We start from the raw sequence: 100,281 nt of genomic DNA, 5'->3' as shown, positions 1-100,281 counted from the left end.
TCGTCCTGAGCCAGGATCAAACTCTCCATGAATGCTTATCGCACCACGCAAGAGCGGCACCACCGGGCGGAATAAGCCCGAGGCGCACAACATCCTCGCTGTGTAATCGCCTCCCGCAAGCGGAAGGACTTTTTCAAAGGAACCTCAAGCAGAACCGGAAACCGGCCTGCCCGGGGTATTTTATAGTCTGGCATTGACTTTTGGCACGCTGTTGAGTTCTCAAGGAACGGAAGCTTCCTTCGAGACCGTCTCACCGGCCCCTCCGGGCTTTCCCTTCGTGTTTCCCAGCCTACCAGACCCTTTCAGGCCCGATTCCCGCTGGCGGGATTCCTACCATTTGAGCGTTTCTGCCTTCCGGCTTTCGCGCTTCCTCGACTCTATCAGAACGTATCCGATGCGATTCGGGGGTTGGTGCCTCTCCGAAATCGCGAGGCGCGGTTCCATCCAGAGAATTCTCTCGGGGTTGGATTATGCGCTCGATCTTCTTTGAAGCGGACTAGATTCTAGCCGCTGGCCTCGACTGTGTCTACTTCGAGGCAACCGTTAAAATCTACCTCCCCAGTCAGCCTGTGTCAACAGGTCCTTGGGGCGAACAGGAGACTAGCAGGTCACAGCCCCTGGATGCACACCGAGCACATCATGCAGCCGTGGGCAGAGCCTCGCTCCGGTCAGCGGTCCCCAGGTCACCGGTCTCGCCGGCCTGGGCCGCCCGTCGGCCGACGACGTAGACATACGCCAGAAAGAGCAACTCAGCGAGAACCCCGATGGAGATGCGCACCCAGGTCGGCAGGCCTGAGGGAGTGACGAAGCCTTCTATGGCACCGGATACGAAGAGCACGGCCGCGAGGCCCACAGCCATGCCGATGGCGGCGCGGCCCTCCTCGGCGAGTGCGGCGCGGCGGGGACGGGGGCCCGGGTCGATCACGGTCCAACCGAGGCGGAGGCCTGTGCCGGCGGCAACGAAGACAGCGGTGAGTTCAAGCAGCCCGTGCGGGAGCACCAGGCCGAGGAAGACGTCGAGGCGCCCGGCGGAGCCCATGAGGCCGATGCCGATGCCGAGGTTCAGGATGTTCTGCCACAGCACAAAGAGGACGGGGACACCAAGGAGAACGCCAAGGACGATGCACATGGCGGCAGCCATGGTGTTGTTCGTCCAGACCTGGGCGGAGAAGGAGGCAGCGGGGTGGCTGGAGTAGTACGTCTCATAATCGCCACCGGGGCGGGTCATCTGGCGCAGGTACTCCGGCGCGCCGAGCGTGGCCTGGACTTCGGGGTGGGCGGCGATCCACCAGCCACTCAGGGCGGCGAGGGCGGTCGAGAGCAGTGCCGTCGGCACCCACCAGTGGCGCGTGCGGTAGACGGCGGCGGGGAAGGCGCTGCCAAAGAAGTGGACGATGTCGCGCCAGCTCGCGGTACGGGCTGCGGTGACTGCGCTGCGGGCACGGGCGACGAGGGTGGTTAGGCGGCCCACGAGGGTGGGGTCGGGAGCGCTGGACTGCACCAGTGACAGGTGAGTCGCGGTGCGCTGGTAGAGGACTACGAGTTCGTCCGCCTCTTCTCCGGTGAGGCGGCGCCCGCGGCGCAGCAGGGTGTCCAGCCGGTCCCACTCGTGGCGGTGGGCGGCGACGAATACGTCGAGGTCCATGTGCCGGTGCTCCTGCGGAAGTCGTGAGGTCCCAGCTTGGCAGAAGGGGCAGACTGTTCGTGCAGGGGTTCGGGGAGTGATATCGAGGAGGGGTGCTCGGGTGAGCGAACTGGTGACGGGCGAGGCAGTGGCTCTCGGGCTGCAGCCCGCGAAGCTGCCGAGCCGGGCGCTGTCCGTGGCGCTGGACCTGATCGTGTACATGGGTGGCTACATCGTCATCATGATCGGACTGGTCGCGGCAACGTCTTCCCTGGACACCGCCGCAGCTGCGGCGGTGTCCGTGGCCTCGTTGCTACTCATCCTCATCGGGGTGCCGATCGCGGTGGAGACACTGACGCGTGGTCGTTCGCTGGGAAAACTGGCGTGTGGGCTGCGGGTGGTACGGGACGACGGCGGTCCGATCCGCTTCCGGCATGCCCTCGTGCGGGGTGTGGTCGGGGTGTTCGAGATCCAGATGTCGTTTGGCGTGATCGCGTGCATCGCGTCGCTGGTATCCGCGCGGGGGCGGCGGCTGGGTGATGTTTTCGCGGGGACCCTGGTCGTACGGGAGCGGGTTCCGGTACAGCGCGCGTGGGACGTGTTGCCGACGCCACCGCCGTGGCTGGCCGGGCCGTTGGCCGGGGCCGATCTGTCGGGGGTGCCGGAGGGGCTGTGGCTCGCGGTGCGACAGTATCTGACCCGTATACAGCAACTGGATCCGCAGGTCGGCTGGGCGATGGGCGAACGGCTGGCGGCTGATGTTGCCGCTCGCGCGGCGGTGACGGTGCCGCCGGGGACGCCGCCGGCGGCGTTTTTGGCGGCGATCGTGGCCGAACGGCAGGCGCGGGACGCGCAGCGGGCTTTCGGGGCACCGCAGTCCGTCGTGCCTTTTGCGGCGGTGGCCCCGCCTGCGGCTGGAGCTGGAGCTGGACCTGCCGTGGAGCCGGTACTCCCTGCCGAGCGGCCATCTGCACGGGGCACAGGATTCGCGCCACCCGCTTGACGCCGCGGGTCCGTCAGGTGAAGACCGACGGGGGCGATTCGAGGTCTTCGAGTTCGATGCCGGGGGCGGAGAGGACCACGTCGCCGGCGATGTGAACGGTGCTCACCTCACCGGTGGCGAGGTCCGCGACCTGGTATTCGTCGACTGGCAGCAGGCCGTTGTCAGTGGCGTGTGCTTCTCTTTTCACCAGAACCCAGGACTGGTCCAGGGTCCGGGGGGCAAGCACGGGGGGTGCGAAGGTGACGAGACGTACGCGGGTGGCGGGGGCGCCGGGCTCCAGGCGGAGCAGCCGGGCTGTGGCGATGAGGAACGCGGGCGAGGCGCCGGTGAAGGCGTGGGCGGGGACATTGCCTTCCTGGGCATGTTCGCCGGTGGGGTCGGTGCGGACCCAGGTGACGCCGTCAATCGCCGCGCCGCGGACCTGCCAGCTGGCGGCGTGGAGTTCGAGGCGGATGGGGCGCCCGAGGTCGTCGACGGTCAGGTCGACGGAGCCGGAGTGGTCTCCGGCGGGGGTGGTGATCTGAGCGGTGTAGCGCCAGCCGGAGGGGCCTGGAGCGCAGTGGAAGTGTTCAGAGCCCAGGGGGGTGTGGTCATGGGTGTCGTGGAACGAGTAGCGGCCGCGGGGCATGGATCGACCTTATGGGGATGCGGCGCAGGCCCCCGCCGGGGGCGGGGGCCTGCGTGGTGGCACTGGCTGCTGACGTTGTCAGTAGCGGTAGTGGTCCGACTTGTACGGGCCCTCGACCGGGACGCCGATGTAGGCGGCCTGCTCGGGGCGGAGCGTGGTGAGCTTGACGCCGAGGGCGCCGAGGTGGAGACGGGCGACCTTCTCGTCCAGGTACTTGGGGAGCACGTACACGCCAGTCGGATACTCCGACTGCTTGGTGAACAGCTCGATCTGGGCCAGGGTCTGGTCCGCGAAGGAGTTGGACATCACGAACGACGGGTGACCAGTGGCGTTGCCGAGGTTCAGCAGGCGGCCCTCGGAGAGGACGATGAGGACCTTCCCGTCGGGGAAGGTCCAGGTGTGGACCTGCGGCTTGACCTCGTCCTTGACGATGCCGGGGAGCTTGGCGAGACCGGCCATGTCGATCTCGTTGTCGAAGTGGCCGATGTTGCCGACGATCGCCTGGTGCTTCATCTTGGCCATGTCCTCGGCCAGGATGATGTCCTTGTTGCCGGTGGTGGTGACGAAGATGTCGGCGGTCTCGACGACGTCCTGCAGCGTGGTGACCTGGTAGCCGTCCATCGCGGCCTGGAGCGCGTTGATCGGGTCGATCTCGGTGATGATGACGCGGGCGCCCTGGCCGCGCAGCGACTCCGCGCATCCCTTGCCGACGTCGCCGTATCCGCAGACGACCGCGACCTTGCCGCCGATGAGGACGTCGGTGGCGCGGTTGATGCCGTCGATGAGGGAATGGCGGCAGCCGTACTTGTTGTCGAATTTCGACTTGGTGACCGCGTCATTGACATTGATCGCCGGGAAGAGCAGCGAGCCGTCGCGCTGCATCTCGTACAGGCGGTGGACGCCTGTCGTGGTCTCCTCGGTGACACCGCGGATCTCGGAGGCGAGCTGGGTCCACTTCTGCGGGCTCTCGCCGAGGGTGCGGTTCAGCAGGGTGAGGATCTGGGCGTACTCCTCACTGTCCGCGGTGGAGGGATCCGGGGCCGCGCCTGCCTTCTCGAACTCGACGCCCTTGTGCACCAGGAGCGTGGCGTCGCCGCCGTCGTCCAGGATCATGTTCGGGCCACCGGTCGGGCTGTCCGGCCAGGTCAGAGCCTGCTCCGTGCACCACCAGTACTCCTCCAGGGTTTCGCCTTTCCAGGCGAAGACCGGGATGCCGCGCGGGCTGTCCGGGGTGCCGTCAGGGCCGACCGCGATCGCGGCGGCGGCATGGTCCTGGGTGGAGAAGATGTTGCAGGACGCCCAGCGGACCCGGGCACCGAGCGCTACCAGAGTCTCGATCAGGACGGCGGTCTGCACGGTCATATGCAGAGAGCCGGTGACCCGGGCGCCCGCCAGCGGCTGGGTGGCGGCGTACTCCTTGCGGATCGACATCAGGCCGGGCATCTCGTGCTCGGCGAGAGTGATCTCCTTGCGGCCGAAATCGGCCAGGGAGAGGTCTGCGACCTTGAAGTCGCTAGTGACGGAGGACATTCAGTCTCCTCGCAGATGGTTCGAGGGTGGACAACGGCTTTTCTGCCGCGAGCGCGGAGTGGGCATGCGGACATACCCGTCCCCTCGCCGCAGCTCAGCCCGTCGGAGGCCCTCTCTCCCTCGGCCGACCCATGTGGACCGCCCGACCGCCATCAGCAGCGACGTCTGGCTCTGCCTACGAATCTACACGGGGTTGGCCCGGGACTCGTTGTAGATGTCAGGTTCGAGGTAAATGACACGTGCGATTGGCTCGGCCTCGCGGACGCGGGCTTCGGCGGCGTCGATGGCGCGGGCGACCTCGGCGGCGGTGTCGTCATGGTGGACGGCGATCTTGGCGGCGACGAGGAGCTCGTCGGGGCCGAGGTGGAGGGTGCGCATGTGGATGATGCGAACGACGCTGTCGTCGGCCAGGATGGCGTCGCGGATCTTGGCGACGGACTCGGCGCCTGCTGCCTCACCGAGGAGGAGCGACTTGGTCTCGGCGGCGAGGACAAGGGCGATCAGGACGAGCAGGATGCCGATGCAGAGCGTGCCGATACCGTCCCAGACGCCGTCGCCGGTGGCCAGGGCGATGCCGACACCGCACAGTGCCAGTACGAGGCCGACGAGCGCACCGAAGTCCTCAAGGAGGACGACGGGCAGCTCGGGAGCCTTGGCCGTACGGATGAACCGGACCCAGGACTGCTTGCCGCGGTGCCCGTTGGACTCGGCGATAGCGGTGCGGAAGGAGAAGCCCTCGGCGATGACCGCGAAGAGGAGGACGCCGACCGGCCAGTACCAGTGCTCGACGTCATGCGGGTGCCGGATCTTCTCGTAGCCCTCGTAGAGCGCGAAGACGCCGCCGATGGTGAACAGGACGATCGAGACGAGAAAGCCGAAAATATACCGTTCGCGGCCGTAGCCGAAGGGGTGCTCCTCGTCGGCTGCCTTCTGGGACCTTTTGCCGCCCAGCAGGAGCAGCGCCTGATTGCCGGAGTCGGCGACCGAGTGCACGCCTTCGGCGAGCATGGACGACGACCCGCTGAACGCGAATGCCACGAACTTGGCTACCGCGATGGCGAGGTTGGCGCCCAATGCTGCGACGATCGCCTTGGTTCCGCCTGACGCGCTCATATGTGCGGGATGTCCCTTCCTTCGGCCCGGCCTTTGCTCAGCCTTTGCGAGCGGTCATTCTTGCAGGCCCGGTCCTGAGCGGTTCGTCAGGCTACGACAGTGGCACGGAAGGCGGTGCCATCACCCGTCAGCCGGACCTGCTCGCCCGCCGGAACGAAGGCGGACTCGCCCCGGGCCAGCAGCAGTTCGCTGCCGTCGGCGGACTGTAGCCGGACCGAGCCTTCGGTGCAGAGCAGGATCTGCGGCGTACGGTCGGCGAGCAGGCGGGGGCCGGTCCCGGGGGCCAGGATGTAACGGGAGAGACGGAACTCATCGATAGGGGTCTCGTAGAGCTCCTCGCCCTCGGCGGACGTCTCCGGGCGCAGGACGCCCGGGTCGGTGGCTTCGAAGCGGACGATGCGGAGCAGTTCGGGGACGTCGATGTGTTTGGGGGTGAGGCCGCAGCGCAGGACATTGTCGGAGTTGGCCATGATCTCGACTCCGAGGCCGGCTATGTAGGCGTGCGGGACGCCGGCACCGAGGTAGAGGGCTTCGCCGGGTTGTAGACGCACATAGTTGAGCAGCATGGCGGCAATGACGCCCGGGTCGCCGGGATAGCCGTGGGCAATGGAGGCGTATGCCGCGTAGGCCGCTGCGTGCGGGCCGTCTTCAGCCGCGAGGCGGGTGGCGGCCTCGGTGGCGGCTGTGACGGTGCCGGCCATCGTCTCGCGGTCGGCGGTGAGGACGGCGGTGAGGACTTCGCGGAGCGCGGCCGACTCGGGGCGGGCATGAAGAATGTCAGCGTAGGGCTTGAGGGAGTCCACGCCGAGACCCGCGAGAAGGGCGGCGGCCTCTGCCGGGTGACGAAAGCCGCACAGCCCGTCGAACGGAGCGAGAGCGACGATCATCTCGGGCTTGTGGTTGGCATCCTTGTAATTGCGGTGCGGAGCGTCGACGGGAATGCCGCGCGCCTCCTCGTCGGCGAAGCCTGCCTGCGCCTGGGCCAGGTCCGGGTGGACCTGGAGGGAGAGTGGCGAACCCGCCGCCAGGACCTTGAGGAGGAAGGCCAGCCGGGGGCCGAACCGGGCGACGGCCGGGGCACCGAGTTCAGCGGAAGGGGCGGCGTCGATCACGTCGTTGAGTGCGGCCGGGCCGCTGCCTCGATCAATCCGCGACGGGGTGCCTGGGTGCGCGCCCATCCACAACTCGGCCTGCGGTTCGCCAGTGGGCTCGGTGCCGAGCAGCTCGGGTATGGCGGTCGTGGAGCCCCAGGCATAGGGGCGCACGGTATTGGTGAGGCGGTCCATGTGACTCGGCATTCCCGGTTTGTGAGGTGATCGAAGTGCTCGCTTACGGCCAGGACTGCTGGCCCGAGGCAAGCGTCAGGTAGACAGCTGTGAAATCCGTAAGGGCGAGCAGCTCGGCGGCGGCTTCCAGAGATCCGCCGTCCGCCGGGGCGAGCTCACTCAGGGGAGTGTCGTGAGTCAGGGCGAGCTCGCGGGCCGCAGGAGCGGGCCGGCCTGCGACCTGCTCCAGGAGAACGATGCGGACGCGGAGGGCCTCCCGGTCCTCGACCCGGTCACGGAAGAAGTCGTCCGGGCCCGCGCCACCCGCGAATGTGCCCGCGAGAAGCGCCTCGTGCGCCTTCAGCGCCTCCGGGAGCTCCGCGGCCAGGGCTGGGCGGCCGGCCCGCGCCGCGAGCACGGCCACGAAGCGGCGAGCGGCGGCGGCCGCTGCCGGGCCCTCGCTCCAGACCACCGGCAGCGATTCGGAGAGCTCAGCCGCCAGGGTCTTCGCCGGGTTGCTGTATGTCGCGATCGCCGGGCCGCAGCGGGCAGCGACCTCGTCCAGCCGGTCCGCGACCGACTCGATGGCGCCGGGTGCGGCGGCCAGTAGTCCTATGCGGTCGGTGAGTGCCAGGAGCGGCGTCAGCAGTGCCCAGAACGCGCCGGCGTCCTCGGTGCCCGGGGGTTGCTCGGACGCGTTGGGTGCGCCGGCGAAGGGGACGGTGATGCCATGGGCCTGCTCCAGCGCCTCGGCGATCGGTGATTTGGCCGGTGCGACGGCCGCAGCGGTGCAGCCGCGGCGGTAGGCCTGCTCGGCAAGGTTGGCCAGCCCGGACTCCTTACCGGCGGGCGTTGCGATGAGGAGCAGGTCCAGCGGGCCCATCCAGCCCGGGAGCGTCCAGCGGAGGTCGTGCGGGGCCGCTCCGGTGGGCTGCAGCGGCAGTACGGGACAGCTGCCGGCTGCCAACGCGGCCAGCACATCCGCGATGGCAGCGGCAGTCGGGCCCGGGCCCGCGACCAGGATGCTGCGCGGTCGTCCGTCCGGACGCAGGGCCGGAATGCCGGCCTCTGCCGCGAGGCGGGCCGCGGTGCGCACCCGGGCCCCGGCGGCAGCGACGCCGAGCAGGAGGCCGCCGGTGTCCGCGCGGCCGAGGGCATCGGGGTCGTCGAGGATCGACTCGTCCAGCATCGTGACCTCCGGTCCGTTGGCTTCCTGTCTTAGGCCGGGCGGCGGGCTTCGTCGATCAGGAGGACGGGGATCTCTTCGCGTACGGGGTAAGCGAGGGCGCAGTCGGCTGCGGTGCAGACGAGCTCGCTCGCGTCGGTGTCCTCACGGAGGGGGGCGTGGCACGCCGGGCAGGCGAGGATCTCCAGGAGGCTTGCTTCGACGAGCGGCATGGTGTCGCGTCCTTCGGACGAGGGGATACGGCGAGGTCAGCCTAACGCTGCGGAGCGGGCTGCGCCCTACGCCTTTGGGGCGGGAGTTTTCCGACCACTCAGCCGGGCTCGGGCCGGAGGACGGCCGGGTGCCGGGACTGGACGGACGGGCGGAGGCCCCCGCGGGCGGCGCGCGTGGCGGGGGGCACTTCGGGGTGGAGCCGCATTGGTCCGGTACTGCGGCGGTCGGAGGACGGGGCCGTTGATTCAGCCTGTCCGATGATTGAGGACCTGGTCAGGGGGCCTGTCCTAAGTTATCCACAGGCGCGGGGAGGGCCCTGGGTGTGATCCGTCCGGGGAGGGCATGGTTGAGACATCAGGCGCGGATGACGGCGAGGACCTGGTCACGGAGGCGGGCGACGGTGGCTGGGTCCCGGGCTTCGATGTTGAGACGGAGGAGGGGTTCGGTGTTGGAGGCGCGGAGGTTGAACCACCAGTCGGGGGCGGTAGTGGTGAGGCCGTCGAGGGTGTCGAAGGTGATATCGGGGAGGGAGGCGAAGGCCTCCTTGACTGCGGCGGTGCGGCCGGACTGGTCGGCGACGGTGCTGTTGATCTCGCCGGAGGCCGCGTAGCGGTCGTAGGAGGAGACGAGGGCGGAGAGTGGTCCGTCCTGACCTCCGAGTGCGGCGAGGACGTGGAGGGCGGCGAGCATGCCCGTGTCGGCGTTCCAGAAGTCGCGGAAGTAGTAATGAGCGGAGTGCTCGCCGCCGAAGACGGCGCCGGTGGTGGCCATCTCCTGCTTGATGAAGGAGTGGCCGACCCGGGTGCGGACGGGGGTGCCGCCGTTCTCCTTGACGACCTCGGGGACGGACCAGGAGGTGATCAGGTTGTGGATGACCGTGGCCCCTGGGTGCTTGGCCAGTTCACGGGCCGCGACGAGGGCGGTGATTGCCGAGGGCGACACGGGTTCGCCGCGCTCGTCGATGACAAAGCAGCGGTCTGCGTCGCCGTCGAAGGCGAGGCCGAGGTCTGCGCCCACTTCGCGGACGCGAACCTGGAGGTCGACGAGGTTCTTGGGATCGAGTGGGTTGGCCTCGTGGTTGGGGAAGGTGCCGTCGAGCTCGAAGTAGAGGGGGACTACGTCAAGGGGCAGGCCGCCGAAGACGGTGGGGACAGTGTGGCCGCCCATGCCGTTGCCGGCGTCGACAACAACCTTCAGCGGGCGGATGGCGGTGAGGTCGACCAACGAGAGGAGGTAGGAGGCATAGTCGGCGAGGACATCGCGCTGGGTGATGGTGCCGGGGGTGGCGTCCGTGGCCGGCAGGCCGGTCTCGATCCACCGCTCGGCCAGTGCGCGGATCTCGGCGAGGCCGGTGTCCTGACCGACAGGGGCAGCGCCCTTGCGGCACATCTTGATGCCGTTGTACTGGGCGGGGTTGTGGCTCGCGGTGAACATCGCGCCGGGCAGGCCGAGGCTTCCGCTGGCGAAGTAGAGCTCGTCGGTGGAGGCGAGGCCGATCTCGGTGACGTCCGCGCCGCGTGAGGCGGCCCCGTGGGCGAAGGCACGGGAAAGGCCTGGAGAGGAGGGGCGCATGTCGTAGCCAGTGACGATGGCGTCAGCGCCGGTAACGGTGACGAAGGCGGCGCCGAAGATTTCGGCGAGGGGCTCGTCCCACTGGTCTGGGACCACTCCGCGGACGTCATACGCCTTTACAAGCTGGGAGAGGTCGGCCACGGCGTGCTCCAGTCTGGTTCGTTCACTGCGGTTGGGCTACCGCCAACTTATCGGGCAGGTCGGTGGCGCGGCCGAGCGGTATGGGTGAGCAGCCGTCTGCCGGGCGCCGAGAGAGGGCTCTACCGCCCCGCGCAACCTGGTGAGGCGCTTCTGGCGGCCTGTGGCCGTGGCCCGGCGCGGCAACCCACGGTCCGCTGCGCTCAGGGCTCGGGGGAGCGGAGCACCCGGAGGTGACCGCGGCGGGCGATCTCCATCGGGTCGGCGTCGCGACCGACCGGGCCGGCCGCGTCGGGGCGCCCCGGGGGGCGGGCAGCTTCGCGTACGGCGTTGGCGAGGGCTTCGAGGTCGTCGCCGCTGGGGCGGGAGGGGCCGGAGTCAGTGGCGAGACGTACAACTTCCCAGCCGCGGGGGGCGGTGAGGCGCTCGGAGTGCTCGGAGCAGAGGTCGTAGCAATGTGGCTCGGCGTAGGTTGCGAGGGGGCCGAGTACGGCGGTGGAGTCTGCGTAGACGTACGTCAGCGTCGCGACGGCGGGACGGCCACACGCGGTGCGCGAACAGCGACGTACAGGGCTCACGACGTTGGACGGTACCGCACTCTTGAGCGGGCCGCGACGACTCACCACCGGGCCGCCTGGTCGTGTCGTCCCGGTTCGCCGGGAACGTCTGGCCTGCGGCGGGCGGGGCTGACCTGCGGTGGACTGGAAACGGCAGGGCGGAATGGCGATGACATCGGTCACCAATGAGAGCAAAGGCATCAATTATGGTCCACAGCGCGGGCACCAGTAGCGATTCAGCAGAGACGGGAACTCTGCAGAGGCGTACATTCTGCGACATCGTTGCCCCGAGCGCCCCTGCCCTGCCACCGCATAACCCGGCCTTCCGGCGGATACCCTCGAAGGTGATGAACACCCCGGCACCGCCTCCCCGACCACGCCGCCGCGACCGCCACGGACGCGGGATGCGCGGTCCGATCGCGCCCCCGCAGGTACCGCTGGCGCTGAGTCGCGCGGAGCTCTTCGACGACCTCGTACGAGACGCGGCGGACCGGCTGGAGCGGCGCTGGCCACAGTTGGCGGATGTGGAGTTCGCGGTGCAGGAGGTGCCGTGGCCGGTGGCGGACGCCGGTGGCGCCGGGGACGCCAACCGGACAGACGGCGATGAAGTGCCGCTGGGCAGGCTGATCGGCGCGCGCAAGGACAGCCCGAACCGGATCGTGGTCTACCGGCGGCCGGTGGAGATCCGGGCGAAGAGCCGGGAGGAGCGGGCGCTGCTCGTCCACGATGTGGTGGTCGAGCAGGTCGCCGAGCTTCTCGGGCTCTCGCCGGAGAACGTGGATCCGCGCTACGGGGAGGGGTGAGGGGCTCTCCCGGCGGCTGTCAGTTCAGCATCCCCAGGTCCTGTTCGGACTGGGGGACCTCCACCGTGCCACGGTCGTCCGGCAGTGACTGGATGGTGAACATCGGGACGCCGTTGAGCGGCAGCGCCAGCTCGCGCGAGGCGTAGACCGGGCCGCCGGAGACCCGCTCGACGGTGACCGCGAAGGCGCCCTTGCCGGAGGTGGGCGCGGACGGCTGGACCGCCATCGTCGTGCCCGCCTTCACGGTGACGGTCTTGGTGACCGGCGACCCGCCGCCCGTACCCGCCGAGCTCGTGATCTTTACCGTGGCGGTCCTGGTGGGTGCCACGAGGGAGAGCGTCGAGGCCTTCGACCGGTTGTCGGCCACCGTGGCCCGGGAGCCGACGGCGGCCGTCGCGGGGATGAACGCGGTCTCCTGGGAGGCACCCTTGCCCCGGGTGATCTCCAGGGCGGCGACCACCGGCGCGGCGCCCTGCGCGTCGGTGGGGGTCAACAGCAGTGACCCGGCCTCGCCCTGGGTGAGGGCACCGAGGTCCACGGCGGTCGTCATGCCGCTCTTGACGTGCATCGTCTCGTGCCCGGCCGGGGTGATGTCGCCGCTGGCGGTGGCGAGCTGGACTTTGAGGTCGGCATCGTTGCTGCCGGTCGCGTACGCGACGAGGCGTACCGAGGTGGCGTCGGCCGGGATGCCGGGCAGGACGACACTGTTCGCCGCGTCGGCGGAGGGGGCCAGCCAGTCGCCGCCGGCCTTGGCGTCGCTGGCCAGGACGGCCGCGCCGACCCGCCCGGTACGGGCGGTGACGTGCAGGGCGAGGTCGCCGACCCTGTCGGTGGAGAGGGTGGAGAGCAGGACCGCCACGGTTGACTTCGGCGGGACGGTGATGCCGTCGGAGGAGGCCGTCTTCAGGGCCCCGTTCGGGCCGTACAGCTGGAGGTCGACGACGGCCGCGGTGTCGTCCGGGTTGGTCAGGTGCACATAGTCGGTGCGGGTGGCGGAGGTGCTCACGCCGGGGAACCAGAACTCGCTGTCGGGCGCGGTGCAGGCGGCGCCGAGCACCGCCCGCCCGGGGCCGGTGTCGATCACGGTGGTCTGCTGCACGCTCCAGCCGGGCGCCAGCCCGCCGGAGGCGGTGCCGATCAGGGCCGGTGCGTCGGTGCGGTTGGTGCTGGCGGTGACGGGCTTGCCGGGCTCGCTGAGCGGGGCGACGGCCTTGGTGCTCTTGCCGCCGGCGGGCAGCAGTTGGGCGCTGCCGTTCTTGGCCGTCGTATCGCCCTTCGGGGTGAAGGCGGTGTATGTCGTCGTCGCGAAGTCCGAGTTGGACGGCGCCGGGCAGATCAGCGCGGACCGCTGGACGGGCAGCCGCGCCGCGGTGGCGGCGGTCGCCGCTTCCGGGGTGCCGGCGCCGGTGAGGGCCGCGGCGCCGGTGACCGCCGCGAGGGCGGCGGTGACGCCGATCAGGGAGAGGGTGCTGCGGTTCACCAGGCTCCTTGCCAGGACGCCCCGGCGGTAGCGCCGGGCTGGGGTCGTGTCGTTCGTGTGCGGCCGCCGGGGCCTGTCCGATCGATCTCCGTGGAGGAAGGAGCGGGGTCTGACGCGTGCGATCGCGAGGCGGATGAGAGAGGCAACGCGACGCCGCCGAGATCGGCCGGCGGGCTCTGGCCGTGGATGTCGGGGCTCACCGCTGCTCGCTTCCGTCGCCGGGATATCCGTCCGGGGCGTCCGGGTCATAGGTCGGGTAGTACGGGGCCTCGTAGGGCTGGGCCGGGTGCGGCTGGCCGGTGTACGGGTCGTACGTCTGCGGCTGGCCCTGCTGCTGCCCCTGCTGGCCGTAGGAGTACGGGTCGGCGTAGTCCTGTTGCGGGTACTGGGGGGCGTATTGGTAGCCGTCCTGGTACTCGCCCCATTGCTGCTGGGCGTAGGGGTCGGCCTGGTGCTGCGGAACCGCCGCATATGGGTCGGCTTCCTGATCGAGCTCGGGTGTGTCGGGCACCGGGACGGGCTCGGCCGCAGCCGCGGCGGCCTCACCGTCGCCTTCGGCCTCGGCCTCGGCGGCGGCGCGGAGCCGGCGGGCGCGGCGGCCGTCGCCGGTGGCCTGTGCCGGGATGTCCGCGGCGGTGGCCTGCGCGGCGGCGGCCTCCAGCACCTCCGGCAGGTCGTCGTCGACCTCACGGCGGCGGCCGGGAAGGGCCATGACGACGAGGACCAGCGCGAGGAATCCCTGGATCCACAGCCACAGGGTGTGGGTGAAAGGATCCTGATATGTGACGTCGAGGTGTCCGCCGCCGGCGGGGAGTTCGAAGCCCTGCGCCCAGCCGTCGACGGTGGTGCGGGGCAGCGCCACCCCGTCCAGGGTGGCGGTCCAGCCGGCAGCGGCGGTGTCCGCGAGCCGCAGCACCCGCCCTGCGGAGCCGGCCGGAATGGTGGTGTGGGCGTCGACCTTGCCGGCGGCGACCGCGACCGGCTGCCCGGACTTGGAGGTGATGGTGATCCGGGAGACGCTGTTGTCGACCTGCCAAAGGGCACTGCCGTCGGCCTGGCTGAGCTGCGAGAGGCCGGGGGTGCTGTCCAGCACCCGGCTCATCTCGCGGGGCGAGCCCTTCTGCACGAGGACGTAGCGGACCGCGTAGCCGCCGAGTTGCCCGGCCTGGTCGGCGCCGGAACCCGCCACCAGGTTGGCGACAATGCCGCCGAGCCGTGTGTCGTCGCCCGCCGCGGCGGCGAGTTCGGCGTCGCCGAGCTGGACACCGGCGCCGCGGACGAGGGTGTACGAGACATGGCTGGCGGTGCCGCCGAGCACCAGGGTGCGGGCCTGGTCGGCGGTGCTGCTCTCCTCCGCGACGAAAGCGGGCACCTGTGTCGGGTCGCGGCGCTCGACCGGCCCGTCGGCGCCGCCCGCCATCCAGCCGAAGGCTGCGATCAGCGGGGCAGCGGCGGCGGCGAAGACGATGAGGGCGGCGACCGGCTGCCGCCAGCCGAAGCCGGAGGCGGCGATCCGCTCCTTGGCTCCCTCGGCGCCGATCGTGGCGGCGGCGAGCAGCGCGAGCCCGTAGAGGAGGGTCGCCGGGCCGGCCCAGGCCGAGCCGTTCTCGACGACGGCGAAAATCAGGCCGATCAGCGCGCCGGCCCAGGCTGTGAGGATCGCGAGCCGTCGTTCGGCGCGCAGCAGGGCGGCGAGCGCGGCCAGCACCAGGCCGGCGAAGAGCACCCCGCCCGCCGCCCTGGGCCCGCCGGGGCTGAGCAGCACAAGGCCGGAGGCTGAGGCGGCGCGGGCCCCGAACGGCAGCCCGGCTTCCGCGAGGAAGCGCGAGGGGTGGGCCAGCAGGCCGAGCGACCAGGGAGCCAGTACGACGATGGGGGTGCCCAGCACCGCCAGTGAGCGAAGCACCTGCGGGACGAAGAGCTGCCCTTGGCCGCGCACGAGCCGCAGCACCACTACCGCCACCGCGAGCACCAGTGCTATCAGCCAGGTGATCGGAGTGAAGGCAGTGGTGATGGCCAGCAGCAGCGTGAACGTCCAAGTGGCGCGCCAGCCCGGCCGGACGCCGCGGCTGATCGCGTCGGCGCCGAGTTCCAGCCCGGCCGCCGAGACCGCGGCGCGGGCCATCAGCGGCAGCAGGATCGCGAGCACCGCGGTCCCGAGCCGGCCGCCGGCGAGGGCGCCGGTGGCGGCAGGCAGGAAGGCGTAGGCGACGGCCGCCCAGGCGCGCAGCAGCCGCGACTCGACCAGCGGGCGGGAGGCGAAGTAGGCGGTGAGCCCGGCGAGCGGGACGGAGGCGACCAGCAGCACCGTGAGCGCGAGCCCGGTGCTGCCGAACAGAATGCCGGCGAAGGCCGCCACGATCGCCAGGTACGGCGGTGCGGCCGTGGTGGAACCGGTGCCCAGCGCGTGCCATTGGCCGCCGAAGGAGGCCCACAGGTCCCCGGCGCTGGAGGGTGCCGGCAGGAGTGCGCCGCCGGAGAGCGCGCCGCTGCCGAGGAGGGCGCGGCAGGCGATCAGCGAGACCAGCAGCAGCACGGCGAAGAGCATCGGCGCGGGCTTGCGGGCGATCCGTTTGAGCAGCGCGAACTGCTCGACCTCCAGGTAGTCGCCGTCCTCGTCGCCGCCGGGCCCGGACTCGATGGCGCCACCGTGCCGCCCGACCGAGGAGGCGGCCTCCTCGGAGCGGCCGGAGAGGTTGCTGACGACCTGCTCGACAGTGGCGCGTACGGTCGCGCCGGCGGGCGGAAACAGCGGCCGCAGCTCGGACGGTTCGACGGTGCCCTTGCCGCGCTGCCGCCGGGCGCCGAGCAGCCGTCCCGGCCGCAGCAGTACCGACAGCAGTCCGGTGATCTCGTCGACGGCCTGGCCGGGCGCTTTGCCGACGAGATAGGCGAGGGTGCGCAGCACGGTGCCGATGAGGAGCCGCAGCATGACGTACGGGAGGATCGGGCCGCGCGTGTTGGCGAGCAGTGTGTAGGCGGCACCGGCCTTGTCGACTCGGTGCGGGTTGACCGCCGAGCGTCCGACGCAGTCGACGGGCCTGCGCTCGCGGGAGGCTGCCTCGGCGTGCCGCAGCACGGCGTCCGGCGCGATCAGGACGGTGTGGCCGGCTGCCTGGGCCCGCCAGCAGAAGTCGACGTCGTCGCGCATGAGCGGCAGCCGGCGGTCGAAGCCGCCCAGCTCCTCCCACACGTCGCGGCGCACCAGCATCCCGGCGCTGGACACCGACAGCACCTGCCGGACCTGGTCGTGCTGCCCCTGGTCCTGCTCGCGGCGTTCCAGGCCGGTCCAGCGGCGGCCGCTGCGGGCGATGGAGACGCCGACCTCGAGGAGCTGGCGCCGGTCGTACCAGCTGCGCAGCTTGGGGCCGATAACGGCGGCCGAACGGCTTGCGGCGGTTTCGGCGTCGGCCACCCGCAGCAGCGCGGCGAGGGCGTCGGGGGCCGGCTCGCAGTCGTCGTGCAGCAGCCAGAGCCAGTGCACGGGTTCGCCGTGCGGGTGCTCGGGCTGGTCGTAGGCGTCGTCGTTCCAGGTGCGGCTTACGGGGTCCCAGCCGCTCTGGCGCACCAGATAAGGCAGCTGCTCGATCGGGACCGGACCGGCGGCGCGGACGGCCTCGTCGACGGCGGCGCCGAAGCCGGAGCGCCGGGCGAGGTGCAGGACGCGCTGGTCGCCGAGGGATTCGGCGAGGAGACGGGCGGAGTCGTCGGCGCTGCCGGTGTCGGCGGCGATGACGTCCTGGACCGGACGGTCCTGGGAGAGCAGGCCCGAAAGCGCGTTGGGCAGCCAGCGGGCGCCGTCGTGGGCGACAAGCACCGCGGTGACGACATGGCGCGGAAACTCAGGAGTCTGCGCGGGGTGCTGGGCCGCTGCTGAACTGTTCACGGACATCGAGGTTCGGGCCCCGGTTCGCTGGACTGCGGTGGACGCCGTGTGGCGTCTCGGACGGGGCCCCACACTAACGGCTCGCAGGATGCGGGCATCCGCGTCCTGGTGGCCGGCTGCCTCTCAGCCGCCGGACGGCCCTGAAAAATCAGGCCCGTGCGGCAGCTGAAGGCACCTGCCAGGAGTGCGCTCCTAGACGACGCCCTTCTTCAGACGGCGCCGCTCCCGCTCGGACAGGCCGCCCCAGATCCCGAAGCGCTCGTCGTTGGCGAGTGCGTACTCAAGGCAGTCGGAGCGGACCTCACACGCGAGGCAGACCTTCTTGGCCTCGCGAGTGGAGCCCCCCTTCTCGGGGAAGAACGATTCGGGATCGGTCTGCGCGCACAGCGCGCGTTCCTGCCACCCGAGCTCCTCTTCGGCCTCTTCGTCGGCCTGCAACAGCTGGAACAGCTCGGTCATGCGCGCCCCTCTGTCTTTGCGTCCCCGTGGTTGCCGTTACCGATGACGGCGGAACGACACGAGTGAAATTACAAGTGTGCCGATACGGGCCAGTCAAGCCGAGATCTGCTATTGGGCCCGTTATTCACTCCTCGGAACCAAAGACTGACAGTAAGTACTCAAATCAGCCCAAACGTCCGCGCGCACATCACCCATGCCCGCAGTGGTCCCGGCGGGCACGGGTCACGCTCCGATCACGAAAGCACAACGACGTTTCAAGACGAGACGTTCCTGCGTACGTGACGGTTGCAGCGCCACCTATCCGCACACGTCTCCGCACAAACCTTTCACCACACGGAATAACCGGATCAGGCGAATCATCACCGACAAAACGGGTGCCAAGTTGACAGATACGCCCTCGACCCGGTCTGCTAGAACGCATGCCAGTGGACCACGCGCCTTCCCGGACTCGCTTCGCCGAGTTCCGGTGCGCCGTGGAAGCCCACTGTCGCTGTTCCAGCTGTTGCCGCTGATCGTTCTTCCCCAGCCCGCACAGCCATATGCCTGACGACGCTCCTTACTTCCGAGGACTTCTCCCGCATGAACAGCGATGTCTCGATCGCCGGCGACCCGCTCGCCATCCCCCATCTCCTGCCGCCTGTCCCCCAGCACCCGGCCACTGTCGCCGAGTTCGCGGGCCTGGCCCGTACGATCGCGGCCGACCGCGCCCACTGGGCCCCGCTGGTCCAGTACGACGCCGCCAGCCGCTGGTACGCGCGGTTGCGGACCGGCCCCGGCTACGAGGTCTGGCTGCTCAGCTGGGTCCCCGGGCAGAGCAGCGGCCTGCACGACCACGGCCGCTCCTCCGGAGTGCTCACCGTGCTCCAGGGCAGCCTCACCGAGCGCCGGCGCCACACCTCCGGCATGGCCCACCGCACCCTCACCCCCGGCAGCCAGCAGGTCTTCGCCCCCGAGTACATCCACGAGATCGTCAACGACGCCCTCGAGCCCGCCGTCAGCCTGCACATCTACTTCCCCGGGCTCACCGAGATGACCCCTTACGCCGCCACCGTCGAGGAGCCGGTCCGGAACTGACAACCCGGCCCGCAAACCCGGTCGGCAAACCGGGGCTGGCGGACAGCACTGTCGGACCGGGCTGACAGACTGTTCCCATGCGAATCGTGGTACTGGCGGGCGGCATCGGCGGAGCGCGCTTCCTGCGCGGTCTCAAGGCAGCCGAGCCGGAAGCGGACATCACCGTCATCGGCAACACGGGTGACGACATACACCTCTTCGGGCTGAAGGTCTGTCCCGACCTCGACACCGTGATGTACACCCTCGGCGGCGGCATTCACGAGGAGCAGGGCTGGGGCCGCGCCGACGAGTCCTTCTCGGTCAAATCCGAACTCGCCGCCTACGGGGTCGGGCCGGAGTGGTTCGGCCTCGGCGACCGTGACTTCGCCACCCACATCGTCCGTACGCAGATGACCCAGGCCGGATATCCGCTCAGCGCCGTCACCGAGGCCCTGTGCGCCCGTTGGCAGCCCGGAATACGGCTCATCCCGATGACGGACGACCGGGTCGAGACCCATGTCCTCATCGACACTCCCGCCGAAGGCCGCAAAGCCGTCCACTTCCAGGAGTACTGGGTCCGGCTGCACGCCGCCGTCGACGCCCACGCGGTCGTGCCGGTCGGCGCGGAGCAGGCGAAACCCGCCCCCGGCGTCCTGGAGGCCATCGCCGCCGCCGACGTCATCCTCTTCCCGCCGTCCAACCCGGTCGTCTCCATCGGCACCATCCTCGCCGTCCCCGGCATCCGCGAGGCCATCGCCGAGGCCGGAGTGCCCGTCGTCGGCCTCTCCCCCATCGTCGGCGGCGCCCCGGTGCGCGGCATGGCCGACAAGGTCCTCGCTGCCGTCGGCGTCGAGGCCACCGCCGCCGCCGTCGCCGCGCACTACGGCTCCGGGCTGCTCGACGGCTGGCTCGTCGACACCGTCGACGCCGCCAGCGTCCCCGAGGTCGAGGCGGCCGGCATCCGCTGCCGGGCCGTCCCCCTGCTCATGACCGATGTCAAAGCCTCCGCCACGATGGCCCGCGAGGCTCTCACCCTGGCCGAGGAGGTACGGGCATGAGAAAGGACGGTCCTGCGATGAGCGCGCCCTCCTACTCCTACGAGGTCCGGGCCGTGCCCGGCATCCCCGAAGTGCAGCCTGGCGACGACCTTGCCAAGCTCATCGCCGCCGCGAATCCCGATCTGGCCGACGGCGATGTGCTGCTCGTCACCTCGAAGATCGTCAGCAAGGCCGAGGGGCGCATCGTCACCGCCGAGGACCGCGAAGCCGCCATCGACGCCGAAACGGTCCGCCTCGTCGCCCGGCGCGGGCCCACCCGGATCGTCGAGACCCGGCACGGCTTCATCATGGCCGCCGCCGGAGTCGACGCCTCCAACACTCCCGCCGGCACCATCCTTCTGCTCCCCGAGGACCCTGACGACTCCGCCCGGCGCCTCCGCGCGGGGCTGCGCGACATCCTCGGCGTCGACATCGCCGTCATCGTCACCGACACCTTCGGCCGCCCCTGGCGCGAGGGCCTCACCGATGTCGCCATCGGCGCCGCCGGGCTGCGTGTCCTCCACGATCTGCGCGGCGGCACCGACTCCCACGGCAATGAACTCAACGCCACCATCACCGCCACCGCCGACGAACTCGCCGCCGCGGGCGACCTCGTCAAGGGCAAGGCCGCCGGACTGCCGCTGGCCGTCGTCCGCGGGCTCGGCCGGCTGCTCTCCCCCGACGACGGGCCCGGCGCCCACGCCCTCGTACGCTCGTCCGTCAATGACATGTTCCGCCTCGGCACCTCCGAGGCCGTCCGCGAAGCGGTCACTTTGCGGCGCACCGTCCGCGACTTCACCGACGAGCCCGTCGACCCCGCCGCCGTCCGCCGCGCCGTCGCCCTCGCCGTCACCGCGCCCGCCCCCCACCACACCACCCCCTGGCGCTTCGTCCTCCTGGAGTCCGCTGAGGCCCGGACCCGCCTCCTCGATGCCATGCGCGACGCCTGGGCGGCCGACCTGCGCGGCGACGACTTCTCCGAGGAGTCCGTCGCGCGCCGGCTTCGACGCGGCGACGTCCTGCGGCGCGCCCCGTATCTCGTCATCCCCTGTCTGGTGGCTGACGGAGCCCACACCTACCCCGACCCGCGACGCGCCGCCGCCGAGCGCGAGATGTTCGTCGTCGCGGCCGGCGCCGCCGTCCAGAACTTCCTGGTCGCACTCGCCGGTGAACAGCTCGGTTCCGCGTGGGTGTCCTCGACGATGTTCTGCCGCGAGGTCGTCCGCGACGTCCTGGCCCTTCCGGCCGGCTGGGACCCCATGGGCGCGGTCGCCGTGGGGCGCCCGGCGGTCGCCCCACCCGAACGCCCGGCGCGCGACGCGGAGTCGTTCATCACCGTGCGCTGACCCGGAGCGGGTGGCCGGTGCCCCGCGCCTCCGGCGCAGGAGTCTCCCAACGCCCGCCCATAACCCGGGACCGTAGAAGTCAGCCGCGAGGGACCGCCCAGGCATGAGCTACTGCCATCTGGAGGTTTGCCTGCCCCGAGTGGTCGGCGAGGACATTCGGCTTCCCCGGGACGGTCGGCGTCGTCACGGGGGCACGCGTGTGCGATGGAGTGGGCGCCGCCGTCACTGTCGGCGTCGCCGTCCGGGCGGCGGACGGCGGGGCGGAGAGCGAGGCGGACGGTGGGACGGATGGCGACACCGACGACGAGGCGGACGACCGGGCGGACGACGTGGCGGAAGACGGACCGAGAGCGCTGGGCTTTGAGTCGTCACTGTTCATGCCCTTGATCGCCAGCGTCCCCGCAGCCACGGCGGCCACAGCGGCCACACTCGCCACGGCGATGGCTCCGCCGGTCCACAACTTGCGCCGCCGCGCGCGCACCGCGTTGCGATCGGCCAGTGCCTGCCAGTCCGGCTCCGGGTGGGAGGGCACGAAGGGCGGCCGTGGCGGCGCGAACCCGGGCTGCGCGAAGGGTGGCGCCTGCTGATGCGGGGCCTGCGGCGGGTACGGGCGCGAAGACCCGTGCCCACTGGACGCCTCAGGGCCGGGAGCGGCGGCCCCGGGCGGGTGTTCCGTGCCGTCAGTCATGGACCGGATGCTAGAACATCATCGCGATCGCCAGAATCACGATCATATGATCAGACATCAGTGGCCGTCGGGCCTCTGGGCCTTGGCCCCACAACGGCGCCACGGTCTACCAGATCAGGCGGTCTCCGGCTCTGCCGATATGGGGCGCCGGGGGCAAGCCGGAAGCAGAAACCAGCGTTCGGCTGGCGGCTCACAGCGCCGCGATGTTCCCCGGTGTGAACCGCGGCCCCCGCCTCGGCGGGATGCGGCCGCCAAGAAGGATGTACCGGGCGGCCCGGTGCCGCTGTCCGGCGTACGGCGCGAGAAGCGACAGCATGACGGCATCGTCGGAGCGGCGCTCACCGGTCAGGGCGTAGCCGACGATGTTGGGCAGGTGGAGGTCGCCGACGGTGATCGCGTCGGGGTCACCGGTGGCACGTTGCAGCGTTTCGGCGGCGGTCCAGGGGCCGATGCCCTGGACGGCCTGGAGGCGGCGGAAGGCCTCGCCTGCGGCCATGGCGGTGGCCTCTTCGAGCCGGGCGGCGACACGGGCGGCGCGGATGATGGTGCCGGCGCGTTTGTTGTCGACACCGGCCCGGTGCCATTCCCAGGAGGGGATGAGGGCCCAGGAGCGCGGGCCGGGCATCACGCGGAGTGTGCCGGCCGGGCCTGGGGCGGGCTCGCCGTGGCGCTGGAGGAGGAGCCGCCAGGCGCGGTAGGCCTCGTCGGAGGTGACCTTCTGCTCGAGGATGGAGGGGATGAGGGATTCGAGCACGAGCCCGGTACGGGTCAGGCGCAGGCCGGGGTGGCGGCGGTGGGCCTCGTGGACGAGGCGGTGGCGGGCGGTGAAGGCCGAGGGATTGTCGTCGGCACCCAGGAGCGCTGGGAGGCGGTCGAGGAGCCAGTCCGCGCCGGGGCCCCAGGCCTCGGCGGCGATGACGCCGCCGCCGGCGGCCGCGACGCGGAGAGTGCCGGGGCCGGCCGGGGTGCGGGAGGCGCGCCAGACAGCGCCGTCCAGGGCCACCTGGAAGGCCGGGTCGCCCGGGCCCCGGCGGAGAGGCCCGAGCGTGAGCCCGAGGTCGAGCGGGCCGTCGGGCACCCACTGGCGCGTACGGCCCGAGCGCACATGGCTGCTGGGGGCGGTGGCGCGGGTGAGACGCGGCTGCTCTGGATGCACCACCTGAGCGTAGCGGTGAGGTGCGGCGGGCCCGGTGCCGCGTACGTACGTCCCGATAGCCCTGCCTACTGGTCCGACGAGAACCGGACGGCCCCGTCGGGGATGACGGCGTCGCACCAGACGCGTACGCCGGAGCGGAGTTCGTTGTCGGCGCCGATGACCGCGCCGTCGCCGACGACGACGCCTTCCAGGACCGTACGGGCACCGATGCGGGCACCCGCGCCGATGAGGGAGTCCTGGATCACGGCACCGGGCTCGATGACTGCCCCGGCGTGCACCAGGCTGCCGTCGAGGGTCGCACCGGCGCCGACGACCGCCTCGCGGCCGACCGAGGTGCCGCCGGTGAGCTTGGCGTCCTCCGCGACGTCGGCACCGTCGAGGACGAGGCAGTCGCCGCACCGGCCGGCGACGGCCGGTGAGGAGGCGCGGCCGAGCACGAGGTCGGCGGAGCCGCGGACGAAGGCCTGCGGGGTGCCGAGGTCGAGCCAGTACGTGGAGTCGACCATGCCCTGGAGGTGGGCGCCGGAGGCGAGCAGTCCGGGGAAGGTCTCGCGCTCGACGGAGACCGGCCGGCCGGCCGGGATGGTGTCGATGACGGAGCGGTTGAAGACGTACGCGCCGGCGTTGATCTGGTCGGTGACGATCTCTTCCGGGGTCTGCGGCTTCTCCAGGAACGCGGTGACCCGCCCTGAGTCGTCGGTGGGCACAAGGCCGAAGGCGCGGGGGTCCGCGACCCGTGTGAGGTGCAGTGAGACATCGGCACCGGCCGACTGGTGGGTGGTGACCAGCGCCTGGATGTCCAGCCCGGTGAGGATGTCGCCGTTGAAGATCAGTACCGGCTCGCCCGGCGCTGACCGCAGCAGCGGGGCGACATTGCGGATGGCGCCGCCGGTGCCGAGCGGTTCTTCCTCGGTGACGTACTCCAGGTGCAGTCCGAGCGAGGATCCGTCGCCGAAGTAGGGCTCGAAGATCTCCGCGAGGTAGGAGGTGGCGAGCACCACATGGTCCACGCCCGCGGCCCGGGCCCTCGCCAGCTGGTGGGTGAGAAAAGGCACTCCGGCCGCCGGGACCATGGGCTTGGGCGTGTGCACCGTCAGCGGACGCAGCCGTGTGCCTTTGCCGCCGACCAAGAGGATCGCTTCAGTCACCAGTTGTTTCTCTACTTCCTGGGTCAGGTTGGCCGGTTTGGCGGCCAATCATATGTAGATGTGTTCTTCTTGCCGACCTACCGCCCTTGTAGATCGGCTGCATAGCTTCTTGCGCTGCCCAAGGCGTCGTAAAGTTTTGCGCCGGGGCACGAAGTGGCGTATCCGTCCCGGTGGCCGGAGATGACATTGAACCGGACCTTCTTGCCCTTCTTGTACCGGTTGCCGCCACCGGACTTCAGGTAGGTCGTTCCGGCCGGGTCCGCTCCGTACAGTCCGAGTTTCCAGGCGGCGAGCTCCGCCACCGCCTCCAGCGCCTCCTCGGACGGCTCGGCCTTGCGGTAGTTGCCGAGGACGGCGATGCCCATGGTGTGACTGTTGAAGCCGAGGGTGTGGGCACCGTAGACGGCCCGGGAGACGCCGCCCGCGCGGCCCTCGTAGATGTTTCCGCACTTGTCGACGAGGAAGTTGTAACCAAGGTCACGCCAGCCTCTGCTCCTGGCGTGATAGCGGTAGATGCCCCGGATGATGGAGGGCGCCTGCGCGCAGGTGTAGCTGTTGCCCGTGGCGGTGTGGTGGACGAAGACCGCCTTGATGCCACCGGTGTAGATCTTGTGTCCGTGCCGGAGCCGCTCGTTGGCGCCCCAGCCCGCCCGGGTGATGATCCGGGGCCGGTCGGCCGAGTACTGACCCGCGTCGGCCGGCGCGGCTGGGATGACGCCCTTGCCCGCATCCGGGTACCTGCCCGCAGCGGCCGGATTGGCCGCGGGGCCTTCCTCCTTCCGGGTGTCTTCCTGGGCGATGTCCGGCTCGTCCGGAGGATCGTCCCCCGGGTCGACCATCTCCAGGCGCAGCCCCGGCGGCAGCGCGGACCCGGCGGAGCGCCCGACCCGCACCTGTACGCCGTCGGAGTCGCCGACCCACAGCGGCGCGGTGGCACCGCGCACCTGGCCGCCCGTCTGGTCGGCGGAGCCGGGGTCGGGCACATCGTCGGTGTGTGCCTCGATGTCCTGCCAGCCGGACCACGCACCGGTGGCCGCCGCGCGGGTGCGCACCTGGACCGGGCCGCTGAGGTCGGCGCTGGAGTCGTCCCAGGTGACGCCGAGCAGGGAGAAGGGCCGGACGGCACGGGCGGGCAGGCCTTCTTCCACCGGGGCGCCAGCGACGCGGGTCGAGCCGAGGGCAGCGAGCGGGAGCGTACGGGTGGATCCGGCGTCGGCGGGCAGGGCGGGGCGGGCAGCCAAGGCGGCTGAAGCAGCAGAAGCGGCAGAGCCGGGAGAAGCGGGAGAACCGGGAGGGGCGGGAGGGGCGGGAGGAGCCGGATAACCGGAAGGGGCGGGAAGGGCAGGAGAACCGGAAAGGGCGGGAGGGGCGGGAGGGGCCGGAGAGCCGGGAGGGGCGGGAGGGGCGGGAGAACCGGGATGGGCGGGATGGGCGGGATGGGCCGCCAAGGCCCGCGAAGCGGGAGACATGGGGGATGCGGCCGGAGCGGGGAGGGCGAGAGCGCCGATGCAGACGACGCCGACAGCGGAAGCGAGAAGAGCACGCATGGAGAAATGGTGACATAAGCCTCAAGGATGGCCACCTGAGATCTGACGGATGGTCGGTTGGTTCCTGACCTGCCGCCAGAGACCGTGCGGGTAGCCTGGGCCGGGTGACATCGACTGCTCGCACCCCCGCCGGCCTGCTGGATCACGCGCTCTCTGACCCCGTCCGGCCGCTGGTCACCTTCTACGACGACGCCACCGGCGAGCGCGTCGAACTGTCTGTCGCCACCTTCGCCAATTGGGTGGCGAAGACCGCCAATCTCCTCCAGGGCGACCTGGGCGCCCAACCGGGTGACCGCCTCGCCCTGCTGCTGCCCGCGCACTGGCAGACCGCGGTCTGGCTGCTCGCCGGATTCTCCACCGGAGTGGTCGTCGCCCCCGGCGCCGACCCGGCCGGTGCCGATCTCGTGGTCTCCGGCCCCGGCGCCGATGACCTCGACGCCGCCCGTGCCTGCCGCGGCGAACGCGTGGCGCTCGCACTGCGCCCGCTCGGCGGCCGCTTCCCGCAGCCGCCGCCGGGCTTCGTCGACTACGCGGTCGAAGTGCCGAGCCAGGGCGACCGCTTCGTCCCCTACGCCCCGGTCGGCCCCGGCGACCCCGCACTGGAACTCCCCGGTGGCGAGGACCTGACCAACGCCCAGGTCGTCGACCGGGCCCACGCCACCGCGCGGAGCCTCGGCCTGTCCCCCGGCGCCCGTCTGCTGACCGGGCTCCCCTTCGACGACTGGCAGGGCCTGGCGGCGGGCCTGCTCGCCCCGCTGGCGGTCAACGGCTCGGTCGTGCTCTGCCGGAACCTCGACCAGCTCGCACCGGAGGCGCTCGTCAAGCGGCAGGACGCGGAGAGAGTCACCCATACGGCCTAATGGCCGCCCCGGACAGGCGCACCGCCTTCTCATCCGACGCCGCCCCGCCTACTGCCGGGCCCACTAAGAGGCCGCGCGAATAGGTGGGGCGGCGTCGCTGGCCGATGGCTCTCGCCTGGAAGTGTTGCCGTCGGTGTCGGTCGACGACTCTCCCCCAGACTCCGTCCGGGAGGTGCCCCCACCAAGCTCTCGGCTCCGCTCGAGCAGGGGGCACCCCCATCGCGTCGCCTCGCCCCCAGCCTTCGGCCGGGAGGTGCCCCCACCCCCAGCTACCTCCCCCAGCCTTCGGCCGGGAGGTGCCCCCAGGAGGTGCCCCCACCTCCGCCTTGCCAGACTCGGCCCTCGCCCCTCCCCCAGCTACCGCTGGGAGGTGCCCCCACCTTCCTCCACCCCACCTATTCGCGCGGCCTCTAAGACAAACGCGGCGCCCCGGGGGACCGAAGGATCACGACGGAATCGCACAACACAAGCGCACAACCTCACGCGGGGTTCCGATGTCTGTACGGGTATCGAGCAGATGCCGCAGCAAGGGACGGTCGCAGACATGGCCACGTCAGCCGAACCGCCGCCGCCCCCGGACGAGGCCCAGGGGGAGCCCGCCACGCCCGCGACTCCCCCGCAGCGGCCTCCGGACCCCACAGAATCCCCCACTTTGCCGGCCGGTCCCCGCAGGCGCAGGGTGTGGCCGCGCGCCCTCGCCGCGTGCACGGCGCTGCTGGTGCTGGCCGGGGCCGGCACGGCCTGGTACATGTACCGACACCTCGACGGGAACATCCGTACCGACACCGCGACCGCCAAGGAGCTCCAACTGGAGCAGTCCCAGCGTCCCTCGGCGCCGCCGACCGGGGTGGAGAACATCCTGCTGATCGGCACCGACAACCGCGGCGGCGGCAACGGCAAGTACGGGCAGGACACCGGCACCCAGCGCTCGGACACCGTGATCCTCCTCCACCTGGCCGCCGACCGGCACAGCGCGACGGCCATGAGCATCCCGCGCGACCTGATGGTCCAGATCCCCAAGTGCCGCCGCCCGGACGGCAGCCACACCCGGGCCCAGCACGCCCAGTTCAACTGGGCGTTCGAGTTCGGCGGCGCGGCCTGCACGATCCGTACGGTGGAGGAGCTCACCGGCATCCGCGTCGACCATCACCTCATAGTGGACTTCACCGGCTTCAAGAAGATGGTCGACGCGGTCGGCGGCGTCGAGGTGTGCGTCCCGCACGCGGTGCACGACAAGGACGCGCACCTGGACCTGCCGGCCGGGCGGCAGGTCCTCCACGGCGAGCAGGCGCTCGGCTACGTACGGGCTCGGCACGGCATCGGGGACGGCAGCGACACCCAGCGGATCGAGCGCCAACAGGGTTTCCTGGCCTCGCTGGTGAAGAAAATCCGCAGCAATGGTGTGCTGCTCAACCCGGTGCGGCTCTATCCCCTGCTGGACGCGGCCACCTCGTCGCTCACAGCGGACGCGGGGCTCGATTCGCTCAGTGAGCTCTACGACCTCGCCCGGAGCCTGCAGAAGACCCCGACCAGCGAGGTGCGGTTCCTGACGGTGCCTCGCCAGCCGTATATATACGACGCGAACCGGGACCAGTTGAAGCAGCCCGCCGCCGGCCGGCTGTTCGCGACACTGAGGAAGGACGGAAACGTCACAGTCGAGCCGACCGGCGGCACTGCCGGCGCCGGCGGGAAGGCGAGCGCGTCACCGTCCCCCGAGAAGTCCGGCGGGACGCCCGGGCCGGCGTACCGGGGTACCACCGCCGATCGTGACATCTGTGGTCAAGCGTAACAAAAGGGATACTCAACAGCCCGGAGAGTTTGGATGGTTTGTCCAGTTGTGGGCGAGTGGATTTTGTCACCGGAGCCACTGGACGTGAATCTGTGGGACTAGTGTGAGCGGTCCGGCCTGAAGAGGCGGCCGACGACGGAGGACTCAATCAACCGTGGACACACAAGGCCGTAGGAACGTCGATCCGGCGGACCAGTGGGTGTTCGATCCGGAGACCGGCAGTTACCAACTCCGGCTGGACCCACAGCCCGACGCAGGCGATCCGTCGACCAGACGCGTTCCCGCGCAGCCGGGCGAGCGCCGGGACCGGCGCGAGCAGCAGGGCATCCCGCAGGACAGCTCCCAGGGCGCCCCTCCGGGCACGGGCACCTCGCGCCGCCGCGCCGCCGGCAGCGGCTCCGCGCCGCCCGCCAGCCGCCGTAAGGCCAAGCCGAAGAAGTCCAAGAAGAAGAAGGCCCTGATCTGGACGGCCGGTTCGATCGGCTTCGTACTGGTCGCGGTCAGCGTCGGCGGCTATCTCGTCTACCAGCACTTCAACAGCAACATCAGCACCGTCGACACCGCCGGCATCGGCAGCAAGAACGCCACGTCCAGCGGTCCGGTCAACATCCTCGTCATCGGCACCGACAGCCGGGTCGGCCTCGGCAAGAAGTACGGCGACGCGGGCAGCGTCGGCCACGCCGACACCACGATCCTCTTCCATGTCTCCAAGGACCGCACCAACGCGACCGCGTTGAGCATCCCGCGGGACATAATCACCAACATCCCGGACTGTCCCACAAAGCAGAAGGACGGCACCATCAAGATCATCCCGGGTACGGACAACGTCCGCTTCAACACCAGCCTCGGCCAGGACGGCCGCGACCCGGGCTGCACCATGCGCACGGTCAAGGCGCTGACCGGGATCACTCCCGACCACTTCATGATGGCCAACTTCGAAGCGGTGAAGGACCTGTCCACCGCGGTCGGCGGTGTCGAGGTGTGCCTGGCCAAGAACATCGACGACCCCGACTCCCACCTCAAGCTCAGCGCGGGGCGGCACACCATCGAGGGCGAGCAGGCGCTGGCCTTCGTCCGCACCCGGCACAGCGTGGGCTTCGGCGGCGACCTGAGCCGTATCCAGCTCCAGCAGCAGTTCCTGAGCTCGATGATCCGCAAGATGAAGTCCGGCGGTACCCTGACCAACCCCACCAAGCTGTTCGATCTGGCCAATGTCGCCACCAAGGCGCTCACCGTCGACACCGGCATAGGGAGCGGCACCAAGCTCGCCGCCTTGGTCCAGAACCTGAGCAAGGTGAACACCAACAACATCACCTTCGCGACCGTCCCGGTGATAGACAACCCGGCCGAGAAGGTGCACACCACGGTCGTCCTCGACGAGACGAAGGCGCCGGAACTCTTCTCCATGGTGAAGCAGGACATCTCCCTCACCGATGTGGCGAAGAAGGCGAAGGCGGCGAAGTCCGCCGCCACCGACGAGCTCAAGGGAACCAAGGCCGCCGCCGTGAATGTCCGCGTCGAGATCTACAACGGCAGCGGCGTCTTCGGCGCCGCCCAGGACACCGTCAGCTGGCTGCAGAACTCCAAGGGCGTCACCCGCTCCACCAACGGCGGCAACGCCGCCGCCACTACCGCCACCACGAAGCTGCAGTACGCGCCCAACCAGGCCGACCAGGCCCGCGCCCTGGCCGCCATGATGGGCCTGCCCGCCTCCGCCCTGACCGAAGGCACCAAGGACGCCGCGCCGCGCGCCAACATGACGCTCACGCTCGGTAAGGACTTCAAGGCGGCCGGCACACCGATCACCGCTCCGACGACGGCTCCGTCCGGCGTCCAGAAGGTCACGGCGAACGACACCAGCGTCTGCGCGAAGTAGCACGGCGGAGAAGCCCGGGAAACAGCGCCGCAACAAAGGAAGAAACAGCTCAGCGACGAAGTGGAACGCACGGCTCGTGGAGCCGTCTTAACGGCCGTGCCACTTGGCGCGGCGGGCGTCGGCGTGCCCGTACGGGCCCGTCTGGGGAGGGCACGATGCGGGACGGAGTCACGCGGCAGAACGGGACGGGGGAGGCCGCCGGCTCACCGGCGGGACCGGACGATCACGGCTGGGACGACAGCCTGTACAACGACCGGGCGGCCGCCGGGAGACACACACTGCCCCAGCAGGCCGACGGGCAGGACGGGGCGAGCCTCCGGCGAGCCGGCGAGCGCGCGCCCAGGAGCCGTAGGAGACGGATACTCCGCTGGGCGGCGATCACCGTCTCGCTGACGATACTCGGCACGGCGGGGGCCGGCTGGGCGTACTACCAGCACCTCAACGGAAACCTCGGCAAGGGCAAACGGAGCAGCGGCGGCAGCGATGTCGCGAAGCCCAAGGCCGACTCCAAAGGCCAGACGCCGATCAACATCCTGCTCATCGGCTCGGACAGCCGGAACTCGGCGGCCGACCTGAAGCTCGGCGGCAGCAAGCAGAGCGTGGGGGCCAAGCCGCTGGCCGACGTACAGATGCTGGTGCATCTCTCCGCCGACCGCCGCAATATGTCGGTGGTCAGCATCCCGCGCGACACCCGGGTGCACATCCCCGAGTGCGAGGATCCCAAGACGCACCAGAAGTACGCGGCGACCACCAACTCCATCATCAACGAGACGCTGGGCCGCGGCGGACCGGGCTGCACCCTGGACACCTGGCAGAACCTCACCGGCGTCTACATCGACCACTGGATGATGATCGACTTCGCGGGCGTGGTGCAGATGGCCGACGCGGTCGGCGGCGTCGAGGTGTGCGTCAAGCAGCCCGTCTGGGACCGCCCGTTGCCGGGCGTCCCCGGCGGCTCGGGCCTGAAGATCAAGGCCGGCAAGCAGAAGGTATACGGCAGGACCGCCCTGCAGTGGCTGCGCACCCGGCATGCCTTCTTCGACGACCTCGGCCGGGCGCAGGCGCAGCACATGTACCTGAACTCGATGATCCGCCAGCTGAAGTCGCGATACGTGTTCACCGACACCGGACGCCTGCTGGGGCTCGCCGAGACCGCCACCAGCGCCCTCGACGTGTCCGAGGAGATCGGTACGGTGCGAAAGCTCGGCGACCTCGCCATGCAGCTCAAGAGCGTCCCGAGCAATCGCATCACCATGACCACCATGCCGGTCGTCCAGGACCAGCAGAACCTCAACCATCTCGTGCCGAAGGGAGCCGACGCAGCCAGGATCTGGTCGATGATCCGCAACGACATCCCCTTCGACGCCAACGGCAAGGCGAAGACAGCCACCGGCGGCACGTCCGGTGCCACGCCCACGTCGAGCGCTGCCCCCCCAGGCCCGTCCGCCGCTCCCGCCGCCACCATCCCCGTCTCCGTGATCAACGGCACCGCCGGGGGCAGCGGCATTCCGGTGAGCGGCCGGGCCGGTGCCCTCGCCAAGACGCTCGCAGATGCCGGATTCAGCAAGGCCGCGGCCAGCCCCACCCAGCAGCCGAGCGCGGGCACCGTCCTCAGTTATCCTGCCAAGGACGGCGGCCAGGGCAAGGCCGATGCCCTCGCGGTCGCCGCGATTCTTAAGCTTCCTAAGAATGTCGTGAAGAAATCGGTCCAGGTCTCGTCCATTACGCTGCTGGTCGGAGCGGACTGGCGGGCTGGTACGGACTACAGCAAAACCCTCCCAAGTGCCGGTTCGGTTCCCTCCAGCGCGCGGGCAATTAACGGATCCGACAAGAACGCATGCATGGACGTCTACAAGCCTTATGTATGGTGACCCCCATCAATCCGCGCCCGCGCGGATCCGCACAGCACTTTGACAGTCATGTAGCTGAGAATCACCCAGGATCAGCGGCGCTGCCTCGCGGCCGGTGACCGTAGTGGACCCGCATTATGGGAGGACCGATGCGCCACGGCAGCGTCCGGCAGGGCGGAGTGGATAACCCCACGGATGTCGGCGACCCTGGTGGGTCCGACGCTCTGTACAGGGACGATGACGGTACGCCATCGGTGCCCCGGCAGCCGGGCTCCTCGGGCAGCGGACACCGGGGCGGGAACTCCGGACGGGCGGCCAGCCGGCGCCGTAAGAAAGGCAAGCGGAAGGTATTCCGCTACGTTGCGATAACGGCCTCGCTGCTCATACTCGTGACGGCCGGGGCGGGCTGGGCGTACATCCAGCACCTCAACGGCAATCTCAAGAAGGACACTCTCAACCTGGGCAGCAGCACGGCCGCGAAGAGCAAGGCGAACGCGGCCGGCCAGACCCCCCTCAATATCCTGCTCCTCGGCTCCGACAGCAGGGCCTCGGCGGCGAACCAGAAGCTCGGCGGGGCCAAGGCCGATGCCACCCGGGCGCCGCTCGCCGATGTCGAGATGCTGGTGCACGTATCCGCCGACCGCAGCAACATGACGGTGGTCAGCGTCCCCCGCGACACCCGCGTCGACATCCCCAAGTGCACGGGCGACAACGGCACCGTATATCCCGCGACGACGACGGGGACGATCAACACCAGCCTCCAGCACGGCGGTCCCGGGTGCACGGTCGCCACCTGGGAAAAGCTGACCGGCATCTCCATCGACCATTTCATGATGATCGACTTCGCCGGTGTCGTGTCGATGGCCGACGCGGTCGGCGGTGTCCCGGTCTGCGTCAACAACAACGTCTACGACAAGCAGTCCGGCCTCAGGCTCACCAAGGGCAAGCACACCATCCAGGGCCAGCAGGCCCTCCAGTGGCTCCGCACCCGGCACGGTTTCGAGGACGGCAGCGACATCGGCCGCACCCATGCCCAGCACATGTACATGACCTCGATGGTCCGCCAGCTCAAGTCCGGCGCGAAGCTCACCGACCCCAGCAAGCTGCTGAACCTCGCAGACTCCGCCACCAAGGCGCTCACCGTCGACAAGGGCCTCGGCAGCGTCGACAAGCTCGTCAGCCTGGCCAGCGACCTGCAGAAGGTCCCGACCAACCACATCACCATGACCACCATGCCGTGGGGCGCCGACCCGCAGGACCCCGCCGCCCACGTCGTGCCGACCAGCGCCGCCACCCAGCTCTTCACCCTTGTACGGAACGACACCTCCCTCACGAGCACCACGAAGAAGAAGACCACCGCGAGCGCGAGCGCTTCCCCCACCGCCACCGCGGCCGCCAAGGCCGACATCGCCGTCACCGTCCAGAACGGCACCCGAACGGCCAGCGCAGCCGCCGTCTCCGGCCGCGCCTCGGCGATCGCCACGGAGCTCAGCACCCTCGGCTACACCAAGGCCGCCTCGGACCCCACCGCGAAGTCCCAGTCCGGTACGACGATCAGCTACCCCACCGACAGTCTCAAGGCCAACGCCCAGGCCGTCGCCAAGTCGCTGAACCTGCCGACCAACGCGGTGAAGAAGTCCATGGCCGTCTCGCAGATCACGCTCGTGGTCGGCTCCGACTGGACGACGGGCACGAAGTACCCGAAGTCCACCAGCGCGGACACCAAAGCGGTGCTGGACAGCTCGGCGGCGCTGAACGCGTCCGACAAGAACGCCTGCATGAAGGTGAACCCGAGCTACGTCTGGTAGCGGTGGGGTGAAGCGCGGGGCGCGGGTCTTTCCCCGCCCCGCGCCCCGCTCTCCGGGACCTACCCGGCGCTGGAGGACACCGACACCGCCGGGCGGCGGCTGGCGATCACCTTGCGGGCGAGCGCGCGCGGGCTGGTCAGAAAGCCCCAGCCCCACGACATGTGCATGGTCGCCAGCGCGACGGGGACCCGGAGCCGGGCCTTCACGCCCAGCCCCTTCCCCGCCGGCAGCGAACCGAGCGCTATCGCGGCCAGGTACCCGCCGGGGACCACAAAGCCGAACGGGCTGACCACCACGCCCACCACCACACCCGCCGCGATGGCGAGCAATGCGACCGGAGCGGCCAGATAACGCAGGTTCACGGACCCCTGGTGGTAGCGGATGACGACACGGCGCCAGCGGCCGTAGTCCTTGTACTGCTTGGCGAGCGCTCGGACGCTGGGCCGGGGCCGGTAGGAGACCTTCAGCTCGGGGGAGAACCAGATGAGGCCGCCGGCCTCGCGGATGCGGTAGTTCAGCTCCCAGTCCTGGGCACGGATGAACTCCTCGTTGTAGCCGCCCTGCTGCTCCAGCACCTCACGGCGGAAGACCCCGAGGTAGACGGTGTCGGCGGGGGCCGGGGCGCCGCCGGTGTGAAAGGCGGCGTTGCCGACGCCGATCTTCGAGGTCATCGCGGCGGCGACGGCCCGCTCCCAGTCGTTCTCGCCCTCGGCGTGCATAAGGCCGCCGACATTGACGGCGCCGGTCTCGTCGAGCAGCCGTACGGCGGTGGCGATGTAGTCCGGGGAGAGCATGCCGTGGCCGTCCACGCGGACCACCACCGGGTGCCGGGACGCCTTGATGGCGGCATTCAGGGCGGCGGGAGTGCGGCCGGTGGGGTTGGGGACGGTGTGCACCCGGATGTCCTCACTGACGAGCTCCGCCGCGATCCGGTCGGTCCGGTCCGTGGAGGGGCCGAGGGCGATCACAACCTCCAGCTCGCCCGCGTAGTCCTGCTCCAGGATGTGGCGGACGGAGTTGCGAAGGTGGCGTTCCTCGTTCAGCACCGGCATGATCACGGAGACTGCGGGAAGCACATGGCGGGAGGAAGAGGCGGGAGCGGCGTTCACAGCGCCACACGTTACCGCGAACGGATGATACGAGCGCGCACAGCCGGGTGGCGTCGGTCCGTACGACCGTACGACTCCTAGCGTGGGCCCCATGGCACCTGCCCGTCATAGGCTCCCCCGCCGCAGCCGCACCGTCCGTGGTCGTATCGGCCTTGTCCGCCCCGGATCCGCCCATCCCCCGCGCAGGAGCACCCGCCTCGTCGGCGCGCTGTCGCTGGCCATCCTCACCGCCGGCGGGATCGCCCACATCGCCGTCACCGGAGTGAACGACAGCATCAGCCGGGTCGACGCCTTCAGCGGCATCGAGAACCGCCCCGGCCCGACCCGGGGCACCAATTTCCTGCTGGTCGGCACGGACGAGCGGGCCGGACTGAACCCCGCCGACAAGAAGCGGTACCACCTGGGCGGCACCCCCTGTCACTGCACCGACACCATCATGCTGGTGCACCTCTCCCAGGACCGGACCCGGGCCAGCATCGTCGGCATCCCGCGCGACTCGTACGCGGAGCTGCCCCGGCCGGCGAAGATCAACGCGGCGTACGCGGTGGGCGGGCCCAAGCTCACCGTCCGTACGGTCGAGAGGATGACCGGTGTCCACATCGACCACTACCTGGAGGTCGACTTCACCTCCTTCATGAAGACGGTGGATGTGCTCGGCGGCGTCCAGGTCTGCACCACCCACCCGCTGAAGGACTCCTACACCGGCCTCGACCTGCCCGCCGGAACCACCACCCTGAACGGCGGCGAGGCGCTGCAGTACGTACGGTCCCGCCACCTCGACGGCGCCTCCGACCTCAGCCGTATGCACCGCCAGCAGCGCTTCCTCGCCCAGGTCGTCGCCCGGGTCGCCGACGGCGGGATGCTGGCCAACCCCGTCAAGCTCGGCCGGGTCGCCTCCGCCGTCCTCGGCTCGGTACGCGCCGACCAGGACCTCGGGACCACCGATCTGATCGCCCTGGCGCGGGGTCTACGCGGCTTCGGGCCCGGGTCGTCCGAGTTCACCTCTGTGCCGATCCTGGAGATGGAATACGAGGTGAAAGGCGTCGGCTCGACCCTCAGATGGGACAACGCCAAGGCCGCGAAGCTCTGGGCCGCGCTGCGCCAGGACCAGCCCCTCGCCGTCCGCCGCCCTGCCTCCCGGCACCCGTACAAAGAGGTCGAGATCCCGCCCTCAACGATCCGCGTCCAGGTCGTCAACGGCACCGCCACTCCCGGCCTCGGCACCGAGGCCGAACAGGCGCTCCGCGCCACCGGCTTCGACACCACCCGCGCCCCCGACAGCGCCACCGCCGGCGGCGTGAAGCGCACCGTCATCAGCTACGACCCCCGCTGGGACCGCTCCGCACGGTCCCTCGCCGAAGCTCTGGCCGGCGCCGAGCTCAGGCCCGTCCCGGGGCAGGGTCCCGTCATGCGCGTCGCCCTGGGCGCGGACTACCGGCGCGTCACCCCGGTGCGAGCCGGGCAGCCGCTGCCGGCCACCGTCACCGGCGACCACTTCGTCTGCCCGTAGGGCCCGGCTTTCCGTCCTGCCCCGGATCCGGTCACCGCAGCAGGTTGAGGCTGGAGAGGGCCGTGAAAAGGATGACGAGCCGCTCGAAGACCTTCTGGTCCAGCCGGTGGACGCAGGCCCGGCCGATGAACGCCCCGATGAGGACGGCGACAGCGAGGACAGCGTCCTGGACGAGCGACTGGGGCGTCAGCAGACCGAGGGCCGCGCTGAAGGGGAGCTTGAAGGCGTTGACGATCAGGAAGAACCAGGCATACGTGCCGAGGAACCCGAGCTTGGTGTAGCCGGAGGACAGCAGATAGAGGGACATGGCCGGGCCCCCGGCGTTGGCCACCATCGTCGTGAACCCGGCGAGCAGGCCGAAGACAAGTGCCGCCGCATGGCGGTTGCGCCACGGCTCCGCGCTCTCGCCCTTCTGGTCCTTCTGGTCCTTCTGGTCCTTGCGATTGCGGCGCTGCCAGAGGTGGTACGCGACGATCGTCAGCAGCAGAGCGCCGATCGTGCGCCGCATCACGGTGTCGTCGACATAGGCGACGAACACCGCGCCGACCAGCACTCCCACGGCGACGGACGGGAACAGCCGGATCAGCGTCGGCCAGTCCGCGTGCCGCCGGTAGGCACGGACGGCCACGACATCGCCGACCAGGAGCAGGGGCAGCAGCGCCCCGGTGGACTCACGTGCGGGCAGTACGGCGGCGAACAGGGCGATGCTGATGGAACTGACTCCGCCGATCGCCGTCTTGGAGAAGCCGACCAGCAGGGCCGCCACCGCCAGGAGCGTGATGTCCAGGGCGCTGAGCCCGCTCACCGCGTGCGGACTGCGGCGACGTCGACCGGTGCGCCGGTCCGGCGGGACCGCTCGCAGGCTTCGGCGATGTAGAGGGCCTCCAGGGCCTCGGCAGGGGTGCACGGGCTGTCCGCCCGCCCGGCGGCGACCTCGACGAAGGCGCTCAGTTCGGCGGCGTAGGCGTCGTGGAACCGCTCCAGGAAGTTGGCGTACGGGGTGGTGGAGCGCTGCCAGGACAGGCGCTCCCCGGCCTCGGCCGAGGGCATGGCGGCCCGGTCGTCCAGGCCGACGAAGCGGGCGCCGGCTGACCCGCAGACCTCCAGGCGGCCTCGAAGTCCCGCGCGACCTGTCCCTGGTGGGCTACGACAACACCTACCTCTCCCGCATCCGCCATCTCTGGCTCAACACCGTGGACAATGCCAGTTACGAGGTCGGCCGCCGCGCCGCGCAATGCCTCCTCGACCGCATGGAACAGCCGGGCCGCCCGGGAGGGGTCCAACTGGTCAACCCCACCCTGGAGATCCGCGGTTCCACGGCGGCGCCCCACGCAGATCCGCCGGACAGGCCCTAGGCCCGGCATCGCAACTGTCCCGTCACAGCTCCACTACCGGCCTGTACCAGAACCCGGATTACCCAGGTTCCGGTGTCAGCATGACGGGACCGTACGAGGGCAGGGAGACGACATGACCATCATCGGCTGGATCGTGCTGGGACTGATCGCCGGAGCGATCGCGAAGATACTGCTTCCCGGGAAGGACCCGGGCGGCCTCGTGGGGACGACGCTCATCGGGATCGCGGGAGCGGTGGTGGGCGGCTGGCTGTCGGCTAAGGTGCTGGACCGGCCGATCACGAAGAATTTCTACGATCTGCCGACATGGGGCGCGGCGATCGGCGGGGCGCTGGTACTGCTGATCATCTACCGGATCCTGTTCGGGGACTCCCGGCGGTAAGAGGCCGCGCGAATAGGCGGGGCGGAGGAAGGTGGGGGCACCTCCCGGACGGAGTCCGGGGGAGAGTCGTCGACCGACACCGACGACAACACATCCAGGCGCCCCCGCCGACGGAGTCGGCTGATGTCACAGCTCGGCACGCGACGCCGCCGCACCTATTCGCGCGGCCTCTGAGCCCGGGGAGTGAGTGCCCTTGCCGGGTAGCCGGAGGCGGGCGGATCCTGGAGACGGGGATCGCGATACCTCAAGAGGTGATCCATCATGCGGAACAACTGGAACATAGAGCTGGTCTTCGAGGAGGACGGCAACCACACCGCCTGCACCGCGTCGCTGGGCGGCCAGGGCGCACCACAGCTCAAGGGCCACGGCTATTCGCGGCGGGCACCGGCCGACGAGCCGGACCCGCAGATCGGTGAGTCGATAGCGGCCTCGCGGGCCTGCTCCAATCTCTCGCACGAATTGCTGGAGCAGGCGGCCAGCGTCATCGAGGCGCACACGAACATGCCGACGCATCTGATCGGCTGACGGCGGCTCCGGACGACAGACCCTGGCCCTGGGCCGGCCGGCGCACGGGATGGCTCAGCGCGAGCCCGCGCCCCTTCCCACAACAGGGGTGGGGGTGAATTCGACCGGCAGGGCGGACAGTCCGCGCAGCCACGCGGAGCGGCGCCAGACCAGGGCGTCGTCGGGCACCGCGAGGCGGACATCGGGGAGCCGGTCGAGCAGCACCTCCACGCCGGCGCTGGCGATGGACTCGGCGATCTCCTGCGCCGGGTAGGGGCAGCGGTGGTCGCCGTGGCTGAAGGAGAGGTAGGCGTTGTTGCCCTCCGCCAGGGACCGGGCGTCGGGGCGGACCTGGGGGTCGGCGTTGGCGGCGGCGAGGCCGAGTACCAGCAGGTCGCCGGTCTGGATACGGGCGCCGCCGATCTGGATGTCGCGGGTGGCGAAGCGGCCGGCGAAGTTCTGGGTGGGGGTGTCCTCCCACAGCACCTCGTTCATCGCCTGGCCGATACTGCGGCGGCCGCCGGACAGGGAGGCGGCGAAGCGGTCGTCGGTGAGCATCAGCCGCAGGGTGTTTCCCATCCAGCCGGCGGTGGGCTGGTGGCCGGCCGCCATCAGCACCATCAGGTCCTGGGTGATCTCCTCGTCCGTGTAGCCGGCGACGTGGTGCACCATGCGGGAGGTGATGTCCGGTCCCGGGCGGCGGCGCTTGGCGGCGAGCAGCTGCCGCATCGAGGTGTGAAGGTGCTCCTGCGCCCGGAGGGCGTCCTCGCCGCCGTCCATCATGGCGTTGATGGCCTGTACGAGAGCGGGGCCCTCGGCGTCGGGTATGCCGAAGATCCGGACGAGGACCAGCAGCGGCAGCGGGTGGGCGTAATCAGCGATCAGGTCGGCCCGGCGGGTTCCGCAGAAGGAGTCGATGAGGCCGTCGGCGAACTGCTCGCAGTGGTCACGCAGTTCGTAGGTGTCGACCCCGCCGAGGGCGTCGCTGATGACGCCGGCCCGGCGCTGGTGTTCGGGACCCTCGGTGTAGAGCACCGACGGCTGCTCGTAGCCGATCATCGGGAGCAGCGGCCAGTCCTGCGGGATCCGGCCCCAGGCGTTCCAGCGGCGTGAGTCGCGGGCGAAGAGCGCCGGGTTGCTGGTGACCTGGTGCAGCTCCCGGTAGCCGATCACCAGCCAGGCGGGCACGCCGCCCTCCAGGAGCACCGGGGCGATACCGCCGTGCTGCCGCCGCATGTCCCGGTAGAGCTCGGCCGGGTTCTGCTGGAACCGCGCCCCGCCCAGCTGGTGGACCGGGCAGCCACCCTGGGGCCGTTTTGTCACAGTCGGGCCTCCTGGGCGGCGGACAGGGCATGGATGTGCCGGACGAGGGTGATCAGCACCGCCTTGCTGGAGGACCGTGACCGGGCGTCGCAGTCGACCAGCGGTATCCCGGCGGGCAGATCCAGCGCCTCGCGGACCTGCTCCGTGGTGTGGGCGGGGCCGTCGAAGACGTTCCGGGCCACGATGAACGGCAGGCCGTGCTGCTCAAGGCGGTCGATGGCGTACCAGGAGTCGGCCAGCCGCCGGGTGTCGACCAGCACCACCGCGCCGAGGGTGCCCGCGAAGAGGCGGTCCCACAGGAACCAGAAACGTTCCTGCCCGGGGGCGCCGAAGAGGTAGAGCACCGTGTGCTCGTCCACACTGATCCGCCCGAAGTCGAACGCCACGGTGGTGGCGGATTTGCGGCGTACGGCGTCGGTGTCGTCGATGCCCTCGCCCGCCCGGGTCATCATCTCCTCCGTGCTGAGCGGGCGGATGTCGCTCACCGACTGGACCAGCGTGGTCTTGCCGACCCCGAAGCCTCCCACGATCACTATCTTCAGTCCGTTGTCCGCGGTGCTCTCCAGCGGAGGGCGGGCGGCCATGTCAGAGCTTGTGGAGTCCAACGAGTACCTGCTTCAGGAGTTCGGTGTCGGGCAGCCCCGCCTTCACGGGGGCGGGGCGCGGATGGCGGGCTGTGATCCGGCCCGCGTCGAGCAGGTCGCACAGCAGGATCTTCACGATGCTGACCGGTAGTCCCAGGTCGGCGGCGATCTCCACGACCGCCACCGGATGCCGGCACATCCGCAGGATCGCGGCGTGCTCCGACTGCATGCCGGGCACCGGATTGCACTCACTGACCACCAGGGTGACCAGGTCGAAGGCGCGTCGGCCGGCCCGGCTGCGTCCTCCGGTCAGGGTGTACAGCCGTTCCGGTCCGTCGTCCGGGGCCCTGCGGTTCATACGGTTCCCGGGGCGCGCCGCGGCGGGGCGCTGAGGTAGTCGCCGATTTGTTCGACCAACTCGTTCATGTTGTGGCCCACCACCCCCGGGTCGGCGTCCTCCGCCGCGATCAGCGCGAGATGTGCGCCGGAGCCCGCCTCGACGATGAAGAGGATGCCGCCGTAGAACTCCGTCATCGCCTGCCGTACTCCGCCGGTCCCGTCCCCGAACTCCACGGACGCCCCGTGCGCCAGGCTCTGGATGCCCGCGGCGATCGCCGCGAGCTGGTCGGCCTGGTCCAGGCCGAGGCCGATGGTGTGGCAGAGCTTGAGTCCATCGCTGGAAAGCACCAGGGCGTGCCGGGTGCCCGGCGTCCGCTGCAACAAACTCTCCAGCATCCAGTCGAGGCTGTGGTCCGTGAGGTTCATTCACTGTCGCTTTCACTCGTGCCGTGGTGGTCGTCCGACCAGGGGACGACAGCCCCACTGGTGCCGAAGCCCTCCGGGCGGGTCGGGGAGAGAGCGTGTGCGCCGGTAGCGGTGTCGTAGCCGGTGCCGGTGTTCCGGCCGGTCGTGTCGTGTGTGTTGTCGGCCCACGGGTCGACGCCGCCGACGGTGCCGAAGCCTTCCGGGAAGCGCGGCGCACCGCTGCCGGGGGCGGTGGTGGGGGCGGCGGTGCCCTGGACGGTGCGGCGGAAGGCGAGGAAGCGCTCACCGCTGTCCCCGGGCGAGCGTGCGGGCTGCTGGGCGGGGCGCTGCCCGTCGGACTCCGGTGCGGCCGGGTCCGGCGCGGCGGCGAGGGTCTGGCCGCGGCGGCGCTTGGGCAGGCCGCTCTCGCCGAACTCGGCTCCGCTGTAGTTGTGTTCGACGCTGTCGCGGTCGCGGTCGCGGTGACGGTCGGGGTCAGGGGCGCTGCGGGGATCGATGCGGCGAGCCTGGACGGGGGGTGCGGGAGCTACGGGGGCCGGAGCAGGGGCGGGCGCCGGGGCGGGGGCGGGCGCCGGGGCGGGGGCGGGCACGGGGCGCCGGCTGCCCTGGGCGGGGACCCGGGGCTCCTCCGGCGCCGGCCGCTGACCCCCGGGCTGCGTTTCGGCGACGGCGCCGCCAGGGGCCCGGGACGGCTCGCGGGACTGTGTGATCAGCTCCTGCGGGATCATCATCACGACCCCCGTGCCGCCCCGCGAGGAGGGCCGGAAGGAGATCGTCAGCCCGTGTTTGCGGGCCAGGCAGCCGACGACGGCGAGGCCGAGCCTCGTACCGGAGAGGCTGGTGAGATCCAGCGGCGCGGTCGAGACGGCCTTCTGGGCGCGTTCGAGTGCGACGTCGCTCATCACCAGGCCGCCGTCCTCGATCGTGATGACGACCCCGGTGTAGACCTCCTCGACGTACACATGGACTTCGGCGGTGGGCGGCGAGAAGCTCGTCGCGTTGTCCATCAGCTCGGCCAGCGCGTGCATGACACCCTCGGCGGCGTGTCCGGCGACGGCGACGGAGCTCGTGGAGTGCAGCCGCACCCGCTGGTACGCGCCGATGCGGCCCATCGCGCCGCGAAGAATGGACTCCATGATGATGGGCTTCGTCCAGCGGCGGCCGGAGCGGGCTCCGGTCAGTACGGCGATGGAGTCGGCGAGCCTGCCCGCCTGCGCGGTGCGGTGGTCGAGGAGCAGGAGGTCGCCGAGGACCGCCTCGTCGTGCCGGTGTTCCATCTCCCGGAGGTCGGCGAGCATGCTGGTGGCCAGCGCCTGGACCCGTCCGGCGGCATTCGCGCACGCGGACATCGCGGCGGCGCGCATGCGTTCACCGCGGCCGACCTCCTGGGCGAGCGTCTTCAGGATGCGCACATGGGTAATATTGTCGGGCGTCCGCACGGAGGCGAGGGCGGTCTCGACGGACGCGCCGTCGCGCAACCGACCGACGAGGGCGGGCAGTGCCTCGTCGGCGAGCCGATCGGCGTCCTCACGGGACAGCTCGACGCGGTCGCGGTAGTGGCGTGCGGCATGGAGTCCGTACACAGCCAGGGTGACGGCGGCGGTTATGACGAAGGCGATCGTCCCGGCCGCCCAGATCGCCTGCGTACGGCGGCGCTCGGGGGCCACGTAGACGACCGCCCACAGCCCCGCGCTTCCGGTGACGACGACCGCGGCCAGCAGCGTGGCGAACGTGCGCCCCAGCGGCGGCCTGTCGGCCGCCCGGTGGCGGCTGGGTGTGCGTGTGGGCATGGTTGAAATCCTCGTGGGGGAGGGAGCGGCTGGGGCGGTCAGCGGGGGCACGGATGTAAATAGATCAACGTCATCATGGCCACCCAGGCGTCAACTACCCCGTCTTCGTAGCTTCTTTGTAGCTTCCTGAATGTCGGCAATCCTTCACTCTGGTGATTTACGAGCGCTAAGGTGCCCGGAGCTGAATGCCTAAGACGGGGGTCACCATGGCAGGAAGTCCCTTACCCAGTCGCCTACCCCTCGCACACCCGCTCAGCTACGTACGAGCAGAGCGCGGCTGGACTTATCAGGACTTGGTCGACGCCGTCGCCCGCCGGGTCGGCAATATGTCCGCCCGCCGCGAAAAGGCCTGGCGCTGGGAGCACCGCGGCGTCGTCCCCGACCGCGAGACCCAGGAGGCCCTCGCCGACGAACTCGGCGTCCCGCACGACACATTGGATGTCCTGCCCTGGCCCGCCTGGCTCCCGGCCGGCGAACGCGACGAACTGCGCTCCCCCTGGACCCGGGAGGGCTGCGTCGCCGCGCTCGGTGCCACGGCGGGCGCGGCGCTGCTGGACCAGCGCGGCTTCCTCGTCTCGGGGGAGGGCTCCGCGGTGGCCGTGGCGGAGGAGTGGCTCGCGCTTTCCCCGGCCGCTGACACCTGGTTCACGGACACGGGCGCGCCCGACAGCGGCGGGGAGGTGGAGGCCGGGGTCGTGGAGGGGCTCGAGCAGCGGCTTCCGGCGCTGCGGCGGATGGCGCGGGCCCTGGGCGGAGGCCGGGTCCGTACGGTCGTCGACGCGGAGTTACAGCTGGTCTCGGACCTGATCGCGCGAAGCTCCGGTCCCGGCGCCGGTGCTGGCTCCGGCCCAACTGGCCGCCGGCTCTTCGCCGTCGCCGCCGAACTGGCCCGGATGGCTGGCTGGGCCTCCCTGGACACCTGCTACCAGGCCGCCGCCGAACGGTACTTACTGACCGGTCTCTCCGCCGCCCACGCGGCCGGCGACCGCGCTCTCGGCGCCAACATCCTCAAGTCCCTGAGCCTGCAGTACCTCGACGCCGACCGCCCCGCCGAAGCCCTCGCCCTCGCCCGCACCGCCCGCACCGGCGCCCTGGGCGGGCCCCCCGGGTCACCGCCATGCTCGCCCTGCGCCAGGCCCGCGCCCACGCCGCGCTCGGCCGGGCCGTGGAATGCGAGTCCCTGCTCTCCGCCGCCGCGTCCGCCATGTCCCTCGCGGACGACCGGCCCGCGCCCCCCTGGGCCGAGTACTTCGACGAGGCCGAATACGCCGCGCAATCCGCCGCCTGCTACGCCCTGCTGCGCCGGTACGACACCGCCGACGCCCTGCTCCGCCGTGCCCTCGTCCTGCACCCTCCCGGGCGCGCCCGGGACCGCGTGACCTACCTGATCTGGGCCGCGGAGACCGCGTTCGAGCTCGGTGCCACCGACCGGGCGGCGGCGCTGGCCAAGGAGGCGGCGGATATCACGCCGGACGTCGAGTCGCTCCGTGCGCAGCGGCGGCTGGCGGCTCTGCAGCACCGGCTGCGGCGGCGGGCCTGAGGGAGACTCCCCACAGTCCCGCCGCCCGCCCCGCGCCGCTGCCCCTTCACCTGCCCCGGTCAGTTCGAGGTGACGGTTACCTTGTCGTCGTTCTTGAGCTCGGAGAAGAGCTGCTTGGCCTTGGTCATGTCCCACTTCACCGCGACACCGTCGCTCGGCGTCTGCAGGTTCGCGGTGGAGATCGGCACCGTCATGGACTTGCCGCCGCCGCTGGTGACGCCCTTCATGGCCCAGAACATCGAGGTGATGTTCCACAGGGACATGTCCTTGTCGACGATGAGGGTGTCAAGACCGGAACCGATCACCGGGTAGAGCGTGAACGGGTTGAGGATGGTGGTCGGCGAAGCCGCCTGGTGGGCCAGCGCGGACAGGAACTTCTGCTGGTTCTGCATCCGGCCCAGGTCCTGGGTGGCCTCCTGGTGCCGCTCGCGTACGAAGGCGAGTGACTGCTTGCCGTTCAGCGTCTGGCAGCCCGCCTTGAAGTCCGCGCCGGAGGCCTTGTCCTTGATCGCCTTGTCGAGGCACATGTTCACGCCGCCGAGCGCGTCCACCAGGTTCACGAAGCCGTTGAAGCCGATCTCGGCGTAGTGGTCGATGTGCAGGCCGGTGTTGTACTCAACGGTCTGGGTGAGCAGCTCGGCGCCGCCCCACGCGTAGGCGGTGTTCAGCTTGTGGGTGGTGGCCGGGTACTTCTTGCCGGTGCTGCCGGTGAACGCCGGTATGGTCACGTACGAGTCGCGCGGCAGGCTCAGCATGGTGTTCCCGTTGCCGCCCACGTGCAGGACCATCATCGAGTCGGTGCGCTTGCCCGCCGCCGCGCCGGTGTGCAGGGCCTGCTCCTGCGCCTTGGTCAGGCCCTCGCGGCTGTCCGAGCCGACGATCAGGTAGTTCGTGCCGTTGCCCGGCGCCGGGCGGTTGGCGACCTTGTTGAGGTCCACCTCACGGCGCACCTTGCCGTCGGCCCAGAAGTATGTGCCTATCGAGACCGCGAGCAGCGCCACGACCAGGGCCAGCAGCGTGATCTTGACTTTACGGGCCCGGCTGCCCGGCACCCCTGGTCGGCGCGGCCCGCTCGGGCCGTTGCCGCCGGGATAGCCGGGGCTGCCGCTCGCGCGCCCCTGCTGGCGGGGCAGGGCGCCCGCGCCGCTCGCAGCAGCGCGGCGCGGCGACATCTCGGGCGGCAGCGGGGGCTCGCTGGTGCGCTGCCGCTGCTGCGGGGAGTTCGCGTTGTCGGACCATCCGTCGGACCATGCGTTCATGCAGGCAGTCTGCCCGCTCCGCGCGCCGGCAGGGGTTCCTGTAGCCGTTCTGAAGCAGTTCTGATGCATACGTCACAGGTGGCGGGCGTTACGGCCCCTCCGGGGAGGCGCTCGTGCCGCAGGAGACGAATGCCACGCCCCGTGCTGTTACGCGTATGGGAGGTTCACGACAACCGGTCGAGCGAATGGGTCGCCACGTAATCGGCCATGGTGTCGTTCCGGATCGCCTCCCAGAGCTGGGAGGTGCCGTTGGGGTCCAGGAGGACGACCGACTGGCCCTTGATCATGTCGAAGCCGGCGACGGGCGCGTTCATGAAGACCATGTCCCCAGTCCGGACGCCCTTCACCGACCACATGAGGTCGCGCAGGTCACCGTCGGAGAGCCGGTCGTCGACGCTGACCGCGCTGGTGACGTTGTCGAGGAGCTTCTTCGCCTTGAGCGGGTTGGAGAAGCTGCCCGCGGTGAGCGTCTTGGCCAGCACGGCCCGCAGGAAGGCCTGCTGGCGGTGGGTACGGTCCAGGTCGCCGCGCGGCAGACTGTAGCGCTCCCGTACGTAACTGAGCGCCTGGGCGCCGTCCATGTGCTTTCCGCCGAGGTCGACGCCGCCGACGGCGTCGGTCAGGGTCCGGAAGCCGCTCCAGTCGATGACGGCGAGGTGGTCGACCTTGACGTCGGTGAGGCGCTGGACGGTGTCGATGAGGAGCGGCGGGCCGCCCCAGGAGAAGGCGGCGTTCAGCTTGGCCTTGCCGTTGCCGGGGATCGGCACCCAGCTGTCCCGGGGCAGCGATATGACGTACGCGTGCTTGTGGTCGGCCGGGAGGTGCACCAGCATCATGGTGTCGCTGCGCTGGGCGCCGCGCTTCCACTCGGGGGCCTTGGCGTTCTTGCCGGTCGTCGGCAGATCGGAGCGGGCGTCGACGCCAACGAGGAGGAACGTTTCTCCTCCCTTGCCGGCCTTCGGCTGCTCGCTCTCCGGCACATTGGTCGGGAACGCGTTCGGGATCCGGTCCACCTTGCCGGTGTAGTGTTCCACCGCCCACCAGCCGGTGCCGGCGATCGCCAGGATCCCGGTCAGCAGCAACACCAGCGCCCCGAGCAGCACCCGCCGGGTGCGGGTACGCCTGCGGCGCGGCGTGTCCTCCGGGGCCGCCGACGGCTCACCGGTGGCGTTCGCGGCACCGGTCCCCTCCGCCGCCTCAGCTTCTTCCGCCGGTTCTGCCCGCTCAACCTCTTCGGCGCCGCTTCTGCCGGCCGGATCCACCTGTGCCACAGCCCCCACCCCCACGATCTTCACGTGTTCCCCACACGTGCTTCAGGGCGCATTGTGAGGGATGGGACACCCCCGTGCCCACGGTTTGCGCAAGAGGTCCCAAGAGGCCGGGCGGTGGCGACGGGCCTGCCACCGCTCTCCGCGGTTATGCTCAGCCACGAAATCGGCCACCCCCGGGAGGGACCTCGCATGGCACTCAGGCTCACCGTGATCGGCACCGGCTATCTCGGCGCGACCCACGCCGCGGCCATGGCCGAGCTGGGCTTCGAGGTGCTGGGGCTGGACATCGACCCCGCGAAGATCAAGACGCTGGCCGCCGGCCGGATCCCCATGTACGAGCCCGGGCTGGAGGAACTGCTCGGCAGGCATGTGGCCGGGCTGCCCGGCTCCAGCGGGCGGCTGCGGTTCACCACCTCGTGGGCGGAGGTCGCCGAGTTCGGCGACGTCCACTTCGTATGCGTCAACACCCCGCAGAAGCACGGCGAATACGCGTGCGACATGAGTTACGTCGACAGCGCCTTCGACCTGCTCGCCCCGCACCTGACACGGCCCGCGCTCGTTGTCGGCAAGTCCACCGTCCCGGTGGGCAGCGCCGCCCGGCTCGCCGCGCGGCTCGCCGAGCTGGCCCCGGCCGGGGCCGCGGCGGAGCTGGCGTGGAACCCGGAATTCCTCCGCGAGGGCTTCGCCGTCAAGGACACCCTGCACCCGGACCGGATCGTGGCCGGGGTGGCGTCGGAGAACGCGGAAAGGCTGCTGCGGGAGGTTTACTCCACGCCCGTCGCAGAAGGCACGCCTTTCGTCGTCACCGACTATCCGACGGCCGAGCTGGTCAAGACCGCTGCCAATGCCTTCCTGGCGACCAAGATCTCCTTCATCAACGCCATGGCGGAGGTCAGCGAGGCCGCCGGCGGCGATGTCGTGAAGCTCGCCGAGGCCATCGGCCACGACGAGCGGATCGGCCACCGATTCCTCCGGGCCGGCATCGGCTTCGGCGGCGGCTGTCTGCCCAAGGACATCCGCGCCTTCATGGCCCGCGCCGGTGAGCTGGGGGTCGACCAAGCGCTGACCTTCCTCCGCGAGGTCGACTCCATCAACATGCGGCGGCGCGGCCACATGGTGGAGCTGGCCCGGGAAGCCGTCGGCGGCGCCGGGTCCTTCCTGGGGAAACGGATCGCGGTGCTGGGCGCGACCTTCAAACCCGACTCCGACGACGTACGGGACTCCCCAGCACTGAACGTCGCCGGGCAGATCCATCTCCAGGGCGGCCAGGTGACCGTCTACGACCCCAAGGGGATGGACAACGCCCGCAAGCTCTTCCCGACGCTCGGGTACGCGGACAGCGCCCTGGACGCGGTACGCGGCGCGGACATCGTCCTGCACCTCACCGAATGGCGGGAGTTCCGCGAGCTTGACCCCGCGGAACTCGGCGCGGTCGCCACCCGGCGTCATGTCATCGACGGGCGCAATGCGCTGGATCCGGTGCTCTGGCGCAAGACGGGGTGGACGTTCCGGGCGATGGGCCGCCCGAACGCGTAGCCGCCTCCGGCCGCGGTCGCAGTAGACCCAGCGGCAGCTGCGGCCTGGCCAGGTGCGGACGTGCGGACGTGCGGACGGCACCGGAGTACGAACCGATGACCGCGGCCGCAGGCGGCAGCGACGCCGCACCCGCGCGGCGGGAACGCCGCTACGCGTCCAGCTCGTCGATCGTGGCGTTGGACGGGCCGCGCCGGCCCTGGAGCTCCACCGCCACTGACTCCGCGTCGCGGAGCACGCGGACGGCGTTGTGCCAGGTCAGCTTGGCGAGGTCGGCGTCGGACCAGCGGCGGCGCAGCAGCTCGGCGATGAGGTTGGGGTAGCCGGAGACATCGTCGAGGCCGGAGGGGGTGAAGGGGACCCCGTCGAAGTCGCCGCCAATGCCGATGTGGTCGATGCCGGCGACGTCGCGCATGTGGTCGAGGTGGTCGGCGACGGTGGCCGCGGTGGCGACGGGCCGGGGGTGCTCGGCCTCGTAGGCGTGCTGGATCTTCATCCCGGCAGGGGTGTGGTCCAGCGCGTGGAAGCCGTTCGCCCGCATGTTCTCGTTGGCGCCGACCATCCACTCGGCGGCTGCGGGGAGGACGAACTGCGGGACGAAGGTGGCCATGGCGACGCCGGCGTTGCCGGGCAACAGCTCCAGGACGTCATCAGGGATGTTGCGTACGTGGTCGCAGACGGCCCGGGAGGAGGAGTGCGAGAAGACAACCGGTGCCTCGGTGACCCGGAGGGCGTCACGCATGGTGTCGGGGGCGACATGGGAGAGGTCGACAAGCACGCCGGTGCGGTTCATCTCACGGACGACCTCCTCGCCGAAGGCGGTGAGCCCGCCGGCCTTGGGGACGTCGGTCGCGGAGTCCGCCCAGTCGAGGTTGTCGTTGTGGGTGAGCGTCATGTAGCGCACGCCGAGGGCATGCAGCGCCCGCAGTACGGCCAGGGAGTTGTTGATGCTGTGGCCGCCCTCGGCGCCCATGAGGGAGGCGACCCGGCCTTCGGCGCGGGCCGCCTCCATGTCGTCGGCGGTGACGGCGAGCCGCAGGTCGGCCGGGTAGCGGTCGACGAGCCGCAGGACGACGTCGATCTGCTCCAGGACGGCAGTGACGGCATTGTCACCGGCGAAGTCGGAGCGCACATAGACGGACCAGAACTGCGCGCCGACACCGCCCGCCCGGAGCCGGGGGATGTCGGTGTGGAGGTGCGCGGACTGGTCAGTGGCGATGTCGCGCTGGTCGAGGTCGTAGCGGACCTGCTGGCGCAGCGCCCACGGAAGGTCGTTGTGGCCGTCCACGACGGGATGGGCGGCGAGCAGATCCCGGGCGTGGGCGAGCAGATCCCTGGTCATGGGTCTCCGTAAGTTGTCGGGCGCTTACTTGGCGAAGCCGAAGCCGGTGCCGTCCACCTTGGCACGCAGACGCTTGCCCTTGTCGATGGCCTGCTGATTCAGGTCGTCCTGGAAGTGCCGCATGCGGGCGAGGAGTTCCGTGTCGTGGGCGGCGAGGATACGGACGGCGAGCAGCCCGGCGTTGCGGGCGCCGGCGACGGACACCGCGGCGACCGGCACACCGGCCGGCATCTGGACGATGGACAGCAGCGAGTCCATGCCGTCGAGGTACTTCAGCGGCACCGGCACACCGATGACCGGCAGCGGGGTGACGGAGGCCAGCATGCCCGGCAGGTGGGCGGCGCCGCCGGCGCCCGCGATGATGACCTTGAGGCCGCGGCCGGCGGCCTGCTCGCCGTACGCGACCATTTCGCGCGGCATGCGGTGGGCGGACACGACATCGACCTCGTAGGGCACCTCGAACTCGTCGAGGGCCCGGGCGGCGGCCTCCATGACCGGCCAGTCGGAGTCGGAACCCATCACGATGCCGACCGCGGGGGAGGCAGGGGAGTCGGGGGAGAGACTCATTCGTCGATCGTTCCTCGCAGGTAGTCGGCGGCGTGCCGGGCACGTGCGCGCACCTCGGACAGATCGTCGCCGTAGGTGTTGACGTGGCCGACCTTGCGGCCGGGCTTCACATCCTTGCCGTACATATGGATCTTCAGCTGGGGGTCGCGGGCCATGCAGTGCAGAAACGCCCCGTACATGTTGGGGTAGTCGCCGCCGAGCACATTGGCCATGACAGTCCACTTGGCGCGCGGACGCGGGTCGCCGAGCGGCAGATCGAGGACGGCCCGCAGATGGTTGGCGAACTGGGACGTGATGGCGCCGTCCTGGGTCCAGTGGCCGCTGTTGTGCGGGCGCATGGCGAGTTCGTTGACGAGAAGGCCGGTGGTCCCGTCGTCATTGCGGGTCTCGAAGAGCTCCACGGCGAGGTGGCCGACGACGCCGAGCTCCTTGGCTATGGTCAGGGCGAGCCGCTGGGCCAGGGCGGCCGACTCGCCGTCCAGCCCCGGCGCGGGAGCGATCACCGTGTCGCATACGCCGTTGACCTGGATCGATTCCACGACGGGATACGCGACGGCCTGCCCGTGCGGGGACCGTACGACATTGGCCGCCAGCTCCCGTACGAAGTCGACCTTCTCCTCCGCCAGCACCGGCACGCCGGCCCGGAACGCGTCACCCGCCTCTTCTGCGCTGCCTACGATCCAAACCCCCTTGCCGTCGTAGCCGCCGCGCACGGTCTTCAGGACGACGGGAAAACCGCTGCCTGCTCCCACCACCCCGCTGCCTGCTCCCACCACCCCGCTGCCTGCTCCCACCACCCCACCCTGCATCCCCTCCTCCGCGAAGCGGACGACATCTGCCGGGTCGGCGACGATCCGGTGCCGGGGGCAGGGGACGCCGATCTCGTCGAGCCTGGCCCGCATCACGCCCTTGTCCTGGGCGTGCACCAGGGCGGCGGGCCCCGGGCGGACGGCGACGCCGTCCGCCTCCAGGGCGAGCAGATGCGCGGTCGGCACATGCTCGTGGTCAAAGGTGATGACGTCACAGCCGCGGGCGAACGCACGCAGCGTCTCCAGGTCGCGGTAGTCGCCGATCACGACGTCGCCCACGACCTGCGCCGCGGAATCCTGCGGGGTGTCGCTGAGAAGCTTGAACCTGACGCCGAGCGGGATGCCCGCTTCGTGCGTCATACGGGCGAGCTGGCCGCCACCGATGATGCCGACTACCGGGAATGTCACAGTCTTAAGGATATCTGCGCACGGTTCACCCCTCGAACGGCGGGTACCAGAGGCCCCGGCTAGCATGAAGGCCTCCAACATCCGCCGGACAGACAAGGCCAAAAGATCACTATGGGTGGTTCGACCGGGCTGAGTGCCCGTCCCAAGGGCCTACAAGCCGGGCTGGGCAGGCTGTTCCGTGAGATCGCGAAATTCGGGCTCGTGGGCATCGCCGGCATCTTTGTGAACCTTGGTGTCACAAACGTGCTGTGGCACGTCACACACCTGGCGGTCGTCCGGGCCAGCATCATAGGCACCCTCGTCGCCATCGTGTTCAACTATGTCGGCTTCCGGTACTTCACCTACCGCGACCGGGACCGCCAGCGGCGCGGCAAGGAGCTCGGCCTCTTTCTCTTCTTCAGCGCCATCGGCCTGGTGATCGAGAACGGCGTGCTGTTCACGGCGACGTACGGCATGGGCTGGAACAGCCAGGTGCAGAGCAACATCTTCAAGTTCGTCGGCATCGGCGTCGCCACCCTCTTCCGCTTCTGGTCCTACCGCAGCTGGGTCTTCAAGGCGCTGCCGGCCCGGGAGGCGGTGGAGCAAGCCGAATCGTTCCTGGAGGCAGTGCAGACGGAGCCGCACCCCGGCAAGGCCGCCCGTACCCGGAACTAGGCCCTGTCCGGTCCGGCGAAGGGCGGCCTCAACCGCCCGACGGGGTCGGGCCCGGGTCGATGCCCTGGCCGAGGAGACCTGAGTTCCCACCGGGCGGGCTCGTCTTCCCCAGGAACAGCGCGAAGACCGGCGCCCGCTGTTGCAGCAGCTCCAGCCGCCCGCCGTCCGCCTCCGCCAGATCCCGGGCGACGGCCAGTCCCAGGCCGGTGGAGTTCCGGCCGCTGACCGCACGCTCGAAGACCCGCGACCCCAGGTCCGGCGGCACCCCCGGGCCCTCGTCCGTCACCTCGACGACCGTCTGATTGCCGATGACCCTGGTGTGGATCTCGACCTTGCCCGCCCCGTGCATCAGTGAGTTCTCGATCAGTGTCGCCAGCACCTGGGCAACGGCCCCCGGAGTGCCGACGGCCCGCAACCGCCTGGTGCCGGTGAGGACGAGGATCCGGCCCTCGTTGCGGTAGGCCGGCCGCCACTCCTCGACCTGCTGCTTGATCACATCGTCGAGATCGAAGTCGACCGCCGACCCGGTCCGCGGGTCCCGGGCATTGGTCAGCAGCCGCTGCACCACATCCGTCAGCCGCTCGACCTGGCCCAGCGCGATCGTCGCCTCCTCCTTGACCGTCTCCTGGTCGTCGGCGGTGGCGATGATCTCCTCCAGCCGCATCGACAGCGCGGTCAGCGGCGTACGGAGCTGATGCGAGGCGTCAGCCGCCAGCCGCCGCTCCGCCGTCAGCATCCGGGCGATCCGCTCGGCACTGCCATCCAGCACATCCGCCACCCGGTCCAGCTCCGGCACCCCGTAGCGACGGTGCCTGGGCCGGGGATCGCCGGAACCGAGCCGCTCGGCGGTCTCGGCCAGGTCGGTGAGCGGGCTGCTGAGCCGCCGGGCCTGGCGTACGGCGAGGACCACGGCGGCCAGCACCGCCAGCAGCGCGACCGCCAGAATGATCAGCAGCGTACGGCCGATCTCCTCGCTGACCACGCTGCGCGGCTCCTCGACGGTCACGGACTCGCCGTGCTCGCCCGACGCCGTACTGGCGATCACCTGGCCGGTCGGGCGGGGGCCGACGGCGATCGGCGCCCGACCGGAGATCTTCACGATCGCGTACCGGTTCTGGGTGATCTGCGGCTTCAGCACCTCCGAGTTGATCTTCTCCTTTCCGACCAGCCGGTTCTCCACGATCCCGACCAGCCGGACAGCCTCGGACTGCACGCTGTCCTTGGCGCTGTTCTCGATCGTCCGGGCCTCGACGATGACGAGCGAGACGCCGAAGACAGCGATGACAACAAGCACCACGGCGAGCGTGGAGGTGATCAGTCGGCGGCGCAATGTGCCCTCCGGGCTGGGACAGGACTAGGAGTGTGCTGAAGATCTAGGCCGGATCAGCGAGCGGTGTCCGGTGCGTCCAGCTGCATCTGGGGATTCGGCCAACGCAGCAGATGGGCGTGCCGGGCGCCGGGAGCCCGGCATAGATCTTCAGTGCGCTCCTAGGCCGTGTCCGGCAGGGCATCGGCAGCAGATCCTCGGCTGAGTCAGTTCTTCTCGAACCGGAAGCCCACACCGCGCACCGTGGAGATGTACCGCGGAGCCGCCGCGTCGTCACCCAGCTTCTTGCGCAGCCACGAGATGTGCATGTCGAGGGTCTTAGTGGACGACCACCAGGTCGTGTCCCACACCTCGCGCATCAGCTGCTCCCGGGTGACGACCCGCCCCGCGTCCCTCACCAGGACCCGCAGCAGGTCGAACTCCTTCGCCGTGAGCTGGAGCTCCTCGTCGCCCATCCACGCCCGGTGCGACTCCACGTCGATCCGCACACCCTGGGTCGTCGGCTGTGGCGTGCCCTCGGTCGCGCCACGCCGCAGCAGCGCCCGCACGCGGGCCAGCAGCTCCGCCAGGCGGAAGGGTTTGGTGACATAGTCGTCGGCACCGGCATCCAGGCCGACCACTGTGTCCACCTCGTCGGCGCGGGCGGTGAGCACCAGCACCGGAAAGCTGTGGCCCTCGGTGCGCAGTCGCCTGCACACCTCGAGCCCGTCGATACCGGGCAGTCCCAGATCGAGCACCAGAAGGTCGAATGCGCCCAGCAGACCGGCCTCAAGCGCGGTGGGGCCGTCCTCGCGCACCTCAACCTCATAGCCCTCGCGGCGCAGAGCGCGTGCGAGTGGTTCCGAGATGGATGCGTCGTCCTCGGCGAGCAGTACGCGGGTCATGCGCTGATGGTAGTCCGACCGCGATGACCTGCGGGGCGAGCGCGCGTCAAGCCTTGTGAAGTACGTCTCAAGACGACTTATACCATACGTTCTGGTGCCATAAAGTGGCTAAAAGCCTTTTTCTGTCCCCCCCACCCCCCTCCGGGACATTCGGCGCCCCCACGAAAGCCGCCCCGTCCCGAGCACGCAAGGATCGACCATGGCGTCCAGCCTGACGAAGGGTCCCGCCCCGCGGGACAACCCTCTCGCCGGCGGCAAGACCTTCTTCGGCCACCCCCGCGGCCTGGCCACCCTCTTCATGACCGAGACGTGGGAGCGGTTCAGCTACTACGGCATGCGGGCGCTGCTCGTCCTTTACCTCACGGCCTCCGTGTCCGACGGCGGTCTCGGCATCAAGGCCGCGACGGCCGCGGCCATATACAGCGTCTACACCGCCACGGTGTATCTGCTGGCCATGCCCGGCGGCTGGGTCGCGGACCGGCTCTTCGGCCCCCGCAGGACCGTCGCCATCGGCGGCACGATCATCATGATCGGCCACTTCCTGCTGGCGGTGCCGGTCAAGACGTCCTTCTTCCTGGGCCTGGTATTCATCGCCATCGGCTCCGGCCTGCTGAAATCCAACATCAGCACCATGGTCGGCCACCTCTACCCGGACCGCACCGACCCCCGACGCGACGCCGGCTTCACCCTCTTCTACATCGGCATCAACCTCGGTGCCTTCTTCGCCCCGCTGGTCATCGGCACTGTCGGCCAGAAGGTGAACTGGCACCTCGGCTTCGCCCTGGCCGGTGTCGGCATGGCGCTGGGCCTCGGCCAATTCCTGATCGGCACCCGTCACCTCAGCGACCGCAGCAGCATCGTCCCGACCCCACTGGCCGCTGCCGAGCGCCTGGCGCTGGTGCGAAAGGCGTTGATCTGGCTCGCCCTCGCCGTGGCGTTCTACGGTGTCGTCACCTTCACCGGCTCCTTCACCATCAACTGGGTGCTGTGGCCATTGTCACTGATCGGTCTCGCCCTGCCGGTGTACTACTTCGCCCGGATCCGGCGGGACAAGGAGCTCACGGCGGACGAGAAGTCAAAGATGACCGGCTTCATCTGGTTCTTCATCGCGGCCGCCGTCTTCTGGCTGATCTACGACCAGTCCGGCTCGACCCTGACCGTCTTCGCGTCCGACCACACCTCGTCCACGCTCTTCGGCTTCAACTTCCCCGAGAGCTGGTTCCAGTCCCTCAACCCGCTCTTCATCATGGCGCTCGCCCCGGTGTTCGCCCTGCTCTGGGTGAAGCTGGGCCGCCGCAATCCCAGCACCGCCGCGAAGTTCTCCTACGGCCTGGTCAGCATCGGTGTGTCGTTCGGCGTCATGATGCTCGCCCAGGCGGCGGCGAGTGACGGCACCAAGGTCTCGCCCATGTGGCTGACCATGGTCTACCTCATCCAGACCGTCGGCGAGCTCTGCCTCTCCCCCGTCGGCCTCTCCGTCTCCACGAGGCTGGCGCCGGTCAAGTACTCCGGCCAGGTGATGGGCCTGTGGTTCCTGGCTGTCACCGCGGGCGACTGCGTCGCGGCCATCATCCAGCTGGTCATCGGCAACGCGTTCCTGTCGGAGACCGCCTTCGCGGTACAGGGCGCCCTGGCCGCGCTGGCCGGCATCGCCTTCCTGGCGTACCGCAGGAAGGTCGTCGGCCTGATGGGCGACGTGCACTGACCTCGTCGGTATCCGCGTGAAGGGCCCAGGAGCGCCCCGCTCCGGGGCCCTTCACGGCACTGGCTCGTGACTGCTCGTAGTTGTGGATGGGCTGATCCGCACCAGTGCCGCGATGACACCCAATCACCCCTGTGTGGGGTTCTGTTCGCGTCTCGTGATCAGTAGAGGAAGGGTGGTTTGGGCAGTACCGCACAGCCTTGCACGGCTAGTTCAAGGCCCTGGGAGCGCCCCATCAGCCATGCCAGGAGCGACCTTTCCGGGCCGTGGATCGCTACTGCCGCCCCCACGGCGCCGACGTCGTACGAGGCGCCAGTGTCGGTGGCATGCAACCGCATGGCGGGCGCACCCTCACGTGCGCCGAAAGAGGCGACCACCCGGCCCATCATGGCCTGCACGAAGTCGGCCGGCCACCGCTCGGGCGTGTAGCCAGAGCCCAGGTCGGCGTGGTGGACGAGCACTTCACACAGCCGGGAATCGGCGGCTCGGGCGGCAGGACGCTCCTGACCGCGGGTCCAGCGAACCGTCCGCTTCCATGCCGCGAGGGGCATCCTGCGGTACTCAGCGGCGAATTGGGCAGCGCTGTCGCGCAGGTCGGCCACGAGCTGATCAGCATCCCGGCCCGCACCCGCCTCGATCTGCTCGGCCCGAGCAGCCAGGCTCGGATACTCCGGCGTCTCCACGCCGGTCCGGGCCCAGATCAGCAGCCGACGGCCGCCGTCGGCGTTGCGGGCCAGGTGGGTCAAGACGTGCCCACGCGACCAGTTCGGCAATAGCGATGGCGCACGTACATCGGCATCGGTGAACTGGACCGCCGTCTCGAGGAGTGACTCGGTCGCAGCATTGATCTGATCGAGGGTGGCCGCAGGGTCGAAGCCCACGTGGGCATCAGTCGTCACGCTGCCGTCTCCTTCGTTAGTTCGACCAGGAGGTCGCGATCGAGGCGGACACCGGCATGCCCGCCCGACTGACACGCCAACGTCGGCCTGCTCGGTGATGCAACCTGCAACATCGCCAGGCCCACACCGGGGTGACGGCCTTACCCATACGTTGAGTGCAAGAAGTGAAGAGAATTATCCCGAATGCCCGGAAACTGGAATTCGAACTAGCACTGAAGATGGGGCCGACCACGCACTGGCGAGGCACACCGCCGCCCGTTCGGCCTCCTTGGCCTTGACTTCCAGCGGCGACACCTCTGCCCCCACTCCTCGCGCAACCCGCCCATCAGGGGGAAGTGAGTCGGCACTGTCAGTCGGTGAACTGGTCGAACTCTCCTGTCTTGATGGTGGCTATGAGGGACCGGAATCCGGTGGGGGTGGTGGTGACGATCACGTCCGGGTCGTCGCTCTCACGGAGCCCGATCGTTCCGCCGGGGGTGATGGCGACGTACAGGCAGTTGCTTCCCTCACCACTGCTGTAGGAGGACTTCTGCCATTCGATCGGGGACATACTCTGCCTTTCTAGAGTGCGTAAAGGATGTGCTGGATCAGGCCCAGGGAGTCCCTCGCGGCGTGGGACTCCGGCGTCGCGGTCGGGTCGATGGGCGGCAACGCGCATCGCTCAAGCCGGTCGAACATTGCCTGATACTTTGCCAGGTCATCCGGGTCCCGGAGAAGGAGCGCTTTGGCCGGATGGTCAAGCAGCACTGTGCCGAGTTCCGGCAGCGCCGGAGCGAGGTGCAGGAACGGACCACTGAAGGCCGCATATGCGTCCGCCCGGAAGGGGATCACCTGGATCGTGACGTTCGGCAGGCGGGCCAGCTCGATGAGCCGTACCAATTGGGAGCGCATGACATCCGCGCCGCCGAAGTGCATATGCAAGGCGGACTCGTGGATGACCGCATGGACAGTGGGTGCAGCTTCGCCGGTGAGGACACTCTGCCGTTCGAGGCGGAACGCCGTCACGTCGTCGACGGTGCTGCGAACGGGCTCGACGCTCGCGAGGATCGCACGGATGTAGTCCTCCGTTTGGAAGAGGCCGGGGATGAAGAGGGTCTCGTGCGACCGGATGGTGGCAGCCGCTGCTTCCAGTTCCGCCAGATCAAGAGCCGACTGGTTCTCCCGACGCCGATACGCGGACCACCACCCCTTGCCAGTGTTCTCCGACATCCTGATCAACGCTTCAATATAGGGTTCGCACGTGCACCCACAGGCCTGACACAATGTGCGCAGGCTGTCACTAGGGATGGCGGTGCGACCGCCCTCGACATGACTCAGGTGAGCACGGCCCATGCCGATGAACTCCCCCGCCTCGACTGCGGAAAGCCCTGCTCGCTCGCGCAGCTTGCGCAGCTCCACACCTAGACGTCGCTGCCGTTCAGTGATGGTGGTTCGGAGTGCCAACGGACTTCCCTTCAGGTGGCGTTCGCAGACAGTGTGCCTTCCGGCGACCATCGAAGTCAGATCCTTCACCGAACAGGTTGCGCACGTTAACCGGCAATGCGTACATTCAGTATCGCATCACTCACTGAACGCAACTGCCAGAAGACGGCAGTGCATCACCTTGCCATGCCATGGTCGGGCGGCAACGCCACCGCAGGCCGGTCTGCCTCAGAACTCCCCGTCAGCGCCGACCTGTGGAGGTACCGCTCTCATGGACCTGAACGGAAGCCAGCTTCCCTACTCCTGCACGCTCTTCATGCCCTCAGCGGCCGTCGCGCCGAAGCTCTGCCGGGACTTCGTCAGAGGCGTCCTCAACATCCTCGGCTTCGGGCATCTGGCCGACGCGGCCACGCTCTGCACCTCGGAGCTGGTCAGCAACGTGCACCAGCACGCCAGCGGAACAGTGCACCTTCAGTTCACCGCCGAGCGGGCCCGCGTGCGGATCGCGGTCTACGACGGCAGCACCGTCCTGCCGAAGCCCCGCGAGGCGGCGGCGCACGAAGAGTGCGGGCGCGGGCTCGGGCTCGTACGGGCGTTGTCGGACGGCTGCGGGGTCATCGATGACCGACTCGGCGTACTGGCGAAGGGGCTGTGGTTCGAGCTGGACACCGGGCGGGCAGTCGCGTGACGGCCCCGGCGTACGCAGCCGTGGCGTTCAGGGTGGCCGTAGAGGTCAGCCCACGCTGATCCGGATCGTCGCGCCGTCCGGCAGGTCGTGTACCTGCTGGGCGATCGGGCCGCGGATGCGCATCGCGGTGACCGCGTCGCGGACTGCGAAGTTGTCGAAGTCGTAACCGCCACCGGCGATGAAGAACTGCAGCGGAACCAAACGGTCGCCCGGGTCCAGTGCGCCGTTCTGCTGCTGGAAGGCGTAAGAAAAGGAGGCCGTGCCGTTCACGTCCGGGTCGGCGAGCAGCCATTGCGCCCATGCTTCGAGGCTGGTTCCCAGGGGCGTCACGCGAGCCGACTCGGGGTCGAACCGTACGACCTCCTCGCCGCCGACGATCCCGAATTGGGTACCAAAGATGTCCTGCCCGAAGCAGAACAAGTCGTCGGCCAGACCGTTGTAGGTGTCCTTCCAGGTGCCTTCGTCGTTCCAGGCCAGCAGGTCCGGGCCCAGGCCCTCGGCACCTTCGGCGCCGACGCGGAACACCTGGATTCCTGCGTTGAACAGGAAGAATCCGTTGATCCTGGAGATGACCGCACCCAGCTCGGAGAGGGGGCCGGATTCCACTCCGAAGTCCAGCTCCGCCGAAGGACCCATGGGGCCCCGCGCGCGACCGAGCAGTTGCTCCAACGCGCTCTCAGCCATACCGTCTCACTCCGCCTCTGGGCCGATTGGTTGGGTCAGATAGTGCTCCCGTACCCGGTCGGTGACGACCAGGCGCAGGGTTGGTTGCAGGACGGCCGAATCCGGGATCGCGTCCCACTTCTTGTAGGGCCACCACCGGTCGTGAGCGGCCAGCAGCATGGTCGCGCCGAGCGCCGTCCGGCCCTCGGTCGCGTACCATCCTGCCATCCAGAGGCAGATCGCGAACTGCTCAGGCGCTTCGCCGGACAGCTGGGACAGCTCGCACGCACGTGACCCCGGTCAGCGGCGCAGTTTGCTCCACGGGGTGAAGGTGAAGATGGCGCCGCCGAGGAGCAGTGTCGTGCCGGCGACGAAGGCGAGGGCGCGGAGGGCGCCGTGGTCGGAGGAGCCGGTCGCGGCGAGGCTGCCGGTGGTGCCGGAGGTGGTGGTGCCGGAGGTGGTGGTGCCGCCGCCGGAGGTGGTCGTGCCGCCGGTGATGCCGCCGGACTGGGCGGCGACGGTGAGGGTGAGGGAGACCCCGGGGTCCTGGGTGGGGGTGCAGGTGGTGGTGGTGCCGAGGGCGTTGATGGTGAGGACGCCGGGGGTGAGGGTGGCCTTGCCGTCGTGGGCGGGGGTGTAGGTGCCGGTGAGGTCGGGGATGGCGATGGGGTCGCCGGATTTGATGGCGGAGGCGTTCGTGGGGCCCTCGACGGCGACCTTGCCGGTGTCGGCGCCGCCGACGACGACCTGCATGGACGGTTTGATGGAGCCGGCGGGGATGTCGGCGGGGCTGTCCATCACGGACTTGGCGAAGTGGACGGTCAGGTCGTAGCTGCCGCTGTTCTCCTTGGCGTTGATCTGGACGGGCGAGACCGCGCTCTTGTCGCCGATCGGGGACTTGCAGCCGTACGAGACCTGGACTTCCTTGCCGGTGAAGCTGGCGCCGCTGGGGGGGGAACCGGTGCTGCTCGCGGTGGGGGTGGGAGTGGCGGTCGCGGTGGGCGTGGGCGTGGGCGTCGGGGTGGGGGATGAGGTGCCGTCGGCGGCCGTGACCTGGATGGTGGCGGCGACCGGGACGGCCTCGGTGGGCTTGCATGTGGTGTCGGTCGAGAAGGCGTTGATCGTGTAGTTGCTCGGGGCGAGGGTGACGTCGCCCGCCTTGGTCAGCTTGAGGGTGCCCTTCATGTCGGAGAGCACCATGTCGCTGTTCTTGGGGATCGCGGGGTTCTCCCGGGGGCCCTCGACAGCCAAGGTGCCGCTCTGGGCGCCGGCGACGGTGATCTCGCCGGAGGGCTTGACGCTGTTCGCGGGGAGGTCGATGAGGTCGGGGTTCTTGGAGGCGGCCTGGACGGTCTTCCAGACGACCTCGATCTCGTCGCCGACCTTCGCGGTGGCGGGGGCCGTGATGTCGGCCTTGGTCGTGCCGTCGACGGGCGGCAGGCCGGAGGCCGAGGGCGGGGTGCACTCCGTGGCGAAGGAGACCTCGGCGGCGGAGGCGGGTACGGCGGCCATCAGCACCGAGGCACCGCTGATCATCAGCGCGACACCGACCGAGGCGAGTCGCGTTCGTTGGTGGTTCGTCACGTGCGTCCTTTCGGGATCGGGCGGTCTTCCGTCGGTGCGGACGGCGGGAGGTAGGGCTGGACGTACGGCGAGGTGTCCGGCGTGAACCACGGCAGCGCGGCCACGCTCGCCGACGGCTCCGGGACCCTCCCGCGCGGGCGCACCCTCCCGCGCGGCCGCACCCTGTCGACGACGGCCATGCCGATGCGGAAGACGGCGGAGGGCACGACGACCAGGAGCAGCAGCCAGAAGAGGGTGACGCCCCAGGGGCGGGAGACCTGCCAGTCCTGGGTGACCAGCACCTTTCCGCCGTACTTGAGGGAGACGGTGTAGTCGCCGTGGGCTCCGGCGGCGAGCTCGACGGGCAGCTTGAGCTCCGCTTTCCGGCCGGGTTTTACGGTGCCGTTCCAGGCCTGTTGGTCGTACTGCGGGGCGTAGACGCCGTGCGAGGTACCGACGTCGAATACCGGGTCCTTGGCCGGGTCTGCGCCGAGATTGCCCACCGTGAGGACGAGTTCCCGGCGCGGCGGGGCACCGAACCAGGTGAGCAGTCCGCTGGAGCCCTTCAGCCGGGCGGTCAGGACGGCGAGACGGCCGCCGGTGGTCACGGCGGGCAGCGCGGCGACGGGGTGGCCGATGACGGTGAAGGGCGCGTCGACGACGGTGTCGGGCGGGACGGTGGCGACATGGACGACGCAGGGGCAGGGCTTGGGCGGGGCGACGACCGGCAGCGTGCGGCTGAAGGCGCCGTGGGCGTCGGCGGTGGCGGCGCGCCCCGAGGCGTTGTCGCAGGCGTTGGTGCCGCCGATGGCGTTCTGGCCGCACACGAGGAACGTGAGGAGGGCGCCGTGCGGCCATCCGGTGCCGGTGACGGTCAGGATGCTGCCGGGGCGGGCCTGCTGGGCCGAAAGGCTGACCGCCGGCTTGGCGGGGGCGGCGAAGGCAGGCGTCACAGCGATCGCGGTGAGAAACAGGGCAAGAACGGCGCCTATGGAGAGTATTTTCCGCGGGTGTCTCACCTCGGTCACCGCGGTCGCCCCGCCGCCACGGCAATGCCGGCCTTGGCGGGCTCGGGGGCCGGCCGGCCGGAGGGGCGGCGGGGCCTTCGACGGCGTACGAGCCAGAGCACCAGCCCGGCGAGCGCGGCCAGGGCCAGGCCCACGGGCAGCCAGGGGATGGCGGTGTAGGTCGTGCGGGTGGTGTCGTCGGCGGCGGTGAGCCGTACGGTCACCCGGTCGAACTGGGGGGCGTCCGCCCATTTCTCGGTGAGCTCGGCCTTCTGGCCGGGGAGCAGCTCCTGCGGCAGGGCCTTGATGCTGCGGTCGAGGAGAGTGCGGCCGAAGAGCCCCTTGGCGGTGAGCCCGATCCGGGGGCTGACAGAGACGTTGCCACGGTTGACCAGGGTGTACCGGATGGTCGCGGTGGAGGCTCCGGTGCCGGGGACGAGGGGCTGGCCGTGGGAGACGTGGACGTTCTCGATGGAGAGGGCCGACAGCGTCGGGCCCGAGACGCGCAGGTAGACGCGGGCGCCGACGGCGCGGCGGACTCCGACGGCGACGCTGCCCTTGGCGGGGTCGGTGTGGGTGTCGAGAGCGACGATCGCGCCGGGGTGATCGCCGGGGGTGGCGTTCTCGGGGATGGTGACGGTGAAGGGGATGTCGGCGCGGGTGCGGGCCGGGATGGTGAGCGTCGACCTGGCGAGGGTGACCCAGGTGCCGATGTCCTTCTCGGGGTCGTCGATGCCCCGGACGGCGAAGCCGCCGTCGCGGGGGGTGTTGTAGGCATCGGCGCCGTAGAGCTTGAAGGTCATGGGGGTGGAGGAGAGGTTGGAGACGGAGACCTTGTCCTTGAGGGTGGTGCCGGGGGCGCCTTCGAGCGTGAAGAACGGGCGTTGCTGGGCGGTGGGGCCCTTGCCTGCGGCCTTGGCCGGTGCGGGGAAGACGGACCAGCGGCCGTTGTCGGCGGCGGCGGCCGTGCCGGTGCTCAGGCCGGTGGCGGCGCCCAGCAGTAGTGCGGCGGTGAGTACGGCGGCGTAGGTGCGGAGGGTGGGGTGGCGCCGGGTGGTGCCTGCGGCGCTTTCCCCTCCCCGCCCCTTCCCGGAACCAGGGGCTGCGCCCCTGGACCCGCCCCCTGGGCCACCTGTGGGGCGGTGGTCGGGTTGTGCCCACCCGTTCCGCCCTGCGGAACGCCTGCCCACAACCCGAGTCATCGCTTGCCTCCTTGCGGTCCGAGGTATCTGACTGTGCGTCAGGTTAGGGTCAGGGTCAAGACTCCGGAGTAGCTTCCGGTGGCCGAGAACGCCGGTACGTCCAGCGAGAGCCCCGCGTCGGCCGTGAACTGGCCGCCGGTCACCGTGCCGTTGGGCGCCGAGGCCAGGGTGGCGCCGGAGCCCACGGTCCCCGGGGAACCCGCGGTGCAGGTGCTGGGGCTGCCGGTGGTGGTCGCGCATACCGGGGTCCAGCTGAGCTTGCCGGCGCCGATGACGGCACCGCTCGGGCCCTTGAAGTCGGTGACGGAGCCGGTGAGCGACCAACCGGTGGCGCCGCCGCGGAAGTCCTTGACGGTGACGGTCTGGAGGTTGCCGGTGGAGGCGCCGCCCTCGCCGTAGTTGACGGAGCTCATGGTGACCGTGTCGCCGGCCTGGGTCATGGAGAGGGTGCCGGCCTTCACCGAGGTGGTGAGCTTCTGGCTGCCGGGCGGGGTCGGGGTGTTGTCGATCACGGTGTAGGCGACCGGTCCGGCGGCGGTGGCCGCGTCGTATGTCGCGCCCTCGAAGGCGATGATGCCGGTGGTGTGGAGGTCACTGACGGCGAGTGTCGCGCTGATACCGCCCGAGCCGCTCGCCGTGACGGGGGTCGCTTCGCCGGTCGCGGTGGTGCCCTGGACACCGGCGACGGTGACGGTCGCGCCCGGGGTGAAGCCGCTACCTGTGACGGTGACCGAGGCCCCGGCCGCGCCGGAGTCGGAGCCGAGTGTGATGGCGCGGTTGTTGGGGGTGGTGGCCGGGGTGGCGGTGATGGTCTCGGAGACCGGGGCGGGCGGGTTGTTGACGGTGATGACGGTGTCCAGCGGGAGAATGTAGCTGGTGTGGATGTTGATGTCGCCGGGCGAGAGAGTGATCGGGCCCGGATCGGTGACCGTGAAGGTGCCGGTCATCTTGAAGGGCGGGAAGGCCGCCTTGCCGAGGACGGGTTCGGTGTTGAGCGTGCCGGTTACGGCGACCGTCTTCGTCGGGTCACCGTTGAGTACGACCTTTCCGCTTGGGAGGACCGTTCCGGCGGGGATGTCGAGGGTCGTCGGATTGTTCGCCGGGGGCGTGATGACGTCGTAGGTGACCGTGACGGTGTCGCCGACCTTCGGGGTGGCGTTGTCGACGGTGATCTGTGCGGTGGCGTCCGCGTCAAAGGCGGGCACCCCCGATATGGACGGCGGAACGACATGCGTCGAGAAAGTGACGGCCGTCGCCGCGCAGGCGGGGACGGCGAAGACAGTTCCGCCGCCGACTGCGAGGGCTGCTGCCCCCAGCAGGGCGATGAGACCCCGTCTCCGTTTTGCCACACTCCGTATGCTTACGATCATTATTTCCCCTTGATCGCGCTTCTGGCACGGAGTCCCGTATCCGTACCGATGACGGCCATTGACGTCCGGCGGCCAAGAGAAGTCAATGCGCACGCCTGACTGAATCTGACTAGTCGTCAGATATGACGGCGGGTCAGCCACAGCGCTCCGCCCGCGCCGAGCAACAGCAACGTGCCACCGACGACGCCCAGCGCGATGGCGTCGTCCGCCGGACCGGTCTGCGGCAGGGCGCTGTTGCCTCCTGAACTGGTCGAGCTACTGGAGCCGCTGGAGCCGCTCGCACTTGACGACGTCGTCGAAGACGTGCCCGATGCCGTGACGTCGAGCGACAGCGACGGGCCCGGGCTGTTGCCCGGGGTACAGGTCGTCGTCGTACCGAGCGCCTTGATCGTGAGAACACCGGCCGTGAAGGTGACCTTGCCGGAGCTCTTCGGGGTGTACGTGCCCGACAAATCGTTGATCTTGATCGGGGTGTTGGCCGGGATCGCGGCGGCGTTCGGCGCGCCCACGACCTTGACCGTGCCACTGTCGGCGCCGCCCAGCACGATCAGCGCGCTCGGGTTCACCGCGCCCTTGCCCAGCTCGGCCGGGCTCGACGAGACACCCTTCTGGAAGGACATCACCAGCTTGTAGGAGGAGCCTGACTTCGAGGCCGTGATGTCGATCGGAGAGACGGCGCTCTTGTTGCCGATCGGGGTCACACAGTCGTACTTGACGCCCACGACCACCGCGTTCGCGGCGGGCGCCGCCACGGCGACCGCGGCCAGGGCGAGAACCAGGGCCGGTACGCCGGCCCGGGCGATGACCCCGTACTTCCTGCGCCTGGAATGAGACATCGGCGCATCTCCCTTCCGCCCTGCCGCCAGAATTACTGACGGGGCATCAGATTTGATGCCAGACGGTACGCCGGGCAGCCCGCGGACGGAAGGGAAGCGGCAAGCTCGCGCCAAGGACTCATCCAGCCGCGCGCCGCACGGCGGACGCCTGCTCCACCCGACAGGCTGCTCCCGACGGGCTACGCCCTGATCGGCTACGCCGCCGGGGGACTACGCCGGTGCGGCCAGCTCGGCCCACACCGTCTTGCCGGGGCGGCCGTCCCGATTCCGTACGACACCCCAGTCCAGGCAGAGCCGCTGCACGATGAACATCCCGTGCCCGCCGGGGCGCCCGGCGCGGTGCGGGGTACGCGGCGCGGGGGTCCCGGCGCCGCCGTCGACGACCTCCAGGCGGAGCACCTTCGACTGCGAGTACAGCCGCAGCTCCTCGGGGCCGCCCGCGTGCAGGCACGCATTGGTGACCAGCTCGGAGACGACCAGCAGGGCGTCCTCGGCGGCAGCCCGGCGGTCCGCGCTTCCGGCGGGCAGCCAGCCCCAGTCGTGCAGCGCCTGCCGGGTGAAATCACGGGCGGTCGGCACGATGCCGCTCACGCCGGAGAGGAGCAGCCTGCGCACCTGGGCTGGCGGAGGTACGACGACCTCCCCCTGTTCGGGGCCGCGGTCGTCGGCCGCGTTGGGCCGCGTGGTGCTCACCAGCGCCTCACCTCACCCGATGTCCATCAGATCCAGCAGGTCTCCTGCCCGGGGACTCTCCCGGAACACCTCCGGAGCCGCACGAAACTGTGCGATTCGGGGATTGCCCTCTCACGGCGCTCCCGTCACTCCTTCAGAGCTTCGTCCAAGGAGCCGTGAACGGTGAAAATCGCGTCCGCCCCCGTGACCTCGAACACTCGCGCGACTGCCGGCTTCATCCCCGCCAGATGGATCGCACCGCCCAGCGCCTCGACCTTCAGCCGGGCCCCCAGTAGGACATTCAGCCCCGTGGAGTCGCAGAACTCCAGCTGGGAACAGTCCAGCACGATCTTGGGTATCGCATCCTCGACACAGCGCTCCAGCGGCTCACGCAGCAGCTCCGCCGTATGGTGGTCCAGCTCCCCCGCAGGCGTGACGACAGCAGCCATCGCGTACCTGTGTACGGCGACCTGCAGCCGGTCCCGGCCGGTCGTACCGACCATCCCGCGGTCCATGCGCGCCCCTCCTGGATGTCTCTGCGATGCGCACATCGCACCTTACGCTTTTCGCGAACTCGACGGTAGTCGCCCGAATCCGAATGTGCGAGCCCTGTGTGAGTTACGTACACACGGCGCGAACAAAGGTTGCGAGACCGACGGTAAAGCGGGTAGGGGTTGAAGGGAGACATCCGCATCCCGAGGGAGGAACGCATGACACCCCGGCTCGACGCAGAAAGCCTCGCCGTCGGCAGCGCGTCGGAAGTGGGTCTGGAAGGGCTCCCCGAGATTCCCCCGCCCAACGAGGTCGACCCCGTTGACGCACGTGCGCTCTCCAAGACGCTTTTCGCACGGCTGGAGGCCCTGGAAGAGGGCACCTACGAGTACTCGTACGTCCGCAACACGCTGGTCGAGCTCAATCTGGCGCTGGTCAAGTTCGCAGCCTCCCGGTTCCGGTCCCGCAGCGAGCCGATGGAGGACATCGTCCAGGTCGGCACGATCGGACTGATAAAGGCGATTGACCGCTTCGAGCTCAGCCGTGGTGTGGAATTCCCCACCTTCGCGATGCCGACGATCGTCGGCGAGATCAAACGGTTCTTCCGCGACACCAGCTGGTCCGTACGCGTCCCGAGGCGGCTGCAGGAGCTGCGCCTGGACCTCGCCAAAGCCGGTGACGAGCTCGCCCAGAAGCTGGACCGTGCCCCGACCGTCGCCGAGCTGGCCGAGAAGCTGCAGCTCAGCGACGCCGAAGTCATCGAGGGCATGAGCGCCAGCAACGCCTACACCGCCAGTTCCCTGGACGCCCAGGCCGACGAGGACGATTCCGAGGGAGCGCTCACCGACCGCATCGGCTACGAGGACCACGATCTTGAGGGCATCGAGAACGTGGAGTCGCTGAAACCGCTGATCGCGGAGCTGCCGGAGCGCGACCGGAAGATCCTCTCGCTGCGGTTCGTGGCCAACATGACGCAGTCCGAGATCGGCGAGGAGCTCGGCATCTCGCAGATGCATGTTTCCCGGCTGCTGACCCGTACCCTCTCGCGGCTCCGCCGCGGGCTGATGGTCGACGAGTAGACACGCTTCCGGACGGCGCCGTGCCGGGGCCCGGCCCGGGGTTGACGTATGCCCTCCTGCACTGTCACCAGGGCACCTGCGGGGACCGGTAGTACGTGATACCCATCACGGACCAGCGGTCCCCCTGTGCCGCGAGGCGGCGGCGGAAGTCGGACCAGCAGTGCTTGGACGCCGGGGACCAGCCGAGTTCGGCCAGCGCGGGGAGGCGGGGGAAGGCCATGTAGTCGATGGCATCGCTGGAGCCGATGGTCTCGGACCACATTGGCGCCTCGACGCCCAGCACGGCCGAGGCCGGGGCGCCGTGGATGAAGGTCGCCGGATTCCAGTCGTAGGACTTGCGGACCTCGGTGTAGCCGGCCCATGCCCGGCCGAGGGACGTGCGGGCGTTGTACTTCATGTCGAGGTAGGCGTGGTTGCCCGGCGACAGGACGAGCCGGGTGCCCTTCCGGGCCGCGGCCGCGACGGAAGGCTCGTCGCCGCGCGTGCCCCAGTACTGGGCGATGGCGCCGCGGGCAGGGGTGGCACCGGTGAGCTGGTGCCAGCCCATGACGGTCTTGCCGTATTTGCCGACGATGGCCTGGGCCCGGCGCATGAAGGCGGCGTAGCTGTGCCGTTTGGTGGCGCGGGCCTCGTCACCGCCGATGTGGAGGTAGGGGCCCGGAGTGAGGGCCGCGATCTCGCGGAGAACGTCGTTGATGAAGGTGTTGACGGCTTTGCGGCCCACGCAGAGCGAGCTGAAACCGACGGCGGTGCCGGTGTAGAGCGGGCGGGCGACGCCGTTGCAGTTGAGCGCGGCGTACGAGGCGAGGGCGGCGTTGATGTGGCCGGGCATGTCGACCTCGGGTACGACGGTCATGTAGCGGCTGGCCGCATACCGCACGATCCGCTGGTAGTCGGCCTTCGTGAAGTAGCCGCCCGAGCCTCCGCCGACCTGGGTGCTGCCGCCATGCCGGGTCAGCTGGGGGCGGCTCTTGATGGCGATCCGCCAGCCCTGGTCGTCGGTCAGGTGGAGGTGGAAGTAGTTGATCTTGTAGAGCGCCAGCTCGTCGATGTACCGCTCGACGGCCCCCACCGGGTGGAAGTGCCGCGCCACGTCCAGCATCGCGCCGCGATAGGCGTAGCGGGGGCGGTCGGTGACGGTGCCCCGTGCGACGGTCCAGGGGCCGGGCTGCCAGTACGTCCGCTCAACGGAGACGGGGAGCAGCTGACGGAGGGTCTGCACACCGTGGAAGAGCCCGGCGGCGGTGGCGGCCCGGATGACCACGGCCCGGCCGGTGACATCCATCCGGTAGCCCTCGCGCCCGGAGTCGCCGCCCAGCGACAGCACAATGCCGTCGCGCCCGGCGGCGGTGGTCAGCGGCAGGCCGTAGCCGGTCGAAGGGCGCAGCAGCCCGGCCAGGTACTCACCGACCGCCTTGGCTGCCGGCGAGCGGGCGGGCACATGGATGCGGACGTCGTCCTCGAGCACGAAGGGCGCCCCTCCTGTACTGCGTACGGAGGCCGGCGCCGGGATGACCTGCCCGAGCGGCGACGGAGCGGGGGCCGCTCCCGCCGGCGCGGTGGTGTTGACCCCGGCGCCGAGGCACAGCAGCAGCGCGGACAGCACTCTTCGTCGTCTCATGCAGGTCATGACTGAACCCCTACCACCCCACCCGGCGACGGATCGCCCGATTATGACACGGTCTACCCCAATTCGCGCACGCCACGCCGCCATACGGCGGAAACCAGTGGCACTCCAGGGCGATAGGCGAGATGTACATGCGAGGGTGCGTCCAGGAGTGCGATGTCGGCGCACGCTCCGGGCGCGACACGCCCGACATCGGTGCGGCGCAACGCTTTTGCGCCGCCCAGCGTCGCCGCCTGGAGCGCCTCGTCCGGGGTCATCCCCATGTCCCGGACCGCGATCGCGATGCAGAACGGCATGGCGGTGGTGAACGAGGAGCCGGGGTTGCAGTCCGTCGACAGCGCGACCGTCGCTCCCGCGTCGATCAGGCGGCGGGCGTCCGGGTACCGGGCGCGGGTGGAGAACTCGGCACCGGGGAGCAGGGTCGCGACAGTGCTGCCGCTCTGGGCCAGCGCGTCGACGTCCTCGGGCGTCAGGTGGGTGCAGTGGTCGGCCGAAGCCGCTCCCAACTCAACCGCGAGCCGTACCCCGGGGCCGTAGGAGAGCTGGTTGGCGTGCACGCGCGGGACCAGCCCGCGTTTCGCCCCCGCGGTCAGGATCGTCCGGGCCTGGTCGCCGTCGAACGCCCCCTCTTCGCAGAACACGTCGACCCATCTGGCATACGGCGCGCACGCGTCCAGCATCGGGCCGGTGACCAGGTCGACGTAGGCGGCGGGATCACCGGCGTACTCGGGGGCGACGATGTGGGCGCCGAGGTAGGTCGTCTCGCTGGTGTGGGCGGCCGCGATGCGCAGGGCGCGGGCCTCGTCGTGCGGGGTGAGGCCGTAGCCGGACTTCGTCTCGATGGTGGTGGTGCCCTGCCGCAGGGCCTCGGTGACGAAGCGTGCGACATTCGCGTCCAGCTCCTCGTCGGACGCGGCCCGGGTGGCGGCGACGGTCGTCCGGATGCCCCCTGCCGTGTACGGGCGGCCCGACATGCGGGCGTTGAACTCCTCGGTGCGGTCGCCGGCGAACACCAGGTGCGAGTGGGAGTCCACGAACCCGGGGACCGCCGCCCGGCCCCCGGCGTCGTACGACGCGTCGGCGGCGGGAGCCCGGCCGGCCGGCCCGGCCCAGGCGATGCGGTCGCCGTCGATCACGACGGCGGCGTCGCGCAGCAGGCCGAGCGGGCCTTCGCCCAGCCCGGGGGTGTTGGTGACCAGGCTGCCGATGTTGGTGATGACGGTGGTGGTCACGGGGCGGCTCCTCGTATGTCCGGCCCTGCCGGCCCTAGGGGGCGGTGAGCGCCCCGATGGCGGCGGCCAGGTCGGCGGAGACGTGGTGGACGAGCTGGTGGGCGCCGTCGCGGACGACATGGCGGCCGCCGACGACGGTGTGCCGTACGTCGGCATTGGTGGCGGCGAAGACGGCGACCTCGATCCCGAGGCGGGGCGGGGGGCCCACGGTGCGCACGGAGTCCAGGGCGATGGTGGTGAAGTCGGCGAGGGCGCCGGCTTCCAGGCGGCCGGCGTCGGGCCAGCCGAGGGAGGCGTACCCGTCCTCGGTGGCGGCACGGAGCAGCTGCGCGGCGGTCCAGTGGCCGCGGACGCGGGTTTGGAGGCGTTCGTCGAGCTCCATCGCGCGGGCCTCTTCGAGGATGTCGATGACGGCGTGGCTGTCGCTGCCCAGGCTGAGCGGGCTCCCGGCGAGTTCGAGCTGTTTGGCCGGGCCGATGCCGTCGGCGAGGTCGCGTTCGGTGGTGGGGCACATGCAGATGGTGGTACCGCTGGTCCCGAGGATGGCGATGTCGCCGGCCGTGACATGCGTGGCGTGCACCGCGGAGGTGCGGGGGCCCAGCACCCCGTGCTCGGCGAGGAGCTGGGCGGGCGTCCGCTCGTAGGCCGCCAGGCAGGCGTCGTTCTCGGCGGTCTGCTCCGAGAGATGGACGTGGAGGGGGGCCTTGCGCTCGGCCGCCCAGCCGGCGACCGTGGCCAGCTGCTCGGCCGGCACGGCCCGAACGGAGTGGATCGCGGCGCCGATCCGGGCGTGGTCGCTCCCCTTGAGCGCCCAAGCGCGGACGGCCCAGGCCTGCGCGTCACCGTCGCTGAAGCGCGACTGGTGCGGGTCGGGTGGGGCGCCGAAGCCGGAGGAGACGTAGGCGGTGTCCAGGAGGGTGATCCGGATGCCGGCCTCGCCGGCGGCGGCGATCAGCGCTTCACCCATGGCGTTGGGGTCGGCGTAGGGCTTGCCGCCGGGCTGGTGGTGGACGTAGTGGAACTCGCCGACACAGGTGATACCGGCCAGGGCCATCTCGGCGTACACGCCGCGGGCCAGGTCGAAGTAATTCTCGGGGGTGAGCCGGCCGGCGATGGCGTACATGAACTCGCGCCAGGTCCAGAATGTGCCGGAGCCCACCTGGACGGTGCCGCGCAGCGCACGGTGGAAGGCGTGGCTGTGACTGTTCGCAAGGCCCGGGATCGTCAGGCCGCGCAAGTTCACCGCCCCTGCGGGCGGGCCGTCGGCCCTGGTGCGGACGGCGGTGATGCGACCGGTGGCGGCGGTCTCGATGACCACGCCCGGCTCCACGTTCGTGCCGAGCCAGGCGTGTTCCGCCCAATAGGTCTGCGGCGTCAGCGACACGCCAGGCCCTCCAGTACGTCGGCGAGTGCGGTCACTCCGGCGAGGCAGTCGTCCTCGGTGGCGGACTCGGCCGGGGAGTGCGAGACCCCGGTGGGGTTCCGTACGAACAGCATGGCGGTCGGGAGGGACGCGGAGAGGATTCCGGCGTCGTGTCCTGCTCCCGTCGGCAGAACGGGGGCACCGCCGAGCAGTTTCGCCAGCTCGTCGCGGAGGCCGTGCGCGAACTCCACGACCGGGGTGAACGACTCCCTGGTGACCCGGACCCGGACCCCGTCGCCCGCGCCGCGCTCCACCGCGGCGCGCTCGATCCCCGCGACGACCTCCGCGAGGGTGTCCTCGTCGGCCGCGCGGGAGTCCAGCCAGCCCCGGACGAGCGAGGCGATGGCGTTGACGCCGTTCGGCTCCACGCTCACCTTGCCGAAGGTCGCCAGGGCTCCGGCGAGCCGGGCCCTCTCACGGGCCGCCAGGACCGTGCCGGCATAGGTGAGCATCGGGTCCCGGCGGTCCTCCAGACGGGTGGTGCCCGCGTGGTTGGCCTCGCCGTGGAAGTCGAACCGCCAGCGCCCGTGCGGCCAGATCGCGGACGCGACGCCCACGGCGTGGTCCGTCCCGGCCAGCGCCCGGCCCTGTTCGACGTGCAGTTCGACGAACGCGCCGATCCGGGCGAGGCGTTCGGGGTCCGGCCCGATGGCCTCCGGGTCGTGGCCCGCGTGCTCCATCGCCCCGGCGAGGGTGACGCCGTCAGCGTCGCGCAGTGCGTGTGCCTGTGCCGCGCCGAGCGCGCCGGACGCCAGGCGTGAGCCGACGCAGGCGAGGCCGAAGCGGGCGCCTTCTTCGTCGCCGAAGTTGACGATGGCGAGCGGTCGCGGCGGCCGGGCGGCGCGGGTACGGAGTTCGTCGAGCGCCGCGAAGGACGACACGATGCCCAACGGGCCGTCGAACGCGCCGCCGTCCGGGACCGAGTCCAGGTGCGACCCGGTGACGACCGCGTCCCCGGCGGCGGGGTCGCCGAGCCAGGCCCACTGATTGCCGTTGCGGTCGGTCTCGTAGGTGAGGCCGCGGGACTGCGCCTGTGCGCGGAACCAGGCGCGGCAGTCGGCGTCGGCGCCGGTCCAGGCGTAGCGGCGGTAGCCGCGGGTGGCCGCGTTGCGGCCGATGGGGAGGAGGTCGCGCCACATCTCTTGGAACGACGGCGGCACGCCGGCGGCGCGCTTCTCCCCCGTCCCGCTGGGGCTCTGCCCCAAACCCCGGTCCTCGGACGCCGGACGGGCTGGATTGTCAGCGGTCACGCCGGGTCCCCCTCGCGCATGGGCACGCGTACGCCGCGCTCGGCGGCGACCTCGTCGGCGATGTCGTAGCCCGCGTCGACGTGCCGGATGACGCCCATGCCGGGGTCGTTCGTGAGGACGCGGCGGATCTTCTCGCCCGCGAGCTTCGTGCCGTCGGCCACCGTCACCTGGCCGGCGTGGATGGAACGGCCCATGCCGACGCCGCCGCCGTGGTGGATGGAGACCCAGGAAGCGCCGGAGGCGACGTTGACCATGGCGTTGAGGAGCGGCCAGTCGGCGATGGCGTCCGACCCGTCGAGCATGGCCTCGGTCTCGCGGTAGGGGGAGGCGACGGACCCGCAGTCCAGGTGATCGCGCCCGATGACGACGGGGGCGGCGAGGGTGCCGTCGGCGACCATCTCGTTGAAGCGCTCGCCCGCCTTGTCGCGTTCGCCGTAGCCGAGCCAGCAGATGCGGGCGGGGAGACCCTGGAAGTGGACGCGTTCGCCGGCGAGCTTGATCCAGCGGTGCAGGGACTCGTTCTCCGGGAAGAGTTCGAGGATCGCCTTGTCGGTCTTGGCGATGTCGGCCGGATCGCCGGACAGGGCCGCCCACCGGAAGGGGCCCTTGCCCTCGCAGAAGAGCGGCCGGATGTAGGCGGGTACGAAGCCGGGGAAGGCGAACGCCCGTTCGTAGCCCGCGAGCTGGGCCTCGCCGCGGATGGAGTTGCCGTAGTCGAATACCTCGGCACCGGCGTCCTGGAAGCCGACCATCGCCTCCACATGCCGGGCCATCGACTCCCGCGCCCGCTGGGTGAACTCGGCGGGCTTCTCGGCCGCGAAGGAGGCCATGTCGGCGAAGTCGACGCCGAGCGGGAGGTACGCCAGCGGGTCATGGGCCGAGGTCTGGTCCGTGACGATGTCGATCGGCGCGTTCATCGCGAGCAGCTGCGGGAGCAGCTCGGCGGCATTGCCGAGCACCCCGATCGACAGGGCCCTGCGCTGGTCGCGGGCCTCGGTCGCCAGGGCGAGCGCGTGGGTGAGGGAGTCGGCGCGTACGTCCAGGAAGCGGTGCTCGATGCGGCGCTCGATGGCCCGCGGGTCGCAGTCGATACAGATCGCGACGCCGCCGTTCATCGTCACCGCCAGCGGCTGGGCGCCGCCCATGCCGCCGAGACCGGCGGTGAGGGTGATCGTCCCGGCGAGGGTGTCACCGAAGCGTTTGGCGGCGATGGCCGCGAAGGTCTCGTACGTGCCCTGCAGGATGCCCTGCGTGCCGATGTAGATCCACGAGCCGGCCGTCATCTGGCCGTACATCGTGAGCCCGAGCGCCTCCAGGCGGCGGAACTCCTCCCAGTTGGCCCAGTCGCCGACCAGGTTGGAGTTGGCGATCAGCACGCGCGGCGCCCACTCGTGCGTCTGCATGACGCCGACGGGGCGGCCGGACTGCACCAGCATCGTCTCGTCCTGCTTCAGGCTCTGCAGCGTACGGACCATCGCGTCGAACGAGCGCCAGTCGCGGGCCGCCTTCCCCGTGCCGCCGTAGACGACGAGCTTCTCGGGATGCTCCGCGACCTCCGGGTCGAGGTTGTTCTGCAGCATGCGGAGGGCGGCTTCCTGCTGCCAGCCCTGAGCGCTCAACGTGCTCCCGCGTGGTGCGCGTACCGTCCTCGCGACGCTCGGTCCCGCCATGGCGCTGCCTCCTCGTGACTGGATTGAGTCATTCACATCCTGGCGTGATGAATATTGCTAGTCAATAGCATGTGGTGGGATGGCCTCATGGGTGACCTCATGAGTGTGGACGACGACGCCTTGGGCGCGGCCTTGCGCGTGGCCTTTCGCGCGGCAGTCGAGCAGGGGCTGGTCGGGCCGGACCGGCCGGTGGCCGGGCTGCTGGACGTGGCCGGTATCGAGGCGACCGTGGCCGACCTGCGCGCCGCCTTCGACACGCCCGGCGTCACCGTCACCCACACCCTGGCCGTCAAAGCCGCCTCGCTCGTACCGGTGCTGCGGCTGCTCACCACCCACGGGGTCGGTGCGGAGGTCGCCAGTCCGGGTGAACTCGCGCTGGCCCGCGCCGCGGGCGTACCGGCGGACCGCATCGTGCTCGACTCGCCCGCGAAGACGGTGGACGAACTGCGGGAAGCTCTGGCGCTGGGCATCGCCGTCAACGCGGACAATCCGCAGGAGCTGGCGCGGATCGACGCGCTTGTGGTCGGTTCCGCCTCCACCGGCTCCCCGCTCGGGCTGCGGATCAATCCGCAGATCGGCGGCGGCACGATCGGGGCGATGAGCACCGCCACGGACCACTCGAAATTCGGCATCGCACTACGGGATCCGGGCGCGGAGGACTGGGTCCTGCGCGCCTACCTCGACCGGCCCTGGCTCACCCGGCTGCACGTCCACACCGGATCCCAGGGGATGCCCCTGGAGCTCATGGCCGCCGGCGTCCGCGCCGTCCACGACCTCGCCGAGCGCATCAACGCAGCCGTCGGCCGCCCCCAGGTCACGACCATCGACATCGGCGGCGGACTGCCGGTCAACTTCGACTCCGACGACGTCCGGCCCGGCTTCCGCCGCTACGCCGATCTGCTGCGCAGCGCCGTCCCCGGGCTCTTCAGCGGGCGGTACGCCATCGTCACCGAGTTCGGGCGCTCGCTGCTCGCCAAGCGCGGGGCGATTCTCGCCCGCGTCGAGTACGTCAAGTCCGCCGGCGGCCGGCGCATCGCGGTCACCCATGCGGGGGCCCAGGTCGCCACCCGTACCGTCTTCGCGCCCGACGCCTGGCCGCTGCGCGTGCTGGCCCTGGACGCGTACGGCCGCCCCAAGGGCGGTGAGCGGGTCGTCCAGGACGTCGCCGGGCCCTGCTGCTTCGCGGGTGACCTTGTGGCGCGGGGGCGCATGCTGCCGGGGCTGGAAGCGGGCGACCATGTCGCGCTGCTCGACACGGGGGCGTACTACTTCTCGAACCACTTCGCGTACAACTCGCTTCTGCGGCCGGCGATTTACGGGTTCGCTCGCGCTGGCGGCGCGGTGCGGTTCGGGCTGGTCCGGGCAGCCCAGACCCGCGAGGAACTCCTCGCGGAGAGCGGCGCCGCCTACGCGGACGGCCTCACCTCCCTGCGCCCCGGCAGCGCCGCCTGACCTGCACCGGGCGCGCCGTCCGGCGGGGCCCAGCTACCTCCCCCAGCCTTCGGCCGGGGGAGGTAGCTGGGGGAGGATCGGCAACCATCGCAGAGGGGGCGGAACCGGCACCCCGGCAGCCGGGCAACCTGCCGCGCCGGGCAACCCGGCGCAGGAGCTAGCGGCCGCCCCGGGCAACGGCTACGCGGGCACCGCCGGGGCCGGCGTCACCCGCGGCGGGGCCGGTGGACTGGTAGCCGGAAACGCCGCGGCCGACGGGCCCGCGGGGGGCGGCCCATTCCGGGCGTACCCACAGCAGGGCGCCGTGGCGGCGCTCCCAGCGGCCCAGCCAGCGGGCCTTGGCCCACAGGCCCGCGCCGGCCCCGGCGAGGAGCATGCCGCCGGCGGCGGGGGCCGCGGCGGAGGAGCCGAGGGCGACGGCAAACGCGGCGAGGAGCCACCAGCGGTGTGCCCGGGACCAGATACGGGCGGTCACCCGGCGGTCCTGGAGGAAGGCCGACTTCGCGGCCCGTGTCGCCCCGTCGGCGAGTTTGACGTACCGCCTCCGCCGGACCACGTACGTGATTGCCGCCGCGATGATGAACAGCGCCGCGCCGCCGAGAACGCCGATCCGGCGGCCCGTGAGGCTGGGTACGAAGAGCCCGATGCCGGCGGCGAGCACCCCCAGCCACCACAGCCACCGCGCCGGTACGCGGATCATCACCGCCACTCGTGCCAGGACGTAAGCCCCGCGTGTCACGACCGTCCTCCTCTTGTCCGTCTGGCTGATTGCAGGGGAGGTTACTCAGCAAATCTCAGAATCGCGTTAAGACGGACGCGATTCGGCTACTCCACGAAGAGCCCGCGCTCCGCGGCCCTCGCGTCGAAGGCCTCCAGCCGCGCCTGCGCCTCCGGCAGCGAATCGCACATGGCCTCGATCAGAACCCGCCCGAGCAGCATCGGCGCGCATGCCGTGTCGAAGGCGAGGCCGGTGCCGACCGCGGCCGGCAGCAGCAGGTCGGAGTGGGCGGCGACGGGCGCGAAGGCACTGTCCGCGACGGTGACGACGGTCAGCCCGGCGCCCTTGGCGTAGGCGAGCGCGTCCACGAGTTCACGCGGATGCCGGGGCAGCGCGAAGCACATCATGGCGGTGGCGCCGGCCCGCACGGCGGCGTCGAGCCGGTCGGCGAACATGGTGCCGCCCTCGTCGAGCAGCCGCACATCCGGGTGGACCTTGGCCGCGAAGTAGGCGAAGCCTGCCGCCTGCGCGGAGGCGGCGCGCAGTCCGAGGACCAGGAGTGGCTGGGAGGCGGCGAGGAGGGTGGCGGCGCGGGCGACCGGCGCGGGGTCGGCGAGCAGGGCGGCGAGATGCCGGAGGTTCTCGATCTCGGCGTGTACGGCTTCCTGGTACTCGTTGTACGAATCCGTGGCCGCGTCCGGCGACGCGGCGCCGGGCGCCACCTCGCGCAGGTGCTTGCGCAGCGCGGGGTAGCCGTCGAAGCCGAGGGCGACAGCGAACCGAGTGACGGAGGGCTGGCTGACGCCCGCGAGTTCGGCGACCTCGACGCTGGACAGGTACGGCGCCTCCCCGGCACGCCGTACGAGGCAGTGCGCGATACGGCGCTGAGTGGGCGTGAGCCGCTGCGCTTCGAACAGCTTCATCAGACGCGCCGACGCGCCGTCGTTCTCAGGAACCATAACGTTCACGCTATCCCCGTGGGTTCTTCGGTTTTTCACCACACTGCCATGTTCACAGTCCGCCCATCCCGTCCAACAACCCTGCGGCCACCGCGACATCTCCGGTGAGCGGCCGGTCGGCCATTTCCGAGGCGAGTGCCTCGGCGGCAGCCGCATAGGCCTGCCCGACGGGCAGCGCCGGGTCCGGTACCAGGGCGTGCTGGCGCAGCGCCCGCAGCGCCGTGACAAGTTCGCAGGCCAGCACGTGTCGGAAGGCAGTGACGGCGCGTAGGGTGAGGCGGGCGCCCTGGGAGGCGAAGCTGGCCTGTTCTTCGAGGCCGCGCGAGAGCACGGCGTTGCCGAGGGTGGCGGGTGTGGCGCAGGTTCGCAGTTCGGCGAGGGCCCCGGCGGCGGCGTACTCAAGGATCATCATCCCCGACCCGGCGGACGGGCCGTCGGCCAGAAAGGGCCGCAGCCCGGTCAGTCCCGGATCGGCGAGGGCGCCGATCCGGGCGGTGGACAGTTGCGCGGTCTGGAGCACGGCGAGCCGCAGCATGTCGAGGGAGAGCGCCGTGTGGGCGGTGAAGAAGTTTCCGTGGTGCCAGGCGCTCGGGCCGCTCGGACCGATCCGGATCAGGGGATTCTCGGCGGCGGCGTTGATCTCGATCCGCAGCACCTGGTCGAGGGCGTCCGCCGCGTCCAGGGCGGTCCCGTGGATCTGCGGCAGACAGCGGAAGGCGTACGGGTCCTGGATCCGTACCCCGCTCGGTGTCACCGGGCAGTCCGGGGCTCCCAGGAAGCGGCGTATCTCCGCCGCGCTGGTCACCGCGCCGGGGTGCGGGCGGGCGGCGTGGACAGGAGCCGCGTAAGCCTCCAGCGAGCCGCCGACGGCGAGCAGGGACAGTGCCCCGACCGCGTGCGTGGCGCGGAGCAGGCCGTGCAGTTCGTGCAGCGCGAGGGCCGACTGGCCCAGGGTGAGGGCATTGCTGCTGATCAGTGCCAGCGCGTCGCCCGTGCCGACAGCGATCGGCGCGGGCGGCGGCCCGCCCTCCCAGGGGTGTTCGCCGACCAGCGCGAGGCCCAGTTGGGCGAGTGCCGCGATGTCGCCGGTGCCCACGGCCCCGTATTCGTGGATTACGGGATGCGCGCCCGCGGCCAGCGCCTGCGCGAGCGCGGCAACGACCTCCGTGCGCAGTCCCGCGCCCCCCGCCAGCAGTTGATTGAGCCGTACCGCGATCATCGCCCGGGCCTCCCTGCCCGGCACCCGGCCGCCGATCGCCCCGGCATGGCTGCGCAGCAGCCGGAGCCCGTGGCTGTCGATGTCCCCGGTGGCGACCGCGACCATGCGGTTGACGCCGACACCGGTCGTCCGGCCGTAGACGGGCCCCGCGGCCGCGAGCTCGGCGGCGGCGAGCCAGGACCTCTGGACGCCTTCGAGGGCGTACGGATCCAGCGCGGCACGCGCTCCGCCGTCCACGAGGGCGGCGATGTGGCCGACAGTCATTCGGCCGCCGTCGAGGGTAACGACGACCCCCTCGCGGGCGTCCGTGATCTGAGACAACATCATGAGCGACCTCAAACCTTTGCGTCCGCGCCTGTCTCCATTCAGATAGTGAGACTCTGCATGAACATATGCAGTCGAGGCAAGAGGCACTTTTCCGGACAGCCCAGGGAGTGGGGCGGGGGTGGGCCCGTACGGTGTCGAGCAACGGGTGGGCGGGCGGGGGAAAACCCCTCAGGCCGGCGGCAACAAACGCTTCTGCGGCTTCCCCATCGCGTTGCGCGGCAACGCGTCCAGGAAGCGGACCTTGCGCGGCCGCTTATGCACCGACAGGTGCCCCGCGACGAAGTCGATGAGTTCGCGCTCGCCGATCTCGCCCTCGGCGACGACATAGGCGACGATCTCCTGCCCGAGATCGGCATGAGGCGCGCCGATCACCGCCGCCTCACGGACCGAGGGGTGGTCCAGCAGCGCGTTCTCGACCTCGCCGGCGCCGATGCGGTAGCCGCCGGACTTGATGAGATCCGTCGAGGCGCGCCCGACGATGCGGTGCATGCCGTCGGGCTCGATGGCCGCGATGTCACCGGTCCGGAACCAGCCGTCCTCCGTGAACGACGCCGCGGTGGCCTCGGGGCGCCCGAGGTAGCCGTCGAACAGAGTGGGACCGGTGAGCTGCAGTTCGCCGATCTCGGCGCCGGGCTCGGCCGCCACTCGGGTCCGGATCCCCGGCAGGGGAAGGCCCACGGAGCCGGGCCGGCGCTCGCCGCCGGCCCGCGTGCTGACCGTGATGAGGGTCTCGGTCATGCCGTACCGCTCGACGGGCCGCTGCCCGGTGAGCGCCTCCAGGTCGCGGAAGACGGGCGCGGGCAGCGGGGCGCTGCCCGACACCAGGAGCCGCGCGCCGCGCAGCGCCCGCGCGGCGGAGGCGTCCTGGGTGACGCGGCTCCACACGGTCGGGACGCCGAAGTAGAGGGTCCCTGCCGCCGCGGCGTAGGCGGCCGGGGTGGGCCGTCCGGTGTGGAGGAGGCGGCTGCCGATGCGCAGGGGGCCGAGGACACCGAGCACAAGGCCGTGCACATGGAAGAGCGGCAACCCGTGTACGAGCGTGTCGTCGGCGGTCCACTCCCAGGCCTCGGCGAGGGCGTCGAGGTCGGCGGCGACGGCCTGGCGCGGCATGAGGACGCCCTTGGGGGCGCCGGTGGTACCCGACGTATAGAGGATGAAAGCGGTCGCGTCCGGGCGTGTCCCGGGCCTGGCCCAGTCGCCGCGTTCCGCGAGGTCGACCGGGGGCAGCGGGACAGCGCCGGAGTCGTGGAGGATGTGCTCGCGCTCCGCCGGCCCGGAGTCCGGCGGTACGGGCACGACCGGCACCCCGGCGAGGAGGCCGCCGACGACGGCGACGACCGTCTCGGCGGTGGCCGTCGCGTCCACAGCCACGGCGGGCGCACCGGCGATCCGGGCGGCGACCGCGCCCGCCGCGCCGAGCAACTGCTCGCGCGAGAGGGCGACTCCGGCCACCTGGACCGCGTCGGGGCGGTCGCCCTCGGACGCGGTGAGGGCCGCCAGCAGGGGCAGGGACACGGGTCCGCTCCTTCCGTCAGGGCGCAAAGGACGCCATCGCGACTCTACGGGGCCCGCCCCCGGTCCGGTCGGGGGGGTTTACCCCACTGCCAAAGGCCGCCGGGCTCCGTACGGTGTCCGCATTCGTCCGCGCCGCTACGGGTCCGTACCGGCGCCCCGTCGATCAGCGCGCCCTGGCCGCGCCGGGCGACGGCCGTCCGGCCGGGTGCCGGGTGCGGGCTGCCACAGCGTCGGACACAGAATCAGCATCGATGATGATCACGCGGGTCACTCAACCAGACGAGCGGCCCGCGCCGTGGCGCGAGCCGCTCGTGGTGAAGATTGCGCGGGGACCGCCGCACCCCCGGTTGTCCGGGGGGCGGGACGACGGCGGTCCCCGCGAGGGACGCGGACCGGGTCAGGGCCGGGCTCTCGCATCCAGGGCAACCATGGATTCCGGGAGCCGCTCCGGAGGTCCTTGGCGCCACATTCTTGGGTTGTCGTCCTGCTGACATCCACCAATGTGCCGGACTCGTGTTAAGCGCGTGCTGCCGGTACGTGACACTGATGTACCACTTCGGCGAAGTTCTCCGACATGGCCGCGGGCGTTCTACTTCGCCGCGTCCTGCGCCAGGAACGCGAGCAGGTCCTGCCGGCTGACGACACCCGTCGGCTTGCCCTCCACCAGCACGATCGCCGCGTCCGCCACTCCGAGGACCGCCATCAGGTCGCCGACCGGCTCACCCGAGCCGACCTGCGGAAGCGGGGCACACATGTGCTGCTCCAGCGGGTCGTCGAGGGTGGCGCGCTTGGTGAACAGCGCGTCGAGCAGCTCGCGCTCCACGACGGAGCCGATGACCTCCGCCGCCATGACATCCGGGTGGCCGGCGCCCGGCTTGACGATCGGCATCTGCGAGACGCCGTACTCGCGCAGCACCTCGATCGCCTGGCCGACCGTCTCGTCGGGGTGCATGTGCACAAGGTGCGGGATGCCGCCGTCCTTGCGGTCCAGGACGTCGCTGACGCGCGCCTGCTGGCCGCCCTCCTCCAGGAAGCCGTAGTCGGCCATCCACTCGTCGTTGAAGATCTTCGACAGATACCCGCGCCCGCTGTCCGGCAGCAGTACGACCACCACGTCGTCCGGCCCGAGCCGCTCCGCGACGCGCAGCGCCGCCACGACCGCCATCCCGCAGGAGCCGCCGACCAGCAGGCCCTCCTCCTTCGCGAGCCGCCGGGTCATCTGGAAGGCGTCCTTGTCGGAGACCGCGACGATCTCGTCCGCCACCGTGCGGTCGTACGCGGTCGGCCAGAAGTCCTCGCCGACGCCCTCGATCAGATACGGCCGCCCGGAGCCGCCGCTGTAGACGGAGCCCTCGGGGTCGGCGCCGATGACCTGGACCCGGCCCTCGCTGGCGTCCTTCAGATACCGGCCGGTGCCGGAGATGGTGCCGCCGGTGCCGACGCCCGCCACGAAGTGGGTGATCTTCCCCTCCGTCTGCTGCCACAGCTCGGGACCGGTGGACTCGTAGTGGGACAGGGCGTTGTTGGGGTTGCTGTACTGGTCGGGCTTCCAGGCGTTCGGCGTCTCCGCGACCAGCCGGTCCGAGACGTTGTAGTACGAGTCCGGGTGCTCCGGATCCACGGCCGTCGGGCAGACCACGACCTCGGCGCCGTACGCCCGCAGCACATTGATCTTGTCCGTGGACACCTTGTCCGGGCAGACGAAGACGCAGTGGTACCCCTTCTGCTGCGCGACGATCGCCAGCCCGACCCCGGTGTTCCCCGAGGTCGGCTCCACGATCGTGCCACCGGGCTTGAGCTGCCCGCTCTCCTCCGCCGCCTCGATCATGCGCAGGGCGATACGGTCCTTGACCGAGCCGCCGGGGTTGAAGTACTCGACCTTGGCCAGGACGGTCGCCTGAACCCCCGAGGTCACATTGTTCAGCCGTACCAGCGGGGTGTTGCCGACAAGGCTGATCATCGAGTCGTGGAACTGCACCGTTGTCTCCGGGTTCTCCGAGATTGTGAGGCCAGAGTAAGCGCAAAACCGCTTGCCCCGGGCCGTCTGTCAGCTCAACGCGCCTCAGCGGCCCCATGACGCTTCACGCGCCTGTGACATACCGGACGGTAGAGTCCGCAGCGGCGCGTCCAAGACACCTGGGGGTGTGAAATGCCCGAGGAGCAGCGTCTCTACACGGCCGCGCTGAGCCGGATCGCCGCCGCGGAGGCCGAGCTGGCAGAGGTGCGCGACGTCGTGACCGCCCTCGCCGCCGGGCCCCCGCAGCAGCCCCGCAGCTGGCCGCCCGACCTTGCGGAGGTCCTCTATGGCCGGGCCGAGCAGGAGCACCGCATCGACCAGCTCCAGCGCGAGGCCCGCAAGGAGGTGCTGACCTTTGTCCGGCCCCCTTACGTCATGCAGGGCAACCCCGTGCAGGAGGAGCGGCTCGCCGCGGGCATCGTCTACCGCTCCCTGTACGAGAACAGCGCGCTGACCCACCCGGGCGCCACCGAACTGCCCGGCTTCGTGCCGCCCGGCGAGCAGGCCCGCGCCACCCCGCGGGTGCCGCTGAAGCTGATGATCGTCGACAATGAGCACGCCCTCCTCCCGCTGGTCAGCGGCCATAGCGACTTCACCTCAGGTGGTCTGCTCCTGCTCCACCAGTCGGTCGTACTCGACGCCCTCATCGAACTCTTCGAGGACCGCTGGCTGCGCGGCACACCGCTGCGCTTCCCCACCGGCGACCCCGATCCCGGCCTCCCCGTCTCCCCGGCCCTCGACGCACAGCTGCTCTCCCTCCTCATGTCCGGCCTGCCCGACAAGGCGATCGCCGGCCAGCTCGGCATCTCGCTGCGCACCCTCCAGCGCCGCATCCGCGGCCTCATGGAGTCCACCGGCACCGCCAACCGGACGCAGCTCGCCTGGTACGTGGCGCAGCAGCGGCTGGCGTAATGGGCGTTGCAGGGGACACATGATTGGGCAACAAATTGTTGTACGGATACCTCAGACCTTCGGGAGGTGGACCCGCTAGATGTCGAGAGCAAGGGTGGCCCGGCGCATCGCGACCGCTGCGGCATACGGAGGCGGTGGCATCGGACTGCTGGGCGGAATGGCCGTCGGCGTTCTGCTCACCGAGATGCAGCTGGCGCGAAAGGTCGTCGGCGGCTCGGCGGACGTACCGCCGCGTGCGGACGGCCGCTACGGCGCGGCGTTCGCCCGTCCGGGGCAAGAGCCGCCGGTCCGGCTGGGGTTCCTCGGCGACTCGACGGCCGCCGGCCAGGGCGTGGCGCTGGCCGGCGAGACCCCGGCCGCGCTGGTCGCGTCGGGGCTGGCGGCCGTCGCGGAGCGGCCCGTACAGCTGGTGAACGTGGCGAATCCCGGCGCGCAGTCCACCGACCTGGCGCGCCAGGTCTCCCTCCTTCTGGACCCGCAGTCGCCGCACCCCAACGTCTGCGTGATCATGATCGGCGCGAATGACGTCACCCAGCGGATGCCCCCGGCGAAGTCGGTCCGGCTCCTCGCCGACGCCGTACGGCGGCTGCGCGACGCGGGGTGCGAGGTCATCGTCGGGACGTGCCCCGACCTGGGGTCGGTCGAACCGGTGTACCAGCCGCTTCGCTGGGTCGCCCGCCGGCTGAGCCGCCAGCTGGCCGCCGCGCAGACCATCGCCGTGGTCGGCCTCGGTGGCCGTACGGTGTCGCTCGGTGCTCTGCTCGGGCCCGAGTTCGAGGCCCGGCCCCGCGAAATGTTCGGCCCGGACAACTACCACCCTTCCGCCGAGGGGTACGCGACGGCCGCGATGGCCATGCTCCCGACCGTCTGCGCCACGCTCGGGCTCTGGCCCGCGCAGGACGAGCGGCCCGACTCCCGGCGCGGCGAGGGCTTCCTGCCCGTGGCCCAGGCCGCCGTCGAAGCCGCCGCCGAAGGCGGCACCGAAGTCACCGCCGCCACCGGCACCGTCTCCGGCTCCGGTCCCCGCGGCCGCTGGGCCCTGCTCAAACGGCGCCGCCGCCACCGCCTCACCCCCACCGAACCCGCCCCGGCCTGACGCTTCGCGCTGCGCTGAGCGGGGACGCGGGCGGTGCCCAGCTGTGTGGGTGGGCCGGTGGTGGGGCGGGCCCACCGGCCGGTGGGGGGTGAGGCAAACCCCCCACCCCGACACCCGCCCTAAGCGATCGCTCAGAAAGAGGCCCGCGTCACAGCGCGCAGAACGTGACTCATTCGATACGCGCAGGTAACTTCGCAGGGAGTCCCGAGAGAGTCCCGCCCCGCCGAGGAGCCCGCGATGCCCGAAGCCGTGATCGTCTCTGCCGCCCGTTCGCCGATCGGACGGGCGTTCAAGGGATCCCTGAAGGATCTCCGCCCGGACGATCTCACCGCCACGATCGTCCGGACCGCCCTCGCGAAGATCCCGCAGCTCGATCCGCGCGAGATCGACGACCTGATGCTGGGCTGCGGCCTGCCCGGCGGCGAGCAGGGCTACAACCTGGGCCGGATCGTCGCCGTACAGCTGGGTATGGACCACCTGCCGGGCTGCACGATCACCCGCTACTGTTCCTCGTCCCTGCAGACGACCCGGATGGCACTGCACGCCATCAAGGCGGGCGAGGGGGACGTGTTCATCTCGGCCGGCGTCGAGATGGTGTCCCGCAGCGTCAAGGGCAGCTCCGACGGGCTGCCGGACACGAAGAACCCGCTCTTCGCAGAGGCGGAGGGCCGCACCACCGCCCGCGCCGAACAAGGCGCCGGCGAATGGCACGACCCGCGCGAGGACGAGCTGCTCCCGGACCCGTACATCGCGATGGGGCAGACGGCGGAGAATCTGGCGGCGCTGAAGGGCATCACGCGTCAGGAGCAGGACGAATTCGGTGTGCGGTCCCAGAATCTCGCCGAGGAAGCCATCAAGAACGGCTTCTGGGAGCGCGAGATCACTCCGGTGACCCTCCCGGACGGGACCGTCGTCTCGAAGGACGACGGCCCGCGCGCCGGGGTCACCCTCGAAGCGGTGCAGGGCCTGAAGCCGGTCTTCCGCCCCGACGGCACGGTGACGGCGGGCAACTGCTGCCCGCTCAATGACGGCGCCGCGGCCCTCGTGATCATGTCCGACTCGAAGGCGCGCGAGCTGGGCATCACGCCGCTGGCCCGAGTGGTGTCGACCGGCGTGTCCGGCCTGTCGCCGGAGATCATGGGCTACGGCCCGGTGGAGGCGTCCACGCAGGCGCTGCGGCGCGCCGGGCTGGGCATCGGCGACATCGACCTGGTCGAGATCAATGAGGCCTTCGCGGCCCAGGTCATCCCTTCCTACCGGGGCCTCGGTATCGACATCGACCGCCTCAATGTGAATGGCGGGGCCATCGCTGTCGGACATCCGTTCGGTATGACCGGCGCCCGTATCACCACCACCTTGATCAATTCCCTTCAGCACCACGACAAGCAGTTCGGCCTGGAGACGATGTGCGTCGGCGGTGGCCAGGGCATGGCCATGGTTATCGAACGTCTTTCCTAAAATCGAGCGTGTGACCCGAATCGCAATAGAAGCGCCCCCGGGATGTGATTTTCTCTCCTGGGGCGCGCTTCTACGCAGGTCAGGTGGGCCCTCCTCATTCGGGCGAGGGTCAAAGATCCGCCCAAATGGTGACGTTCCGCAGTGCAAAGGCCAAGGGTTTCAGTGCACAGTTATGGAACGGAAGGACGAACCTGCTCGGGATTGCACAGTCGGGAGTACACCAGTGAGCGCCATGTTCCTCGTTCTGCTTACGGCCGCGGGAGCTGCCGGGGCCGTGGGGTCTGTCGCCCTGCTCTCGGCACACGGACTGCGCCGGGAACTCGCCGCCCTGCGCGCGGACCTCGCCGCAGCCCGGGCGGCCATCGCCGTACCCAGGGCCCGTACGGCCCCCGACACCACCGACATACGCGCCGCCGTCGCCGACGCACTCGCCGACGAGCGCGAGCGGGAGCTCTCCGAGGCCCGCGCCTTCTGGGCCGCCCAGGAAGCCCGCGAGGGCGCCGACACGCCCTTCTTGGGCGCCACCGGGCCCGTGCCCGGTGCGGAGCACTCCGACTACGAGGTACTGCCCTTCGGGCCGTACATGCCCCGCCAGGCCGACCTCGCGGGCCTGGACTCCGGCGGCCTCCCGGCCCCGGCGCACCCCTCCAGCCCCGACTTCGGCTTCCCCTCCCCCGTCGTCGCCAACCAGGAGCAGACCGCCGAGCGCCTCGCCGAGCTCGCCGACGACGGCGTTCCCCTCGCCGATGTCCGCCCCGGCCCCCTCGGCACGCTCGACGTCTACGTCTTCGCCGACGGCACCACCCTCTGCATGACCCCAGGCCACCGCGAGACCGCCCTCCAGCTCTCCGACGCCCTCGACCGCGGCGAGATCCCCGTCCTCCTCGGCGGCTCGGCCATCGCCGGCGCCTACGCCCTGACCTTCACCTATGGCGAGGAGAGCGTCTACATCCTGGCGGACCGGGTAGTGGCGTCCCTCTGACGGCCAGGCCCAGGGCCTGGCCGCTGCGCCCGGGCAGGCCCTGGGCCCTGTCCGGGCGATCTCCGTGGGCGGGGTCTGGTGCCTGCGATCGCAAGGCGGAGGAAGGAAGCGACGCGGAGCATCGTTGACCGACGACAACGCCGCGAGCTCCCCCAGCTACCTCCCCCAGCCTTCGGCCGGGAGGTGCCCCCAGGAGGTGCCCCCAGTGCCAGGGCACGCGACGCCGCGGAGATCGCCCGGACAGGGACTAGAGGCCGCAGGCCTTGGCCACGGCCTCTACGCGCCGGACCGCCGCGTCCAGCCGCTCCTCGTACGCGGGATACGGCTCAAGCGCCGCCGCCAGCTCATGCCCCGCCACCGCGATCTGGTCGCCGACCACGAAAACCCCCTCGTCCGGAATGATCCGCACCTCGCGCCCGGGGAATTCGATCCGCTGCGCCTCGGCCGCCAGCTCACGGGCGAGCGCGAGACCCGCCTCCGCCACTGCGCCACGCAGGCGGCTCTGCGGCAGGGCGCGGAAGCGGCCGGCGAGCCGGTCCACAGCGCGGAGGAGAGTAGCGCAGTCGAGCATGAAGGGGAGCCTACCGGCGCGTACCCGCAAGAGGATGCCGCCGACTGTTGCCAATGGCCGACCGCTAAGGCACGGTGGGGTAACCGGCACACATACCGGAGGCGCCAATGTCAATGATCTTCTCCGAGGAAACCCACCGGAACCTGCTCTCCCGCATCCCACAATGCACTGGCCGCGAGGTCCGCGAATGGCTTCGCACGGTCGATGACGGCCCCGCATTCCTCCGCTTCGACGAGAAAGTCAGCTGGCTCCGCAGCGAGCACGACCTGTCCTATGGACACGCCAAGGCGATCGTCCACGAATACGACTTGAGGCGTGCCGCGCGCAAACTTCTGTAGCCCGCCTGCCCGCACGCATATGGCAACGGGCCCTGGAAGTCGTCGACTTCCAGGGCCCGTTGCCATAAGCCTGTCCCCCAACAGCGCCGGGGGCCTAGGGCCTGTCCGGCCGATCTCCGCGGCGTCGCGTGCCCTGGCACTGGGGGCACCTCCCAGCGGTAGCTGGGGGAGCTCGCGGCGTTGTCGTCAGTCGACGACGCTCCGCGTCGCCTCCCTCCTCCGCCTTGCGATCACAGGCGCCAGACCCCGCTCCTTCTCCCACGGAGATCGGCCGGACAGGCCCTAGTCGCGCAGGATGGAGATCAGCCGCAGCATCTCCAAGTAGATCCACACCAGGGAGAGCGTCAGCCCGAAGGCTGCCAGCCAGGACTCCCGCTGCGGGGCGCCGTACTGGATGCCGTCCTCGATCTGCTTGAAGTCCAGCGACAGGAAGAACGCACCGAGCAGCACGCCCACGATGGCGACAAGGATGCCGAGCCCACCGCTGCGCAGACCCAGGTCGGCGCCGAAGAGGCCCAGAACCATGTTGACGACCAGCAACAGCAGGAAGCCGATGGCGATCGCCATACCGATCCGCTGGTACCGGGCGGTGACCCGGATCAGCCGGGTCCGGTACGCGATGAGCATGCCCCCGGAGACCGCCATCGTGCTCAGTACGGCCTGCAGCGGCGCACCGGACCACTGCTGGTTGTAAAGCTCGCTGATCACCCCGAGGAAGATGCCCTCGAAGGCCGCGTATCCCAGGATCAGCGCGGGCACCGGCTCGCGCTTGAAGGACTGCACCAGGCCGAGCACCATCGCGATGAGCATGGCACCGATGGCGACGCCGAAGCTGCCCGCCAGCGCGAACCAGCCGACCGCGGCACCGACCGCCACCGTGCCGAGCGTCATGCCAGTGCGCATGACGACGTCGTCCATTGTCATGCGCCCGGTCTGCAGCGGGCCGGCCGGCGGGGCCTGGTACATCTGCTGCAACTGTTCGGGCGTACCGCTGTAAGGGTTCGGACCTCCGTAGGCCTGCTGCGGCTGCCCTCCGAAGCCCGCGTAGCCGCCGTCCCCGCGGGAGAATCCCCGCCGGGAGAAGATCGGGTTACTGCTCCTCATCGCACTCCTCCATGGCCGCACTGCACGGCTTCGATACACAGTAATGGATTGGCAAAGAAAATGGGCTGACCCAAGGGGATCAAGGGGGATCTTCCCCGGAATCGCCCTCTTAGGGGAAGAGGTGACCAGCGGGCGGACCGGCGCCGCCCGGGCAGGCCCCTTCGTAGGCTGGGCGGAACCGACCCGATCAAGCAGGAAACGGGGGACCGGTGCCCGCACGACGTGGAGTGCTCGGGGCCATCGGCTGTGCGACCGATGGGCTGGAAGAGTTGCGGACCGGGCTTGTGCGGCCCGCGATCGAGCACGGCTGGCAGGTGGCGGTGACCCTTACCCCGACCGCCGGCCGCTGGCTGCGCGACATCAGGGAGCTGGAGCTCCTGGAGAAGCTGACCGGCCTGCCTGTCCGCGACGAGCCCCGGCTGCCGTCCGAGGCCCGTCCCCATCCGTACGCCGACTGCTTGGTGGTCGCTCCGGCCAGCGCCAACACAGTGGCGAAGCTCGCGACCGGATTCGGCGACAACCAGGCCCTGACGCAAGTCGCCGAGGCGATCGGGACCCCTGGGGTGCCCGTCGTCCTCTTCCCGCGGATCAACGCCGCCCATGCCCGTCACCCCGCGTGGGAAGGGCACATCGCCGCGCTGCGGCGGGGCGGCGTCCGGCTCGTCCACGGCCCTGATGTGTGGCCGCTGCACGAGCCTCGCCGGGAACCGGGTAATGTGCGGATACCGTGGGCCGCGATCCTCGCGGCAGCGGAAAACGAAATTCATCGGCAATCAGGAGTGCAATCCTGAAGTGCGGGTACCTGGGCAGGAAGACCAAGTGCGCGCCCATGGCGGGAGAGTGCCCGGAACCGGACTCGAACCGGTACGCCCGCAAGGGGCAGCGAGGTTTAAGCTCGCCGTGTCTGCATTCCACCATCCGGGCAGGGCGACGCATGAGCGCGTCATGAGCCTATCCGGGAAGGCGGGTCGGCCAGGGGGGCGTCGGCGCCATGTTGTCTGATTTTATGGCCAACTGATGGGCCATCAGGCCGACTTTCGACGGTCGGCCACAGGCCGGGCCCCTGTGGGGCCCGGGCATAGGCCTCGCGCATGTGACGCGAAATCGCTTTCCCCCTGCAACGCGGTCCGGAGCGGCTGTCATTCGCAAGTGGGACGACGGCGTACATACGTCCCGTACCGAGGCACACGCCAACTGCCCCCGGACCGGGCCGGGTTCATCTTCGAGGCGTCCGGAACCGCAGCCGGCCCCCCGCGTCGGACGCGGAGGGCCGGGCCAGTTGGACTCCTTTCGTGCCAATCCGGGGGTTAGGTCAGCCAGTCCGCACGGGTGGGCGGCATTCCGGAATCCCCGCCGGACGGGGTGCGGGTGGCGAGCACCTGGTTGACGCCGATGCGGTTCTGCTCGAAGGACAGCGCCGAGGCGGCCATGTAGAGGCGCCAGACGCGGGCCCGGCCCGGAGTGGTGAGGCGGACGGCCTCGTCCCAGTGGGCCTCGATGTTGGCGACCCATTGGCGCAGAGTGAGGGCGTAGTGCTCGCGCAGCGCCTCGACGTCGCGGACCTCGAAGCCGGCCTCTTCCAGGCGGGAGACCGTGGAGCCGATCGGGGCGAGTTCACCGTCCGGGAAGACGTAGCGGTCGATGAACTTGTCGACTTCGTAGGCCCCCTCGTCGGCCTGCGGGCGGCGGGCGATCTGATGGTTGAGGAGCCGGCCGCCGGGCCGCAGGAGCCCGTACAGGACGGCGGCGTAGGCGCGGTACTGCTCCCGGCCGACGTGTTCGGCCATGCCGATGGAGGAGATGGCGTCGAAGGGGCCGTCGGAGACGGCCCGGTAGTCCTGGACCCGGATGTCGATACGGTCCGTCAGCCCGGCCTCGGCGATCCGCTTGCGGGCGTAGGCGGCCTGCTCGGTGGAGAGGGTGATGCCGGTGGCGTGGACGCCGTACTCCTCGGCGGCGTGCAGGACCATGGAGCCCCAGCCGCAGCCGACGTCGAGCAGCCGCTGGCCGGGCCGGAGGTCCAGCTTGCGGCAGATCAGGTCGAGCTTCGCGCGCTGGGCCTCTTCGAGGGTGCCCTCGCTGCCCCTCTCCCAGTAGGCGCACGAGTAGACCATGGACGGGCCGAGGACCAGCTCGTAGAAGTCGTTGCCCACGTCGTAGTGGTGACTGATCGCCGCCCGGTCGCGGCGCGGACTGTGCCGGCCGAAGCGGCGGCCCCGCCGCGCTTCCTCCGGCGGCGGCGCCGGGGCCGGTCCTGGACCGGCGAGCACGAGCGCCTCGCGCAGCGCGCCGAGGGCCTGCCGCAGCGGCGGCCGGCCCTCGTCGCCGCGGTGCCAGACCAGGGAGGACAGCTCGTCGAGCGCGCTGTAGAAGTCCCCGTCGATGTCAAGGTCCCCGGCCACCCAGGCCCGGGCCAGCCCCAGTTCGCCGGGCGACCAGAGCAACCGCCGGAGCGCTTTCCGGTTCCGTACGACCAACGCCGCCGGGGCGTCGGGGGGACCGGCCTCACTGCCGTCCCAGGCACGGATGCGGAGCGGGAAGGGGGAGCCGAGCGTTTGCTCGGCGAGTGCGGTCAGCCGTCCGGCCGCTTCAGCCATAGTGCGCACCTCCATCGGGAAGGGTTCCCATCCCTAGATAAACAGATGCACGTTACAACCTTAATCCCGATTGCAGCCTTCTGCCACGCCGAAGGGCGCCCGCGCCACGGATGGCGGACGCCCTTCGGAACGTACTGCCGGCTCGGCTGGTCAGGAAGCCTTGGCCTTCTCGGCCTCTGCCGGGGCCGGGACCATGGCCTTGGGGGCCGGGGCGGGCTTGGCGGCCTCGTAGAACTCCTCGCGGGGGTGCTCCATGGCACCGAGGGAGACGACCTCGCGCTTGAGGAACGCGGCGAGGGTCCAGTCCGCGAGGACCCGGAACTTGCGGTTGAAGGTCGGGACGGCCATGCCGTGGTAGCCACGGTGGAAGTACCAGGCGAGGCGGCCCTTGAAGCGGAGCTTGACCTTGCCGAACTTCAGCATGGCGACGCCCTTGTGCAGGCCGAGGCCGGCGACGGCACCCATGTTGCTGTGCTTGTACTCGTGCTGCGGGAAGCCGCGCATGCCGGAGATGACGTTGTCGCCGAGGACCTTGGCCTGGCGCAGCGCGTGCTGGGCGTTGGGCGGGCACCAGGCGCCGGGGCCGGTGGCGAGGTCGGGGACCTGGGCGTTGTCGCCGGCGGACCAGATGTAGTCGGCGCCCTGGACCTGGAGGGTCGGGGCGGTGTCGACATGGCCGCGCGGGCCGAGCGGGAGGCCGAACTTGGCGAGGGCGGGGTTCGGCTTGACGCCGGCCGTCCAGACGATCGTGGAGGCGTCCACCTCGAGGCCGTTGGCGAGGACCACGTGCTTGTCGACGCAGGACTTCATGGACGTGCTGAGGAAGACCTCGACGCCGCGCTCGCGCAGGTGCTCCAGACCCCAGGCGCCCAGTTCCGGGCCGACCTCGGGGAGGATCTTGTCGGCTGCGTCTACGAGGATGAACCGCATGTCCTCGCGGGTGACGTTCGGGTAGTACTTGGCGGCGTCGCGGGCCATGTCCTCGACCTCGCCAATGGTCTCCGCGCCCGCGAAGCCACCGCCGACGAAGACGAAGGTGAGCGCCTGGCGGCGGATGTCCTCGTCTTGCGTGGAGTCGGCCCTGTCGAGCTGCTCAAGGACGTGGTTGCGCAGGCCGATGGCCTCCTCGATGCCCTTCATGCCGATGCCGTTCTCGGCGAGACCGGGGATCGGGAAGGTGCGGGAGACCGCGCCGAGGGCTATGACCAGATAATCGAACGGCAGCTCGTAGGACTCACCCACGAGCGGCTCGACGACCGCGACCTTGCGGTCCTGGTCGATGCTTGTGACCCGGCCGGTGAGGACCTCCGCCTTGGGGAGCACACGGCGAAGCGGCACCACGACATGGCGGGGAGAGATGCTGCCGGCGGCGGCTTCGGGCAGGAAGGGCTGGTACGTCATATATGAACGCGGGTCGACGACTGTGACGGTCGCCTCGCCATAGCGCATCTTCTTAAGGATGCGCCGGGCCGCGTACAGGCCGACGTACCCACCGCCTACTACGAGGATCCTGGGACGCTCCGTTGTGCTCATGGAATCGAGTATCCAGCACCCCCCGGGGGGTAGCTCGTGAGCCCCTTCACAAGCTTCCCCATACCCTCTGCTACACTGCGCCGCTTCGTGATCAGAGCCACAACCCGGAGCGGGAACCCGGCGCATGGACCGGGCGTTGAGCGCCCCCTCTGAGCAGCGGCGATCGACATGTACGGACCCCTCGACGGGCGTCCTTAATGCCCCTGAAACACCCGCCCTCAGGGGGTCCTGGGGGCACCCCCGCCCCGGGATCCACGAAAAGTGGACCATGAGGCAGGAACTTCATGTGAAGAAATTCACGAAGTTCGTTTGTCAGGCGAGTGACCAGGCGATGCCGTCGAGGATGTCGTGCTCGCTCACCACGACTTCTTCGGCGCCGATCCGCTCCATGATCTGGAGCAGTACGAGCGCTCCGGCGCCGATGACATCCACCCGCCCGGGGTGGATGACGGGGTTCGCGGCGCGCTCCGCGTGGCTCGCCGACAGCAGCCACCCGGTGATCTCCCGGACCTGGCCGACGCTGACCCGGGAGTGGTGGATCGCCACCGGGTCGTACCCGGTCAGTCCCTGCGCGATCGCGGCCACGGTCGTCACCGACCCGGCCAGCCCGACGAGGGTGCGGGCCCGGGTCAGCGGGACCGTTTCCTCGGCCAGGTCCAGGGCGGCCTTGATGTCGGCCTTTATGGCCGCGATCGTGCCGGGGGTGGGCGGGTCGATGATTTCGCCGTCGCGGACGAGATGGCGTTCGGTCATCCGTACGCAGCCGATGTCGACCGAGCAGGCCGCCTCGACGGTCTCGTCACCCACCACGAACTCGGTCGAGCCGCCGCCGATGTCGACGACGAGATACGGCTTGGCCAGATGGTCGCGGCCCGCCAGCTCCTTCGTGGCGCCGGTGAAGGAGAACTCCGCCTCCTGCGCCCCCGTGATCACCTCGGGCTCGACGCCCAGGATGTCCACGACACCGCGTACGAAGTCCTCGCGGTTGGAGGCGTCACGGGACGCGGAGGTGGCGACGAAGCGCACCTGCTCCGCGCCGAGCTCCCTGATGACGGCGGCGTACTCGCGGCAGGCGGCGAAGGTACGCTCCAGCGCCTCGGGGGCGAGCCGGCCGGTGCGGTCCACGTCCTGGCCGAGCCGGACGATGGTCATCCGGCGGTCCAGGTCCTTGATGGCGCCGGTGGCGAAGTCGGCGTCGGCGACCAGAAGGCGGATGGAGTTGGTGCCGCAGTCGATGGCGGCCACGCGGGTCACTTGGCGTCTCCTTCCGGAGCTTCCGGGGTTGCCGGGGCGTCCCGGTCGAGCGGCTCGAACGCGAACCAGCCGCGATCGCCGCCCCCGCCGGAGCGGTGTACCTGCCAGCCGTCGGCCGGATCCGGCGGGCCGAGAGGCATAACGCACGGCCCCTTGCGCCACCACTCCGGCAGCATCGCGATGGCCTCGTCGCCCAGCGGGTTCACACCGGGGCCGGCGGCCAGCGAGTGGCCGACGAGGACGTGCAGGCACTTCACCCGGTCCGGCATGCCGCCGGCGCTCGGGAAGCCTTCCAGGACCTCGATGGCGTCGCGGCGCTCGATGTAGTCCTCGTGGGCACGCCGGTACGCGGCGGCCAGCTCCGGGTCCTCGGCGAGACGGGCCGTCATCTCCTTCATGACACCGTCGGCCTCCAGGGTGCCGATGGCGGAGGCGGCGCGCGGGCAGGTCAGGTAGTAGAGGGTCGGGAAGGGTGTCCCGTCCTCCAGCCTCGGGGCCGTCTCGACGACATCCGGGTTGCCGCACGGGCATCGGTGGGCGATGGCGCGCAGGCCGCGGGGCGGGCGGCCGAGCTGCTCCCTGAGCGCGGCGACGTCCGCGTCGGTCGGCGCGGTGGGCTCGGTCTTCGGCGGGGGCGTTTCCATGCCTGGAGGCTTCTCTTCGCTTCTCTTCGGACGGGGTCGTACGTGGCCGTGCGTGGCCGTGCGTGGTCGTCCGGGTCATTGACGGTCTGACGGATTCGGGTGCCGCGTCAGCGGCCGGCGGCGGTGTCCGTGTAGTCGACGCCGCTCCAGAGGTTGGCGTACCAGGGGTTCCGGGCGGCGCTCTCGTCCGAGGTGTGGCGCACGGAGGGCGAGGCGCTCGCGGAGGGGTCCACCATCGTATAGCCGGTCTCGCCCGGCATGACGTAGTGCAGATGCTCGCGCGCCTGCGCCTTGACGTACTCCGGATCCTGCCAGCGGGCCTTCTGCTCGCTGAGCTGGTCGACCTGCTTCTGCTCTTGCTTGGCCTGTTCGCGCTGGTCGTCGATTTGCGAGCGCTGGGCAACGTACTGCCGCATGGGGTAGGCAAGGGCGACGATCAGCGCGCACACGACGAGCGCGAGCAGCGCCGCACGGCCGGTGAGCTTGTTGCGCCGCACAGCCGGGCGCCCGCCGGTGGCCCGGTAGACGCGGGCCTGGGCCTGCGCGCCGAGGGCTCTCAGCCTGGTCGCGGTGGAAAAACGATCCGGCACTTGTCACCTCCCGTGGGGTTCCTGGTCAGGGCCTGTCCGGCCGCTACCGCTGGGGGCACCTCCTGGGGGCACCTCCCGGCCGAAGGCTGGGGGAGGTGGCTGGGGAAGGCATATCAGCTGCGGCGGCCGGACCGGCCACAGCCCGCCGGGCGGACTCCGAAGAGCCCGCCCGGCGCCGACGTCAGCCCTTGAAGCGCGGGAACGCGGAGCGGCCCGCGTAGACCGCCGCGTCGTCGAGGATCTCCTCGATGCGCAGGAGCTGGTTGTACTTGGCGACCCGCTCCGACCGCGCCGGGGCGCCCGTCTTGATCTGGCCGCAGTTCGTGGCGACAGCCAGGTCCGCGATGGTGACGTCCTCGGTCTCGCCCGACCGGTGCGACATCATGCACTTGTACCCGTTGCGCTGCGCGAGCTCCACCGCGTCGAGGGTCTCGGTGAGGGAGCCGATCTGGTTGACCTTGACCAGCAGCGCGTTGGCCGTGTTGTTGTCGATGCCCTTCTGCAGACGCTCCGGGTTGGTGACGAAGAGGTCGTCACCGACGATCTGCACCTTGTCGCCGAGCTGCTCGGTGAGGGTCTTCCAGCCGTCCCAGTCGTCCTCGAACAGCGGGTCCTCGATGGAGACCAGCGGGTACGCGTCGACGAGCTCGGCGTAGTACGCGGTGAGCTCGGCGGCGGAGAGGGCCTTGCCCTCGAACTCGTAACTGCCGTCCTTGTAGAACTCGGACGCGGCGACGTCCAGCGCGAGCCCGATGTCCTGGCCCGGGGTGTAGCCGGCCTTCTTGATGGCCTCGACGATGAGGTCGAGGGCGGCGCGGTTGGACTCGAGGTTCGGGGCGAAGCCGCCCTCGTCGCCGAGACCGGTGGACAGCCCGCGCTCCTTCAGGACCGCCTTGAGGGTGTGGTAGACCTCGGCACCCCAGCGCAGCGCCTCGGAGAAGGACTCCGCGCCGATCGGGGCGATCATGAATTCCTGGATGTCGACGTTCGAGTCCGCGTGCGAACCGCCATTGAGGATGTTCATCATCGGGACAGGCAGGACGTGAGCGTTCGGGCCGCCCAGGTACCGGAAGAGCGGCAGGTCGGAGGCCTCGGAGGCGGCGTGGGCCACGGCGAGGGAGACACCGAGGATGGCGTTGGCGCCGAGCGAGGACTTGTCCGGGGTGGCGTCCAGGTCGAACATCGCCTGGTCGATCAGGCGCTGCTCGGTGGCGTCGTAGCCGACCAGCTCCGGACCGATCTGCTCGATGACGGCCAGGACGGCCTTCTCGACACCCTTGCCCATGTAGCGGCTCTTGTCGCCGTCGCGGAGCTCAAGGGCCTCGAAGGCACCGGTGGAGGCGCCGGACGGGACGGCGGCCCGGCCGGTGCTGCCGTCGTCGAGGCCGACCTCGACCTCGACGGTGGGGTTGCCTCGCGAGTCGAGGATTTCCCGGGCTACGACGACGTCGATGGACGGCACGTGTGTCTCCTTTGGGGATGTCTCTTGTTTTTCGACACGAGCCTAACCGAAGGGAAAAGCCCCGGCCGGACACGCTCGGGGGAAGGCGTGCCCGGCCGGGGCGGCATGGGGTCGGATGCGACCTCTGTTCAGCTCAGCTTCAGCTGAGGTGCAGCTGCTGGCCCGGGTAGATGAGGTCGGCGTGGGCGACGATGTCCTTGTTCAGCTCAAGGAGCTTCTTCCAGCCACCGCCGACGTGCTGGGCTGCGGCGATCCTGGAGAGGGTGTCGCCGGAGACGACCTTGTACTCGCCGTTGCCCTTCTTCACCGTAACGGGCGCGGAGTAGGTGCGGGCCGGGGCCGAGGGGGTCCTGGCGGCGCGGTGCGTGGACCGGCCGGCCGCGGAGGAGTCGGTGTGGGCCGACGTTCCGCTGCTGCTGTTGCCGCTGCCGCTGCCGCTGCCGCTGCCGGTGTAGCCGCCGGAAGTCAGGCCGGTGCCGCAGACGGGCCAGGCGCCCTTGCCCTGGCTGGACAGGACCTTCTCCGCGACGGCTATCTGCGCTCCCTTGCCGGCCTGGTTGGCCTGCGAGGCGTAGGAGTGGCCGCCGTACGCGGCCCAGGTGGAAGAGGTGAACTGCAGGCCGCCGTAGTAGCCGTTGCCGGTGTTGATGGACCAGTTGCCGCCGGACTCGCACGAGGCGACCTTGTCCCACTGGGAGGTGGTGGCGGCGGAGGCGGAGGTGGCGGCGATCAACGGAGTGGTGATCGTGGCGGTGGCAACGGCACCGAGGGTGGCGTAACGAACGGCCTTGGAGGCACGACGAAGCATCAATTCAGTTCCTCACCGACGCCTGCGAGGTCAGCTGTCGGGTTCGGGCAGAGTGAGTTGCCCGGCAGCGCGTTGTCCGCGCTGCTTAACCCCAAGCCGGTTCCGCCCACTTGCGTGGCCGGACCCGGCGGCGAACCTTGGGTCCCCCGCTCCTGCCTACGGCGCTCTCGCGTCGACTGTTCCCGTCGGTCGGCGGCAGGACTCGGCGTTCCTGACCGGCGGGGCCCGCTGTGGCGAGCAGTCACGACGTTAAGCACGGGTTGCCGACGACCACAAACACCTCAAGATCACCAGCCAACCGTCTTTCCCCGCATGGGAATTGCACAGAATCCCAGGTCGGAGCGGACGATTCAGAGGCATTTACGGCCCCCGAACGCCCAACTGCCGGGAGAGCCTTGTCACATGCTCAACCGAGCCGAAGCAACTCTCCGGGGTGGATCACGCTCGCGTCGTGACCGATAACACCGGCGTTGTCCTTGTACAGCGCCCGCCATCCGCCGCTCACATCCTGTGCGGCGGCTATGCCACAGAGTGAGTCACCGACCTGCACGACGTATGTGCTGTCATTCGTCGCCGAGGTGGTGCGAAGTCCCTGGCTGGACGACACGACGCGCGGGATGGCCCCCGAGACGGTCTCCGCCAGATCCGGCACGGCACCGACGGCCCCGGCGCTCCCGGTGCTGCCGTTCGTGGCGGACGAGTGCGCCGGGGCCGGGGTCTGCGATTTGTGGCCCCGCGCGGGGCCGGCGGTCCCGGCCGTGGCCGCCGAGGACGGGGAGGCCGACGCGGAGGCGGACGGGCTCGGGGAGGCCGTTTCCGTAGCCGTCGGGGAGTGCGTGGGCGCGGTGGACACCGTGCCGTCTCCCGACCCCGCGGCCGGGTCCGAGGGGGACACCGAGCCCGGGTCGAGGCTCGGCATCCCGCCGCCCTGGGTCAGCCCGGCGGTGGTCGCGCAGCCCGGCCAGGCGTCGGGGCCCAGGACGGCGAGAATCTTCTCGGCGATGGTTATCTGCTGCGAAATGCTGGCCAGGTCCGGGCGGTCGGCGTAGACCGTGCCGCCGTACTCCGTCCAGGTCTCCTCACTGATCTGCAGGCCACCGTAGAAGCCGTTGCCGACGTTGGCGCTCCACAGGCCGTCGCTCTCGCAGGTCGCGACCGCGGTCCAGGTCGCGGTGTCCGCGGCCTGCGCGCCGGTCACAGCGAGGAACGGGAGGGCGATGCCGGCCCCCGTGACCGCGACCGCGACCACCGCGGTCGGGGCCTGGCGCGGTCGGCGGTGTCGGCCATGGCCGGAGGTGAGCATGCGATCGCCTTTCGGAGATTCTCAGAACACTGCGATGACCGCAGAACGTAGCGGTCCTGGCCATCGCATCACAAGCTGATGTAGCGATCATCACGCA

At 70.4% G+C, this 100,281-nt stretch carries 90 protein-coding genes, 1 tRNA gene, 1 pseudogene and 1 riboswitch; of the genes and pseudogenes, 29 read left to right on the top strand and 63 right to left on the bottom strand.

The window, feature by feature from the left end; all coding sequences use genetic code 11:
• Positions 1-637 precede the first annotated feature (637 nt).
• Positions 638-1,645 carry a stage II sporulation protein M gene (locus FCI23_RS19530; protein WP_136725190.1) on the bottom strand — a complete coding sequence of 336 codons (1,008 nt, stop codon included), beginning with the start codon at positions 1,643-1,645 and terminating at the stop codon, positions 638-640.
• Positions 1,646-1,745: 100 nt separating this feature from the next.
• On the opposite strand from FCI23_RS19530, the gene FCI23_RS19525 reads away from it, so the two are divergent.
• Entirely contained in the window at positions 1,746-2,627 is an 882-nt protein-coding gene (locus FCI23_RS19525; protein ID WP_136725189.1) for an RDD family protein, read from the top strand.
• A 13-nt stretch (positions 2,628-2,640) separates the two neighbouring features.
• On the opposite strand, the gene FCI23_RS19520 is transcribed toward FCI23_RS19525, so the two are convergent.
• The 8 genes from FCI23_RS19520 to FCI23_RS19485 all read right to left on the bottom strand — a co-directional run bounded on the left by FCI23_RS19520 (position 2,641) and on the right by FCI23_RS19485 (position 10,898).
• A complete protein-coding gene (locus FCI23_RS19520; protein ID WP_136725188.1) occupies positions 2,641-3,255 on the bottom strand; it encodes a hypothetical protein in 615 nt (204 codons plus the stop codon).
• A 78-nt stretch (positions 3,256-3,333) separates the two neighbouring features.
• On the bottom strand, positions 3,334-4,785 hold the full coding sequence (ahcY, locus tag FCI23_RS19515; RefSeq protein WP_136725187.1) for an adenosylhomocysteinase: 1,452 nt from the start codon (positions 4,783-4,785) through the stop codon (positions 3,334-3,336).
• A 183-nt stretch (positions 4,786-4,968) separates the two neighbouring features.
• A complete protein-coding gene (locus FCI23_RS19510; RefSeq protein WP_136725186.1) occupies positions 4,969-5,898 on the bottom strand; it encodes a cation diffusion facilitator family transporter in 930 nt (309 codons plus the stop codon).
• A gap of 86 nt (positions 5,899-5,984) precedes the next feature.
• Positions 5,985-7,184 carry a mannose-6-phosphate isomerase, class I gene (manA, locus tag FCI23_RS19505; protein WP_136725208.1) on the bottom strand — a complete coding sequence of 400 codons (1,200 nt, stop codon included), beginning with the start codon at positions 7,182-7,184 and terminating at the stop codon, positions 5,985-5,987.
• Between the two features lie 43 nt (positions 7,185-7,227).
• Positions 7,228-8,352, bottom strand: coding sequence for an SIS domain-containing protein (locus FCI23_RS19500; RefSeq protein ID WP_136725185.1), 1,125 nt, complete (start codon positions 8,350-8,352; stop codon positions 7,228-7,230).
• Between the two features lie 29 nt (positions 8,353-8,381).
• Positions 8,382-8,561: a Trm112 family protein gene (locus FCI23_RS19495; RefSeq protein ID WP_136725184.1), complete on the bottom strand. Its 180-nt coding sequence runs from the start codon at positions 8,559-8,561 to the stop codon at positions 8,382-8,384.
• A 355-nt stretch (positions 8,562-8,916) separates the two neighbouring features.
• A complete protein-coding gene (locus tag FCI23_RS19490; RefSeq protein ID WP_136725183.1) occupies positions 8,917-10,275 on the bottom strand; it encodes a phosphomannomutase/phosphoglucomutase in 1,359 nt (452 codons plus the stop codon).
• Between the two features lie 200 nt (positions 10,276-10,475).
• Entirely contained in the window at positions 10,476-10,898 is a 423-nt protein-coding gene (locus FCI23_RS19485) for a DUF3499 domain-containing protein (RefSeq protein WP_136725182.1), read from the bottom strand.
• Positions 10,899-11,176: 278 nt separating this feature from the next.
• Here FCI23_RS19485 and FCI23_RS19480 point away from each other — a divergent pair, with 278 nt between their 5' ends.
• Complete coding sequence (locus tag FCI23_RS19480) at positions 11,177-11,632, top strand: metallopeptidase family protein (protein ID WP_136725181.1); 456 nt, start codon at positions 11,177-11,179, stop codon at positions 11,630-11,632.
• A gap of 19 nt (positions 11,633-11,651) precedes the next feature.
• Here FCI23_RS19480 and FCI23_RS19475 read toward each other — a convergent pair whose 3' ends face one another.
• From FCI23_RS19475 to FCI23_RS19465, 3 genes are all read right to left on the bottom strand, one after another.
• The gene (locus FCI23_RS19475) at positions 11,652-13,112 is read right to left on the bottom strand and encodes a DUF5719 family protein (protein ID WP_136725180.1); all 1,461 of its coding nucleotides are present in this window, start codon (positions 13,110-13,112) and stop codon (positions 11,652-11,654) included.
• A gap of 196 nt (positions 13,113-13,308) precedes the next feature.
• The gene (locus tag FCI23_RS19470; protein ID WP_136725179.1) at positions 13,309-17,004 is read right to left on the bottom strand and encodes a glycosyltransferase family 2 protein; all 3,696 of its coding nucleotides are present in this window, start codon (positions 17,002-17,004) and stop codon (positions 13,309-13,311) included.
• A gap of 186 nt (positions 17,005-17,190) precedes the next feature.
• Positions 17,191-17,457: a WhiB family transcriptional regulator gene (locus tag FCI23_RS19465; RefSeq protein WP_136725178.1), complete on the bottom strand. Its 267-nt coding sequence runs from the start codon at positions 17,455-17,457 to the stop codon at positions 17,191-17,193.
• Between the two features lie 579 nt (positions 17,458-18,036).
• On the opposite strand from FCI23_RS19465, the gene FCI23_RS19460 reads away from it, so the two are divergent.
• The 4 genes from FCI23_RS19460 (at position 18,037) to FCI23_RS56485 (ending at position 21,480) form a co-directional block, all read left to right on the top strand.
• Positions 18,037-18,531: a cysteine dioxygenase gene (locus FCI23_RS19460; protein ID WP_136725177.1), complete on the top strand. Its 495-nt coding sequence runs from the start codon at positions 18,037-18,039 to the stop codon at positions 18,529-18,531.
• A gap of 77 nt (positions 18,532-18,608) precedes the next feature.
• A complete protein-coding gene (gene cofD / locus FCI23_RS19455) occupies positions 18,609-19,568 on the top strand; it encodes a 2-phospho-L-lactate transferase (protein ID WP_136725176.1) in 960 nt (319 codons plus the stop codon).
• 17 nt (positions 19,569-19,585) lie between these two features.
• The gene (locus FCI23_RS19450; protein WP_169316855.1) at positions 19,586-20,893 is read left to right on the top strand and encodes a coenzyme F420-0:L-glutamate ligase; all 1,308 of its coding nucleotides are present in this window, start codon (positions 19,586-19,588) and stop codon (positions 20,891-20,893) included.
• A gap of 197 nt (positions 20,894-21,090) precedes the next feature.
• A complete protein-coding gene (locus FCI23_RS56485; RefSeq protein ID WP_169316854.1) occupies positions 21,091-21,480 on the top strand; it encodes a hypothetical protein in 390 nt (129 codons plus the stop codon).
• Positions 21,481-21,771: 291 nt separating this feature from the next.
• Here FCI23_RS56485 and FCI23_RS19445 read toward each other — a convergent pair whose 3' ends face one another.
• The 3 genes from FCI23_RS19445 to FCI23_RS19435 form a co-directional block, all read right to left on the bottom strand.
• Entirely contained in the window at positions 21,772-22,686 is a 915-nt protein-coding gene (locus tag FCI23_RS19445) for a DNA-3-methyladenine glycosylase family protein (protein WP_136725207.1), read from the bottom strand.
• 116 nt (positions 22,687-22,802) lie between these two features.
• On the bottom strand, positions 22,803-23,885 hold the full coding sequence (manB, locus tag FCI23_RS19440; protein WP_136725174.1) for a mannose-1-phosphate guanylyltransferase: 1,083 nt from the start codon (positions 23,883-23,885) through the stop codon (positions 22,803-22,805).
• 77 nt (positions 23,886-23,962) lie between these two features.
• Complete coding sequence (locus FCI23_RS19435; protein ID WP_136725173.1) at positions 23,963-25,432, bottom strand: peptidoglycan recognition protein family protein; 1,470 nt, start codon at positions 25,430-25,432, stop codon at positions 23,963-23,965.
• A 104-nt stretch (positions 25,433-25,536) separates the two neighbouring features.
• On the opposite strand from FCI23_RS19435, the gene FCI23_RS19430 reads away from it, so the two are divergent.
• The 5 genes from FCI23_RS19430 (at position 25,537) to FCI23_RS19410 (ending at position 33,615) form a co-directional block, all read left to right on the top strand.
• Entirely contained in the window at positions 25,537-26,292 is a 756-nt protein-coding gene (locus FCI23_RS19430; RefSeq protein WP_136725172.1) for a TIGR03089 family protein, read from the top strand.
• Between the two features lie 544 nt (positions 26,293-26,836).
• Entirely contained in the window at positions 26,837-28,081 is a 1,245-nt protein-coding gene (locus FCI23_RS19425; protein ID WP_136725171.1) for an LCP family glycopolymer transferase, read from the top strand.
• Positions 28,082-28,235: 154 nt separating this feature from the next.
• Positions 28,236-29,957: an LCP family protein gene (locus tag FCI23_RS19420; protein ID WP_136725170.1), complete on the top strand. Its 1,722-nt coding sequence runs from the start codon at positions 28,236-28,238 to the stop codon at positions 29,955-29,957.
• Between the two features lie 155 nt (positions 29,958-30,112).
• A complete protein-coding gene (locus tag FCI23_RS19415) occupies positions 30,113-31,828 on the top strand; it encodes an LCP family protein (protein ID WP_136725169.1) in 1,716 nt (571 codons plus the stop codon).
• A gap of 128 nt (positions 31,829-31,956) precedes the next feature.
• Entirely contained in the window at positions 31,957-33,615 is a 1,659-nt protein-coding gene (locus tag FCI23_RS19410; protein ID WP_136725168.1) for an LCP family protein, read from the top strand.
• A gap of 59 nt (positions 33,616-33,674) precedes the next feature.
• Here FCI23_RS19410 and FCI23_RS19405 read toward each other — a convergent pair whose 3' ends face one another.
• Positions 33,675-34,724: a glycosyltransferase family 2 protein gene (locus tag FCI23_RS19405; RefSeq protein WP_265737756.1), complete on the bottom strand. Its 1,050-nt coding sequence runs from the start codon at positions 34,722-34,724 to the stop codon at positions 33,675-33,677.
• Positions 34,725-34,815: 91 nt separating this feature from the next.
• On the opposite strand from FCI23_RS19405, the gene FCI23_RS19400 reads away from it, so the two are divergent.
• Positions 34,816-36,234: an LCP family protein gene (locus tag FCI23_RS19400; RefSeq protein ID WP_136725166.1), complete on the top strand. Its 1,419-nt coding sequence runs from the start codon at positions 34,816-34,818 to the stop codon at positions 36,232-36,234.
• A gap of 31 nt (positions 36,235-36,265) precedes the next feature.
• Here FCI23_RS19400 and FCI23_RS19395 read toward each other — a convergent pair whose 3' ends face one another.
• Together FCI23_RS19395 and FCI23_RS19390 are read right to left on the bottom strand one after the other, a co-directional pair.
• Positions 36,266-37,039 (bottom strand): sulfite exporter TauE/SafE family protein, encoded by a 774-nt coding sequence (locus FCI23_RS19395; protein ID WP_136725165.1) that lies wholly within the window; start codon positions 37,037-37,039, stop codon positions 36,266-36,268.
• Positions 37,036-37,302: a Gfo/Idh/MocA family oxidoreductase gene (locus FCI23_RS19390; RefSeq protein WP_407645995.1), complete on the bottom strand. Its 267-nt coding sequence runs from the start codon at positions 37,300-37,302 to the stop codon at positions 37,036-37,038. Before FCI23_RS19390 ends, FCI23_RS19395 begins: the two co-directional genes overlap by 4 nt.
• A 41-nt stretch (positions 37,303-37,343) precedes the next feature.
• On the opposite strand from FCI23_RS19390, the pseudogene FCI23_RS19385 reads away from it, so the two are divergent.
• The 3 genes and pseudogenes from FCI23_RS19385 to FCI23_RS19375 all read left to right on the top strand — a co-directional run.
• Positions 37,344-37,589 (top strand): annotated as a pseudogene (locus FCI23_RS19385) (substrate-binding domain-containing protein); the annotation flags it as partial.
• 112 nt (positions 37,590-37,701) lie between these two features.
• A complete protein-coding gene (locus FCI23_RS19380) occupies positions 37,702-37,968 on the top strand; it encodes a GlsB/YeaQ/YmgE family stress response membrane protein (protein WP_136725164.1) in 267 nt (88 codons plus the stop codon).
• Positions 37,969-38,229: 261 nt separating this feature from the next.
• Positions 38,230-38,493: a DUF1876 domain-containing protein gene (locus FCI23_RS19375; RefSeq protein ID WP_211265402.1), complete on the top strand. Its 264-nt coding sequence runs from the start codon at positions 38,230-38,232 to the stop codon at positions 38,491-38,493.
• Positions 38,494-38,547: 54 nt separating this feature from the next.
• Here the strand turns inward: FCI23_RS19375 and FCI23_RS19370 are convergent, their stop codons facing one another.
• Genes FCI23_RS19370 through FCI23_RS19350 form a run of 5 tightly spaced genes read right to left on the bottom strand, consistent with a single transcriptional unit; the run spans position 38,548 to position 42,934 of the window.
• A complete protein-coding gene (locus tag FCI23_RS19370; protein ID WP_136725162.1) occupies positions 38,548-39,795 on the bottom strand; it encodes a cytochrome P450 in 1,248 nt (415 codons plus the stop codon).
• The gene (locus FCI23_RS19365; RefSeq protein WP_136725161.1) at positions 39,792-40,400 is read right to left on the bottom strand and encodes a GTP-binding protein; all 609 of its coding nucleotides are present in this window, start codon (positions 40,398-40,400) and stop codon (positions 39,792-39,794) included. The genes FCI23_RS19370 and FCI23_RS19365 overlap by 4 nt, the downstream gene beginning before the upstream one ends.
• Positions 40,381-40,737: a DUF742 domain-containing protein gene (locus FCI23_RS19360; protein WP_136725160.1), complete on the bottom strand. Its 357-nt coding sequence runs from the start codon at positions 40,735-40,737 to the stop codon at positions 40,381-40,383. Before FCI23_RS19360 ends, FCI23_RS19365 begins: the two co-directional genes overlap by 20 nt.
• Positions 40,734-41,144 carry a roadblock/LC7 domain-containing protein gene (locus FCI23_RS19355; protein ID WP_136725159.1) on the bottom strand — a complete coding sequence of 137 codons (411 nt, stop codon included), beginning with the start codon at positions 41,142-41,144 and terminating at the stop codon, positions 40,734-40,736. The genes FCI23_RS19360 and FCI23_RS19355 overlap by 4 nt, the downstream gene beginning before the upstream one ends.
• Positions 41,141-42,934 (bottom strand): sensor histidine kinase, encoded by a 1,794-nt coding sequence (locus FCI23_RS19350; RefSeq protein WP_136725158.1) that lies wholly within the window; start codon positions 42,932-42,934, stop codon positions 41,141-41,143. Before FCI23_RS19350 ends, FCI23_RS19355 begins: the two co-directional genes overlap by 4 nt.
• 293 nt (positions 42,935-43,227) lie before the next feature.
• Between FCI23_RS19350 and FCI23_RS19345 the strand changes: the two genes are divergently transcribed.
• On the top strand, positions 43,228-44,313 hold the full coding sequence (locus tag FCI23_RS19345; RefSeq protein ID WP_136725157.1) for a hypothetical protein: 1,086 nt from the start codon (positions 43,228-43,230) through the stop codon (positions 44,311-44,313).
• On the top strand, positions 44,310-44,474 hold the full coding sequence (locus FCI23_RS56480; protein ID WP_169316853.1) for a hypothetical protein: 165 nt from the start codon (positions 44,310-44,312) through the stop codon (positions 44,472-44,474). The genes FCI23_RS19345 and FCI23_RS56480 overlap by 4 nt, the downstream gene beginning before the upstream one ends.
• A gap of 59 nt (positions 44,475-44,533) precedes the next feature.
• On the opposite strand, the gene FCI23_RS19340 is transcribed toward FCI23_RS56480, so the two are convergent.
• Together FCI23_RS19340 and FCI23_RS19335 are read right to left on the bottom strand one after the other, a co-directional pair.
• Positions 44,534-45,733, bottom strand: a complete 1,200-nt coding sequence (locus tag FCI23_RS19340; protein WP_136725156.1) for an LCP family protein — start codon at positions 45,731-45,733, stop codon at positions 44,534-44,536.
• A gap of 164 nt (positions 45,734-45,897) precedes the next feature.
• On the bottom strand, positions 45,898-47,004 hold the full coding sequence (locus FCI23_RS19335; RefSeq protein ID WP_246143834.1) for an LCP family protein: 1,107 nt from the start codon (positions 47,002-47,004) through the stop codon (positions 45,898-45,900).
• Between the two features lie 189 nt (positions 47,005-47,193).
• Between FCI23_RS19335 and FCI23_RS19330 the strand changes: the two genes are divergently transcribed.
• Positions 47,194-48,540: a UDP-glucose dehydrogenase family protein gene (locus FCI23_RS19330; protein ID WP_136725154.1), complete on the top strand. Its 1,347-nt coding sequence runs from the start codon at positions 47,194-47,196 to the stop codon at positions 48,538-48,540.
• 148 nt (positions 48,541-48,688) lie between these two features.
• On the opposite strand, the gene FCI23_RS19325 is transcribed toward FCI23_RS19330, so the two are convergent.
• Genes FCI23_RS19325 through FCI23_RS19315 form a run of 3 tightly spaced genes read right to left on the bottom strand, consistent with a single transcriptional unit; the run spans position 48,689 to position 51,663 of the window.
• Positions 48,689-49,879 carry a dipeptidase gene (locus tag FCI23_RS19325; protein ID WP_136725153.1) on the bottom strand — a complete coding sequence of 397 codons (1,191 nt, stop codon included), beginning with the start codon at positions 49,877-49,879 and terminating at the stop codon, positions 48,689-48,691.
• Between the two features lie 24 nt (positions 49,880-49,903).
• On the bottom strand, positions 49,904-50,446 hold the full coding sequence (gene purE / locus FCI23_RS19320; protein WP_136725152.1) for a 5-(carboxyamino)imidazole ribonucleotide mutase: 543 nt from the start codon (positions 50,444-50,446) through the stop codon (positions 49,904-49,906).
• Positions 50,443-51,663 (bottom strand): 5-(carboxyamino)imidazole ribonucleotide synthase, encoded by a 1,221-nt coding sequence (locus FCI23_RS19315; protein WP_169316852.1) that lies wholly within the window; start codon positions 51,661-51,663, stop codon positions 50,443-50,445. The genes purE and FCI23_RS19315 overlap by 4 nt, the downstream gene beginning before the upstream one ends.
• A gap of 111 nt (positions 51,664-51,774) precedes the next feature.
• Between FCI23_RS19315 and FCI23_RS19310 the strand changes: the two genes are divergently transcribed.
• Positions 51,775-52,317, top strand: coding sequence for a GtrA family protein (locus FCI23_RS19310; RefSeq protein WP_136725151.1), 543 nt, complete (start codon positions 51,775-51,777; stop codon positions 52,315-52,317).
• Between the two features lie 28 nt (positions 52,318-52,345).
• On the opposite strand, the gene FCI23_RS19305 is transcribed toward FCI23_RS19310, so the two are convergent.
• On the bottom strand, positions 52,346-53,647 hold the full coding sequence (locus FCI23_RS19305) for an ATP-binding protein (protein ID WP_136725150.1): 1,302 nt from the start codon (positions 53,645-53,647) through the stop codon (positions 52,346-52,348).
• A gap of 203 nt (positions 53,648-53,850) precedes the next feature.
• On the bottom strand, positions 53,851-54,528 hold the full coding sequence (locus FCI23_RS19300; protein WP_136725149.1) for a response regulator transcription factor: 678 nt from the start codon (positions 54,526-54,528) through the stop codon (positions 53,851-53,853).
• A 199-nt stretch (positions 54,529-54,727) separates the two neighbouring features.
• On the opposite strand from FCI23_RS19300, the gene FCI23_RS19295 reads away from it, so the two are divergent.
• On the top strand, positions 54,728-56,233 hold the full coding sequence (locus FCI23_RS19295; protein ID WP_136725148.1) for a peptide MFS transporter: 1,506 nt from the start codon (positions 54,728-54,730) through the stop codon (positions 56,231-56,233).
• Between the two features lie 158 nt (positions 56,234-56,391).
• On the opposite strand, the gene FCI23_RS19290 is transcribed toward FCI23_RS19295, so the two are convergent.
• From FCI23_RS19290 to FCI23_RS19280, 3 genes are all read right to left on the bottom strand, one after another.
• Positions 56,392-57,129, bottom strand: coding sequence for a maleylpyruvate isomerase family mycothiol-dependent enzyme (locus tag FCI23_RS19290; RefSeq protein ID WP_169316851.1), 738 nt, complete (start codon positions 57,127-57,129; stop codon positions 56,392-56,394).
• Between the two features lie 349 nt (positions 57,130-57,478).
• On the bottom strand, positions 57,479-57,679 hold the full coding sequence (locus tag FCI23_RS19285) for a DUF397 domain-containing protein (RefSeq protein WP_136725146.1): 201 nt from the start codon (positions 57,677-57,679) through the stop codon (positions 57,479-57,481).
• An 11-nt stretch (positions 57,680-57,690) separates the two neighbouring features.
• Positions 57,691-58,527 carry a helix-turn-helix domain-containing protein gene (locus FCI23_RS19280; RefSeq protein ID WP_246143833.1) on the bottom strand — a complete coding sequence of 279 codons (837 nt, stop codon included), beginning with the start codon at positions 58,525-58,527 and terminating at the stop codon, positions 57,691-57,693.
• A gap of 295 nt (positions 58,528-58,822) precedes the next feature.
• Here FCI23_RS19280 and FCI23_RS19275 point away from each other — a divergent pair, with 295 nt between their 5' ends.
• Positions 58,823-59,239: an ATP-binding protein gene (locus FCI23_RS19275; RefSeq protein ID WP_136725145.1), complete on the top strand. Its 417-nt coding sequence runs from the start codon at positions 58,823-58,825 to the stop codon at positions 59,237-59,239.
• A 45-nt stretch (positions 59,240-59,284) separates the two neighbouring features.
• Here FCI23_RS19275 and FCI23_RS19270 read toward each other — a convergent pair whose 3' ends face one another.
• The 9 genes from FCI23_RS19270 to FCI23_RS19230 form a co-directional block, all read right to left on the bottom strand.
• Complete coding sequence (locus FCI23_RS19270) at positions 59,285-59,923, bottom strand: SMI1/KNR4 family protein (protein WP_169316850.1); 639 nt, start codon at positions 59,921-59,923, stop codon at positions 59,285-59,287.
• Between the two features lie 6 nt (positions 59,924-59,929).
• Positions 59,930-60,130 carry a hypothetical protein gene (locus tag FCI23_RS19265; protein ID WP_211265401.1) on the bottom strand — a complete coding sequence of 67 codons (201 nt, stop codon included), beginning with the start codon at positions 60,128-60,130 and terminating at the stop codon, positions 59,930-59,932.
• A 72-nt stretch (positions 60,131-60,202) separates the two neighbouring features.
• Positions 60,203-61,438: a hypothetical protein gene (locus FCI23_RS19260; RefSeq protein WP_136725202.1), complete on the bottom strand. Its 1,236-nt coding sequence runs from the start codon at positions 61,436-61,438 to the stop codon at positions 60,203-60,205.
• Between the two features lie 44 nt (positions 61,439-61,482).
• Positions 61,483-62,484, bottom strand: a complete 1,002-nt coding sequence (locus tag FCI23_RS19255) for a hypothetical protein (protein WP_407645991.1) — start codon at positions 62,482-62,484, stop codon at positions 61,483-61,485.
• A 5-nt stretch (positions 62,485-62,489) separates the two neighbouring features.
• Positions 62,490-63,674, bottom strand: coding sequence for a WxL protein peptidoglycan domain-containing protein (locus FCI23_RS19250; protein WP_136725143.1), 1,185 nt, complete (start codon positions 63,672-63,674; stop codon positions 62,490-62,492).
• Between the two features lie 38 nt (positions 63,675-63,712).
• Positions 63,713-65,044 (bottom strand): WxL domain-containing protein, encoded by a 1,332-nt coding sequence (locus FCI23_RS19245; protein WP_136725142.1) that lies wholly within the window; start codon positions 65,042-65,044, stop codon positions 63,713-63,715.
• Positions 65,045-65,160: 116 nt separating this feature from the next.
• Positions 65,161-65,880: an LPXTG cell wall anchor domain-containing protein gene (locus tag FCI23_RS19240; protein WP_136725141.1), complete on the bottom strand. Its 720-nt coding sequence runs from the start codon at positions 65,878-65,880 to the stop codon at positions 65,161-65,163.
• 210 nt (positions 65,881-66,090) lie between these two features.
• Positions 66,091-66,573: an ATP-binding protein gene (locus FCI23_RS19235; RefSeq protein ID WP_136725140.1), complete on the bottom strand. Its 483-nt coding sequence runs from the start codon at positions 66,571-66,573 to the stop codon at positions 66,091-66,093.
• A gap of 125 nt (positions 66,574-66,698) precedes the next feature.
• Positions 66,699-67,067, bottom strand: a complete 369-nt coding sequence (locus tag FCI23_RS19230; RefSeq protein ID WP_136725139.1) for an STAS domain-containing protein — start codon at positions 67,065-67,067, stop codon at positions 66,699-66,701.
• Positions 67,068-67,262: 195 nt separating this feature from the next.
• Between FCI23_RS19230 and FCI23_RS19225 the strand changes: the two genes are divergently transcribed.
• Positions 67,263-68,123 carry an RNA polymerase sigma factor SigF gene (locus FCI23_RS19225; protein ID WP_136725138.1) on the top strand — a complete coding sequence of 287 codons (861 nt, stop codon included), beginning with the start codon at positions 67,263-67,265 and terminating at the stop codon, positions 68,121-68,123.
• A gap of 64 nt (positions 68,124-68,187) precedes the next feature.
• Here FCI23_RS19225 and FCI23_RS19220 read toward each other — a convergent pair whose 3' ends face one another.
• From FCI23_RS19220 to hutU, 5 genes are all read right to left on the bottom strand, one after another.
• A complete protein-coding gene (locus FCI23_RS19220; protein ID WP_136725137.1) occupies positions 68,188-69,744 on the bottom strand; it encodes a beta-N-acetylhexosaminidase in 1,557 nt (518 codons plus the stop codon).
• A 62-nt stretch (positions 69,745-69,806) separates the two neighbouring features.
• Positions 69,807-70,982 (bottom strand): imidazolonepropionase, encoded by a 1,176-nt coding sequence (gene hutI / locus FCI23_RS19215; protein ID WP_246143832.1) that lies wholly within the window; start codon positions 70,980-70,982, stop codon positions 69,807-69,809.
• Positions 70,983-71,016: 34 nt separating this feature from the next.
• Positions 71,017-72,360, bottom strand: a complete 1,344-nt coding sequence (locus FCI23_RS19210) for a formimidoylglutamate deiminase (RefSeq protein WP_136725201.1) — start codon at positions 72,358-72,360, stop codon at positions 71,017-71,019.
• Positions 72,357-73,544, bottom strand: a complete 1,188-nt coding sequence (locus FCI23_RS19205) for an allantoate amidohydrolase (RefSeq protein ID WP_136725200.1) — start codon at positions 73,542-73,544, stop codon at positions 72,357-72,359. Before FCI23_RS19205 ends, FCI23_RS19210 begins: the two co-directional genes overlap by 4 nt.
• A 107-nt stretch (positions 73,545-73,651) precedes the next feature.
• Entirely contained in the window at positions 73,652-75,325 is a 1,674-nt protein-coding gene (hutU, locus tag FCI23_RS19200) for a urocanate hydratase (protein WP_136725135.1), read from the bottom strand.
• Between the two features lie 87 nt (positions 75,326-75,412).
• Here hutU and FCI23_RS19195 point away from each other — a divergent pair, with 87 nt between their 5' ends.
• Entirely contained in the window at positions 75,413-76,777 is a 1,365-nt protein-coding gene (locus FCI23_RS19195) for a type III PLP-dependent enzyme domain-containing protein (protein WP_246143831.1), read from the top strand.
• Positions 76,778-76,934: 157 nt separating this feature from the next.
• On the opposite strand, the gene FCI23_RS19190 is transcribed toward FCI23_RS19195, so the two are convergent.
• The 5 genes from FCI23_RS19190 to FCI23_RS19170 all read right to left on the bottom strand — a co-directional run bounded on the left by FCI23_RS19190 (position 76,935) and on the right by FCI23_RS19170 (position 83,493).
• On the bottom strand, positions 76,935-77,516 hold the full coding sequence (locus tag FCI23_RS19190) for a hypothetical protein (protein ID WP_136725133.1): 582 nt from the start codon (positions 77,514-77,516) through the stop codon (positions 76,935-76,937).
• An 86-nt stretch (positions 77,517-77,602) separates the two neighbouring features.
• On the bottom strand, positions 77,603-78,454 hold the full coding sequence (locus FCI23_RS19185; protein WP_136725132.1) for a MurR/RpiR family transcriptional regulator: 852 nt from the start codon (positions 78,452-78,454) through the stop codon (positions 77,603-77,605).
• Positions 78,455-78,506: 52 nt separating this feature from the next.
• The gene (locus FCI23_RS19180) at positions 78,507-79,997 is read right to left on the bottom strand and encodes an aromatic amino acid lyase (RefSeq protein WP_407645994.1); all 1,491 of its coding nucleotides are present in this window, start codon (positions 79,995-79,997) and stop codon (positions 78,507-78,509) included.
• A 171-nt stretch (positions 79,998-80,168) separates the two neighbouring features.
• Positions 80,169-81,515 (bottom strand): AMP-binding protein, encoded by a 1,347-nt coding sequence (locus FCI23_RS19175; protein WP_211265400.1) that lies wholly within the window; start codon positions 81,513-81,515, stop codon positions 80,169-80,171.
• A 589-nt stretch (positions 81,516-82,104) separates the two neighbouring features.
• On the bottom strand, positions 82,105-83,493 hold the full coding sequence (locus FCI23_RS19170) for a cystathionine beta-synthase (protein ID WP_136725130.1): 1,389 nt from the start codon (positions 83,491-83,493) through the stop codon (positions 82,105-82,107).
• Positions 83,494-83,664: 171 nt separating this feature from the next.
• Between FCI23_RS19170 and FCI23_RS19165 the strand changes: the two genes are divergently transcribed.
• From FCI23_RS19165 to FCI23_RS19150, 4 genes are all read left to right on the top strand, one after another.
• Positions 83,665-84,444 carry a helix-turn-helix transcriptional regulator gene (locus tag FCI23_RS19165; protein ID WP_136725129.1) on the top strand — a complete coding sequence of 260 codons (780 nt, stop codon included), beginning with the start codon at positions 83,665-83,667 and terminating at the stop codon, positions 84,442-84,444.
• A 79-nt stretch (positions 84,445-84,523) separates the two neighbouring features.
• A complete protein-coding gene (locus FCI23_RS19160; RefSeq protein WP_246143830.1) occupies positions 84,524-85,540 on the top strand; it encodes an SGNH/GDSL hydrolase family protein in 1,017 nt (338 codons plus the stop codon).
• 237 nt (positions 85,541-85,777) lie between these two features.
• Entirely contained in the window at positions 85,778-86,998 is a 1,221-nt protein-coding gene (locus FCI23_RS19155) for an acetyl-CoA C-acetyltransferase (protein ID WP_136725128.1), read from the top strand.
• A gap of 232 nt (positions 86,999-87,230) precedes the next feature.
• Complete coding sequence (locus FCI23_RS19150) at positions 87,231-87,980, top strand: hypothetical protein (protein WP_407645993.1); 750 nt, start codon at positions 87,231-87,233, stop codon at positions 87,978-87,980.
• A gap of 247 nt (positions 87,981-88,227) precedes the next feature.
• Here the strand turns inward: FCI23_RS19150 and FCI23_RS19145 are convergent, their stop codons facing one another.
• Positions 88,228-88,551 carry a hypothetical protein gene (locus FCI23_RS19145; RefSeq protein ID WP_136725127.1) on the bottom strand — a complete coding sequence of 108 codons (324 nt, stop codon included), beginning with the start codon at positions 88,549-88,551 and terminating at the stop codon, positions 88,228-88,230.
• A gap of 107 nt (positions 88,552-88,658) precedes the next feature.
• On the opposite strand from FCI23_RS19145, the gene FCI23_RS19140 reads away from it, so the two are divergent.
• Positions 88,659-88,889 carry a DUF4287 domain-containing protein gene (locus tag FCI23_RS19140; protein ID WP_136725126.1) on the top strand — a complete coding sequence of 77 codons (231 nt, stop codon included), beginning with the start codon at positions 88,659-88,661 and terminating at the stop codon, positions 88,887-88,889.
• A 282-nt stretch (positions 88,890-89,171) separates the two neighbouring features.
• Here the strand turns inward: FCI23_RS19140 and FCI23_RS19135 are convergent, their stop codons facing one another.
• Positions 89,172-89,993, bottom strand: coding sequence for a Bax inhibitor-1/YccA family protein (locus FCI23_RS19135; protein WP_136725125.1), 822 nt, complete (start codon positions 89,991-89,993; stop codon positions 89,172-89,174).
• Positions 89,994-90,202: 209 nt separating this feature from the next.
• Here FCI23_RS19135 and FCI23_RS19130 point away from each other — a divergent pair, with 209 nt between their 5' ends.
• Positions 90,203-90,784, top strand: a complete 582-nt coding sequence (locus FCI23_RS19130; protein WP_211265398.1) for a flavoprotein — start codon at positions 90,203-90,205, stop codon at positions 90,782-90,784.
• 50 nt (positions 90,785-90,834) lie between these two features.
• Here FCI23_RS19130 and FCI23_RS19125 read toward each other — a convergent pair.
• From FCI23_RS19125 to FCI23_RS19085, 9 genes are all read right to left on the bottom strand, one after another.
• Positions 90,835-90,917: transfer RNA gene (locus FCI23_RS19125), tRNA-Leu, on the bottom strand.
• A gap of 383 nt (positions 90,918-91,300) precedes the next feature.
• A complete protein-coding gene (locus FCI23_RS19120; protein ID WP_136725124.1) occupies positions 91,301-92,590 on the bottom strand; it encodes an SAM-dependent methyltransferase in 1,290 nt (429 codons plus the stop codon).
• Positions 92,591-92,740: 150 nt separating this feature from the next.
• Positions 92,741-94,123 carry an NAD(P)/FAD-dependent oxidoreductase gene (locus FCI23_RS19115; RefSeq protein WP_136725123.1) on the bottom strand — a complete coding sequence of 461 codons (1,383 nt, stop codon included), beginning with the start codon at positions 94,121-94,123 and terminating at the stop codon, positions 92,741-92,743.
• 312 nt (positions 94,124-94,435) lie between these two features.
• Entirely contained in the window at positions 94,436-95,377 is a 942-nt protein-coding gene (locus tag FCI23_RS19110; RefSeq protein ID WP_136725122.1) for a Ppx/GppA phosphatase family protein, read from the bottom strand.
• Positions 95,374-96,021, bottom strand: coding sequence for a DUF501 domain-containing protein (locus FCI23_RS19105; RefSeq protein ID WP_136725121.1), 648 nt, complete (start codon positions 96,019-96,021; stop codon positions 95,374-95,376). Before FCI23_RS19105 ends, FCI23_RS19110 begins: the two co-directional genes overlap by 4 nt.
• Before the next feature lie 107 nt (positions 96,022-96,128).
• Positions 96,129-96,611, bottom strand: a complete 483-nt coding sequence (locus tag FCI23_RS19100; RefSeq protein WP_136725120.1) for an FtsB family cell division protein — start codon at positions 96,609-96,611, stop codon at positions 96,129-96,131.
• Between the two features lie 181 nt (positions 96,612-96,792).
• Entirely contained in the window at positions 96,793-98,073 is a 1,281-nt protein-coding gene (gene eno, locus FCI23_RS19095) for a phosphopyruvate hydratase (RefSeq protein ID WP_136725119.1), read from the bottom strand.
• Between the two features lie 139 nt (positions 98,074-98,212).
• Positions 98,213-98,881 (bottom strand): LysM peptidoglycan-binding domain-containing protein, encoded by a 669-nt coding sequence (locus tag FCI23_RS19090; RefSeq protein ID WP_136725118.1) that lies wholly within the window; start codon positions 98,879-98,881, stop codon positions 98,213-98,215.
• Positions 98,882-98,885: 4 nt separating this feature from the next.
• Positions 98,886-99,055: riboswitch (cyclic di-AMP (ydaO/yuaA leader) on the bottom strand.
• Between the two features lie 232 nt (positions 99,056-99,287).
• Positions 99,288-100,184 carry a LysM peptidoglycan-binding domain-containing protein gene (locus tag FCI23_RS19085; RefSeq protein WP_136725117.1) on the bottom strand — a complete coding sequence of 299 codons (897 nt, stop codon included), beginning with the start codon at positions 100,182-100,184 and terminating at the stop codon, positions 99,288-99,290.
• Positions 100,185-100,281: the final 97 nt, after the last annotated feature.

This window comes from Actinacidiphila oryziradicis, from assembly GCF_005047355.1.
In the GTDB taxonomy this organism is placed as follows: Bacteria; Actinomycetota; Actinomycetes; order Streptomycetales; family Streptomycetaceae; genus Actinacidiphila; species Actinacidiphila oryziradicis.
Note: the sequence above shows the minus strand (reverse complement) of the source record. Positions and strands in the feature narration are given on the sequence as shown.

Excerpts from the sequence above, each read along its gene's own strand:
- FCI23_RS19530 (WP_136725190.1), bottom strand. The coding sequence starts at position 1,645 with ATGGACCTCGACGTATTCGTCGCCGCCCACCGCCACGAGTGGGACCGG.
- FCI23_RS19520 (WP_136725188.1), bottom strand. The coding sequence starts at position 3,255 with ATGCCCCGCGGCCGCTACTCGTTCCACGACACCCATGACCACACCCCC.
- ahcY (WP_136725187.1), bottom strand. The coding sequence starts at position 4,785 with ATGTCCTCCGTCACTAGCGACTTCAAGGTCGCAGACCTCTCCCTGGCC.
- FCI23_RS19510 (WP_136725186.1), bottom strand. The coding sequence starts at position 5,898 with ATGAGCGCGTCAGGCGGAACCAAGGCGATCGTCGCAGCATTGGGCGCC.
- manA (WP_136725208.1), bottom strand. The coding sequence starts at position 7,184 with ATGGACCGCCTCACCAATACCGTGCGCCCCTATGCCTGGGGCTCCACG.
- FCI23_RS19500 (WP_136725185.1), bottom strand. The coding sequence starts at position 8,352 with ATGCTGGACGAGTCGATCCTCGACGACCCCGATGCCCTCGGCCGCGCG.
- FCI23_RS19495 (WP_136725184.1), bottom strand. The coding sequence starts at position 8,561 with ATGCCGCTCGTCGAAGCAAGCCTCCTGGAGATCCTCGCCTGCCCGGCG.
- FCI23_RS19480 (WP_136725181.1), top strand. The coding sequence starts at position 11,177 with ATGAACACCCCGGCACCGCCTCCCCGACCACGCCGCCGCGACCGCCAC.
- FCI23_RS19470 (WP_136725179.1), bottom strand. The coding sequence starts at position 17,004 with ATGTCCGTGAACAGTTCAGCAGCGGCCCAGCACCCCGCGCAGACTCCT.
- FCI23_RS19465 (WP_136725178.1), bottom strand. The coding sequence starts at position 17,457 with ATGACCGAGCTGTTCCAGCTGTTGCAGGCCGACGAAGAGGCCGAAGAG.
- FCI23_RS19460 (WP_136725177.1), top strand. The coding sequence starts at position 18,037 with ATGAACAGCGATGTCTCGATCGCCGGCGACCCGCTCGCCATCCCCCAT.
- cofD (WP_136725176.1), top strand. The coding sequence starts at position 18,609 with ATGCGAATCGTGGTACTGGCGGGCGGCATCGGCGGAGCGCGCTTCCTG.
- FCI23_RS19450 (WP_169316855.1), top strand. The coding sequence starts at position 19,586 with ATGAGCGCGCCCTCCTACTCCTACGAGGTCCGGGCCGTGCCCGGCATC.
- FCI23_RS19435 (WP_136725173.1), bottom strand. The coding sequence starts at position 25,432 with ATGCGTGCTCTTCTCGCTTCCGCTGTCGGCGTCGTCTGCATCGGCGCT.
- FCI23_RS19425 (WP_136725171.1), top strand. The coding sequence starts at position 26,837 with ATGGCCACGTCAGCCGAACCGCCGCCGCCCCCGGACGAGGCCCAGGGG.
- FCI23_RS19415 (WP_136725169.1), top strand. The coding sequence starts at position 30,113 with ATGCGGGACGGAGTCACGCGGCAGAACGGGACGGGGGAGGCCGCCGGC.
- FCI23_RS19410 (WP_136725168.1), top strand. The coding sequence starts at position 31,957 with ATGCGCCACGGCAGCGTCCGGCAGGGCGGAGTGGATAACCCCACGGAT.
- FCI23_RS19400 (WP_136725166.1), top strand. The coding sequence starts at position 34,816 with ATGGCACCTGCCCGTCATAGGCTCCCCCGCCGCAGCCGCACCGTCCGT.
- FCI23_RS19380 (WP_136725164.1), top strand. The coding sequence starts at position 37,702 with ATGACCATCATCGGCTGGATCGTGCTGGGACTGATCGCCGGAGCGATC.
- FCI23_RS19375 (WP_211265402.1), top strand. The coding sequence starts at position 38,230 with ATGCGGAACAACTGGAACATAGAGCTGGTCTTCGAGGAGGACGGCAAC.
- FCI23_RS19360 (WP_136725160.1), bottom strand. The coding sequence starts at position 40,737 with ATGAACCGCAGGGCCCCGGACGACGGACCGGAACGGCTGTACACCCTG.
- FCI23_RS19355 (WP_136725159.1), bottom strand. The coding sequence starts at position 41,144 with ATGAACCTCACGGACCACAGCCTCGACTGGATGCTGGAGAGTTTGTTG.
- FCI23_RS19350 (WP_136725158.1), bottom strand. The coding sequence starts at position 42,934 with ATGCCCACACGCACACCCAGCCGCCACCGGGCGGCCGACAGGCCGCCG.
- FCI23_RS19340 (WP_136725156.1), bottom strand. The coding sequence starts at position 45,733 with ATGAACGCATGGTCCGACGGATGGTCCGACAACGCGAACTCCCCGCAG.
- FCI23_RS19330 (WP_136725154.1), top strand. The coding sequence starts at position 47,194 with ATGGCACTCAGGCTCACCGTGATCGGCACCGGCTATCTCGGCGCGACC.
- FCI23_RS19325 (WP_136725153.1), bottom strand. The coding sequence starts at position 49,879 with ATGACCAGGGATCTGCTCGCCCACGCCCGGGATCTGCTCGCCGCCCAT.
- purE (WP_136725152.1), bottom strand. The coding sequence starts at position 50,446 with ATGAGTCTCTCCCCCGACTCCCCTGCCTCCCCCGCGGTCGGCATCGTG.
- FCI23_RS19310 (WP_136725151.1), top strand. The coding sequence starts at position 51,775 with ATGGGTGGTTCGACCGGGCTGAGTGCCCGTCCCAAGGGCCTACAAGCC.
- FCI23_RS19300 (WP_136725149.1), bottom strand. The coding sequence starts at position 54,528 with ATGACCCGCGTACTGCTCGCCGAGGACGACGCATCCATCTCGGAACCA.
- FCI23_RS19295 (WP_136725148.1), top strand. The coding sequence starts at position 54,728 with ATGGCGTCCAGCCTGACGAAGGGTCCCGCCCCGCGGGACAACCCTCTC.
- FCI23_RS19285 (WP_136725146.1), bottom strand. The coding sequence starts at position 57,679 with ATGTCCCCGATCGAATGGCAGAAGTCCTCCTACAGCAGTGGTGAGGGA.
- FCI23_RS19275 (WP_136725145.1), top strand. The coding sequence starts at position 58,823 with ATGGACCTGAACGGAAGCCAGCTTCCCTACTCCTGCACGCTCTTCATG.
- FCI23_RS19270 (WP_169316850.1), bottom strand. The coding sequence starts at position 59,923 with ATGGCTGAGAGCGCGTTGGAGCAACTGCTCGGTCGCGCGCGGGGCCCC.
- FCI23_RS19265 (WP_211265401.1), bottom strand. The coding sequence starts at position 60,130 with ATGGCAGGATGGTACGCGACCGAGGGCCGGACGGCGCTCGGCGCGACC.
- FCI23_RS19260 (WP_136725202.1), bottom strand. The coding sequence starts at position 61,438 with ATGATCAGCGGTGCCTCGGTGCTGATGGCCGCCGTACCCGCCTCCGCC.
- FCI23_RS19250 (WP_136725143.1), bottom strand. The coding sequence starts at position 63,674 with ATGACTCGGGTTGTGGGCAGGCGTTCCGCAGGGCGGAACGGGTGGGCA.
- FCI23_RS19245 (WP_136725142.1), bottom strand. The coding sequence starts at position 65,044 with ATGATCGTAAGCATACGGAGTGTGGCAAAACGGAGACGGGGTCTCATC.
- FCI23_RS19240 (WP_136725141.1), bottom strand. The coding sequence starts at position 65,880 with ATGTCTCATTCCAGGCGCAGGAAGTACGGGGTCATCGCCCGGGCCGGC.
- FCI23_RS19230 (WP_136725139.1), bottom strand. The coding sequence starts at position 67,067 with ATGGACCGCGGGATGGTCGGTACGACCGGCCGGGACCGGCTGCAGGTC.
- FCI23_RS19225 (WP_136725138.1), top strand. The coding sequence starts at position 67,263 with ATGACACCCCGGCTCGACGCAGAAAGCCTCGCCGTCGGCAGCGCGTCG.
- FCI23_RS19220 (WP_136725137.1), bottom strand. The coding sequence starts at position 69,744 with ATGAGACGACGAAGAGTGCTGTCCGCGCTGCTGCTGTGCCTCGGCGCC.
- FCI23_RS19205 (WP_136725200.1), bottom strand. The coding sequence starts at position 73,544 with ATGTGGCGCGACCTCCTCCCCATCGGCCGCAACGCGGCCACCCGCGGC.
- hutU (WP_136725135.1), bottom strand. The coding sequence starts at position 75,325 with ATGGCGGGACCGAGCGTCGCGAGGACGGTACGCGCACCACGCGGGAGC.
- FCI23_RS19195 (WP_246143831.1), top strand. The coding sequence starts at position 75,413 with ATGGGTGACCTCATGAGTGTGGACGACGACGCCTTGGGCGCGGCCTTG.
- FCI23_RS19185 (WP_136725132.1), bottom strand. The coding sequence starts at position 78,454 with ATGGTTCCTGAGAACGACGGCGCGTCGGCGCGTCTGATGAAGCTGTTC.
- FCI23_RS19180 (WP_407645994.1), bottom strand. The coding sequence starts at position 79,997 with ATGTTGTCTCAGATCACGGACGCCCGCGAGGGGGTCGTCGTTACCCTC.
- FCI23_RS19165 (WP_136725129.1), top strand. The coding sequence starts at position 83,665 with ATGCCCGAGGAGCAGCGTCTCTACACGGCCGCGCTGAGCCGGATCGCC.
- FCI23_RS19160 (WP_246143830.1), top strand. The coding sequence starts at position 84,524 with ATGTCGAGAGCAAGGGTGGCCCGGCGCATCGCGACCGCTGCGGCATAC.
- FCI23_RS19155 (WP_136725128.1), top strand. The coding sequence starts at position 85,778 with ATGCCCGAAGCCGTGATCGTCTCTGCCGCCCGTTCGCCGATCGGACGG.
- FCI23_RS19150 (WP_407645993.1), top strand. The coding sequence starts at position 87,231 with ATGTTCCTCGTTCTGCTTACGGCCGCGGGAGCTGCCGGGGCCGTGGGG.
- FCI23_RS19145 (WP_136725127.1), bottom strand. The coding sequence starts at position 88,551 with ATGCTCGACTGCGCTACTCTCCTCCGCGCTGTGGACCGGCTCGCCGGC.
- FCI23_RS19140 (WP_136725126.1), top strand. The coding sequence starts at position 88,659 with ATGTCAATGATCTTCTCCGAGGAAACCCACCGGAACCTGCTCTCCCGC.
- FCI23_RS19135 (WP_136725125.1), bottom strand. The coding sequence starts at position 89,993 with ATGAGGAGCAGTAACCCGATCTTCTCCCGGCGGGGATTCTCCCGCGGG.
- FCI23_RS19120 (WP_136725124.1), bottom strand. The coding sequence starts at position 92,590 with ATGGCTGAAGCGGCCGGACGGCTGACCGCACTCGCCGAGCAAACGCTC.
- FCI23_RS19115 (WP_136725123.1), bottom strand. The coding sequence starts at position 94,123 with ATGAGCACAACGGAGCGTCCCAGGATCCTCGTAGTAGGCGGTGGGTAC.
- FCI23_RS19105 (WP_136725121.1), bottom strand. The coding sequence starts at position 96,021 with ATGGAAACGCCCCCGCCGAAGACCGAGCCCACCGCGCCGACCGACGCG.
- FCI23_RS19090 (WP_136725118.1), bottom strand. The coding sequence starts at position 98,881 with ATGCTTCGTCGTGCCTCCAAGGCCGTTCGTTACGCCACCCTCGGTGCC.
- FCI23_RS19085 (WP_136725117.1), bottom strand. The coding sequence starts at position 100,184 with ATGCTCACCTCCGGCCATGGCCGACACCGCCGACCGCGCCAGGCCCCG.